The organism is Duganella caerulea, from assembly GCF_040362985.1.
In the GTDB taxonomy this organism is placed as follows: Bacteria; Pseudomonadota; Gammaproteobacteria; order Burkholderiales; family Burkholderiaceae_D; genus Rugamonas; species Rugamonas vulcania.
Genome location: NZ_BPWJ01000009.1, coordinates 226,954 through 325,261, shown reverse-complemented (window position 1 = coordinate 325,261; position 98,308 = coordinate 226,954). Strand labels below are relative to the sequence as shown.

The 98,308-nt window shown below is 64.8% G+C and carries 76 protein-coding genes and 2 tRNA genes (1 of these 78 cut by a window edge); 24 read left to right on the top strand and 54 right to left on the bottom strand.

What is annotated here, in order from left to right:
• Positions 1–126: 126 nt before the first annotated feature.
• Together ACUJB0_RS25605 and ACUJB0_RS25600 are read left to right on the top strand one after the other, a co-directional pair.
• Positions 127–1,470 carry a DegT/DnrJ/EryC1/StrS family aminotransferase gene (locus ACUJB0_RS25605; RefSeq protein ID WP_444847694.1) on the top strand — a complete coding sequence of 448 codons (1,344 nt, stop codon included), beginning with the start codon at positions 127–129 and terminating at the stop codon, positions 1,468–1,470.
• Positions 1,464–3,218, top strand: a complete 1,755-nt coding sequence (locus tag ACUJB0_RS25600; RefSeq protein ID WP_444847693.1) for a sugar transferase — start codon at positions 1,464–1,466, stop codon at positions 3,216–3,218. Before ACUJB0_RS25605 ends, ACUJB0_RS25600 begins: the two co-directional genes overlap by 7 nt.
• A 55-nt stretch (positions 3,219–3,273) precedes the next feature.
• Here ACUJB0_RS25600 and ACUJB0_RS25595 read toward each other — a convergent pair whose 3' ends face one another.
• From ACUJB0_RS25595 to ACUJB0_RS25570, 6 genes are all read right to left on the bottom strand, one after another.
• Positions 3,274–5,550, bottom strand: a complete 2,277-nt coding sequence (locus ACUJB0_RS25595) for a right-handed parallel beta-helix repeat-containing protein (RefSeq protein ID WP_444847692.1) — start codon at positions 5,548–5,550, stop codon at positions 3,274–3,276.
• A gap of 119 nt (positions 5,551–5,669) precedes the next feature.
• Positions 5,670–7,865 carry a GNVR domain-containing protein gene (locus ACUJB0_RS25590; RefSeq protein WP_444847691.1) on the bottom strand — a complete coding sequence of 732 codons (2,196 nt, stop codon included), beginning with the start codon at positions 7,863–7,865 and terminating at the stop codon, positions 5,670–5,672.
• Positions 7,866–7,873: 8 nt separating this feature from the next.
• Positions 7,874–8,986: a polysaccharide biosynthesis/export family protein gene (locus tag ACUJB0_RS25585; protein WP_444847690.1), complete on the bottom strand. Its 1,113-nt coding sequence runs from the start codon at positions 8,984–8,986 to the stop codon at positions 7,874–7,876.
• An 82-nt stretch (positions 8,987–9,068) separates the two neighbouring features.
• Complete coding sequence (locus ACUJB0_RS25580) at positions 9,069–11,729, bottom strand: bifunctional diguanylate cyclase/phosphodiesterase (RefSeq protein ID WP_444847689.1); 2,661 nt, start codon at positions 11,727–11,729, stop codon at positions 9,069–9,071.
• A complete protein-coding gene (locus ACUJB0_RS25575) occupies positions 11,726–12,154 on the bottom strand; it encodes a phosphate ABC transporter substrate-binding protein (protein WP_444847688.1) in 429 nt (142 codons plus the stop codon). The genes ACUJB0_RS25580 and ACUJB0_RS25575 overlap by 4 nt, the downstream gene beginning before the upstream one ends.
• 10 nt (positions 12,155–12,164) lie before the next feature.
• Positions 12,165–13,415: a porin gene (locus tag ACUJB0_RS25570; RefSeq protein ID WP_444847687.1), complete on the bottom strand. Its 1,251-nt coding sequence runs from the start codon at positions 13,413–13,415 to the stop codon at positions 12,165–12,167.
• A gap of 388 nt (positions 13,416–13,803) precedes the next feature.
• Here ACUJB0_RS25570 and fur point away from each other — a divergent pair, with 388 nt between their 5' ends.
• Positions 13,804–14,256: a ferric iron uptake transcriptional regulator gene (gene fur / locus ACUJB0_RS25565; protein WP_444847686.1), complete on the top strand. Its 453-nt coding sequence runs from the start codon at positions 13,804–13,806 to the stop codon at positions 14,254–14,256.
• On the opposite strand, the gene ACUJB0_RS25560 is transcribed toward fur, so the two are convergent.
• Positions 14,219–15,136 (bottom strand): LysR family transcriptional regulator, encoded by a 918-nt coding sequence (locus tag ACUJB0_RS25560; RefSeq protein WP_444847685.1) that lies wholly within the window; start codon positions 15,134–15,136, stop codon positions 14,219–14,221. The two genes, fur and ACUJB0_RS25560, sit on opposite strands and share 38 nt — an antisense overlap.
• Positions 15,137–15,273: 137 nt before the next feature.
• Between ACUJB0_RS25560 and ACUJB0_RS25555 the strand changes: the two genes are divergently transcribed.
• The 4 genes from ACUJB0_RS25555 (at position 15,274) to ACUJB0_RS25540 (ending at position 22,994) form a co-directional block, all read left to right on the top strand.
• The gene (locus ACUJB0_RS25555; protein ID WP_444847684.1) at positions 15,274–16,278 is read left to right on the top strand and encodes a zinc-dependent alcohol dehydrogenase family protein; all 1,005 of its coding nucleotides are present in this window, start codon (positions 15,274–15,276) and stop codon (positions 16,276–16,278) included.
• 68 nt (positions 16,279–16,346) lie between these two features.
• Positions 16,347–17,231, top strand: coding sequence for a LysR family transcriptional regulator (locus ACUJB0_RS25550; RefSeq protein ID WP_444847683.1), 885 nt, complete (start codon positions 16,347–16,349; stop codon positions 17,229–17,231).
• A 108-nt stretch (positions 17,232–17,339) separates the two neighbouring features.
• Complete coding sequence (locus ACUJB0_RS25545) at positions 17,340–18,431, top strand: Gfo/Idh/MocA family protein (protein WP_444847682.1); 1,092 nt, start codon at positions 17,340–17,342, stop codon at positions 18,429–18,431.
• A gap of 45 nt (positions 18,432–18,476) precedes the next feature.
• The gene (locus tag ACUJB0_RS25540; protein WP_444847681.1) at positions 18,477–22,994 is read left to right on the top strand and encodes an Lhr family helicase; all 4,518 of its coding nucleotides are present in this window, start codon (positions 18,477–18,479) and stop codon (positions 22,992–22,994) included.
• Between the two features lie 134 nt (positions 22,995–23,128).
• Here the strand turns inward: ACUJB0_RS25540 and ACUJB0_RS25535 are convergent, their stop codons facing one another.
• The 8 genes from ACUJB0_RS25535 to ACUJB0_RS25500 all read right to left on the bottom strand — a co-directional run bounded on the left by ACUJB0_RS25535 (position 23,129) and on the right by ACUJB0_RS25500 (position 32,753).
• A complete protein-coding gene (locus tag ACUJB0_RS25535) occupies positions 23,129–23,473 on the bottom strand; it encodes a hypothetical protein (protein WP_444847680.1) in 345 nt (114 codons plus the stop codon).
• Positions 23,474–23,478: 5 nt separating this feature from the next.
• Entirely contained in the window at positions 23,479–23,643 is a 165-nt protein-coding gene (locus tag ACUJB0_RS25530) for a hypothetical protein (RefSeq protein ID WP_444847679.1), read from the bottom strand.
• Between the two features lie 142 nt (positions 23,644–23,785).
• The gene (locus ACUJB0_RS25525; protein WP_444847678.1) at positions 23,786–24,367 is read right to left on the bottom strand and encodes a hypothetical protein; all 582 of its coding nucleotides are present in this window, start codon (positions 24,365–24,367) and stop codon (positions 23,786–23,788) included.
• A 319-nt stretch (positions 24,368–24,686) separates the two neighbouring features.
• Positions 24,687–25,310, bottom strand: coding sequence for an Imm26 family immunity protein (locus ACUJB0_RS25520; protein ID WP_444847677.1), 624 nt, complete (start codon positions 25,308–25,310; stop codon positions 24,687–24,689).
• Positions 25,311–25,367: 57 nt separating this feature from the next.
• Positions 25,368–25,949, bottom strand: a complete 582-nt coding sequence (locus ACUJB0_RS25515) for a hypothetical protein (protein ID WP_444847676.1) — start codon at positions 25,947–25,949, stop codon at positions 25,368–25,370.
• 35 nt (positions 25,950–25,984) lie between these two features.
• Positions 25,985–30,286, bottom strand: a complete 4,302-nt coding sequence (locus ACUJB0_RS25510; protein WP_444847675.1) for an RHS repeat-associated core domain-containing protein — start codon at positions 30,284–30,286, stop codon at positions 25,985–25,987.
• A gap of 5 nt (positions 30,287–30,291) precedes the next feature.
• Complete coding sequence (locus ACUJB0_RS25505; protein ID WP_444847674.1) at positions 30,292–30,723, bottom strand: DcrB-related protein; 432 nt, start codon at positions 30,721–30,723, stop codon at positions 30,292–30,294.
• A gap of 8 nt (positions 30,724–30,731) precedes the next feature.
• Positions 30,732–32,753 (bottom strand): type VI secretion system Vgr family protein, encoded by a 2,022-nt coding sequence (locus tag ACUJB0_RS25500; RefSeq protein ID WP_444847673.1) that lies wholly within the window; start codon positions 32,751–32,753, stop codon positions 30,732–30,734.
• 168 nt (positions 32,754–32,921) lie between these two features.
• Between ACUJB0_RS25500 and ACUJB0_RS25495 the strand changes: the two genes are divergently transcribed.
• Positions 32,922–33,488 carry a carboxymuconolactone decarboxylase family protein gene (locus ACUJB0_RS25495; protein WP_117010004.1) on the top strand — a complete coding sequence of 189 codons (567 nt, stop codon included), beginning with the start codon at positions 32,922–32,924 and terminating at the stop codon, positions 33,486–33,488.
• A 97-nt stretch (positions 33,489–33,585) separates the two neighbouring features.
• On the opposite strand, the gene ACUJB0_RS25490 is transcribed toward ACUJB0_RS25495, so the two are convergent.
• Positions 33,586–33,984, bottom strand: coding sequence for a hypothetical protein (locus ACUJB0_RS25490; protein ID WP_444847672.1), 399 nt, complete (start codon positions 33,982–33,984; stop codon positions 33,586–33,588).
• Positions 33,985–34,012: 28 nt separating this feature from the next.
• Entirely contained in the window at positions 34,013–34,501 is a 489-nt protein-coding gene (locus ACUJB0_RS25485) for a hypothetical protein (protein ID WP_444847671.1), read from the bottom strand.
• Between the two features lie 163 nt (positions 34,502–34,664).
• Here ACUJB0_RS25485 and ACUJB0_RS25480 point away from each other — a divergent pair, with 163 nt between their 5' ends.
• The gene (locus ACUJB0_RS25480) at positions 34,665–34,874 is read left to right on the top strand and encodes a ParD-like family protein (RefSeq protein WP_117010000.1); all 210 of its coding nucleotides are present in this window, start codon (positions 34,665–34,667) and stop codon (positions 34,872–34,874) included.
• On the top strand, positions 34,871–35,638 hold the full coding sequence (gene map, locus ACUJB0_RS25475; protein ID WP_444847670.1) for a type I methionyl aminopeptidase: 768 nt from the start codon (positions 34,871–34,873) through the stop codon (positions 35,636–35,638). The genes ACUJB0_RS25480 and map overlap by 4 nt, the downstream gene beginning before the upstream one ends.
• 4 nt (positions 35,639–35,642) lie before the next feature.
• Here the strand turns inward: map and ACUJB0_RS25470 are convergent, their stop codons facing one another.
• The 5 genes from ACUJB0_RS25470 to ACUJB0_RS25450 all read right to left on the bottom strand — a co-directional run bounded on the left by ACUJB0_RS25470 (position 35,643) and on the right by ACUJB0_RS25450 (position 42,224).
• Complete coding sequence (locus tag ACUJB0_RS25470; RefSeq protein ID WP_444847669.1) at positions 35,643–36,974, bottom strand: sigma-54-dependent transcriptional regulator; 1,332 nt, start codon at positions 36,972–36,974, stop codon at positions 35,643–35,645.
• A complete protein-coding gene (locus ACUJB0_RS25465; protein WP_444847668.1) occupies positions 36,971–38,845 on the bottom strand; it encodes a sensor histidine kinase in 1,875 nt (624 codons plus the stop codon). The genes ACUJB0_RS25470 and ACUJB0_RS25465 overlap by 4 nt, the downstream gene beginning before the upstream one ends.
• A gap of 38 nt (positions 38,846–38,883) precedes the next feature.
• Positions 38,884–39,876: a porin gene (locus ACUJB0_RS25460; RefSeq protein ID WP_444847667.1), complete on the bottom strand. Its 993-nt coding sequence runs from the start codon at positions 39,874–39,876 to the stop codon at positions 38,884–38,886.
• 24 nt (positions 39,877–39,900) lie between these two features.
• Positions 39,901–41,172, bottom strand: a complete 1,272-nt coding sequence (locus ACUJB0_RS25455; protein WP_444847666.1) for a dicarboxylate/amino acid:cation symporter — start codon at positions 41,170–41,172, stop codon at positions 39,901–39,903.
• Positions 41,173–41,405: 233 nt separating this feature from the next.
• Positions 41,406–42,224 carry a c-type cytochrome gene (locus tag ACUJB0_RS25450; RefSeq protein ID WP_444847665.1) on the bottom strand — a complete coding sequence of 273 codons (819 nt, stop codon included), beginning with the start codon at positions 42,222–42,224 and terminating at the stop codon, positions 41,406–41,408.
• A gap of 162 nt (positions 42,225–42,386) precedes the next feature.
• Here ACUJB0_RS25450 and ACUJB0_RS25445 point away from each other — a divergent pair, with 162 nt between their 5' ends.
• The 5 genes from ACUJB0_RS25445 to ACUJB0_RS25425 are packed head-to-tail and all read left to right on the top strand — an operon-like array spanning position 42,387 to position 45,179.
• Positions 42,387–42,728, top strand: coding sequence for an ArsR/SmtB family transcription factor (locus ACUJB0_RS25445; protein WP_444847701.1), 342 nt, complete (start codon positions 42,387–42,389; stop codon positions 42,726–42,728).
• Positions 42,725–43,156, top strand: a complete 432-nt coding sequence (locus tag ACUJB0_RS25440; RefSeq protein WP_444847664.1) for a YeeE/YedE family protein — start codon at positions 42,725–42,727, stop codon at positions 43,154–43,156. Before ACUJB0_RS25445 ends, ACUJB0_RS25440 begins: the two co-directional genes overlap by 4 nt.
• 10 nt (positions 43,157–43,166) lie before the next feature.
• The gene (locus ACUJB0_RS25435; RefSeq protein ID WP_444847663.1) at positions 43,167–43,601 is read left to right on the top strand and encodes a YeeE/YedE family protein; all 435 of its coding nucleotides are present in this window, start codon (positions 43,167–43,169) and stop codon (positions 43,599–43,601) included.
• Between the two features lie 13 nt (positions 43,602–43,614).
• The gene (locus ACUJB0_RS25430) at positions 43,615–44,415 is read left to right on the top strand and encodes a sulfite exporter TauE/SafE family protein (RefSeq protein WP_444847662.1); all 801 of its coding nucleotides are present in this window, start codon (positions 43,615–43,617) and stop codon (positions 44,413–44,415) included.
• 35 nt (positions 44,416–44,450) lie between these two features.
• Entirely contained in the window at positions 44,451–45,179 is a 729-nt protein-coding gene (locus ACUJB0_RS25425; RefSeq protein WP_444847661.1) for an MBL fold metallo-hydrolase, read from the top strand.
• Positions 45,180–45,220: 41 nt separating this feature from the next.
• On the opposite strand, the gene arsA is transcribed toward ACUJB0_RS25425, so the two are convergent.
• The 7 genes from arsA to ACUJB0_RS25390 form a co-directional block, all read right to left on the bottom strand.
• Complete coding sequence (arsA, locus tag ACUJB0_RS25420) at positions 45,221–47,065, bottom strand: arsenical pump-driving ATPase (protein ID WP_444847660.1); 1,845 nt, start codon at positions 47,063–47,065, stop codon at positions 45,221–45,223.
• A 126-nt stretch (positions 47,066–47,191) separates the two neighbouring features.
• On the bottom strand, positions 47,192–48,112 hold the full coding sequence (locus ACUJB0_RS25415; protein ID WP_444847659.1) for a sulfurtransferase: 921 nt from the start codon (positions 48,110–48,112) through the stop codon (positions 47,192–47,194).
• Between the two features lie 37 nt (positions 48,113–48,149).
• Positions 48,150–49,202: a fatty acid desaturase family protein gene (locus ACUJB0_RS25410; RefSeq protein WP_444847658.1), complete on the bottom strand. Its 1,053-nt coding sequence runs from the start codon at positions 49,200–49,202 to the stop codon at positions 48,150–48,152.
• Positions 49,199–50,329, bottom strand: a complete 1,131-nt coding sequence (locus tag ACUJB0_RS25405) for a glycosyltransferase family protein (RefSeq protein ID WP_444847657.1) — start codon at positions 50,327–50,329, stop codon at positions 49,199–49,201. The genes ACUJB0_RS25410 and ACUJB0_RS25405 overlap by 4 nt, the downstream gene beginning before the upstream one ends.
• Positions 50,326–51,027, bottom strand: coding sequence for a hypothetical protein (locus ACUJB0_RS25400; RefSeq protein ID WP_444847656.1), 702 nt, complete (start codon positions 51,025–51,027; stop codon positions 50,326–50,328). The genes ACUJB0_RS25405 and ACUJB0_RS25400 overlap by 4 nt, the downstream gene beginning before the upstream one ends.
• A gap of 4 nt (positions 51,028–51,031) precedes the next feature.
• Positions 51,032–51,982 (bottom strand): hypothetical protein, encoded by a 951-nt coding sequence (locus ACUJB0_RS25395; RefSeq protein ID WP_444847655.1) that lies wholly within the window; start codon positions 51,980–51,982, stop codon positions 51,032–51,034.
• A gap of 2 nt (positions 51,983–51,984) precedes the next feature.
• Positions 51,985–53,019 (bottom strand): glycosyltransferase family 2 protein, encoded by a 1,035-nt coding sequence (locus ACUJB0_RS25390; RefSeq protein ID WP_444847654.1) that lies wholly within the window; start codon positions 53,017–53,019, stop codon positions 51,985–51,987.
• A gap of 160 nt (positions 53,020–53,179) precedes the next feature.
• On the opposite strand from ACUJB0_RS25390, the gene ACUJB0_RS25385 reads away from it, so the two are divergent.
• Complete coding sequence (locus tag ACUJB0_RS25385) at positions 53,180–55,288, top strand: TonB-dependent siderophore receptor (RefSeq protein WP_444847653.1); 2,109 nt, start codon at positions 53,180–53,182, stop codon at positions 55,286–55,288.
• Here ACUJB0_RS25385 and ACUJB0_RS25380 read toward each other — a convergent pair whose 3' ends face one another.
• Genes ACUJB0_RS25380 through ACUJB0_RS25365 form a run of 4 tightly spaced genes read right to left on the bottom strand, consistent with a single transcriptional unit; the run spans position 55,289 to position 58,333 of the window.
• Positions 55,289–56,002 (bottom strand): MipA/OmpV family protein, encoded by a 714-nt coding sequence (locus tag ACUJB0_RS25380; RefSeq protein ID WP_444847652.1) that lies wholly within the window; start codon positions 56,000–56,002, stop codon positions 55,289–55,291.
• A complete protein-coding gene (locus ACUJB0_RS25375) occupies positions 55,999–57,234 on the bottom strand; it encodes a beta-ketoacyl-[acyl-carrier-protein] synthase family protein (RefSeq protein WP_444847651.1) in 1,236 nt (411 codons plus the stop codon). Before ACUJB0_RS25375 ends, ACUJB0_RS25380 begins: the two co-directional genes overlap by 4 nt.
• On the bottom strand, positions 57,231–57,476 hold the full coding sequence (locus ACUJB0_RS25370) for a phosphopantetheine-binding protein (RefSeq protein WP_117009985.1): 246 nt from the start codon (positions 57,474–57,476) through the stop codon (positions 57,231–57,233). The genes ACUJB0_RS25375 and ACUJB0_RS25370 overlap by 4 nt, the downstream gene beginning before the upstream one ends.
• A 26-nt stretch (positions 57,477–57,502) precedes the next feature.
• On the bottom strand, positions 57,503–58,333 hold the full coding sequence (locus ACUJB0_RS25365) for an alpha/beta hydrolase (protein WP_444847650.1): 831 nt from the start codon (positions 58,331–58,333) through the stop codon (positions 57,503–57,505).
• 389 nt (positions 58,334–58,722) lie between these two features.
• On the opposite strand from ACUJB0_RS25365, the gene ACUJB0_RS25360 reads away from it, so the two are divergent.
• The 3 genes from ACUJB0_RS25360 to ACUJB0_RS25350 all read left to right on the top strand — a co-directional run bounded on the left by ACUJB0_RS25360 (position 58,723) and on the right by ACUJB0_RS25350 (position 59,609).
• Positions 58,723–58,798: transfer RNA gene (locus tag ACUJB0_RS25360), tRNA-Ala, on the top strand.
• 25 nt (positions 58,799–58,823) lie between these two features.
• A tRNA-Glu gene (locus tag ACUJB0_RS25355) sits at positions 58,824–58,899 on the top strand.
• Between the two features lie 77 nt (positions 58,900–58,976).
• Positions 58,977–59,609, top strand: a complete 633-nt coding sequence (locus ACUJB0_RS25350) for a TetR/AcrR family transcriptional regulator (protein WP_444847649.1) — start codon at positions 58,977–58,979, stop codon at positions 59,607–59,609.
• 18 nt (positions 59,610–59,627) lie between these two features.
• Here ACUJB0_RS25350 and ACUJB0_RS25345 read toward each other — a convergent pair whose 3' ends face one another.
• From ACUJB0_RS25345 to ACUJB0_RS25330, 4 genes are all read right to left on the bottom strand, one after another.
• The gene (locus ACUJB0_RS25345) at positions 59,628–61,046 is read right to left on the bottom strand and encodes an efflux transporter outer membrane subunit (protein ID WP_444847648.1); all 1,419 of its coding nucleotides are present in this window, start codon (positions 61,044–61,046) and stop codon (positions 59,628–59,630) included.
• On the bottom strand, positions 61,043–64,141 hold the full coding sequence (locus ACUJB0_RS25340) for an efflux RND transporter permease subunit (protein WP_444847647.1): 3,099 nt from the start codon (positions 64,139–64,141) through the stop codon (positions 61,043–61,045). The genes ACUJB0_RS25345 and ACUJB0_RS25340 overlap by 4 nt, the downstream gene beginning before the upstream one ends.
• Positions 64,138–65,235, bottom strand: a complete 1,098-nt coding sequence (locus ACUJB0_RS25335) for an efflux RND transporter periplasmic adaptor subunit (RefSeq protein WP_444847646.1) — start codon at positions 65,233–65,235, stop codon at positions 64,138–64,140. Before ACUJB0_RS25335 ends, ACUJB0_RS25340 begins: the two co-directional genes overlap by 4 nt.
• A 65-nt stretch (positions 65,236–65,300) precedes the next feature.
• Positions 65,301–65,903: a TetR/AcrR family transcriptional regulator gene (locus ACUJB0_RS25330; RefSeq protein WP_444847645.1), complete on the bottom strand. Its 603-nt coding sequence runs from the start codon at positions 65,901–65,903 to the stop codon at positions 65,301–65,303.
• Between the two features lie 88 nt (positions 65,904–65,991).
• On the opposite strand from ACUJB0_RS25330, the gene ACUJB0_RS25325 reads away from it, so the two are divergent.
• Both ACUJB0_RS25325 and ACUJB0_RS25320 read left to right on the top strand, forming a co-directional pair.
• The gene (locus tag ACUJB0_RS25325) at positions 65,992–66,801 is read left to right on the top strand and encodes an oxidoreductase (RefSeq protein ID WP_444847644.1); all 810 of its coding nucleotides are present in this window, start codon (positions 65,992–65,994) and stop codon (positions 66,799–66,801) included.
• 139 nt (positions 66,802–66,940) lie between these two features.
• On the top strand, positions 66,941–67,312 hold the full coding sequence (locus ACUJB0_RS25320; protein ID WP_444847643.1) for a hypothetical protein: 372 nt from the start codon (positions 66,941–66,943) through the stop codon (positions 67,310–67,312).
• Between the two features lie 15 nt (positions 67,313–67,327).
• On the opposite strand, the gene ACUJB0_RS25315 is transcribed toward ACUJB0_RS25320, so the two are convergent.
• The 12 genes from ACUJB0_RS25315 to ACUJB0_RS25260 all read right to left on the bottom strand — a co-directional run bounded on the left by ACUJB0_RS25315 (position 67,328) and on the right by ACUJB0_RS25260 (position 80,715).
• The gene (locus tag ACUJB0_RS25315) at positions 67,328–67,825 is read right to left on the bottom strand and encodes a TPM domain-containing protein (protein WP_444847642.1); all 498 of its coding nucleotides are present in this window, start codon (positions 67,823–67,825) and stop codon (positions 67,328–67,330) included.
• A 2-nt stretch (positions 67,826–67,827) separates the two neighbouring features.
• Positions 67,828–68,691, bottom strand: coding sequence for a TPM domain-containing protein (locus ACUJB0_RS25310; protein WP_444847641.1), 864 nt, complete (start codon positions 68,689–68,691; stop codon positions 67,828–67,830).
• Between the two features lies 1 nt (position 68,692).
• Positions 68,693–69,307: a LemA family protein gene (locus ACUJB0_RS25305; RefSeq protein WP_444847640.1), complete on the bottom strand. Its 615-nt coding sequence runs from the start codon at positions 69,305–69,307 to the stop codon at positions 68,693–68,695.
• Positions 69,308–69,335: 28 nt separating this feature from the next.
• Positions 69,336–71,465, bottom strand: coding sequence for a copper-transporting P-type ATPase (locus ACUJB0_RS25300; protein WP_506737537.1), 2,130 nt, complete (start codon positions 71,463–71,465; stop codon positions 69,336–69,338).
• A gap of 99 nt (positions 71,466–71,564) precedes the next feature.
• Positions 71,565–72,563 carry a porin gene (locus ACUJB0_RS25295; protein WP_444847639.1) on the bottom strand — a complete coding sequence of 333 codons (999 nt, stop codon included), beginning with the start codon at positions 72,561–72,563 and terminating at the stop codon, positions 71,565–71,567.
• A gap of 30 nt (positions 72,564–72,593) precedes the next feature.
• Positions 72,594–73,892: an MFS transporter gene (locus ACUJB0_RS25290; RefSeq protein WP_444847638.1), complete on the bottom strand. Its 1,299-nt coding sequence runs from the start codon at positions 73,890–73,892 to the stop codon at positions 72,594–72,596.
• A gap of 56 nt (positions 73,893–73,948) precedes the next feature.
• Positions 73,949–74,716 carry a substrate-binding domain-containing protein gene (locus tag ACUJB0_RS25285; protein WP_444847637.1) on the bottom strand — a complete coding sequence of 256 codons (768 nt, stop codon included), beginning with the start codon at positions 74,714–74,716 and terminating at the stop codon, positions 73,949–73,951.
• Between the two features lie 106 nt (positions 74,717–74,822).
• Entirely contained in the window at positions 74,823–75,725 is a 903-nt protein-coding gene (locus ACUJB0_RS25280; RefSeq protein ID WP_444847636.1) for a LysR family transcriptional regulator, read from the bottom strand.
• A gap of 110 nt (positions 75,726–75,835) precedes the next feature.
• A complete protein-coding gene (locus ACUJB0_RS25275) occupies positions 75,836–76,507 on the bottom strand; it encodes a PEP-CTERM sorting domain-containing protein (protein WP_444847635.1) in 672 nt (223 codons plus the stop codon).
• Between the two features lie 18 nt (positions 76,508–76,525).
• Positions 76,526–78,703, bottom strand: coding sequence for a phosphocholine-specific phospholipase C (locus tag ACUJB0_RS25270; RefSeq protein WP_444847634.1), 2,178 nt, complete (start codon positions 78,701–78,703; stop codon positions 76,526–76,528).
• Between the two features lie 276 nt (positions 78,704–78,979).
• Positions 78,980–80,140 carry a zinc-dependent alcohol dehydrogenase gene (locus ACUJB0_RS25265; RefSeq protein WP_444847633.1) on the bottom strand — a complete coding sequence of 387 codons (1,161 nt, stop codon included), beginning with the start codon at positions 80,138–80,140 and terminating at the stop codon, positions 78,980–78,982.
• Between the two features lie 95 nt (positions 80,141–80,235).
• Positions 80,236–80,715, bottom strand: a complete 480-nt coding sequence (locus tag ACUJB0_RS25260; protein ID WP_444847632.1) for a KGG domain-containing protein — start codon at positions 80,713–80,715, stop codon at positions 80,236–80,238.
• Between the two features lie 308 nt (positions 80,716–81,023).
• Here ACUJB0_RS25260 and ACUJB0_RS25255 point away from each other — a divergent pair, with 308 nt between their 5' ends.
• The 3 genes from ACUJB0_RS25255 to ACUJB0_RS25245 all read left to right on the top strand — a co-directional run bounded on the left by ACUJB0_RS25255 (position 81,024) and on the right by ACUJB0_RS25245 (position 83,056).
• Positions 81,024–81,194: a hypothetical protein gene (locus tag ACUJB0_RS25255; RefSeq protein ID WP_444847631.1), complete on the top strand. Its 171-nt coding sequence runs from the start codon at positions 81,024–81,026 to the stop codon at positions 81,192–81,194.
• 88 nt (positions 81,195–81,282) lie between these two features.
• A complete protein-coding gene (locus tag ACUJB0_RS25250) occupies positions 81,283–81,552 on the top strand; it encodes a hemerythrin domain-containing protein (RefSeq protein WP_444847630.1) in 270 nt (89 codons plus the stop codon).
• A gap of 280 nt (positions 81,553–81,832) precedes the next feature.
• Positions 81,833–83,056 (top strand): tyrosine-type recombinase/integrase, encoded by a 1,224-nt coding sequence (locus ACUJB0_RS25245; RefSeq protein ID WP_444847629.1) that lies wholly within the window; start codon positions 81,833–81,835, stop codon positions 83,054–83,056.
• Positions 83,057–83,568: 512 nt separating this feature from the next.
• Here the strand turns inward: ACUJB0_RS25245 and ACUJB0_RS25240 are convergent.
• The 5 genes from ACUJB0_RS25240 to ACUJB0_RS25220 form a co-directional block, all read right to left on the bottom strand.
• Entirely contained in the window at positions 83,569–84,015 is a 447-nt protein-coding gene (locus ACUJB0_RS25240; protein ID WP_444847628.1) for a hypothetical protein, read from the bottom strand.
• A gap of 10 nt (positions 84,016–84,025) precedes the next feature.
• Positions 84,026–95,320 (bottom strand): NBR1-Ig-like domain-containing protein, encoded by an 11,295-nt coding sequence (locus tag ACUJB0_RS25235; protein ID WP_444847627.1) that lies wholly within the window; start codon positions 95,318–95,320, stop codon positions 84,026–84,028.
• 362 nt (positions 95,321–95,682) lie between these two features.
• Positions 95,683–96,201: a hypothetical protein gene (locus ACUJB0_RS25230; protein WP_444847626.1), complete on the bottom strand. Its 519-nt coding sequence runs from the start codon at positions 96,199–96,201 to the stop codon at positions 95,683–95,685.
• Positions 96,198–96,917: a hypothetical protein gene (locus tag ACUJB0_RS25225; RefSeq protein WP_444847625.1), complete on the bottom strand. Its 720-nt coding sequence runs from the start codon at positions 96,915–96,917 to the stop codon at positions 96,198–96,200. The genes ACUJB0_RS25230 and ACUJB0_RS25225 overlap by 4 nt, the downstream gene beginning before the upstream one ends.
• A gap of 16 nt (positions 96,918–96,933) precedes the next feature.
• Positions 96,934–98,308, bottom strand: partial view of a GspE/PulE family protein gene (locus ACUJB0_RS25220; RefSeq protein WP_444847624.1) — the 3' portion only. It continues 266 nt past the right edge of the window; the window shows 1,375 of its 1,641 coding nt (coding positions 267–1,641); the start codon falls outside the window, past its right edge; the stop codon is at positions 96,934–96,936.

Below are 98,308 nucleotides of genomic sequence, written 5' to 3'. Positions count from 1 at the left end.
GCGCCGCGCTGGGCGCGCGTGGCGCCGCCTACGCGCGCGACCGGCTCGACTACCGCATCCTGGCGCGCCGCTTCCTGGCCGCCTGCGCCGCGCCCGCGTGAAGCGCCCATCACCGAGGAGACCACGATGAAACCGTCCCGCCCCTTGCACGCCCCCGCCACGCCCGCGCCAGCCGCGCCCATGCCCGCCACGCGCCCGCCCGCCGTGTCCGCGACCGCCCTGTGCGAGCCGGCCCCGTCCACACCCGCTCCCTCCACGCCGGTCCTGTCCGCACCCGGCCTGTGCGCGACCGCGCCAAGGCCGCCCGCCGCGTCGCCCGACGACGGCTTCCTGCCGTTCGCCGTGCCCGACCTCGGCCCCGAGGAAGCCGAGGCCGTCCTTGAATGCCTGCGCTCGGGCTGGATCACCAGCGGCCCGGTCTGCCGCCAGTTCGAGCAGGACTTCGCGGCCTATCTCGGCGGCGGCGTCGAAGCCATCGCGGTCAACTCCGCCACCGCCGGCCTGCACCTGGCGCTGGAGGCGCTGGGCATCGGCCCCGGCGACGAGGTGCTGGTGCCGACCATGACCTTCACCGCCACCGCCGAAGTGGTGCGCTACCTGGGCGCCGACCCGGTGTGCGTGGACATCGACGACGCCACCCTGTGCATCAGCGTGGCCGCCGCCGAAGCCGCGATCACGCCGCGCACGCGCGCCATCCTGCCGGTGCACTACGGCGGCTTGGCCTGCGACATGGACGCCATCCTGGCGCTGGCGCGCGCCCACGGCCTGCGCGTGGTCGAGGACGCCGCCCACGCCTTCCCCACCCGCCACAACGGCCGCCTGGTCGGCACGCTCGACAGCGACGCCACCGTGTTCAGTTTCTACGCCAACAAGACCATCACCACCGGCGAAGGCGGCATGCTGGTCAGCCGCGACCCCGCGCTGTGCCGGCGCGCGCGCGCCATGCGCCTGCACGGCATCAGCGAGGACGCGTTCGAACGCTACACCTCGCGCCGCCCGGCGTGGTACTACCAGGTCATCGCGCCCGGCTACAAATACAACCTGGGCGACATCGCCGCCGCCATCGGCCGCCAGCAGCTGCGCAAGATCGGCCGCTTCCTGGAGCGCCGCCAAGCCCTGGCGCGCGGCTATCGGGAAGGCCTGGCCGGCCTGCCGCTGAAGCTGCCGCCGGACGCCGCCCCCGGCAGCCAGCACGCCTGGCACCTGTACCCGGTGCGCCTGCGCGCCGACGCCCCGCTGGCGCGCGACCGCCTGATCGAGCTGCTGGCCGAGCGCGGCATCGGCACCAGCGTGCACTACATCCCGCTGCACCGCCAGCCCTACTGGCGCGAGCGCTACCGGCTGCAACCGGACCAATTCCCGCAGGCCGAGGCCAGCTGGCCAATGCTGCTGACCCTGCCGCTGTACACCCGCATGCGCGACGCCGACCAGGCCCGCGTGATCGCCGCGCTCAGGGAGCTGCTATGTTAGCCAAACGCCTGTTCGACGTGGCCGCCGCGCTGGCCGGGCTGGTGCTGCTGGCGCCACTGTTGCTGCTGCTGGCCGTGTGGATCAAATGCGACTCGCCCGGCCCGGTGCTGTTCCGCCAGCGCCGCGTGGGCCGCCACGGCCGCCCCTTCGACATCTGCAAGTTCCGCACGATGGCGCCCGCCGCCGAGGAAGCCGGCCAGCTCTCTGTGGCCGACGACGCCCGCGCCACCCACGCCGGCCGCCTGCTGCGGCGCCACAAGCTCGATGAGCTGCCGCAGCTGCTCAACGTGCTGCTCGGCCAGATGAGCCTGGTCGGCCCGCGTCCCGAGGTGCCCCGCTACGTGGCCCACTATCCGCCGGCCGCGCGCGCGCTGGTGCTGTCGGTGCGGCCCGGCATCACCGACTGGGCCGCGATCCGCTTCCGCGACGAGGGCGAGATCCTGCGCCGCGCGGCCGACCCCGAGCAGGCCTACCTGCAACAGGTGTTGCCCATCAAGCTGGAATACTACCTGCGCTACGTGCGCGAGCGCAGCTTCGGCGGCGACCTGCGCATCGTGTTCAGCACGCTGGCGGTGCTGCTGGCGCCGGCCGCGCGGTTGCGGCTGCTGAACCACAGCCGCCTGACACCGCGCGACCACCCGTCGCCGTGGATCGCGCTGCTGCGCGGCCTGGCGGCGCTGCAGGTGGCGGCCGCCCATCTGCGCGCGCAGGTGTTCCCGAGCCTGCGCACGCTGGAGCATCCGCCGCTGTGGTACCAGGCGCTGGCGTTCGCGACCGGCTTCGCGCAGCTGGCGGTGGTGCTGTTCTTCGTGCTGAGCGGCTGGCTGGTCGGCGGCAGCCTGCTCGACCGCTACGGCCGTCCGCACGCGCTGCGCGACTACGGCATCGACCGCCTGACGCGGCTGTGGATCGTGTTGCTGCCGGCCTTCGCGCTGATGCTGCTGCTCGGCCTGGCCGACGGCAGGCTGGCCGCCAGCGCCGATGTGGGCGGCGGCCAGCCCTGGTCGCTGCTCACCCTGCTGGGCAACCTGGCCGGCGTGCAGACGCTGGCCGTACCCGCGTTCGGCGGCAATTTTCCTCTGTGGAGCCTGGCCAATGAAACCTGGTACTACGCGCTGTTCCCGCTGATGCTGCTGGGCGCGCGCGGCGCCACCATGCGCGTGCGCCTGGGCGCGGCCGTGGCGGCGCTGGCGATCGCCAGCCGACTGCCGCCGGCTATGCTGCTGTATTTCACGCTGTGGCTGCTTGGCGCGGGCGCCTCCCGTGTGCGCTGGGATGCCGGACCATGGTGGCGCCGCGCCTGCGTGATGGCCACCCTGGGCGTGGCGGTCTGGCTGCGCCTGCGCGGCCCGGATGGCGACCTGAGCCTGGCCTCGTGGCCGCTGCACCTGCTGTTCGGCGCGCTGGCCCTGCTGTGTTTGTGCAGTCTGGAGCGCGGCGCGCCGCCACGCCGCTGGCTGGCCGGCGCCGGCGCCTTCCTGGCCAGCTTCTCGTTCACGCTGTATGTGCTGCACATCCCGCTGCAGCAGATGCTGTGGACCTACCGAGGCGGCGCGCCGCTGTCGCCACAGCAGCCGGCCAGCCTGGCGGTGTACGCCGCCATGCTGGCCGTGGTGGTGGCGCTGGCCTACCTGTTCCACCTGCCGTTCGAGGCGCAGACGGCGCGGCTGCGGCGGCGCATCCGGCACTGGCTGGCCGAACGCGCCGGCGAGCCGGCCGCCACGCCGGCCCCGCAGCCGGACGCCTGAGCCCGCCGGCAAGCGCCGATGCCGGCCGGCGCCAGCCACAGCCGGACGCCAGTGCCTACTGATAGGCGCCGATGCTGACCGGCGAACGCGGCGTGCCTTCGATGTCGACGGACGGCGCGTAGCTGGTGGTGCCGGCGCCTTTGGCGGGCGACGTGCTGCGCAGGTGGAAGTCCGGCGTGCCGCCGCGGCTGTAGCCGACGAACTGCGGATCGGTCGTCACCGTGGCGGCGGCGCTCAGGCCGTTGAGCAGGCTCCAGTTGTAGCTGCTGTTCTGGAACGACAGGTTGTTGCTGTAGGTATTGTGGGTACCCGTCGAGCCCTGCTCCGAGATGCCGTAGCGGTTGTCGTAGACGATGTTGTTGACCACGTGCGTGTAATCGTCCGGCCCGCTGGTGAAGTAGAAATCGCCGCCGCCAACGATGATGCCGGTGTCCGACGCCGACACCGTGTTGTTGGCGATCACAACGTGGGTGGCGTCATGCCACAGGTGGATGGCCGCCTCGGACACGCGGTAGACCACGTTGTTGACCACGCTGCCGGACGTGCTGAGGTAGATGCCCTGCACCCAGCGGCAGCCGGCCGGCCCGATGTCGTGCACCACGTTGCCGACGACGTCGCCCATCACGCCGTGGTAGTAGGCGTCAACGCCGATGGCCGAACCGCCGCCACTGGTGCAGCCGCTGAGCGCGATATGGTGCACATGGTTGGCCCGGATCGCGTCATAGGAACCGCCGTTGTAGATGCCGTGCGTCCACGGCGTGCCGGCCTGGGTGGCGCTGCCGTCGATCTCGAAGCCGACGATGTCGACATAGCTGCCACGGTTGTCCCAGGCCGTGTCGTTGCTGGAGCTGGCAGGCGGCACGATGCGCGCGCCCCAGCGCGTGTCGGACAGGTAGTAGATGCGGCCACTGGCGGTGCCGCTGGCGGTGGTCTTGAAGCCGCCGGCGTAGCTGCCCGCCGCCACGTGCACCGTCGTGTCGGGAGCGGCCAGCGCCGCCGCGCGGGCGATGGTCCGCAAAGGCGCGGCCTGCGTGCCGGGGTTGCCGTCCGAGCCGGTGGTGGCCACGTACAGTTGGTTGGCCGTGGCCGGGGTTGGCGTCGGCGTCGGCGTCGGCGTCGGCGTCGGCGTCGGTGTGCCGCCCACATACTCGTACGCGCCGACGTCGGAAGCAGCGCCATACGGCCGCGCCTTGCCGTCCAGGTCGGTAGCCGGCGCATCGGCCGCCAGCGCCCTGTCGATCGCCGGCGAAGCCGCCGTCAGATGGTAGTCGCCGCCACCGGCGCGCACGTAGTTGACGAACTGCGGCGGCGCGGCGATCGTCGCCACCGCGAAACTCCTGCTGAGCAAATAGGCGTAGGACTTCTGCAGATACATCAGGTTGTTCGCATAAGTGTTGTGCGTGCCGATGGTGCCCAGCTCCATCACGCCATACGTGGTGTCATACACGATGTTGTTGCTCACGCGGTTGTAGTCGCCCGCCGCCGCGGCCTGGTAATAATCGCCGCTGCCCACCACCACGCCGACATACGCGGCAAAGATGGTGTTGTTGCTCACGGCCACCCGCGTCGCATCATGCCACAGGTTCACCGCCGCGTTCGACACGCCGTAGACCAGGTTGTTCTTGACCTCGCTGTCGGCCGTGTTGATGTAGACGCCATACATGCTCTTGCAGCCGGCCGTGCCGATGTCGTGCACCACGTTGGCCAGCACATCGTTGCTGCCGCCGCCGTAATAACTGTCCGAGCCGATGCCGCCGCCGGACGCGCACCCGCCCTGCCCGATATGGTGCACATGGCTGTTGCGCACCGTGCCGAAGGAGCCGGCGGTATAGATGCCGGTGCTCCAGCGCGTGCCGGCCTGCACCGCGCCGCCGTCCACCTCGATGCCGTCGATGTCGACATAGCTGCCCCGATTGTCCCAGGCCACGGTGTTGCTGGAACTGGCCGGCGGCACGATCTTCGCGCCCCAGCGCGTGTCCGACACATAGCGTATCCGCGCCGCCGCCGTGCCGCTGGCGGCGGTCTGGAAGCCGCCGGCATAGCGGCCCGGCGCCAGGTGGACGGTCGCTCCTGCCGTGGCCGCCTGCGACGCCCTGGCGATGGTCAGGAACGGCGCCGCCTGCGTGCCGGCGTTGCTGTCCGAGCCTGAGGGGGAAACGTACAGATCGGTTCCGGCCAGCAGGCCGTTGTAACTGGCCTCGGTGGCCAGCCGGGCCGGCGGGGTCGGCGTGGGTGCGCCGCCTTCGCCGCCACCACAGGCGGCCAGCAACACCGCACACACGCCGCCGGCCACGGCGTTTCCTTGAGACAGGTAAATGACAGATTTCTTCATCAGACGTTCCTCGCTACATTAAGTGAATGAGCGAGGTTTGATCTGAATCAAATTCTATAGTTCAATGCTTTTAGAAAAAAATTCTGGCAAGACAAAATGTCAATAGGAATTAGCTGCCGTCAGGCATCGTTGTACAGCACCCCGTGCGGCGCGACGCCGGCCAGGTTCAGGCGCCGGATGGCGTCGCACAGCTCGGCTTCGGTGGTCACGCCGGCGCGCGCGACCAGGAACACCGCACCGGCCAGCGCCGCGACCGCCAGCGCGTCGGCCTGGGCCAGCAACGGCGGCGCCGCCAGCAGCACCACGTCGTAATGCGCGCCCAGCGATTCAAGCAGTTGCGAGGGCTGGAAGCGCTGCAGCAGTTCGGCCCGCTCAGCCAGGCCGGACTGTACGCTGCCGGCGCTGATGAAATCGAGGCCGGGCGCCACCTCGCGCCGCAAGGCCTGCTGCGGCGCCAGCGCGCCGGCCAGGCAGTCGGCCAGCCCGGCCGCGCGCCCGACACCGAAATACACGTGCAGGCCGCCATCGCGCAGGTCGGCGTCGATCAGCAGCGTGCGCCGGCCACCGGCCGCCAGCAACAGCGCCAGGTTGACCGACACGAACGACGCCCCGACCCGCCGCACCGGCCCCAGGCAACAAACCACGTTGTTGCGCCGGCGCGCCAGGCCGAACAGCAAGGCCGCGCGGAACGCCCGCAAGCCCTGGGCCGCCGGGTCGTCCGGCGCCGCCCGCGCCAACAATGCAGGCCCCTGCTTGCGCGCCCGCCGCCAGCGCGCCTGGCGCTGGCTGTGCGGAATCACCGCCTGCACCGCGTGCGCGCCCAGCAGCGCGTCGATGCGCGCCGGCGTGTCGATGCCGCCGCGCACCGCCCGGCTGGCGAACGCTAGCACCGTGCCCAGGAACAGGCCGGTCACCAGCCCCAGCACCACGATCAGCGGCCGGTCTGGCAGCAGCGCGCGCTCCGGCACCACCGGCGCGTCCACCAGCCGCACATTGCCGACCCGCCCCACCGCCACCAGCCGCAACTGCTGCGCCGTGTTCAACAGCGCCGTGTACAGGTCGGTGTCGACCTTGACCTCGCGCGCCAGCCGCGACTGCTCCTGCTCCAGCAGCGGCAGTTGCGCGATGCGCTCCTGCAGCGCGCCGATCTCGCGCTCCGACGCGCGCGCCTGCGCGTTGAGCGCCCGCAGCAGCGGATGCTCGTCCGTGTAGCGGCCCAGCAGCTCGGCGCGCCGCTGCACCTGCGCGCTGCGCCGCGCCTGCGCCGCCGCCAGGCTGTCAAGCGCGATGCGCACCTCCTGGTCGATATTGACGCTGCCGTGACTGCCGCGATAACCGTTGTAGCGCAGCTCGGCCTGCTCCAGCTGATCCTTCAACGCCGGCAGCTGCTGGTCGAGGAAGGCCAGCGTCTTCTCCGCCTCCTCGCTGCGGCGCGCCAGGTTCTGCCGCATGTATTCGGCGCCGATCTGGCCCAGCGTCGCCGCCACCTGCTGCGCGTCGTGGCCCTGCAGGCGCACCGCGATCACGCCCGACTGCTTGCCCTGCTCGCTGATCTGCAGCGCGTTCTGCAGCTGCTCCAGCGCCGCCAGCCGCGTGGTGCGCCGCACGACGAAGCGCCCGCCCGGCTGCGCCCGCAGGCTCTCGACCTGCAGCTCGACGCCGTCGCCATCCTGGTGCGCCAGCGTGCCGGTCGCGCCCTCCAGCAGCACGCGGCCGCCGGCGTCGCTCAACCGGTAGCGCCCGCCGCCCAGCGCGGTGATGAAGAAATCCCGGTTGTACCAGGCCAGCGGCACCTCGAAGCGGCACACTGCGATGGCCTCGCCGCCCCACACATAGCCGCCGTAGCCCAGCAGCCCGGGCCGCGACAGCCGGCCGTCGCCGCGCGCCGCCAGCCAGGCCCCGCCCAGCGGAAAGTAGCGCGGCGCGGTCTGGATGTACAGGTGCTGGGCGTCGACCGCGCGCGCCACCACCAGGCGCGAGCGCAGCAGCTCCATCTCGGCGATGGCCGCCTTCTTGGTGTCGAACAGCGACGACACATCATTGAGGATGTTCCTGGACGCGTTCGGATTGTCCTCCTCGACGTGCAGCAACAGGTTGGCCTCGTACACCGGGCGCGCGGCAACCGCGTACACCAGCGCCACCAGCGTGCACAGCAGCGCGACCGCCGCCACCAGCCAGCGCCGCCCTGCCAGCACATGCGCGTAGCTGCGCCACGGCAGAGCCCCGGGCTCGGGCGGCGCCGCTACCGGCGCGATCAACTGGACGGCGCCGCCGCTTGGCGGGCGCAACAACGGAGTATCGTGCGCGTCGTTCATGTCTTCTCCTAGGGCCGGGTGGTGGCGCCGACCGCCGACGACAGCTCGCCGGGGAACAGCTGGCTGATGGTCCGGTGCCAGTTGGCCAGCGGCGACGCCGCCACATACACCACGTCGCGCGGCCACAGCTCGAACTGCTCGGCCAGCGCCATGGCCCGCGCCGGCCGCGCGTCGAGCCGGTACACGCGCGCGCCCTGCGGCGTGTGGCGCACCACGTAAACCTGACCGGCGTCGCCGCTCTGCGGACTGATGCCGCCGGCCTCGCCCAGCGCCTCGTTCAGCGTCAGGCGGCCGTCGTGCATGGTCAGCGCGCGCGGCGCCAGCACCTCGCCGCCAACGAACACCTTGCTCTCGTCGCGCGGCGGCACCCGCACGATGTCGCCGTCGGCCAGCAGCAGCGCGGCCGGATGGCGGTTGCCGCGCAGCGCCGCCACCAGGTCGACGCGGTGGCGCTGGCCGCCGCGCTCGATCGTGATGCGACTCTGGTCGGCGCCGGGCAGCATGCCGCCGGCGCGGTTGATCGCCTCCAGCAAGGTCATCGGGATATCGTTGATGGCCAGCAGGCCCGGCGCCTTGACCTCGCCGTCGAGGTAGACGCGCTGGCTGCGGTAGGCCTGCACGCTCACGGTGACGCGCGGCGCGCGGAAGTAGCGCGCCAGCCGAGCGGCCAGCAGGGTGCGCGCCTGCTCGCGGGTGTGCCCGGCCAGATGCAGTTTGCCGGCGAAGGGAAATTCCAGCATGCCGTCCTGGTCGATCACGAAGCTGGCCGCCGGCGGTCCGAGCGCGCCGCCATCCCCGCCCTGGTCGCGCGCGACGGCGCCGGTCAGCTCGGGATGGTCCCAGACGGTGATCGCCAGCACGTCGCCGGCGCCGAGGCGGTAAGGCCCGGCCGGCATGGAGTCGTCTTGCAGGCCGCTAGCCGATGTGCCGGCCGCCGCGGGACTGACCGCCGCCCCCCCGACGCCAGCGGCCGGCTCGGGCGCCGGCCCGCCCTGCGCGGCCAGCAACTCCTCGGTGATCGGAATGACGTCGGGCTCGCCCGGCCCTGGCGCGCGATGCAGGTCGGCCGCGCAGCCGGCCAGGCACAAGGGCAACAACAGCAGGGAAATAGAGATGTGCATGAAGGCCACCGCCGGCTCGGGAACGAATGCCCAGAGTAGATGGCCGGCCGCGCACCGGCCTTGTTTCACATCAAACGTGCGCCTAAGCCAGCAGGCAAGGCTGCGGCTCGGAAACGATTGGCGCGGCCTGCTCCTCCAGCAGCAGCCGCAGCTGCTCCGGCGGCAGCGGACGGCTGAACAGATAGCCCTGCATCTCGTCGCAGCCGTTCTGGCGCAGGAAGGCGCACTGCTGCTCGGTCTCCACGCCCTCGGCGATCACGCGCAGGCGCAGCCGGTGCGCCAGGTCGATGATGGAACTGGCCACCGCCTGGTCGCCCTCGCTGATGCCCAGGTCGCGCACGAAGGACTTGTCGATCTTCAAGGTGCTGACCGGGAACGACTTCAGCGCCGACAAGCTCGAATAACCTGTGCCGAAATCATCGATCGACAGCGACACCCCCATCGCCCGCAACTCGCCCATCTTGGCCACGGCCTGCGTCAGGTCGCGCATGATGACGCCCTCCGTCACCTCCAGCTCCAGCCATTCCGGCGCCAGGCCGCTGTCGGCCAGCGCCAGCGCCACGCGCGGCACCAGGCCCTGCTCCTCGAACTGTCGCGGCGAAACGTTGACCGACATCCGCAGCGGCGCCAGGCCGGCCTCCTGCCAGGCGCGGTTCTGGCGGCAGGCGGTGCGCAGTACCCACTCGCCCAGCGCGACGATCATGCCGCTTTCCTCGGCCAGCGGAATGAAGCGATCCGGCCCGATGCAGCCATGCTCCGGATGCTCCCAGCGCACCAGCGCCTCCACGCCGAAAATACGTCCCGTGCGCAAATCCACCTTGGGCTGGTACACCAGCCGGAACTGCCCGTCGTCCAGCGCACCGCGCAAGCCTTCCAGCAGCACCAGCTTCTCCTCGATGCAGGCGTTCATCTCGCGGGTGTAGAACTGGCAGTTGTTCTTGCCCATGTCCTTGGCGCGATACATGGCGGCATCGGCATGCATCAGCAGCGTCCCAGCGTCGGCGCCATCGTTGGGATAAACCGCCACGCCGATGCTGCAGCTGACCTGCACTTCCTGGCCGCCCACGTTGATCGATTCAAGCACCGCCTCGCGCACGCGCTCCAGCACCGGCGCCGCGTCCTCGCCGTTGCGCGGCTCGTTCAACAGCAGCACGAATTCGTCGCCGCCGAAGCGGCCCACGGTATCGCCGGCGCGCAGGCAGGCGCTCATGCGCGCGGCCACTACCTTCAGCAGCTCGTCGCCGGCGTTGTGTCCCAGCCCGTCGTTGACCAGTTTGAATCCATCGAGATCGATGAAGGCCACCAGCACCGAACCGCCGCTGCGGCTGGCCTGGGCGATGGTCAGGTCGAGCCGCTCGGCAATCAGGCCACGGTTCGGCAAGCCGGTCAGCGTATCGTGATGCGCCAGGTGCTGCATGCGGCCCTCGGCCAGTTTGCGCTCGCTGATATCGCGCACGATCGCCACCAGCCCGCCCTCCACCGGCACCACCTGCTGATGCAGCCAACGCGCCCGCAGCTGCGGGATATTGCTCTCCCATTCCTGCTCATGCACGCCGCCCACCCTGGTAACATGCACCAGATGATCGAACATGCCATTGCCGCGCGCCTGCGGCATCAGGCCGCACAAGGTCATCAGGCGCAGTTGCTCCTTGCTGAAGCCCGTCATTTTCTCCGCCCGCGAATTGGCGTCGACGAAGCGGAAGTCGATGATCGCCCCGCCGATGTCGCGCACCTCGCGCAGCACGAAGAAGGCGTCCAGGCTGGCCAACGACGCCGCCGCATACGTCTCCTGCGCGCGCCGCATGCGGGCGCGGTGGCGCGCGCCCTGCCACGACCATAGCCACAGCAAGGCGGTAGCCGCCACCAGCACCGCGCTGGCCACCGACGCCTCGCCGATCTTCTCACGGCGCTCGCTTTCGAAGGTAGCCATCTGCTCCTTCTCCGCCAGCCCGACCACCACGTTCAGCGCGACGCCGTGCACCTCGCGCATGCCGATGAAGCGCCGTACGCCCTCCACCATGGCGACCTGCCCGGACGGCCGTTCCATGCGCTGGCCGAAGGACAGCTTGTCGCCGACGCGCAGCGAACGCACCACGCCGTCGCCGCCGACGAGGCCCAGCATGCCCTGCTCGCCGAGGCGGCTGCGCTCATAGCTGCTGGTGAAATATGCGGGATCGGTTTCGACGATGACGATGCCGGCGAAGTTGCCCGCCTCGTCGTCCAGCCGGCGCGTGAAGTGCAGATGCCATTCGGTGTTGGCGGCGTCCCGCGTGACCTGGCTGACGAAAGTGGCGCCGCTGTCGCGCTCCTGGTGGAACTTGAAGTAAGCCTGGTCGGCCACCGAAATCGGCAGCGCCCTGGGATTGCTGGCGACGGTGACGCCGTTGCGGTCGACGATGCTGACCACGAACACGACTCCCGGCGGCAGCAGGCCTTCGCGGCCCAGTTCCGGCAACGCGCCCAGCGCGCCCTTGCGTTCGACCGCGTACTTAAGCACGCGCAGCGTCTGGTCGATGCCATCGAGGCTGCGCGCCACCTGCGCCTCGTAAGTGCCCATCAACTCGCCCAGCGAATCGACGGCCGCCTCGCGCGCGTGCGCCCGCTCGACGTCGACCTCATGGAAGGTCACCACCCAGATCGCCACCAGCAGCAGCAAGGCGAACAGCGGCAGCGAAAAGTGCGTGTCGAGGCCACGCCGCAGCCAGCGATGGCGCAGGGTCTCGCCGCGGGTGCGCGCCGTCATCGCGTCACCATCACGGCCTTGACGCTGGGGTCCAACGCCGCGCGGTCGATATAGCCGATCATCGACGGATTCTCGGCCACCATCTTGCGCACCGCGACGCTGTTATCCAGTTCGCGTGGCGGCTGGCCACGGCCGGTGAACACCATCTTGGTCCAGTAAGCCTTCATCAGCGCCGGCGACTTGGCCGCCACTTTGTTGTAGAACTCATCGCGCAGCGGACTGCCGACCGGCAGGTCCAGCGCGGTGGCCTCGTCGCCACCGGGGAAGCGGCCGGTCTGCGCCAGGAAGATATCGGCCACCTGCTCCGGGCGCAGCACGGACAGGGGATTCCTGGCCGAGACGATGACCACCAGCTCCCCCGCGCCGGCGCCGGCGCAAGCCAGCACCAGTACGAGCAGCAGCGAAATCAATCGGAGGATATGCATGCCATCCCCCTCAGAACACAAAATCGACCGACGCGCTGACCACGCCGATCGAATGGCCGGACTGGAAGCCCGGCTGCACATTGACGAAGGTACCGTTCGAGCCGTCGCGCGGCGTGTAGCGGTCGTACTGCAGCTTGAGCGCGTAGTTGGCGCGCAGGTCCCAACGCACACCGGCGGTCACGCTGCGCTGCTGCGGGATCGTCTCCAGTATCTGGTTCAAGCCGGCGTTGAGCAGCAAGCCCGCGCCGGCAAGCTGCGGCGGCAGGCCGCTCAGGTCCAGCCCCGCGACGCGCGTCGGCGTATTGGAACGCGACATGGCATAGGCCACATAAGGCGTCAGGTCGCCGAAGCGGTAGCCGCCGCTGATATACGCCGCGGTCTTGTCGCCCAGGTAGGAACGCGCGTTCATGCGTCCCACTTCCCCCATCAGGAACCACGCGCCCGGATCGTAGCTGGCGCCCAGCGAAACCACGTCGGCGCGCTTGGCGTCGACATCGTAGCGCGCCGCCAGCGCCGCGCCCTGCGGCCCGAACTGCCGCAAGCCGTCGAACAATTCTCGCGCCAGGCCCACCGTCAGCTCGGTGCACATCGCGCTGGCGCGCACCGTCAGCGCGCCGCTGGTGGTGGTGTTGGACAGCCCCGTCATCGCGCGCGCCACGGCATGCGTGTGCGGCGCGACCAGGATATCGGTATGGCCGAAGAACACCTGGGTGACGTTGTTGAAACCCGCCGCGCTCCAACGGTAGCTGGCATCGACGCCGTCGCTATTGCTGATCGGGATGGCGCCGTACACCTCGACCGGCGGCCGCACCCAAGGCAGCGCATAGCCGGCCTTGCGATAATCGCCGGCCAGGAACAGCGGCAGCGCGATGCGCCCCACGCGCAGGCTCAGGTCCGGCGTGGCCTGGTATTTGACGTTGGCCCATTCGACCTGCGGCGCATAGCCGCTTTGCAGCGTGCGCTCGGACAGCACCTGCAGCACCGCCGACCAGCGGCTGTCCAGGTTCAGGCCCAGTTGCACGCCCACGCGGCTATCCACCGTGGCGCTCCATTCGTGGCTGGCGCCGGCGTTGCCGGGATTGAGGACGTTGGCGGTGAAGTCGGACTGGCTGTCGTTGCTGTGCACCAGACCCAGCGTGCCGTAGCCGCCGAAGGTCCAGCGCGGCGCGTCGCCGTCGCCGTCGCCGGCCTGCGCGGCGGCGCAGGCGAGCAGCGTCAAGCCGAAGGTCAATGTGCGCAATGGTGAAAATTCAACGGTCATTCGTGTTCCTGTAATCGTTCGCCAAATGAACCGTGTTCAGGACGCGCGAAGACGCGGACGCCGTCCGCAACGAAGGGCGCTCATACTCAACAAGGTGGGATGGTCATGGAGGCACATCGGGTGCCGTTCCGAAGAACTGAATCGGATGTAAGTACTTTATACTTCCGTACGGCAACTGTCGATGAATTAGAGTAAGACACCAAAAATTCTATCGAAAACTCACACAATCGGATAATTAAGTATCAATAGAAATAGCTTTTAGCTACCAAATATATTGTCCAGCCAGCCATCTTGTCGAGGCTGCCATGCCGCCCGAGCACGCATGTGTTGCCGGTTATATAAAATTCAGCTACCATGAGAATAAGAATCATTATCATCATGGAGCCATATGGACATCCCCCAGGAACTGCGCAAGCTCGGACTGAAGGCCACCCTGCCCCGCCTGCGCATATTGCAGCTGTTTCAAGAATCGAAAAGCAAGCACCTGAACGCCGACGACGTCTACCGCCTGCTGCATGAAGAACAGATCGACATGGGGCTGGCCACGGTCTACCGCGTGCTGATGCAGTTCGCCGACGCGCGCATCCTGATACGGCGCCACTTCGAGGGCGTGGCCTCGGTGTTCGAGCTCAATGAAGGCAGCCACCACGACCACCTGATCTGCACCAACTGCGGCCGCATGGAGGAATTCCTCGACGCCGAAATCGAATCGCGCCAGGAGGCCGTGGCCAGGGAGCGCAACTTCGTGCTGCACGAGCATTCGCTGTCGCTGTACGGCTTCTGCGGCGAATGCGCCGGCGCCGTCAACACGCTGGCGGGCCGCAAGCCGCGGCGTCCTTGAACAATGCCTCGACAAAGTCCACGAACACCTTCACGCGCGCGGCGCGCTGGTGCCGCTGCGGATACAGCACCGACACATCCGGCCCCGCCGCCTGCCACGGTTGCAGCAACGGCAGCAGCGCGCCGCTGCGCAGCGGCTCGATCAGCGACACCGACAAATGCTGCACCACGCCGGCGCCGGCCACCGCCATCTCGATCAGCGATTCCACATGGTCCATCGCCACCGCGCCGCGCGGCGTGTTGGTGAACGGCCGGCCGTCCTGCTGGAAAATCCACGGCCGCACCTGGCGCGCCTTGGGATAGAGGAAGTTCAGGCAAGGGAAATCGTTCAAGTCGTCGGGATGCGCCGGCCGGCCATGACGCTCGATGAACGCCGGCGAGGCGCAGCAGATATAGCGGTTCTTGAACACGCTGCGCGCCACCAGCGCGGAATCGGGCAGCTCGCCGATACGCAGCATCACGTCCACGCCCTCGTCCACCATGTCGATCAGGCGGTCGTTGGCCGTCAGGCGCACGCTCAACTCGGGATACGCGGCCAGGAAGCGCGGCAGCGCCGGCGCCACGAACTGGCACGCCAGGATGCCCGGCATGTCGACCCGCAGGCTGCCGCGCGGCGCCTGGCTGGCGTCGCTCAAGCTGCTCTCCAGTTCATCCATCTCCTCCAGCAGCCGGCGCGCCTGCTCAACGCAGCGGCGGCCCTCGTCCGTCAGCGACATGCTGCGCGTGGTGCGGTTCAGCAGCTTGACGCCGAAATGCGCCTCCAGCACGCCGATCTGGTGGGTCACGGAGGATGTCGAAATACCCAGCCTGGCGGCCGCGCGGCTGAAGCCACCCGCATCGACGACGGCGCAAAAAACCTTGAGGGCATCCAGACGATCCACGTTCTCTCCTTGTTCAGCGGGCGATTCCAGCTTGATTATCCACGATTCCGGGATACTGAATGCGACGCGGCCCACTTTTTCCGGCCGCCGTCCGGCCGCAGAATGGGTCCATCAACCCACCACCGAGGAGCCACACCATGAACACCATGCAAGCCGTCGTACTGAACACCTTTGGCGCACCGCTGTCGGACCAACAGATCGCCCGGCCGGTCGCCGGCGCCGGCCAGGTGCTGGTGCGCGTGATCGCCAGCGGCGTCAACCCGCTCGACACCAAGATCGCCGCCGGCAAGGCCGATCACGCCCAGGTCCAGCTGCCAGCCGTGCTGGGCATCGACATCGCCGGCATCGTCGACAGCGTCGGCGACGACGTGCAGGGCTTCGCGCCGGGAGACCGCGTCTTCGGCATGACGGGCGGCATAGGCGATGTCCAAGGCTCGCTGGCGCAATACGCGGCGGTGGATGCCCGGCTGCTGGCGCACACGCCGCCCCAGCTGACGATGCGCGAAGCGGCAGCCCTGCCGCTGATCTTCATCACCGCCTGGGAAGGGCTGGTCGACCGCGCCCGCGTCGGCGAAGGCATGAAAGTGCTGGTACACGGCGGTGCCGGCGGCGTCGGCCACATGGCGGTGCAGCTGGCCGTGGCGCGCGGCGCAAAGGTCTACGCGACCGGCAGCGCCGGCCAGCGCGCGGCCATCGAGAACATGGGCGCGACCTTCATCGACTATCAAACCACCAGCGTCGAACAATACGTCCAGCAGCACACCGGCGGCGAAGGCTTCGACATCGTCTACGACACCGTCGGCGGCGCCACGCTGGACGCCTCGTTCCGCGCCGCGCGCCAGTATGGCGGCCATGTGGTGAGCTGCCTGGGCTGGGGCACGCACGCGCTGGCGCCGCTGTCGTTCCGCGCCGCGACCTACTCGGGCGTGTTCACGCTGCTGCCGCTGTTGTCCGGCAAAGGCCGCGCCCACCACGGCGCGATCATGAAGGAAGCCGCCGCGCTGGTCGCCGAGGGCAAATTGAAAGTGGCGCTGGACACCGGCGTCTACACGCTGGACGCGGCCAGCATCACCGCCGCCCACGCCGCGCTGCTCGACGGCACGGCGCGCGGCAAGGTCGTGGTGCAGGTCGCCGGCGATTAAAATGGCTTGCAATCCCGACGATATAGGACAGATACTTCCGCAATCTATCGTCACATGAATGCAACCATATGGACAGCCTGAACGGCATATCGATGTTCGTCACCGTCGCCGAGACGCGCAGCTTCACCAAGGCCGGCGCGCAGCTCGGGGTGTCCTCGTCCGCCGTCGGCAAGGGCATCGCCCGCATGGAAGAGCGGCTGGCGGTGCGCTTGTTCCACCGCAGCACCCGCAGCATCACGCTTACCGCCGAAGGTGCGCTGTTCCTGGAACGCTGCAGGCGCATCCTCAGCGAGGTGGAGGCGGCGGAAGCGGAACTGTCGGAGCTGTCCGGAAAACCCGGCGGCCGCCTGCGCGTCAGCGCCCCGCAGCTCACCGGCCTGGTGATGCCGACGCTGACGGGCTTCATGCGCCGCTATCCCGACGTCGTCCTGGAAATCGACCTGTCCGAACGCATGGTCGACATCATCGAAGAAGGTTTCGACGCCGTGATCCGCACCGGCGCCCATCACGATTCGCGCCTGGCTTCGCGCCGCATCGGCGCCTGCCCGCAAGTGGTGGTGGCCTCGCCGGCCTACCTGGCGCGACACGGAACGCCGGCACATCCGCGCGAACTGGCACGCCACCACTGCCTGCTGCACAAGTTCGCCGCCACCGGCCGCATCGAACGCTGGCCCTTCAAGCTGGCGGCGGACGAACCCGAGCCGCAGCTGAACGAGCGCATGACATGCAGCACCCTCGAAGCGATCACCTACGCGCTGCTTCAAGGAGAAGGCATCGCCTTCCTGCCCACCTTCATCATCGAGGATGAACTGAAGGACGGCCGCCTGCAGGTCATCCTGGCCGATCACATCGAGCAGACCGTGACGTTTTCGCTGCTGTGGCCAGCCAGCCGCTATGCCTCGCCCAAACTGCGGGTGTTCATCGACTACGTGGTGCGGAACCTGCGCATCTAGCTCCGGCGATATCGGAGCAAACTGTCCGATATCATCGGAACTCCAGCCCATTTATCTTGGAAACCGATGCCGTCAAACTGGCTCTCCACACATTTTGAAGGAGCCAGTATGAACGGTAAAATCCGCGTAGGCATCGTCGGCGCAGGCACCTGGGCTGAATATGGCCACATCCCCTCCCTGAAACTGCTGCCGCAATACGAGATCACCGCGATCTTCAGCCGTAGCCAGGAAAAAGCCAACCAGGTCGCCGCGCAGCACGGCATCAGGCACGCATTGAACTCGCTGGAGGCGCTTGTCGCCCATCCCGAAGTCGACCTGGTACTGGTGCTCAATCCCGCGCCCAGCCACGAGCAAGCGATACGCGCCGCCATCGCCGCCGGCAAGGACGTCTACAGCGAATGGCCGCTCACCCCGAGCAAGGCGGTGTCGCAGGAACTGATGGAACTGGCCGACCGCGCCGGCGTGCGCCACATCGTCGGCCTGCAGCGCCGCCTCGGCCCGGACTACCGCTACGTACGCGACCTGCTGCGCGACGGCTACATCGGCGAACTGCGTTCGGTGCGGCTGCACGTCAGCGTCGAATACTTCCAGCAGCGGCGCCTGCAAACGCTGTACTTCACCGTCCCGGCCGAGAATTTTTCCAGCCTGCTGTCGATCTACGGCGGCCACTTCTTCGACGCCGTCTTCACCATGGTGGGCCATCCGGACAGCATCCACGCGCTGACGGTCAACCAGTTCAAGGAAGTGACGCTGATCGAATCGGGCACGGTGCTGCCGCACACGCTGGCGGACCAGGTGGTGGTGAGCGGCAGCTTCGCCAACGGCGCCGTGCTGACGGCCCACCTGGAAGCGGGCAAGCGCAATAACTTTGGCTGGCAGCTGGACCTGACCGGCTCCGCCGGCGACCTGAAAATCTCCAACCACACCAGCTTCGGCAACGCCTTCAACGTCATTGAAGGCGCGCAGGGCGACGCGCAGCCCATGCGCGTGCTGCCGGTTCCGGAGGCGTACAACTGGCTGCCGCCCAGCGACCTGGGTGGCAGCCAGCTTGAGTTGACCAACCTGTACGCGGCCTACGCGTCCGACCTGCGGGATGGCACCCGGCTGGCGCCCACCTTCACCGATGCGCTGGTGATGCACGAGCTGCTCGAAAAGATCGAAGCATCCAGCAGCAGCGGCCAGCGGGTACAACTCAAATAGCCGCCGGCGGTTGACATCCAACGAGACATCCCCAACTATATCGGCATGCGCAAACCGCCCGCCGCCGCCGACCTGTGGCAAGACTTCCACCCCGCCGTGGCGGCGTGGTTTCGCTCGACCTTCGCCGGGGCGACGGAGGCGCAGCGGCGCTCCTGGCCCTTGATCCGGGCCGGCCGGCCGACGCTGATCGCCGCCCCCACCGGCTCGGGCAAGACGCTGACCGCCTTCCTGGCCGCCATCGACGCGCTGGTGGCCGAAAGCGCCGGCGCCCCGCTGCCCGACGAGTTGCGGGTGTTGTACGTATCGCCATTGAAGGCGCTGTCCAACGACATCCGCCTCAACCTCCTGGCGCCGCTGGAAGGCATCGGCCGCGAACTGGCCGCGATGGGATTGCCCGACCACGGCATCCGCAGCGCGGTACGCACCGGCGACACCACCCAGGCCGAACGCAACGCCATGCGCCGGCGCGCACCGCACATCCTTGTATCGACGCCGGAATCGCTGTACGTGCTGCTGGGTTCCGACAGCGGCCGCGCCATGCTGTCGACCGTGCGCACGGTCATCGTGGACGAGATCCACGCGGTGGCCGGCACCAAGCGAGGCAGCCACCTGGCCCTGAGCCTGGAGCGGCTCGACGCGTTGTGCGCGCAACCGCCGGTGCGGGTGGGCCTGTCGGCCACGCAGAAACCGATATCGGCGGTGGCGAGCTTCCTGGTCGGCGCCGGCGGCGACTGCGCGGTGGTCGACGTCGGCCACGTGCGGGCGCGCGACCTGGGCCTGGAACTGCCGCCCGTGCCGCTGGAAGCGATCATGGCCAACGAGGTCTGGGAGCGCGTGTACGACCGCCTGGCCGAACTCTCGGTGCAGCACAAGACCACGCTGGTGTTCGTCAACACGCGCCGCATGGCCGAGCGCATGGCGCGCCACCTGGGCGAACGGCTGGGCGCGGAGCTGGTGGCGGCCCATCACGGCAGCCTGGCCAAGGAATACCGGCTCGACGCCGAGCAGCGCCTCAAGCGCGGCGATCTGCGCGTGCTGATCGCCACCGCCTCGCTGGAGCTGGGCATCGACATCGGCGACGTCGACCTGGTGTGCCAGATGTCTTCACCACGAAGCATCGCCGCGCTGTTGCAGCGCGTGGGCCGCTCCGGCCACCAGGTTGGCGGCCTGCCCAAGGGCCGACTGTTCCCGACCTCGCGCGATGACCTGATCGAATGCGCCGCCCTGCTGGACTGCGTACGCCGCGATGAGCTGGACATGCTGCACATCCCCAACGCTCCGCTGGACGTGCTGGCGCAGCAGATCGTCGCCGAAGTGTCCAGCCGCGAATGGAGCGAGGACGAGCTGTTCGACATGGTGCGCCGCGCCGCGCCCTACGCGCAGCTGGAGCGCGCCAACTACGACGCCGTGATCCGCATGCTGTCCGAGGGCTACTCGGGCCGCAACGGCGTGCGCGGCGCCTACCTGCACCGCGACACGGTGGCCGGCGCCCTACGCGGACGGCGCGGCGGCAAGCTGACCGCCGTCACCTCCGGCGGCACCATCCCGGACAACGCCGACTACACGGTGGTGCTGGAGCCGCAGAGCCAGATAGTGGGCACGGTGCACGAAGACTTCGCCGTCGAAAGCCTGGCCGGCGACGTTTTCCAGCTCGGGAATACCTCCTACCGCATCCAGCGCGTCGAAGCGGGCAAGGTGCGCGTGGAGGATGCGCACGGTGCACCGCCCAACATGCCCTTCTGGCTGGGCGAGGCACCGGGCCGCAGCGACGAACTGTCGATGGGCGTGGCGCGCCTGCGCGGCGAGATCGAACATCAACTGGCGGCGGTCGCGGACGGCGCCGCCGCCATCGAGCGCGCCATCGACTGGCTGTACGAGCACCTAGGCCTGGCCGACGACGCCGCGCGCCAGATCGTCGAATACCTGGCTCGCTCGCGCGCCGCGCTGGGCGCCTTGCCCACCCGCGACACACTGGTGATGGAGCGCTTCTTCGACGAATCGGGCGGGATGCAGCTGGTAGTGCACTCGCCGTACGGCAGCCGCATCAACCGCGCCTGGGGGCTGGCGCTGCGCAAGCGGTTCTGCCGCAGCTTCAATTTCGAACTGCAGGCCGCCGCCAGCGAGGACGCCATCGTGCTGTCGCTGTCGACCGCGCACAGCTTCCCGCTGGACGAAGTGTGGCGCTACCTGCGTTCGGCCACCGCCGAGCACATACTGATCCAGGCGCTGCTCGACGCGCCGCTGTTCAACGTGCGGTGGCGCTGGAACGCCACCACCGCGCTGGCCCTGCCGCGCTACTCGGGTGGACGCAAGGTCGCGCCGCAACTGCAGCGCATGAAGAGCGACGACCTGCTGGCCTCCGTCTTCCCCGACCAGGCGGCGTGTCTGGAAAACATCGTCGGCGAGCGTGAGCTGCCCAGCCATCCGCTGGTCGACCAGACGCTGGACGACTGCCTGCACGAAGCCATGGACAGCGAGGGCTGGCTGGCCCTGCTGCGCCGCATGGAAGCCGGCGAAGTGACGCTGATCGCGCGCGACCTGCCGGCGCCGTCGCCGCTGGCGATGGAGATCCTCAACGCCCGTCCCTACTTCTTCCTCGACGACGCGCCGATTGAGGAACGCCGCACGCAAGCCGTCATCAACCGGCGCTGGACCGATCCAGCGTCCACCGACGACCTGGGCGCACTCGACGCCGGCGCCATCGCCAGCGTGGCCGAGGAAGCCTGGCCGAGCGTGCGCAACGCCGACGAAATGCACGAAGCCCTGATGTCGCTGGCCTGCATCACGCAAACGGAGGCGGCCTCCAATGAAGGCTGGCCCGCCTGGCTGGACGCGCTGGCCGCCGGCGGCCGCGCCACACGCCTGCGCGGCGAGACGACAGCGACAGCGACTGGGTCGGCAACGGCGGCTGCATCGGCTACGGCGGCAACGGCGGCTACGGCGACTGCGACTGCGCCGGCACCCGGCGGCATCGACCTCTGGGTACCGCTGGAACGCCTTGCCGGCCTGCGCGCCGCCTACCCGCAAGCGCAGGCCACGCCGCCGCTAGCCGCACCGCCCACCGAAGCGAACGCCAACGCCGACGCCTGGACCGCCGACAACGCTCTGATCGAAATCCTGCGCGCGCGGCTGAGCGGTTTCGGCCCGCAAACGGTGGACGCCATTGCCGGCGCATTGGGCCTCACATCCGGCACCTCCACCATCGCCCTCACGCAGCTGGAAAGCGAAGGCTACGTGATGCGCGGCCGCTTCACCCCAGGCGCCAAAACTGAAGAATGGTGCGAACGCCACCTACTAGCGCGCATCCACCGCTACACCATCAAAAGCCTGCGGCGCGAGATCGAACCGGTGGAGCGCCAGGACTTCATGCGCTTCCTGTTCGACTGGCAGCACCTGTCGCCGGACGCCCAACTGCAAGGCGAAGACTCGCTGCCGCTGCTGCTCGCCCAGCTGGAAGGCTATGAAGCCGGCGCCGGCGCGTGGGAAAGCGACCTGCTATCGCTGCGCATGCGCGACTACGACAAATCCTGGCTCGATAACCTGTGCCGCAGCGGCAAACTGGTTTGGACGCGCATCGGAGCACCATCCAGCGCCGCCGGAGGCCCGGTGCGCAACACGCCGCTGGTGCTGCTGCCGCGCCGCCAGCTCGCGCTGTGGCACGCGCTGCCGGTGGTCGCCGCCGAAGTCGAAGTATCGCCACGCGCCGCGCGCGTGCTGGCCGCGTTGCGCAGCGAAGGCGCCATGTTCTTCGACGAACTGGCGCACGAAGCGCGCCTGCTGCCGGTGGAACTGGAAAACACGCTGGGCGAACTGGTGGCGACAGGCCTGGTCAACGCAGACAGCTACGCCGGCCTGCGCGCCATGCTGCTGCCCACGAACAAGCGCTCCAGCAGCGACAAGCGCCGCCAACGTGGCGCCGCGCCATCAATGGAGGAAGCGGGACGCTGGGCGCTGGTCCGTCGCGGCGATGGCGTCACCGTGCGCGAACGCGTAAGCGAAATCGCGGAAGCCGGCGCCGGAGGCAGCGCCACGGCCGAGGGCACCGCCAACGCCGGCACCAGCGTCGCAGCTGCTCGCGCCGCGCCACCGGCCCGCACACCACGCACCGCGCCCGACACACTGGAGCACATCGCCATGACACTGCTGCGCCGCTACGGCGTGATGTTCTGGCGCCTGCTGGAACGCGAGCCCTCGTGGATGCCATCATGGCGCGAACTGTTACCGGTCTATCACCGCCTCGAAGCGCGCGGCGAGATACGCGGCGGCCGCTTCGTCGCCGGTCTGTCGGGCGAACAGTTCGCCCTGCCCGAAGCCATCCCGCTGCTGCGCGAGACGCGCCGCCGCAAGCACGACGGCAGCCTGGTGTGCGTCTCCGGCATCGACCCGCTCAACCTGTGCGGCACGCTGCTCCCCGGCGACAAAGTCCCCGCGCTGGCCGGCAACCGCCTGCTGTTCCGGGACGGCCTGCCGGTGGCGACCATGGTGTCCGGCAAATTCAACTACCTGTACCAGCCCTCGGCCGGCGACCGCGAAGCGCTGCACAACGCGCTGGTGCATGCCTGAACCGGATGCCGGTATTTCACAAGACCGGTCGCACCATAAGCCGCCGGCTTACCCGAAGAAGAAATCCATGAACCCCGCCTCGCCATTCATGCTGGACTGTCGCAAGCATCAGGCCTACCGGGATCATCCCTTTCTCAGCGTTTAAAGGTATCAAATTCACGGTAGTGGTTGACTTGTTCAATGAATTCCCCCACATCTTCGCCCTTTCGATGAACAGAATCCGCGATATGAGCAAGTACACTAACAAGCATCCATTCCCTCAGATTCTTGTCCTTCAAAACAAGTGGCAGTTCAAGACCATCATCATTCACAAAGACCTCATCATCATCCAGACTTTGCATGTAGTCCCAAGGCAAATAATAAAAATCTGCCTTCAGCGGATTGGACAACCAAATCCCAATATCCGTATGAATCCATGCTTCCTGTTCTAGGTTTTCTAAGCCAGCAATCAAATCTGAAATTGATTGGAAATATTCCATAACGTTTAGCCATCCTTAAACGTATCCACCTCACAGATCGGAATCACAACGAACTCTGCGCCCATGATCGTTGCCCTGTCTATTTGGGGCTTCGTGAAGATGCGCCCTGCTGCAGGGCATTCCTCGACAGCGTTTCTCAACGCCATAAATCCTTGATAGGTTGCTGCCATTGGGGTTCCTCATGTTAATGGTGACTCTGGATCTGTTCGCAACCGTTGATGCACAGACTCGTTCACTTTCGAAAAGTGGTAGTCATCAGCATTCCGCTTCGACATCGCATTGTCGCTTTCCGGTCAATCTGAAACCGCGCGTTTAACCGAAGAAGAACTCCATGAAACCCGCCTCACCATCAGGCCCAAGCACGCGTAGTGCAATCGCACTGACTGCATCGAGGAATTCGGGAATGGGGTTAAGTTCGTCGTCGAGCACGTCGTAGTTGAAGGTGATCGCTTCCACCGTCATAGCCTCGGACATGACCTGAAAAAAACTCGCGAGATCGTCGGCAATCTTCACGTTATATGAACCAATGTGGCCAGTCACTACGCCGCCGGCGGTACTACTATCGACTACAATCGCATCACCATTGCGGTACGCGATGACGATCCAGTGCTTGTTCCAGACAGGATTTTCTGTGACGGAGCCGTGTTTGTCGCGTATCCACCGCCATCCATGCTGACAAGCCTCAAGCTCATCAAGCGTGATTAGCATCAGCAAGAGCCGCCCCCCCACCACCGGGTCGGTCATGCCTAGTCTCCCAAAGTATTCCTGCAGGACTGGTCCAAGTGGAATCGGTTCAACGATTGGCTGGTACGCATGATATTCCAGTGCTCCCAAGTGTTTAGAGCCGGCTGCAAAAGCATCAGCGAAATTTTTCAAGGCAGTGTCAAGCGACATTTAATTTCTCCGGTCAGTCCCCGCGCATTACGCTCATAGTGCGTGGCCCGGTCGCCGCCAGTCCAGCTGACGCTTAGCCGTCCGTTTGTCCCAAGGCATCCACGCACCGGGCCAAGCTGCCGAGCACATCGTATTCGTATCCAGTTCGCTTTCCCGAACAGTCGACATGCGCAGTCAGCTGCACCCGCGCGCTCCCCTCCAGATGCCTGACACCGCCGCGCTCGTCGCGCAGCGTATGCAGCAGGGCTCGCGCATCGTGGAATCGCCCAAGGACATGGCCCAGAGAGGCGGGATCTCACAGGGCTATTGTTGGTAAGTCTTATACTTGAGCCGCAGGGCGCTTGCGAGGTTTGCGCGCCTTTTCCTCTTCTTCCCACGTTTTAAATTGCGCATCCATCGCATCAGCTAAGGCAATTACCTTTTCCTTTGCTTGGGGATCGTCCACGCGCTGTCCTTTTGGTACGCGGTGATAGTCATACCAATCATTAGGGCCAAAGATTCCGGCCAAGTGTGCATTGACCCTAAAAACGATGTGATGCATCCGCCAGCAGGTCGAGCCCTCAAATTCCCTTAGCTCAACCTTCAGCGCGCTCCGGCTCTTCCCGCCAATCCAAAGTTCTGTATCAAATGCGATGGCAATATTGTCGTAATCCGATTGGCTTCTATCGTAACCCGGATCGCTGAACAGAATCTTCCATCTGGGGATTTCGGCAAATCGCAGCGAACACATGATCGGACGGAATAGCCGCTGGCTTTTATCAACCTCATCAATCGACTGAGGCCGCTCTGTATAAAATCTTGCAAATACCTCGATCAAATGACCAACATTCGTAGGGATAAGCTCAATATAACGCCCGATCACAAAGCCAGGCTTGCCGTCTTCACTCATGGCCGGGATGTAAAACAAATCACCCGGTTTGGCATTTTTCGTTAGCGGTTTCATGCTCATTTGCCTTGGGGTTAGCAGCCAGCCTTGCCTATTGCATCCTAAGCAGTGGGCTTACCCGAAGAAGAATTCCATGAAACCCGCCTCACCATCAGGACCAAGTACGCGCAGTGCAATGGCACTGACCGCATCGAGAAATTCGGGAATTTGACTAAAGTCTTCGTCAAGCACCTCATAATTGAAGGTGTTTGCCTCAAGCGTCATAGCCTCCGCCATGACCTGGAAAAAACTGGCGAGATCATCGGCAATCTTCACACTATATGGCCCCATGTGACCAGTCACTACGCCACTGGCGGTACTGTCGTCTACAACGATCGCATCGCCATTCCGGTCGGCGATGACGATCCAGTGCTTGTTCCATTTGGGGCTTTCAGTGACTGGACCACCTTTGTTGCGCACCCAACGCCATCCATGCTGGCAAGTCTCAAGCTCATCTAGCGTGATTAGCATCAGCAAGAGCTCGCCACCCACCACCGGGGCGGTCATGCGTAGTCTCCCAAAGTATTCGTGCAGGACTGGTCCAAGCGGAATCGGTTCAACGATTGGCTGGAATGCACGATACTCGAGCATTCCGGAATTTTCGGAGCCGGCTGCAAAAGCATCGGCAAAATTCTTCAAGGCGGTGTCAAGCGACATCTAATTTCTCCAGTGAATATATTCTGTTCAAGGCGCTAGCTTCGACATCGCATTGTCGCCTTCCGGTCAATTAGGCGGCCACGCGAGGAGTTCTGCGTATCGCCACGATGGCCCTGATTCGAATGGAAATGCTCGTTATTAGCATTCGGTCTGTTGGTACTGTTCGGATGTCTATGATTTTCCAAGAAAACGATATTGCGCGGATCGCCTTCCCACTTGGTTCCCAAAGTGCCGTTTCCTTTGACCGAATTGATGTGGTGACCGGTATAACCCAGCTCAGACATAACCCTGGGCAAACTGCCAGCCTTCGTTGTCTTAATCGTCTCGAGCTCCGATGGACTCCAGTCGCGCGTTCCCATATTCGTTTCTCTAATGAGTGCCTGTTCCTGGGCCCAGGCCCGGTTAATAGCCGTTTTAGGGTTACCCGCCTGAGCGGTCAGTTCATCCCGCGGCTTGTAGCGAACCACGTCCGGCAGTCCCGCCAGGCCGAGTGGATCGCTCCACCCTACAGGGTTGGGCGCATACTGGTACAGATTCATTCCGCCCGCAAGTCCGATCGGATCAGGCGAAATAAAGCGGCCAATATCTGGATCGTAATAGCGGAAGGTATTGTAGTGCAGGCCACTCTCACGGTCTAGGTACTGTCCCTGGAAGCGCAGGTTCTGCGGCAGCGGTTGCTCATGCAGGGCCTGCGTGCCGTCCCGCTCGGCAGTCCAGTCTTCGACAACCGTGTTACCCCACACCTTGTATTGCGCGCGCCACGCAAGCTCTCCCGATGCGGCGGTCAGCTCCTCCGGCAAGCCCGAAACATCGCAATGGAAATAATAAGTTGACGCTTGCGGGCTTACGCTGCCGTCAACCTTGCCCCCAGCCGCGCTATCGATCCTGGCGACCGGTATGTAACTGTTCGCCTCATAAAGGTAAGCGGCCGCCTGCGCTCCGCGCTGCTCTTGCAGCAAGCTCATCCCATCCCACAGGAACAGGGTCGTGCCGAACTCGTCATGCTTGCGGATGCGCCGTCCCAGCGCGTCGTAATCGAAGCGGACCTGCTGCGTGACGCCCTGGCGATGCGTCTCGACCTGGCTGAGCCGGTGCTCGCCGTCGTAGCTGAAATGCTGCACGGTGTGTGCGCTGGCACGCTTGGATTCAAGCCGTCCATGCACGTCGTATTCAAAGCGCAGGTCCCGGAACACCATGACGCGGTTGTGCCGCACATAGCCGCCGGGCTGAACGGAATCAACCAGATTGGCCGCGGCATCCCACTGGAACATTTCGCGCTGCGTGTCCTGGCCCGCATAGCTGATCCTTCCCAGTGGATCGTACATGTAGGAAGTCCGCCCATTGAGCGAATGATCTTTCCGGACCATTTCGCCCGCCGCGTCATACGCCCATTCCTTGGCCAGCATGGTGCGCCCGTCCCGCAAGGACTGGGCGCGGGTACGCCTTCCCACGCTGTCGTAGTTAAAGACGGTGTTCAGCGCACCCTGGCTGCGCCCGACTTCGCGGTGCAAATCGTCGCGTTCCAGATCGCAAATGAGTTCGCCATCCAGGTTGATCTGGTGGACATGTCCCGAGCCGTAGTGCAGCGACTGGATGACTCGTCCATCAGGTAGCGCCGTGCTGATGCGGTTTCCGAGCTCGTCGTAACGATGCGCGAGCATTCCCATGTGGCCGGTTTCGCTGAGCAGTTCGCCGCGCTTGCTGTAGGCAAAGGCCAATTCATCGAACACCTTGCGCACACCTCGGTAATCGTTGAAGCTGGCGGCGTGCACGAGCTGGCCCAGCTGGTCATAGCGGAACGATGTACTGAATCCGCGCGCGTGGCGACAAGTGAGGCGCCCCATGAGGTCGCGCTCCATCCGCACAGTCAATTCATCGGCCTCGCCAGCGGCGCTCGTGACCGCCACCGCAAGGCCGCGCTGGTCGTAGGCAATGCGCTTCGTGACTCCGTCCAGTCCGACTTCGGCAATCACGCGGTCGTTCTTGTCGTAGGCGAAGCGGTACGATTCCTCATTCTCGTTGAGCAGCTCGACGAGCCGGAAAGCGGCGTCGTACTTGAACTCGACACTTCTGCCCAGAGCATTGCGACGGCGCGTGATCAGGCCCCGCGCATTGCGCTCATAGTGCGTGACCCGGTCGCCGCCAGTCCGGCTGACGCTTAGCCGTCCAGCGGCGTCGTATTCGAATTTCTCCTGTGTGCCGTCGGGATGAACGATGGAGACAATGCGTCCTTGCTCGTCCGCGCTGTAAGCAGTGGTTTGTCCCAAGGCATCCACGCGCCGGGCCAGATTGCCGCGCGCGTCGTATTCGTAGACGGTGCGCTTTCCCGAGCAGTCGACATGCGCGGTCAGCTGCGCCCGCGCACTCCACTCCAGATGTTTGACACCGCCGCGCGCGTCGCGCAGCGTATGCGGCAGGCCTCGCGCATCGTTGAACTGCTCCGTGACGTGGCCGAGCGGATCGGTGACAGCCGTCAGATTGCCCACCTTGTCGTAGTGATATTCGGTGCGGTTTCCGGCCGCATCGATTTCAACGATGGGCAGGTTCAAGCGATCGTGCCATTGCACCGATTCGATCTGCCCAAGCGCGCTGATGCTCTTGACCATGCGCCCGGCCTCATCGTATTCCCATTGCGTCCGCGCGCCCAGCGGATCGATCATCTGCGTCAGCCTGCGCCGCTCGTCCCAGTCGTAGCGCCAGATATTCCCCTCGGGGTCGGTGTAGGAAGTTGGCTGGCAGTCGCGGTTCCATCCCCAACGCTCGACACGGCCGATCTGGTCCGTGACGACGGTGACACCTTGGCGCAAGTCATACTCGAAATCATAGGCTTCGCCGTCGTCGGTCCAGTGACGGATCACGCGCGCATCGGGGCCGCTACCGCTCCACGCATAGTGGCAGCGCAGGCCACCAGCCCGGCGGTGTTCAGTCATCAAGCCTTGCTGGTAAGCGAACCAGCGCGTGACTTGTCGATCGAGGCCGGCGACCTCGGCCAACTGCCCCTGAGGATCGTAGCGATAGTACACAAGGGTTTCCGCCGGTTCGCCATCGATACCCCGAACCAGTTCGATGCGTTCGACCCGCAGCGGGTGGGCCGATGAATAATGTAGTGCGAGCGTACGGCCGCAGCTGTCGTTCAGCTGGCGCAGCTTGCCGGTGGCGTCATAACGCAATGCGTTCCAGTTGCCGTTGCGGTCCTCGATACGCTGCAGTTTAAGCGTGCCGCCAAACCCTGGATCGGGAACGCCAAAATCGAAATACAACCCGTCGATACTTTCGATCAGATATTGCCCCAGTTCCGTACAAATCAGGTAATACCCTTCGGCAGTGCTGTAATGGCTCTCGCCGGGCAGCACAGCGGGGAACGTCATGGTCCGGCCCTGGGCATCGGTGAAACCCACGGCCGTCAGCGCGCCGGCGCTATCCCGCACAACGTCCAACGCCACCTCGAACGGCACACTCCATCCACGGCCAAGCAGGCCGTCCTCGCGGCAGTCGTGGCTGCTGTAGAAACGCTCCCAGCTCAATGCGAGCGGCCCCGCCAGCGAAAAATCAGGCGGATCGTTCAGCACCTTCCCGCCCGTGATGACATTGACCGGATTGCCTATCGTGGTGCGGATCAGCCCGCCGACCATGCTGCCCGCAAACGAGGCGCCGAAATTAAGCAGCAGGCAAGGCAATGCAGATTTCAGCGCCGACAGATTCATCTTCCCACGGCCGCACAGCGTCAACGCGACACCGATGGCCACGCCGAGCGCCGTGATCCACCAAGGCCGCTCGTCGTGGATTTCACGCACGGTCAGCGTGCCACCGCCGACGAAAACATTTTCGGAGCCTTCTGCGATGGTGCCGCCGCAGGTCGTCATGTCGCCCTTGCGGGCCGCCGGCTGGTCGTTGATGAAGACGTTATCGGAACCCTGTGCCAGCATGGGCGCCGGTCCCGACGAATGCTTGCCGCATGCAATGGTATCGAGTTCGCCAGGCGCGGCGGCCCGCGCCGCAGGCTGCGAATTGAACTTGACGTTCGGCGATCCGCTGACGATCTTGCCCTCGATGGAAGGCGGAATGAATTTATCGACAGCCCGGTTGACCTGGTTGTCTATAAACCCATTTAGTCCGCTTGCCTCCATTGCCATGCTGACGCCAAAGCCGATCGCCAGCACCGCGCCCAGGCCCAGACCGCCAGTCGCGACGGTTGCCACAACCGCGGCGGCGACCAGCGCCGTCAGCGCAGCGCCCACCAGGGCCCCGATCAGCAGCGAGCCGCCCATCTTGGCGAGCAGGCCCATGGTCGAGGTATGGGCTATCGGATCGCCAAGACGGGCTGCTGCCGGACACATGGGAGTCAGTCCTGCTGGACGGGAGTGAAACTATCAAGCATTTGCTGCGCATAGGCGGCTTGCTCCGCCGTCAGCGGCGCCGCGCAGGTGATGGTGAACACCAGCACCGCCTTGTCCCGCAGCGCGACCATGGTCTGCAGCTGATGTACGCTAGCGTTGTTTTGCTTGAAGGTGACCGCTACCTGTAACGCGGGCAGCGCCGCCGGTCCCACCTGCAGGGCCACCGGTTCCTGGTGCTTCAATTGCTTGACCTGGGTACCAAGCGTGCGCAGCTGGCGGCGCAGCATGCCGTCGAGCAGCTCGCCCTCCTGCATGAGATCGCGCGTGACCACCAGCGTCAGCCCGCCGGGTCCATGGTTGAGCACGAGCATGTTGACGCTGCGGTCCTGGGCCTGTGCAGGCACCACGAAGACGCCTTCCTGAATTTGATAGTTCATTGTTTCTGTCATGTGGGGTTGCTTGGAAACTGGGCGTCGACATCGGCGATGATGGCCCCGCCACCTTTCGGGCTGGGCGTGACGGCCGCCGCGCCGCCGCTGGAGTTCAGGTCGATCGTCTTGCCGTTAACCTGGACCGGCCCGTCGGAGGTGATGTTGATGCTCTTGCCCGTGATGGCGACGTTGCCGCTTTTATCCATATAGAACTTGGCCTGCCCGCACGTGATCTCGAAGGACTCGCCGGCCTCCACCTTATAATGCTTGCCGACCAGGGTGTTCTTTTCGCCGCCGATCTGCTGCAAGGCGTCGACCTTGACCGTCTCCATCAGGCTGTTCTTGATGCGGCGGCTATGGTTGTTCCCGACGAAGGCATCCTCGTCCTGCGCCACGACTTTGCTGCGGTTGTTGCCCACCGTGAGTGTCTGGTCGTTGCCGACATTCGAATCAAAATCGCGCTCGGCCTTGAGCCAGACTTGCTCGGCCCCCTTCTTGTCCTCGAAGCGCAAGGCGTTCGCGTTCTGTGCGCCGCCCCCTGGGCTGGACCTGGACATCATGCCGCTTTGGGTCTTATTGGCAGGCAGCTCCCACGCCGGCATGGTATCGACGTTGGGGACCATGCCAATAATGATGGGGCGATCCGGATCGCCGCCAAAAAAGGACACGATCACCTCGGTCCCGACGCGCGGGATCGACGTCATGCCGAAGTTCGAGCCTGCCCATGGCGTTGCAACGCGAATCCAGGTGGAGCTGTTCTCGTCGCGGACACCCACCCGGTCCCAGTGAAACTGAACCCGCACGCGGCCAAATTCATCGGTATGGATCTCTTCGCCGGCCGGGCCGGTGATCGTGGCAGTCTGCAGTCCGTAGATCTTGGTCTCTTCGCAGTTGCGTGTGCGGCCAGGCCGCCAGGGAATGATCTTGCGCAAGCACGTCACCTGGTTCTGATACTCCGACGGCTGCTGCGCGTTCACCTGGTAATTGTTCGACGCGCGATGCCGCACTTCGACGACCAGAAACTCATCGCTGTCCCCACTGCCTCCGTTTGGCGCGCCATCGAAATGCCCTGTCAGGCGGAACCAGCGTCCCGGCGCCAGGCGGCGGTTATTGCCTGCGCCATAAAACAGTTTTCCCACCGCTTCCATTTCCTCCAGGCGCAAGCGGGCCAACGCTTCGCCGGTGGCATGGTCGGCAAAGCCGAGGGCGCCGGTGTATTCGTAGGATTCGATGACCGGCACATTGCCCTGCCGGTTCACCGTCGGCATCGCGCTGACAATAGGCTTGCCACTCTTGAAGTCATAACTGGCCACGGCCACGGCTCCTTGCACCAGGTGGCGCGTAGGTGACCACTCGCCGATCCCGTCCTCCTCCAGCGCGCCACCGTGGCGTTGAAACGGCACCTCTTCCCCGCCCTCTATCGGCGCGGCACTTGTCGTGTCGTCGGTCAGCACCATCTTGTGGCCGTCCGCACTATGTTCGAACCAATAAACCAGCCCCGCCGCGTTCCAGCGCCGCTGCAAATAATTGCTGTCGGTCTCGTCGAACTGGCAGGCATCGTTCATTCTTTTCTGAGCGCCGGCGACGCGCCAATCCCAGTCGCAAAGGCCGTCGTAATCCGCAAACACGCTCGCGGTTTGCTCGTACAACGTCGCTTGATGAAAGAGATAGTTATCCTTGCGCAGGCTCAGGAATCGGAACCAGGGTCCCAGCGTGGCTTCGTAGTAGGCGATGCCACCGTCGACCTTGGTCAACCCGAAGCTGAAGACGTGTCCGGTGAAGTAGCGGATAGTGCCGTCGCCAAGTACCAGATGCACCGAGAGCAGCTTGCCCTGCATGTCCTTGAGCTCGACATGGGCGGACTCCGAAAGGAGCTCGACCTTGTACTCAAAGGGGCGCGACAGCCCTTCTATCGCGTCAAGCTGATTGACAAGGAACTGGCCAGGCGCATCCTGGTTGGGAAATTGAAGACGCAGGAGACGATTGTGCTGGCCATCGGCGAATGCCGCCACTATGGATTTGACTTCATCGCGCATCGCTAGGCCTTCTACGGTGGAATAGTTGTCATTTCACAAACAACGTGATTTTACTATTATTGCTGAGGCCGCGCATTTTCAACCGTGCGCTGGGTGTGATGGCGTACAGAGTTCGCGGCGCCGCGCGCCTATGCTGAGGGTTGACAGTTCAACCACGAAGGAACCGCCATGCGCCTGCCCCTGATTGCCCCGAAAGACCTCACCTCCGAACAAAAAGCCCTGTACGACAATATGCGCAAGGGCATCAACAGTAACTTCAACGATTTCATTTCGGTGCGCGAAGACGGCGCGCTGATGGGACCATGGAACCCGTGGCTGCACGAGCCGGGCATCGGCAAGGCGATCTGGGACCTGACGCTGGCCATGACAGCCAACACCAAGCTGCCCGAAAACGTGCGGCAGATCGCCATCCTGACGGTCGGCGCCAGCTACAACGCGGCGTACGAGATCTACGCCCACATCGCGGTCGCCGAGCGCGAAGGCATGACCGCCGAGCGGCTGTCCACGCTGGTGGCCGATGTCAAGCCGGGGGATTTGAACAAGGAAGAAAGCATCGCCTACGACACGGCCTATGCGCTGAGCCGGGGCGGCACGCTGCCGGAACCCTTGTACCGGCTGGCCGTCGACACCTTCGGCCAGCACGGCGCCAGTGAGCTGATCTACCTGGTCGGCCTGTATGCGCTGGTATCGGTGACGCTGAACGGCTTTAACGTTCCGGTGCCGGAACGGGACTGAGTCTGGAGACGAGCTGTTCGGCCCGATGGCGGCGCCCGGTTGGCTCGTTGACCTACCGTCATTCGCGCCACGGGCTGATCATCTCGTTCACCCGGCATTACAATTTTTTGAATTCACCTTCTGCCGCGTCATAGACCTTGACCTTGCCCGCCGAGCTGACCTGATAGCGATCACGCACCGGCGATACGCCGGGGTCTCCACCGCATCTTTTGTCGTGAATTTCACGCGCCGCGAACTCCCACTGCTCCGCCTTCGACACTGCGGGGTCATCGGTTTCCGCCATAAATTCAAGACAATCCAGGTCGGCCACCTTGCGCCGTTTCAGCGCGGCCAACAGCAGATCCAGCGCCTGGTTCTCGGTGATCTCTTTAGATGCCGCTTGCTTGCTTGCCGCGGGCTTCGACGCCGGCACCTCCTGCGGTGGCTGGGGCGAACGTGAACACCCGAGCAGCAGTGCGGCAAAGATAAAAAGCGAAGCGCGCTTCGTGAATGACATATTTAATTCTCTTCGTTTCGTTGATGGGTTAATACTGCAGCTTCCGAACCTGATCGATGGTCCGCACAACTTCGTCCGAAACGGAGGCGCTGCGCCGGGTCATGGCCATTGGAACGCCGTCCGGGCCGGTGCATGTTAATTTCTCGCCTGTCCGCTCATAGCGGCATGAAAGACCAACATTATCGTCTTTCATTGCCGGCTGGTTCTTGGGTAACAAAACGCGAACCGATAAAGTCTCGCCTTCCAGGACCGCGCGCACTGGAAAACCGATGATCGCGCGCGCGCCAGGCTTTCCACCATCGAGGACATCGGCACGGCGGGCCGGCTCCGTGGAGCCGGCGGCCATCCCAAAACCGTCCGGGAGAAGGTAGATTTCAGTTTGCTCATCCACGCCGTCGTACAGCGAGGCTCCCGTGCCCCACGTGCCGACCAAATGAGCTGGCAACACATCAACCGCATTGGCCGATGGGGAAAACGCGCCACAGGACAATATCAGGCACAAGCAGATTCGACGCATCCCGACTCCTCATTCAGTTATATGTCCCGGCTGACGGCTTGTTCCGGAGGGCGTCAGGATAGCAGCTAGCCAGTGTACAAAATACACAAATTATCACTTAGTCATGGAAAATCATTGCCAGCTGATATATGATTCGTATACGTTTCATATACAGGATAAAAAAATGGGCATTGTGAACATCGACGATGAGCTGCACGACCAGATTCGCAAGGCGAGCGCCGTCGCTTGCCGGTCCATCAACGCGCAGGCGGCGTTCTGGATCAAGATGGGGATGTTGAGCGAACTGAACCCTACGCTGACCTTCAACGAGATCGTCGCGCGGGAATTGCGCGCGGCCGGGGTCGAGGCTCCGCCTCTTCGGAGCGCGGCATGACCAAGCGTCCCGAGGAAATCGCGCTGATGGCCGAAGCGGGCAAGCTGCTGGCCAGCGTGTTCGCCCATCTGGATCGATTGAGCCTGATCGGCATGTCCACCATGCAGGTCAACGATATGGTCGACAGCCTGATCGTCAACGAGCTGCAGGCGCGGCCGGCCAGCAAGGGGCAGTATGGCTACGCCTATGCGCTCAACGCTTCACGCAACAGCGTGGTGTGCCACGGCGTGCCGTCGCCGACCGAGTTTCTGCAGGACGGCGATATCGTCAACTTCGATATCACGCTGGAGAAGAACGGCTTCATCGCTGATTCCAGCAAGACCTATCTGGTCGGCGAGGTGTCGCCGCTGGCGAAGCGGCTGGTGCAGGTGACCTACGAGGCCATGTGGCGCGGCATCCGCGCTGTCCGCCCCGGCGCCAGGCTGGGCGATGTCGGCCATGCGATCGAGCGTCACGCCCGCCGCAACGGCTATTCGGTGGTCAGGGAATATTGCGGGCACGGCATAGGCCGCGAGATGCATGAGCCGCCGCAGGTGCTCCACTGGGGCAAGCCGAAGACCGGACTGGTGCTCCAGGAAGGCATGGTGTTCACCATCGAACCCATGCTCAACCAGGGCCGCCGCGCGGTCCGCACCGAGGACGATGGCTGGACCGTCGTCACCATGGACGGCAAATTGTCCGCGCAGTTCGAACATACCGTGGCGGTCACGCGCAGCGGCGTGCAGGTGCTGACGCTGCGCGCCGGCGAACGCGCCTTGAACTAGGCGCTTACTTGTAATCGTCCGGCGTCAGCGCGTACTTTTGCATCTTGTAGTACAGCGTCTGCTTCGGCACGCCGAGCGCGTTGCTCACTTCGGTGACGCTGCCGCTGGCCCTGCGCAGTTCCTGCTCGATCACCGCGCGTTCGAAGCAGCCGACCTGCTCGGCCAGCGGCAACGGCGCCATGCTGCGCGCCGACAGCAGGCCATCGGCCCCGCTCGACAGACCCAGCACGAAACGCTCGGCGATGTTGCGCAGTTCGCGCACATTGCCGGGCCAGTCGTGCGCCATCAGCGCCTGCATCAGCGGCCCCGGCACCGGCGGCGCGCTGCGCTTGTAGCGCGCGGCGGCGCCCAGCAGGAAGTGCTCGAACAGCAGCGGGATGTCCTCGCGCCGCTCGCGTAGCGGCGGCAGGTTCAGCACGATGAGGTTCAAACGGTAGTACAGGTCGCTGCGGAATTTCTGCTGGTCCGACCATTCCTTCAAATCGACCTTGGCCGCAGCGATCACGCGCACGTCCACCGGCACCGGGCTGTTGGAGCCCAGCCGTTCGACGTAGCGCTCCTGCAGCACGCGCAGCATCTTCACCTGCAGCGCCATCGGCAGGCTTTCGATCTCGTCGAGGAACAGCGAGCCGCCGTCCGCGTGCTCGATCTTGCCGACCTGCCGCTTGGCGGCGCCGGTGAAGGCGCCCGATTCATGGCCGAACACTTCGCTCTCAAAAATGGTCTCGGGGATCGCGCCGCAGTTGAGCGCGACGAAGTTGCTCTGGTGCCGGCGGCTGAACTGGTGCAGGCAGCGCGCCACCATCTCCTTGCCGGTGCCGGTTTCGCCGTAGATCAGCACGTCCGCCGGCTCGTCGGCCAGGTCCAGGATCAGGCGGCGCAGGTCGCGGATCGCGGCCGAGTCGCCCAGCAGCGTAGCCTCGATGCCCTCGCCGTGCGCGATGCGGTGGCGCAGCGCGGCCACTTCCAGCACCAGCCGCCGGGTTTCCATCGCGCGCTGCACCACGTCGGTCAGCTGCTCCGACGAGTACGGCTTGGCGATGAAGTCGTAGGCGCCGTCGCGCATGGCGCCCACGGCCATGGTGATGTCGCCGTGGCCGGTCACCAGCACCACCGGCAGTTGCGCGTCGATGGCCTTGACGGCGGCCATGAAGTCCAGCCCGCTCATGCCGGGCAGGCGCACGTCGCTCACCACCACGCCGTCAAAGCCCGGCGTGATCAGCGGCAGCGCCTGCTCGGCGGTGTGGAAGGCCTGCACCTCGATGCCCGCCAGGTCCAGCGCCTGTGCGCTGCCTGCGCGCACGGTCGGGTCGTCTTCGATCAGTAATACTTTCATGCTGTCTCCTGCTCCGCAATGGGTAATTCAATGATGAACCGGGCGCCGCCCGTGGTCGTGGCTTCCGCCAGCAGCCGTCCGCCAAATTCGCGGATGATCTGCTCGGATATCGCCAAGCCCAGGCCAAGGCCCTGCCCTTGCGGCTTTGTTGTGAAAAAAGGTTCGAATAAGTGGCGGCGGATCGCTTCCGGAATGCCCGGCCCGGTATCCGTGACGGCGATCATGGCCTTTTGAAAACTGCGCGACACGCTCACGGTCAGCTGGCGCGGGTCGCTGTCGGCCATCGCGTCGAGCGCGTTGGTGAAAAGGTTGACCAGCACCTGCTCCAGCCGGTTGGTGTCGCACAGCGCGAACACGTCCGGGCTCTGCATCGACATGCGGAAGTTGACCCGCTCCTGCTCCACCCGCCGCTCGACCAGGAACAGCGCGGCGGTGATGGCGCCCGCCACCGCCACCGGCCTGACGCTGGCGTCGGACTTGCGGGCGAACTGGCGCAGCTGGCCGGTCAGCGCGCCCATGCGCGCGACCAGTTGCGAAATGGTCACCAGGTTGTCCTTGGCCTCGTCCAGCCGGCCGCGCTCGATGAGCACGCGGGCGTTGTCGGACATGGTGCGCAGCGCCGTCAGCGGCTGGTTCAGCTCGTGCGTGATGCCGGCCGACATCTGGCCCAGCACCGCCATCTTGCCCGCCTGGACCAGTTCGCTCTGCGCCTGCCGCAGCTTCTGCTCGGCCTGGCGGCGCACGACGTTTTCCTCGCTCAGGTTGTGGGTCATCTGCTGCAGGCTGGCGGTGCGCTCGGCCACCATCGACTCCAGGTCGTCGTAGGCGCGCTGCAGGTCCAGCCGGGCGCGCTGGCGTTGGCGCCCCAGCCGGCGGCGCTGGCGCGCGTACAGCACCAGCATCAGCAGCAGCGCTTCCGACAGCCAGGTGAAGATGAAGGCGTTGCGGGCGCTGGCCTCGACCGGCGCCAGGTCCGACAGGTAGACGAACTGCCACTTGCGCGGCGAGAGCGAACGGGTCTGCGCCAGCATGCGCAGGCGCGCGGCCGGCGCCGGCGTGGCGACGATGGCGGCGCCGTTGTCGAGCTTGCGCAATTCGCGTATGCCCAGCGGCAGCAAGGCGTGCGAGAAGTACTGGCGCGACACCTCCAGCTCCTGCCGCACGGCCGGCGACAGCGGCGACAGCGCGCGGTACTTCCATTCCGGCTCGGAACTGAGGAAGACCACGCCGTGGGCGTCGGTCAGCAACACCTTGTCGCTGCCCTGCACCCAGCCGCTTTCCAGTTTCTCGATATTGACCTTGACGGTGGCCACGCCCAGCATGCGGCCGTTGTGGTAAATGCCATGCGCGAAGAAGTAGCCCGGCTCGCCGCGCGTGGTGCCGACGCCGTAGAAGCCGCCGGGCGTGCGCCGCAGCGCGTCGCGCACGTAAGGGCGGAAGGCGACGTTGTCGCCGACGAAGCTGTCCGGCTCGCGCCAGTTGCTGGCCGCCTGCGTCACGCCCTGCAGGTTGACGATGTAGATGGTGGTCGATTTGGACAGGTGGTTGACCTGTTCCAGATAGGCGTTGACCTCGGCGCGCAGGGTCTCGTCGTCGGGCTGCTGCAGCAAGGCGATCACGTCCTTGTTGAGCTCCAGCGTGCCGGGCAGGAAGTCGTATTTGGACAACAGGTTTTCCAGGCTGACGGCGTAGCCGTCGAGCCGCTGCGCCGCGGCCAGACGCAGTTTTTCAGTGGCGGCGTTTTCGGTCCAGCGCCAGGCCAGCGCCGCCACCGCGAGGCAGCACAGCAGCAGCAACACCCACAGCGCGGCCCGGCGCAGCAGCCGGCGGCCCGGCCGAGACGGCAAGACGGTCTGCGGTGGTGCTGCCATATTCCCCTTTGCCGTTATCGTGGTTTCATAGACCGCCATTAAAACACATGACGCACGCCCAGGTTGAATCCGGTTGTACCGGTACCACTATCGGTGGCCGTGCCGACGTGGAAATTGGCGCCGTTGCGGTTGATGATGTGGCCGTACGCGGCGTACAGGTCGGTGCGCACCGACAGCGGATGCAGGTAGCCGATCGCGGCCTGGCGGGCGCGCTGGCGCGGCGACGAGTCGTCGCGGTGGTCGATGTACGAGGCCAGCAGCTTGTCCGCGCCCACCGACACCGTCACGCCCACCAGCGCGTCGCGGCTGCCGATGCCCAGCAGGTCCTTGTTGCGCGAGTAGGCAGCGTGGCCGGTGATGTCGCCGAAGCGGTAGCGGCCGCCCAGCATGGTGTAGCGCGTGTGGGCGGTGCCCAGGGCGTTCTCGCGCTGATGGTGGGTCAGCACCACGCTCAGCGGGCCGTTGTCGTAGCTGGCGGCGCCGCTGATGGTGCGGTTCCTGGAGGCGTCGCCTGCGGTTTCGCCGAAGCCGTACAGCAGGTCCGCCGAGAAGCCGTTGTACTTCCTGGTCATGTACTCGACCGAGTTGTCGACCCGCGTGCTCGGGAAGAAGATGTTCTGCACGTTGCCGGCAAAGCCGGTGCCGAACGGATCGATCACGTCGCGCAGGGCTTTGAAGTACGGCATGTACTGGCGGCCGGCGCTGATGGAGCCGGCCGAGCCGGACAGGCTCACATAAGCCTGGCGGCCGAACAGCAGGCCGCCCTGCCCGGCGGTGCCGGTGTCGATGTTGAAGCCGTTTTCCAGCTGGAAGCCGGCGCTCATGCCGCCGCCGAGGTCTTCCTTGCCCTTGAAGCCCAGGCGCGAGCCGGAACCCACGCCGCTGCTGATGTTCTGCGTGTTGCCGGCCGGGCCGCCGCGTTCCAGCACCAGGCCGGCGTCGGCGATGCCGTACACGGTCACGCTCGATTGAGCCTGCGCGATGGCCGATACCAGACCCAGCGCCAACGCGCTCATCACATGCTTTTGCATCTTTGAATCTCCTCTAATTATTCTTCAAGCCGCACGCATCGTGGCGACGACAGGTTGTTCCTTTTCTTCTTCCAAAGCGCCTTCCCACTTCGCGACCACGGCGGTGGCGACAGCGTTGCCGACCGCGTTGGTGGCGGAACGGCCCATGTCCAGGAACTGGTCGATGCCCATCAACAGCAGCAGGCCGGCTTCAGGAATGTGGAACTGGTTCAGCGTGGCGGCGATCACCACCAGCGAGGCGCGCGGCACGCCGGCGATACCCTTGGAGGTCACCATCAGCAACAGCAGCATGGTGATCTGGGTGCCCAGCGACAGGTCGATGCCGTAGGCCTGGGTGATGAACAGCACGGCGAAGGTGCAGTACATCATCGAGCCGTCCAGGTTGAAGGAGTAGCCCATCGGCAGCACGAAGCTGGAGATCTTGCGTTGCACGCCGAACTGGTCCAGCGCGACCAGCAGTTTCGGATAGGCCGCTTCCGAGCTCGCGGTCGAGAACGCCAGCAGGAATGGTTCGCGGATCAGGGCCATCAGGCGGAACACGCGCTTGCCGATGAACAGGAAGCCGCCCAGGACCAGCAGCGCCCACAGGCACACCAGGCCCAGGTAGAAGCCGCCCATGAATTTGGCGAAGGTGCCCAGGATGCCCAGGCCGTTGGTGGTGATGACCGAGGCCATCGCGGCGAACACGGCCAGCGGAGCCAGGTTCATGATGGCGCCGGTGATGCGCAACATCACCTGGGCCAGCTGGTCGATCACGGCGGTCAGCTTGGCGCCGGCCTCGCCCATCGCGCTCAGCGCGCTGCCGAAGAAGATCGAGAACACCAGCACTTGCAGGATCTCGTTATTGGCCATCGCCTCGATCGGCGACTTCGGCACCATGTGGGCGACGAAGTCCTTCAGCGTGAAGGCCGAGGTCTTCAGGCCGGTGGCGGCGTCCATCGGCGGCAGCGGCAGGCCCAGGTGGGTGCCCAGCTGCAGGAAGTTCGACAGCAGCATGCCCAAGGTCAGCGACACCAGCGAAGCGATCACGAACCAGCCCATGGCCTTGATCCCGACCCGGCCGGCGGCCTTACCGTCGCCCATGTGCGCAATACCGACCGCCAGCGTGGAGAACACCAGCAGCGAAATGATCATCTTGATCAGACGGAGGAATACGTCGGTGGCGATCGAGATATTGCCGGCGATGGTGGCGCTGAGCGCCTTGTCGGGGAAGGTGTCATGGCAGGCATAGCCGACACCGATACCGAGCACCATGGCGATCAGGATGTAGAGGGTTAATGGGCGTTTCTTTTTCACTTGGGTTCTCCAGATTTTTGTTGTCGTCACCGCTAAGCAGTGCGCCGGCGGGGTCCAAGCTAGATAGCAATGGTTGTGCCAGCCTTGGACGAACGAAAATTTGGAGGCAAGTCCTTGATTCTAAATATAGTTCATAACAGCAACATCTTGTAACATGCTGGCGGCGCCCCGAAATCCAGACGGTGGCGATGGCCGTTGTATGGAAAGTTGGACGGCCGCCAGCCGTCGCCGCACTAGCTGCGCGCGTCTTTCGGCTTGTCCCCTTTGGGCCAATCTTTCGCCTTGAATTTGTACACCGGACGCGGAAGGTGAGTGAAATATTCAGCGACGTCGAGCGCATCCTGATCGCTCAGCGTGCCGCCCTGCCCGAGCGGCATGTTGTGCTTGACGAACGCGGCAGCGGTAAACGTGCGGGCCATGCCGGCGCCGTCGTTGAACGAATCGCTTCCGGCCACTGGCGGAAACAGATAGCCACCGGCCGGGTTTTTCATGCCGGCGCCGTTGGCGCCATGACAGCTGGCACACTTCGCCGAGTACACCTCTTTCCCGTGCGCCGTATCGGCTGTCAGTTTCTGGTCGAGCGGACCGAATCCGCGTCCCTTGACGCTGGTTCCGGTCGGCACGCCCGTCGACAGCCACTGCATGTAGGCGAGGATATTGTTCATTTCCGCGGAGTCGTAGGCGAGCGGTTTGCCGTTCATCGACCTCTCGAAGCAATCGTTTACCCGCTCCGTGAGCGAAATGACCTTTCCGCTGCGCGAACGATATTCGGGAAATACACCCCAGATGCCCACCCAGGGGGAAGCGCCGGCGGTGGTTCCCCCTGCCAGATGGCAGTTGGTGCAATTCAAGCCGTTGCCGACGTTGTTGGGCAGGCGCTGATGGGTTTCAGTCAGCAATTTCCTGCCCTCCTGAATTGCCAGTCCCTTGGGGCCCGGCGGGATGGTCGATTCGTCAGGGGCAGTCAATGCCGGGACTGCCGTTTGGGCGGCCACACCGGCTGCCAGCGCAACTGCGGTACCGGCGGCTATCAAGCGAAGTTTCATGGTCATGGGAAGCCTCAGTCGTGGAAACAAGGGGGGGTCGGTGCGCCTGCCCGCATGACTGCCGGCGCTCTCGATGCCTTCATCATATCAGCGTTTTATATTATATCCACAGATATTTTATTATTTGGTATAATATTTTTGCGACGTGACGCGAGGAGAGTAAAAATGATGCATCAATCCCAGTTCGACCCCGCTGCGATGCGCTCGGCGGCCGCGCAGGCTTGTGGACTGCTTAAGGCGCTGGCCAACCCTGACCGTCTGCTGCTGCTGTGCCAGCTCACGCAGGGTTCGCTGTGCGTCAGCGATCTCGAAACCAAGCTGGGAATCGGCCAACCGACGCTGTCCCAGCAGCTTGGCGTGCTGCGCGACGCGGCGCTGGTGACGACGCGGCGCGAAGGCAAGCAAATTTACTACAGCATCGCCAGCGGCGCCGCGATGGCGGTCATGCAAGTGCTGTACAACCAGTATTGCGGCGCGTCGAAGCAATCAACCGAAGGAGAAACAGTATGATGATCGACTGGACAGGTTTCACGCCGTGGGCCTCGCTCGCTGGCGGCGCCCTGATCGGACTGGCCGCGGCAATGTTCTTGCTGTTCAATGGACGCATTGCCGGCATCAGCGGCATCCTTGGCGGTCTGCTGCAATGGCCCAGGGGCGATATCGCCTGGCGCATCGCCTTCCTGCTCGGCCTGGTCGGCGCGCCCGCCGCCTACAGCCTGTTCGCGCCGCTGCCGGCAGCGCAGGTCGACGCCGGGATCACAACGCTGGTCGTCGCCGGGCTGCTGGTGGGCATCGGCACCCGCTACGGCTCCGGCTGCACCAGCGGCCATGGCGTGTGCGGGCTGTCGCGCCGTTCGCCGCGTTCGCTGGCGGCGACCGCCGCCTTCATGGCGGCCGGCTTCGTTACCGTTTTCATCGTTCGTCACCTGATTGGATAAGGAGCACCTCATGCAGATTTTCATGGCACTCATCGTCGGCCTGATATTCGGCATTGGCCTGATCGTCTCGGGCATGACCAATCCGTCCAAGGTCATCGGCTTTCTCGACCTGGCGGGGCGCTGGGACCCTTCGCTCGGCTTCGTCATGGGCGGCGCCATCCTGGTCGGGCTGCTCGCGTTTCGCTTTGCGGGGGGGCGCGAGCGCTCGCTGCTCGGCGCCGCGATGCGCCTGCCGACCGCATCCCGGATCGACCGCCGACTGGTGCTGGGCGGCCTGGTCTTCGGCGCCGGCTGGGGACTGGCTGGCTACTGCCCCGGCCCCGCCCTCGCCTCGCTGGCCGGCGGCGGCTCCAAGCCTCTCATTTTCACCGCCGCGATGATCGTCGGCATGGTGATATTTGAATTGCTGGAACGCCTGCCGGCGCGGCACAAGCACATCGCCTAAGGACAACCCGGCCATGCTCACCGCGCTCGGACTGGGATTGGTAGTCGGTGTCATCCTCGCGCTGACCGGTGCCGGCGGCGGCATCCTCGCAGTGCCGTTGCTGGTGTTCGGCATCGGGATGGGTGTCGCCCAGGCCGGCCCGATCGGCCTGATGGCGGTCGGTATGGCAGCCGCTCTCGGCGCCGTGCTCGGCCTTCGCGAAGGTATCGTGCGCTACCGCGCCGCCATGTTGATCGCTGCCTCCGGCATGCTGCTCTCCCCGCTCGGCCTGTGGTTGGCGCACCGGCTCGACAACCGCTGGCTCAGCGTCCTGTTTGCCACGATCCTGCTCTTGGTGGCATGTCGCACCCTGCGCCAGGCGACGGGCCCGGAAGTTGCCGTCAAGCCCGATGTCCATTCACCGTATCCGTGCAAGCGCGATGATGGAAGCGGCCGCTTCATCTGGACCAGCAGCTGCGTACGCGTGCTGGCCTTGTCGGGCACGCTGGCTGGCTTGCTCTCCGGTCTGCTAGGCGTTGGCGGCGGCTTTGTCATGGTCCCGGCTTTGCAGCGCTACACCGACCTGGCGATGCGCTCGGTCATAGCGACCTCGCTGGCGGTCATTGCCCTCGTTTCGGTGACCGGCGTCATCGCCAGCGCTGCCAGCGGCGGCATCGTGTGGACCGTGGCCCTGCCCTTTTCCGCCGGCGCGCTGGCGGGCATGCTGGGAGGGCGCCTCGTCTCGACGCGCCTGGCCGGGCCTCAGCTTCAAATCGGCTTCGCCCTTGTATCGGCCGCCGTTGCGGTCGGCATGATCGTCAAGTCCATCTTTTAAAAGTACTGCTCATTTCACCTCCGTGGCGACCTGCGATGAATGTCAACCCTGTCCAACTGTTTGATTCCGAATCCTCGACGTTTACGTACATCCTGGTCGCCGGCGACCAGACGTCAGCCGTTATCATCGACCCGGTCGATCACAATTGGGAGCGCGATCTGGCGCATCTAGCGCGGCTCGGCCTGAAGCTGTCTTTCGTGCTGGAGACGCACGCCCATGCCGACCATGTGACATCGGCCGGCAAGCTGCGCGAAGTGACAGGGGCAAGCGCCGCCGTGCCATCGGGCTGCGGCATCACCCCGGCCGAGGTGCAGCTCAACGATGGCGACATCATCCGTTTTGGCCCCGACGAACGGATCGAAGTCCTGCACACGCCCGGCCACACCGCGGGCAGCGTCAGCTATCTATGGCGCGGCAATGTGTTTACCGGTGACACCTTATTGATCGACGGCTGCGGACGCACCGACTTCCAGAACGGTAGCGCGCATGCGCTCTACGAGAGCGTCACCGGCAAACTCTTCACGCTGGCCGATACGACGCGCGTGTGGCCCGGGCATGACTACAAGGGCCAGTCAGTCTCGACGATAGGCTGGGAGAAGTGCCACAACGCCCGTCTCGCCAACCGCGGGGAGGAGGATTTTTGCGAACTGATGGCGACCCTCAATCTGCCGAAACCGAAGCTGATTGACATCGCCGTGCCGGCGAACAAGAACTTGGGGCTGGCGCACGGCGCATGCGATACTTTTTCTGTGCCAGCCCGCTGACCTGACGCCGCCAGCGCGCCGGCGCACCGCGACGCGGTTGCTCAAGCGCTCTCCTGAGACACCTGGTGAGTGACCAGCTCGGATAGCTCGGCCACTCCGACCGGGGGATGGATGCGCCACGGCACAATGAAGCTGCGGGCCGCCAATCCTGCCGCGATACGGCACATTTGCTTGCGCTCTCCCGCCAGGCGCGCTTCCAGCAGCGGATCGCGCGTGCCGGCCGCCGCCACGCTTTTGTTGATCACCCAGGCGTATGGCTCGATGCTTGCGCGGCGCAGGTCGTCCTGCAGGGCCGCCGCCTGCGAAACCGGGGTGACCTCGGGCAGCGTGACCAGAATGATCCGGGTGTAGGCGCCGTCCTGCAGCCGCATCAGGGGCGTGGTCATTCGGCCGCCGCCATGGCCTTCGAAATCGCGCAGCGTTTGCCGATGGTAGGCGCCGGCAGCATCCATCAGCAGCAGCGAGTGCCCGGTGGGCGCAGTGTCAAGCACGACGAAGGCGCTACGCGCTTCGTTGACTATCCTGGAAAACGCGTGAAAGACCGCGACTTCCTCGGTACACGGCGAGCGCAAGTCTTCCAGCATCAGCGCTTGTTCCTGCGCGTTCAGTCCCGGCGATTTTGCCGCCATCATGCGGTCGATGTAGCGCTGGGTCTCGATCTTGGGGTCGATGCGGTCGACGCGCAAGCCGGGCACCTCGCTGGCGAGCGTTCCGGCCAGGTGGGCCGCCGGATCGGTGGTGCTCAGATGAACGGTCTTGCCGCGTGCGATCAACCCGAGGGCCAAGGCTGCGGCGATGGTGGTTTTGCCCACGCCGCCCTTGCCCATCACCATGATGAGGCCGTGGCCGGACGCCGCCAATTCGTTGGCCAGCGCGTCCAGACCCGGCAAAGCTTGAGCCGTTGCGGTCAGCGCTTCGGCGCCGGCGACTGGGGCGGCATGCGCCGAAAGCAGCGCGCGCAATGCCGGCAAACCAACCGTGTCGAAGGCGCGCAAGGGCACCTGGTCTTGCGGCAGGGACTGCAAGGTGAGCGGCATCGCATCGAGCGCCTCCTGCCCGGCCGAGGCAATGGCGCAGGCCACCGCATCGGCCGGATCGCTGGCGTGGAACACGCCGTTGATGATCAGGCGCTGGTTGTTCAGACCAAGTATGCGCAATTCATCCGACGTGCGCGCCGCCTCGGCAAGTGCGCCCTTGTCGGCGCGGGCGACCAGGATGACGGTGGTCCGGGCAGGGTCGCTCAAGGCAAGCAAGGCGGCCTTGAAACGCACTTCCTGCATCTTCAATCCCGAGTGGGGGCCGAGGCAGGAAGCCCCGCGGTCATTTCCCGCCAAAAATCCGCTCCACGCCTGCGGCAAGCTCAGCAGACGCAAGGTGTGTCCGGTTGGCGCGGTGTCGAAGACGATATGGTCATAGGCGTCCGCATCGTCGGCCAGCAGCGCTGCAAACTCATCGAATGAAGCGATCTCCGTGGTGCAGGCGCCCGACAGTTGCTCACGCACGGTCGCGCGTTCCGTTTCGCTGGCACCGGCGTCCATCTGCCCCAGCACGCGCTGGCGATACGACTCGGCCGCGTTGTCGGGGTCGATATTCAATACCGACAAACCGGGGACGCCGGGCACGGGCGTGGGGCTGTTGCGCAGCTCGACGCCCAGCATTTCATCCAGATTGGACGCGGCATCGGTGCTCACCAACAGGATTTTTTTACCGGAATCGGCCAGCGTCAGCGCGGTGGCGGTCGACAGCGACGTCTTCCCGACTCCTCCTTTACCGGTAAAGAACAGATGGCGCGTCGGCGCGACAAGAAAGCCCGGCACCTTGGTGTCGAACCCTCCCGCTGCTTTCTCGTGCGACGGGATACCGCCGCAATGCACCAGCTTGCCCATATTTGCGCCCCCCCAACGAGCATAGACCAACGATACAAATAGTTTATATTGTAATTCAACAAGAGGGAAAATTTGTTCCGGCCTGCACCGGAGCGGGTTTCCACTCTTTAGCTTGGCCGATACGAGTCAGAGCTGATCGGCGTCGAAACAGCCCGTCTCCACATATTCGAACCAGCCGCCATCGTAGACGCTGATCGCGGGCCAGCCCATCAGCCAGGCGTAGAAAAACGCCATCGAGGCGCGCCAGCCGGTGCCGCAGTAGAAGGCGGTCGGCGTGCCGGGGAGGATGCCGTGTTCGGCCCACTGCGCGGCGATCTCGGCGGCCGGCTTCATGCTGCCGTCGGCCTCGTGGTAGGCGCTCATGCTGTTGACGTCGCCGTCCTCGCCCGCCCTGCCCCAGCGCGCGCCGGGGATGTCGCCGGCGGCGATGTAGTTGTAGCCGGAGGCCTGGCCGGTGAATTCGGCCCGGGTGCGAATGCTGGCCAACACGCCGTCGCCGCGCGCCAGCAAGGCGCACGCTTCTGGCGTGCCGATCAGGTATTCTGGATGGGCCGGGAAGGCGATGCCGAAATCGCTGGCCGCTGCGGCGGTTGGCGCCGGCCCGCGCGCGCAGGCGTGGCCGCCCGCCTGCCAGCGGGCGAAGCCGCCGTCGAGCAGGCGCACGTCGGCCACGCCGGCATAAAGCAGCAGATGCGCCAGCCGTGCGGCGGCCAGGTTGTTGCGGCCGTAGAGGATGACGGTGGTGTCGTGGCGCACGCCGCGCGTCAGCAGCAGCGCCAGCAGCGCCTGGTCGGCCACCTTGTTCCACAGGGGCAGTTCTTCGATGCAGGCGGTGTCGAAGTAGGACGCGCCCGGGACATGGGCCTGCTCGAACAGCACCGCCGCGCCGCAACCGACTTCGAACAGGCGCCAGTCCGCCGCCGGCGGCGCCTCGACTTCGGCGCCCGCAGTCAGTCCCGCCAGCCAGGCCGGCGTGACGAGCTGACGCCAGCGGACCAGGTCTGGCCTGAAGTCGGTGGCAATATTGTCGGTAAAACCAGAAAACATAAGGGTTGGTGGCGGGTAGGAGTGGCGGCTCGATATTTTACGCGATCACATCCTTCAACACCTGCAGATAGGAGCGGTACAGGTTGGCGGCGGGCAGCTGGCCGCGCCCGGCCATCAGCGCGTGCACTTGTGGCAGGCGGTAGAACGGCACTTGCGGATACTCGTGGTGCTCGATGTGGTGATGGATGCGGTGCGGGCCGACGAAGAACGTCTGCCAGTTGCGCCGCACCACCGTGCGCGCGTTCAGGCGCTGGTCGTCCATCGCGGGATAGCCGGCGTGCTCGGTGATCGCGCGGATGCGGGCGAACAGCTGGAGGAAGGTCAGCGCGGGCAGCAGCCATAGCGTGAGGTACAGCGTCGCGTGGCCCAGCGCGGCCAGCACGCCCAGCATCAGGCCGTTGACGGCGACGATGGAGGCCAGCGCGTACAGGCCGCGGCGATCGCCCTTGCGCGCCTTCGGCATGATGTGCGCGTGCTTGCCGGCGGCGAAGTCGCGCACGCTGAGGAAGTAACCGATGCTGGTCACGTCCTTGAACAGGCGCCACCACAGCTCGCGTTTGGGCACCGGGTAGTCGCCGATGCCGAACACGGTGGCGACCGGATCGTCGGCGGCCATCGGCGCGCGGTGGTGGCACAGGTGGCCGCGCCGGTAGCCGAACATCGACAGCATCAGCGGCGCGGCGGCGAACAGCTGGCCGACCACGTCGTTGGCGCGGCGGTTGCGCAATAGCGTGCGGTGCGCGCTCTCGTGCATCAGCACGGCCAGCGCCAGCTGGGTGCGGGCGATCAGCACCATCGCCACCAGATAGGCCGCCGGGTGCGCCAGCACGATAGCGAAGGCGAAGCATGCGGCGATCAGCAGCCAGTCCAGCGCCAGACTGGCCAGCGCGCGGACGTCGCTGATGCGGGCCAGGTGCGGCGGCAGCGCTTGGCTGGCCGCCGCGTGGCCGTCAGCGATGCCGGCCAGGTGCGACGGCAACGTCGGGCTGGCCTGCGCGTGGCCCTCGCTGATGCGAACCTGCTGCGGCGGCAGGGTCGGGCTGGCCTCCGCGTGGCCGTCATCGATGCGGGCCGAGTCCGGGGGCGTCATGTTCGGCTCCTGCCGGCGGCCAGTTGCTGCAGCACTGAGACCCAGCTGTCCAGCCGCGCACGGGCGACGTTGTGGCCGTCACTCGCGCCGCAGCGCTGGCCAGCGGTACGCGTCTGCGCCAGCAATTCGATGCCGGCCTGCCGCACCTCGGCGCTGAAGGCCGCCGCGTCGCCGCGCCATACAACGACACGATGCGCCAGGCCAAGCGCGGCGGCGCGTGCCGCGTTGCTCTGCTGTTCCGGCTGCTCCGTCAGCACCAGCACGATGGGACGCCGGTACACCAGCGCCACCGACAACGCCGCCATGCCGGGTGCCGACACGATCAGGTCGCTGACGGCCGCGCCGTGCACCCAGTCCGGATCCTGCGCCCGCCATGCGCCCCGCCCCGCGTAGCCCTCGCCGACCAGCTGCGCGCTCACACCCGCGCCCTCCAGGGCGGCCGTCAATGCGTCGGCCAGCGCGGGATCGCGGAAGTGCGGATTCAAGTAGACCGCCGCGCGCGGCGTGGCGCCCGGCTCCGCTTCGGCCGGGGCGGCGATCGCCACCGGCGTCGGCAGGCGGAAAGTGGCGCCACCGCTGGCCTCGTCGACGTAGCAAAAGTCATGCTCCAGCCGCGCCAGGCTGGCGTTGATCTGCAAGGCGATCACCCGATGGAACAGGCCGGACAACAAGCCCGGCACACGGCCGCTGAAGTTGGTTTCCAGCGCGTGCCGCAGGCTGGCGCCATACACATGCACCACCTTGCGCCGCCAGCCCGGCAGGCAGCCCATGCACAGCAGCGCCGGATGGAAGGAATCGTTGATCACCAGGTCGGCGTCGCGCAGCACGCGCCGCAAGCGCCAGATGTCGCGCCACATGCGCGTCGGCCGGAACACGTAGTTGGCCACGTTGGCGTCGGTGGCGCCGCGCAGCATGTTCTGGTGCGTGTCGAACTGCACCGCGTAGTGGCGCGACAGCACCGTGGACTCAATGCCGAAGCGCGCCAGGAAGGCCACGCCCTCGTCCGACGTGGTCAGCACATCGACGGTGGCGCCGTCGGCGCGCAGCGCGTGGGTCAGCAACTGCGCGCGCATCAGGTGGCCGCGCGCGTCGGCGGTGGCGAGGTAGGTCAGCTTGATGCCCTTCATGCGACCGGCCTCAAGCGCAAAGCCACACCGGCCAGGTACATGCCGATGGCGCCCGTCACGCCCCAGGAGCGGTCGATGGCGCGGATGCGCGCCAACAGCGACACCAGCGCCGGCTGCTCCTGCGGCGCGACCAGGCGCTCCAGCGTGTGGCTGCACAGGCGCACGTGGCGGTCCTCGTCGGCCAGAACGCCGGACAGCAGCGGATGCAGCGGATGGCCGGCGCCGATCAGCGCGCAATGGCGCTGCAGCACGCGGCTGGCCATCTGCTCGGCGCACAGGCCGATGGCGAAGGCCGGCACGATCATGCCGGCGCTGAACTGCCCGCCATAGCGCTGCGCCAGCTCGCGCCACTGCGCGATCTTGCGGCGGCTCAGCAGGTCCGGGCGGCCAGGCTCGCCCGACGGCGCCGGGCCGCCGCGCGCGGCCAGCTCGGCGGCGAAGGCGGCGGCGTGGCGGCGCTCGTCCGCCAGGTGATGCTCCATCTGCCGCGCCAGCCAGTCCGGCGGCGTGCCGGCCAGGTCCGACGCCAGCGCGATCTCTGTGGCCTCCTCGCCGATCAGGTAGACGCGCAACAGCAGCCGCTCACCGGCGGCACTGGCGTGCAGCTGGCGCAGCGCGGCGCACTTGATGCGCGCCACCCAGCGCGCCTGCCGCGCCGCCCAACCGCGCGGCGGCGGCGGTTGCAAATCAATGGGCATGGACCTACTCTTGCGTCTGCTGCCAGCCCAGCACCAGGCCGATGAAGCTCTGCTGCAGGAAGGCGCGCGCCACCGCGTTGGCGCCGTCGAACGGCTGCTGCTGGTCGCCGAAACGCAGATAACCCTTGCCACCGGCCGCGCCGACGACCAGCTTGTCGTGCGAGGTGAAGCCGCGTTCCATCAAGGGCTTCAACAGCGGCTGGTTATCCAGGCCGTACAGGAACAGCTCGCGCTGCGCCACGCTGTCCGGGATCTTCCCGGTCAACGCCTCCAATTCGAACGACCAGTTGTCCGGCGCCTGCGGACCAGCCACCGCCGGCACGCCATGCAGCACAGCGCGCATCACCGGCTTGGACAGCTTGCTCGCGCCCAGGCCGATGGTGATGTCGGCATCATGCGCGCCGGCCGCGCGGTTGCTGCGCACCTGCACCAGATGGCTGGTGAAGCGCGCGGCGAGGCCGGGATCGGTCAGCGTCCTGGCGATCTGCGCGGATGGCAGCACCTGCCGCTTGCCGCCCGCCTCGGTCACGTCGACGTCGTAGGGATCGATACGCACGTCGCTCAGGCGCCCTTTGACCGGCGCGTGCGAATGGCCGGTGACCGACCATTTGCCGCCCGACTTGCTCAGCACCAGATGGAAGCTGACCGGCACCCGCGCCCCGCCCTCGCTGGCGGCGGTGCCCTGCAGCAGCAGGTCGCCGACGATGGCCTTGCTGTCGTAGCTGCGGCTGTTGCTGAAGTGGACCTGGTGCGCCTTCTCATCCACCTCGACCGAGGTCGCCGCATCGTCAATGCCGACGCGGTTGCATTGCGTGGCGTTGCCGGTCAGCTCGCTCAACGGGCAACCGCTGGCCGAGGCGAAGTAGTACACGCCGCGTCCCGCGAAATCGGCGGCGCCGGCGGTGGCGGACATGGCGCAGATCGCGGCAAGGATGGCGTGGCGTTTCACATTCATGTTCAGGCTCCAGGTTGGCGTTGATGGTAAGAGAGTGCGCGCGCATCGGCATCGATACCGCCGGCCGTGCGCAGGCCGAGTCCGCGGCACAGGGCGCCCAGCATGTCGACCGCCGAGAACGCGGCGATCAGCGCCAGCGCGGACAAGCGGCGCGCCCCGCGCAGCGGCGGCAAGTCCTGCTTGTTCAGCGAGCGCATGCTGAACCACAGCCGCGAAGCCAGCACGCACAAGGGGCCGATCGGGCCGCTGTGCGCCAGCCATTGCATCCCGGCCGGCAGGTAGGCGCGCACCAGATGCGGCGTGAGCCCTTGCGTATCCTGGCCGCGCAGCCAGCGCAGCTTGAACAGCTCGCCGCGCGTGTCCGGCAGCTTGTGCTCGGTGTGCGCGCCGGCCGCGTAGTGGAGCGCGACGCCGGCCTCCTGCAGGCGCAGGCCCAGCACCTGGCAATGCGCGCGGTAGACACCGTCGAGCAACTGGTAGCTGTGGTGCGCGAACACCTCGCGCCGGAACACCACGTTGTTGGCGTAGAAGTTGCGCGTGGCGCCGGCCTGCAGCGGGCTGGGGAAATACATGAAGTCGATGGTGGTCAGCGCCGCGCCGGCCACGGTGGCGGCATAGCTGGTACGGCCCGCCACCACCGCCGGCGGGGTCGCGCTGTCCAGCGGCGCCAGCAACTGCGCCAGCCAGTCCGGCGCCGGCACGCAGTCGGTGTCGGCGAAGCAGACGTAGTCGCAGCGCGCGGCGTCGGTGGCGGCGAAACCGTCGTTCTTGGCCGAGTAGTAGCCGGTGCCCGCATCGATGCGGACGAAGTCGATGGCGCGCCCGGCCAGCCGCGCGGCGGCGGCGCGGGTTTCCTCGTCCAGGCCGTCGTGGGTGATAACCACTTGCGCGAGCGCCGTCAAGGGCACGCTCTGGCGCGACAGTAGCCCGACCACATGCAGCAGGCTGGCGGCCGCGGCCCCGGCATCGGCGCCGCCGCGCAGGTTGTTGGTTTCAAGGACCAGCGCGGTACGCGCGGCGATGGACTCATGCGGCATAAGCGTCCCATTCATTGCAAAATAATTAAGTCGAATTATAGGGGCTAACGCGCAAGCCTGCATGTTCCAGTTGTGCGCAGTCCGAAGGCAAACGCCCCATAATTGCGAATGGTTCTCATTTGCGTTAAAATGCGCGTTTCCGTCGTCCCGAAAGCCGAACATGCGCAGTCCCTCATACTTCCGTCTTTGCTACGCCCTCCCCCTGGCCTGCCTGGCGGGCACCGCCGCCGCCCAGACCGCCGACGACGAGGTGCTGCAGACAGTGAAGGTGACCGCCGCCCGCGCCCAGGGCCTGCTGCCCCGCACCACCGAGGCCGGCAGCTTTCGCGGCGCGGACATCATGGACGTGCCGTCCACCGTCAACGTCATCACGCGCGAACTGCTGGAACGCCAGGCCGCCGCCGGCCTCTACGACGCGGTGCGCAACACCGCCGGCGTCACGCGCCAGCAGAACGGCGGCGACACCTGGGACCAGCTGGTGATACGCGGCATCGCCGTCGAGAACCGCACCAACTACCGCCTGAACGGCTCGCTGCCGATCATGAACTTCGCGCAGGTGCCGATGGAGGACAAGGAGCGGGTCGAGGTACTGAAAGGCGCGTCCGCGCTGTACTACGGCTTCACGTCGCCGTCCGGCGTGGTCAACTTCGTCACCAAGCGCGCCGGCACCACGCCGGTCACCAGCGTCGGCCTGGCGCTGGACCAGCAAGGCAGCGCGGTCGCCAGCGCCGACGTGGCGCGCCGCTTCGGCAAGCGCGGCGAGTTCGGCGTGCGCGTCAACGCCGCCGGCGGCACGCTGGGCTCCTACCTGCGCGACGTCGGCAACGGCAACCGTGGCTTCGCCTCGGCCGCGCTGGACTGGCGCGTCAACAGCCGCCTGCTGCTCAAGGCCGACCTGGAGCACGACCGCCGCCGCGTGACGGAGCAAGCCGCCGTGATGCTGCCGGCCGCCGTCAACAACGTCATCAGCCTGCCGCGCGCGGTCGATCCGCGCGCGCTGGTCGGCCCGGACTGGGCGCGCTTCGAAACCAGGACCGACAACGCCCAGCTGCGCGCCGACTACGCGCTGGCCGGCGACTGGGCCGTGACGCTCGAAGCGGGCCACTCGGAAACCGCGCGCGACCGCACGCTGCCCATCTTCCGCCTGAATAACGCGGCCGCGCTGCAGACCGGCGCCGGCCGCATCACCGGCAACATCCAGCATCAGGTGACAGCGTCGACGCTGCTGCGCGCAGAGCTGGCGGGCACGGTCGCCACCGGCGCGCTGACGCACGAGCTGACGCTGGGCGCCACCCACACCGGCAAATCGCAGGACCCGATCTACCAGCGCAACTACACCATCGCCACGCAGAACCTGTACAAGCCGGTGGCGATTCCGCTGGCGAGCGTGGTGTTCGGCGCCGCGCCGGCCACGCCCACCACCGCAGAACTCAAGACGCGCGAGACCGGCGTCTACGCGCTGGACCGCATCGCGCTGTCGCCGCAGTGGCAGACCGTGCTGGGCCTGCGCCACACCAGCTACCGCAGCGACCAGGGCGACAATCACTACGACGTTGGCCAGACCACGCCAATGGCCTCGCTGATCTACAAACTGTCGCCAACGCTGTCGTTCTACGGCTCGGCTGCGCGCGGATTGGAGGAAGGCGAATCAGCGCCCACCGGCACGGCCAACCAGAACGTCAAGATGGCGCCGGGAGTCAGCAAGCAGCGCGAGCTGGGCGCGCGCTGGCTCAGCGGCGGCGGCACGCTGGTGTCGGCCGCGCTGTTCGACATCCGCCGCCCCGGCTACTACACCAACGCGGCCAATGTGTTCGTGGCCGACGGCGCGCAGCACTATCGCGGACTGGAACTGTCCACGCAGGGCAAGCTGACGCGCCAGCTGTCGTGGCAAACATCGGCCCAGCTGCTGGACCCGGCATTTGAAAACACCACCGCCGCCTACAACGGCAAGGCGCCGGAGAACGCCTCGCGGCGCACCGCCAGCGCTTTCCTCTCGTATGACGTGGATGCCCTGCCCGGCTGGTCGGTCAACGGCGGCGCGTACTACTACAGCGCCCGTCCGGTCAACGATCTGAACCAGGCCTTCCTCGGCGGCGTGACCTTGTTCAGCGCGGGCGCGCGTTACGCCACCAGCATCGGCGGCAAGCGCGCCACATGGCAGCTGAATGTCGAGAACCTCGGCGACAAGCAGTACTGGGCCGGCGCCGGCACGCGGCTGGCCGCCGGCGTGCCGCGCCTGGTCAAGCTGGGCGTGAAGGTGGACCTGTGATTACTCGAAGCGGTAGCTGAGCGCCACCAGGCCGGAATCGAGCGAACGGCGGTGCACCGCCGGGTTGCTGCGGATGGAGTCGTCCAGCCAGGTGCGGCGCACGTTGGCGACCAGGTACCAGTGGCCGCTCAGGCGCGCCTCCACCAGCAGGCCGGCGAACGGGTTGCTGGCCGAGCGCGCCACGCCGTCGTAATAGCGGACGTAGTTGGCCGAGCGGTACTCGACGCCGGCTTGCGGATAAAACGCGAACCGGTCGTGATCGATCTCGGCCGCGTACATCAGGTCGAGCATGGTGCCGTGCGATTTGCCGAGGTCGCGATAGACGTTGGCCATGAAGGCGCCAACCGGCGTGACCTGCAAGGTGCCCAGGCCCAGCGGCACCGACGAGCGCAGCCGCTCTTGCGGCGGCGCGCTGGCGCGGTAGCCGTCCTCCAGCACGCGCGTCAGCAGCTCGACGCTGCCGTAGCCGGCCGGCGCCAGCTTGACGCCGAAGGTGTCGATGCGCGCGAAGGCCGGACCGTATTCGAAGTTGGCGTACGGGACAGCGCTGGTGCTGCGCGATTGCGCCGGCACCGCGACCGGCGAACTGCTGATGCCCAGTCCGATGTCGCCGACCAGGCGCGGCGCCTGGTCCTGCGCGGGTTGCTGCTGCGCCTGGGCGCAGCCGGCCGACAGCAGAAGCAACGCGGCGCAACGCCGCAGCCCAGCCCTCATCGGAACGCGCTGACGATCAGCGCGACGTTGCTGCCGCCGAAGGCGAACGAGTTCGACATCGCCGCCTGCAGCGGCACGCCGCGCCGGGCTTCGAGCGGCACGAAATCGAGGTCGCACTCGGGATCGGGCTGGTCGAGGAAGGCGGTTGGCGGCACAGCGCCGTGGCGCACCGCTTGCGTGGTCATCACGAATTCCAGCGCCCCGGCCGCGCCCAGCGTATGGCCGTGCATGGACTTGGTGGAGCTGACCATCAGATCGCGCGCCAGCGGGCCAAAGGCCTGCTTGATCGACGTGGTCTCGGCCAAGTCGCCGGCCGGGGTGCCGGCGCCGTGGGCGTTGATGTAACCGATGGCCGACGCGGGCAGGCCGCACTGTTCCAGCGCCTGGCGCATGGCGCGCTCCTGGCCGTCCGCATCGGGCTTGGTGATGTGGGTGGCGTCGTTGCTGGTGCCGTAGGCGACCAGCTCGGCCAGGATGGTGGCGCCGCGCGCCTGCGCCGATTCCAGCGATTCCAGCATCACGGCGGCGCCCGCCTCGCCCAGCACCAAGCCGCCGCGTCCGGCCGAGAACGGCCGGCACGAACGCTCGGGGTGTTCGGCGTCGAACGGCGCCAGCACGCGCAAGGAGTCCCAGGCGGTGACCACGCCGTAGCACAGCAGGGCTTCCGAGCCGCCGGCCAGCACGCGGTCGGCGTAGCCGTGGCGGATGTGGCGGTAAGCCTCGCCGATGGCCTGCGCCGACGACACGCAGGCGCTGCTGTAGTTGTTGACGCTGCCCTTGAAGCCGCAGCGCAATGCGATCTGCGCGGCCGCCGCGTTGGTCATGCCGGCCACGACCGACATCGGCCGCACGCGGGTCTTGCCGTCGACGAACAGGTCGACATAGCCCGATTCAACGGTGCCGGCGCCGCCCATGCCGCTGCCCCAGAACACGCCGCTGCGCTCGGGCGCGATGGTCGCGTCCAGGCCCGACTGGGCCAGCGCCTCGCTGGCGGCGGCCCAGCCCAGCAGCGAGAAACGGTCGAAGATCGGCAGTTCGGAATTCTTGACCAGCTCGGGCAAGGGACCGCGGATTTGCGCGGCTGGCGTGTCCGGCCGCTGGCGGTCGCCTGCGACCTGCAGCAGGCCAATGCCGCTGTGGCCGGCCAGCGCCTGCTCGAAGTTGCGGTCGGCGCCGACGCCCAGCGACGAGATCGCCCCCAGGCCCGTGATCACCACACGCTGCATGGTCATGCGCTGGTGGCCTTGTTGGCCAGGTAGGTATCGATCTGGTCGGCGATGTCCTGCACCACCACCAGCTTCGGACGCTCGTCGCCCACTTCGATGCCGAACTCTTCTTCCAGGTCGAAAATCAGTTCGATCACGGTCAGCGAATCGGCGCCCAGCGCTTCGAGTTCGGTCTGCGGCTGGATGGTGTCTTCTGGCACGTCCAGGCTTTTGGCCAGCAGTTTGGCGACGGTTGGGAATGAATTCATAAAAAATAATCTCTGTTTAATAGGTGTTAAGCACGGTTCAGCAGCGCGTCCTGGGACGGCAGATGCTGGTTGAAGAACGCAACCGTTTCGTCGGCAACGAGTTCCTTCTCATTGTCGAGGGTGATGATGTGGTAGCTGTCATGCAGGATGACCTTGCGGCGGCTCGGCGAGCTGATGCTGCGCTCGACCAGGTCGGCGCTCTTGGTGCTGGCGACGTCGTCTTCCTCGGCGTGGATGATCAGCGCCGGCGCGGTCACCTTGGACAGCTGCGCGCGCACCTGCTTGATCAGGCGGTGGGCCTGGAAGATGCCCTCGGCCGACAGGCGCGAGGCGCCGGCCGCCGACGAATCGCTGACCTTCATCTCGCGCGCGATCCAGCGCCGCAGGTTCTCGTTCTTCAGCCCGTAGGGATAGCGCTCTTCGTACGAATACCAGTGGCGGGCCGGCGTGTAGTACGCCAGCGGCAACAGGAAGCGGTATTTGGGGATGCTCCAGCCGTCGTAGGACAGCGTGGTGGCCAGCAGGCCGAGCGAGGCGATTTCGTCGCCACGGTCGATCGCCAGGCGCAAGGCCAGCACCGCGCCGATGCACAGGCCGACCACCGACACGCTGGCGTGGGTCTCCTTGAGCTGGTCGAACAGGCGCGCGACTTCCTCGTACCAGCGCTCGCTGCGGGTAGTACGATAGGAGTCGGCCTGGCCGGACGAGTAGCCGTAACCCGGTATCAATGGAATGACAACGGTGTAGCCTGCACGTTGCAGGCGCTTGCCCACATACTGCATTTCCAGCGGGTTGCCCAGCAGGCCGTGCAAAGCCAGCACGGCATGCGGGCCGCCTGCCAATTCAATAGTCTTCATACTACCCTGTTCAAGAAAATCTTTTTATTGTTGACCGGGAAGCGGTCATCAGTCGCTGTTGCCGCGAGCGTTAAAAAATGGGTTCATCATACCCTCGTTTGGCACAGAAACTCCAGTCACCTCAGCGCCGGAATGCCGTCGACCTGCAGGTTTTGTTGCCGGGGTGCGCAATGCGAGACCAATGGGCTCGCGCGATGGCACTAGCGGGACGTGGATGCTGTGGGAAATTGCGAGGATAAACTGGTCCGACCGATTTGGATGGCGAATTTTAGCCATTCGCGGCTATCGGTAGCATGATCACTTCATTACAGATTGGAAAGGTAGCGCGCGCTTGAAAACGCTGCCTTTTGCTTTGTCCGGGCCTTTGCTATAATGCGGCCCGCACACAGGGGGGTATAGCTCAGCTGGGAGAGCGCTTGCATGGCATGCAAGAGGTCAGCGGTTCGATCCCGCTTACCTCCACCAATGTGCGAATATCTGGCAGTTCACAGTCCCCATCGTCTAGAGGCCTAGGACATCACCCTTTCACGGTGAGTACGGGGGTTCGAATCCCCCTGGGGACGCCATTCGCCCGCTCTCGGCCAAAGCCATTTTGGCGTACAATGATCATCTATATTTCGGTGATCGTTTTCGGGAGCTCAATATGCGCAAATCAAATGCAGAGGCGGCGGAAACCCGCAAGCGTATCCTGTCGACCGCGTCGGGCATGTTTTTACGACAAGGCATTTCCGCAACGGCGATTTCCGACATCATGGTCGCGGCCGGACTCACGCAGGGCGGCTTCTACCGCCATTTCCAATCGAAGGAACATCTGGTGGCGGAGGCCAGCGCCGCCGCGTTCGAGCAGATCCGCGCCTTGATCGACGCCGCCACCGCCGGCAAGCAGCCGCGCGAAGCGATCGACCTGATCGTGGACTACTACCTCAACCAGCACCGCGATACCACGCTGGGCAATCTGTGCCCGATGGCCAACCTTGCCAGCGAGCTCAGGGATGCGGATGACCAGATCAAGGAAGTCGTCACCGAGGGCTACACGCGCTTCGTCAAACTGTTCGCGTCTTACTTGATGCGCCTCGATTACAGCGATTATCTCGGCGTGGCCGAATCCATCGTCTCCGTCATGGTCGGCGCGGTGTCGGTGGCGCGCGCGGTCGCCGATCCCGCCTTGTCCGAGACCATCCTGCGCAACGCGCGTAACACGGTCAACCTCATCCTGCGCAACGCCCCCACCAGCACCGGCCTGGAACAGGACAACCGGGCCGCCGCCGAAGCCTGACGGCAGCCCTTTGGAGCGCTAGCCTTGCGGCGCGCTCCAGCCACCACCCAGCGATTTGTACAAGGCGATGCGGTTCTGCAGCTCGGCCAGGCCGGCGCGGATGGACTGCTGCTGCGCCGCGAACAAGGCGCGCTGCGCGTCCAGGTATTCGAGGTAGCTGGCCTCGCCGCTGTCGTAACGCAGCCTGGCCAGGTCGTGCCTCGCCTGCTCGGCCTGCTCCTGCGCTCTCACCGCCTGCAGTTCGTCGCCCAGCGTGGCGTGGCCGGCCAGCGCATCGGCCACCTCGCGGAACGCGACCTGCACCGTCTTTTCATACTGCGCCACCGCGATGTCGCGATCCGCCACGGCCGCGCCGAGATTGGCGCGGTTGCGGCCGCCGTCGAAGATCGGCAGCGTGACCTGGGGCAGGAAGTTCCAGGCGCGGCTGCCGGAATCGAACAGCCCGCTCAGCGCGTCGCTGGACGAACCGAACGCGCCGGTCAGGCTGATGCGCGGGAAGAACGCGGCCCGCGCCACGCCGATGTTGGCGTTGGCGGCGCGCAGCAGCGATTCCTGCTGGCGGATGTCGGGCCGCGCCGTCAGCAAGTCCGACGGCAGCCCGGCCGGCAAGGCCGCGATGGCCTCGCCGTCCCAGCGCTTGTCCGGGCCGGGCAGCAACGCCGCCGGCACCGGCCGGCCGATCAGCACCACCAGCGCGTTCTCATCCAGCGCGCGCTGGCGCTGCGCCTGCAGCACCGCGATTTTTGCGGCCTCCAGCAGCGACTCGGACTGCCGCAAGTCGTAATCCGAGTTGGCGCCCGAGGCGCGCAGCAGCGTCTGGCGTTGGTGCGAGGCGCTGCGGCTGTCCAGCGTCTGGCGGGCCAGCGCCAGCAGCTGCTCGTCGGCCAGCACCGCCTCGTAGCTGTAGGCCACTTGCGCCACCAGGCTGATCTGCGCGGCGCGCTGCCCTTCCTCGGTCGCGGCGAAACGCTCCAGTGCTGCACCCGACAGGTTGCGCACGCGGCCGAACAGGTCCAGCTCGAAGGCGGTCACGCCCAGGCCCGCCGTGTAGCTGGTGGTCAGCCCTCCCTTGCCGCCAGGCGCCACCAGGTCCGGCACCCGTTGGCGCGCGCCGCTCAGGCCGGCGTTCACGCTCGGCAGGCGGTCGGCGGATTGCACTTGATACAGGGCGCGGGCGCGCTCGATGTTCAGCGTCGCCACGCGCAGGTCGCGATTATGTTCCAGCGCCATGCCGATCAGCTGCTTCAACTGCTCATCCCTGAAGAACGACTGCCACGGCACGCTGCGTGCCGATGGGCCCTCCGCGTGTTGCGGCGCGACCGCGGCAGGCCACTCGCCGGCCACCGGCAGCGCCGGGCGTTCGTAGGTCGGCGCCAGCGAGCAACCCGCCAGCAGCACGACCAGCAAGCCGCTCAATTGTTTGACGACGGTGTTCATGCTGCCTCCCTGGTTTCCATATCGTTCGATTCAACCGCCGCGGCGGCATGCTTACTGACCTTGAACCACAGCGAATACAGCGCCGGCAGGAACAGCAGCGTCAGCACCGTGCCGACACCGACACCGCCGATCAGCACATACGCCAGCGGCCCCCAGAAGCTGGAATGGGTCAGCGGGATGAAGGCCAGCATCGCGGCGGCCGCCGTCAGGATCACCGGCCGCGCGCGGCGCACCGTCGATTCGATCACCGCCTGGTACGGCGTCAGTCCGGCGGCCAGGTCGTGCTGGATCTGGTCCACCAGGATCAGCGTGTTGCGCATCAAAATGCCCGCCAGCCCGATCAGGCCGAGGATGGCGTTGAAACCGAACGGTTGATGGAACACCAGCAGCGTCGGCACCGCGCCCACCAGGCCCAGCGGCGCGGTGGCGAACACCATCCACATCGTCGCGAACGAACGCACCTGCACCATGATCACCGCCAGCATCAGGATAATCATCAGCGGGAACAGCTTGGCCAGCGCCATGTCGGCCTTGGCGCTCTCCTCCACCGCGCCGCCGGTGTCGATGTGGTAGCCGGGCGGCAGGCTGGCCTTGAGCTGCTCCAGCTTGGGCAGGATGGCCTTGGTCACGTCCGGCGGCTGCGTGCCGTCGCGGATGTCGCCCTGCACGGCGATATAGCTTTCGCGGTCATAGCGCTTGAGGACGGAATCTTCCATGCGCGTCTCCAGCCGCGCCACTTGCGACAAGGGCACGCTGGCGCCGCTGTCGTTGGTCAGCGTCAGGTTGCGGATGTCGGCCAGGTTGTTGCGCTCGGCATTCGGACTGCGGATCAGCACATCCACGGTGCGCACGCCTTCGCGCACCTGGGTCGCGGGGATGCCGTTCAACAGCGCCTGCAACTGGTTGGCCGCGTCGCGCGGCGACAGGCCAACCTGGCGCAACCGTTCCTGGTCCAGCGCCAGATGCAGCGATGGCGTGCGGTTGCCCCAGTCAAGGTGGACGTCGCGCATGTCAGGGTTCTGCGCCATGATGGCACGCACCTGCCCTGCCAGCTCGCGCACGCGGTCCAGGTCGGGACCGGCCACGCGGAACAGCACCGGATACGGCACCGGCGGCCCGAACAGGAACTGGCTGACGCGCACCCGCGCCTGCGGGAAACGGCCCTCGGCGATCATCGTGCGGATTTTCTGCTTCAGGATGTCGCGCTCCTGCGGGCCGGCGGTCAGCACGATCAGCTGCGCGAAGGCCGGGTTGGGCAACTCGGGATTCACCGACAGGAAGAAACGCGGCGTGCCCTGGCCGACATAGCTCGACACCAGCTTGGCTTCCGGCTCCTTGCGCAGCGCGTCCTCGATCTGGCGCACGGCCGCGTCGGTGGCGGCGAAGGCGCTGCCCGGCGGCAGGTTCACTTCCAGCGTCAGTTCGGGACGTTCGGAGTTCGGGAAGAACTGCTTCTGCACCGCGCCCATGCCCACGCCCGCCAATGCGAACAAGGTGACGGTGACGGCGGCGGTCAGCCATTTGTGGTCCACGCACCAGCGCACCAGCTGGCGCAGGCGCTGGTAGTTCGGCGTGTTGTAGATGGCGTCGTGGCCGCCGGCCTTGACCGGTATGTCCGGCAGCATCTTCACGCCCATGTAGGGAATGAACAGCACCGCCACCACCCACGAGGTGATCAGCGCGAAGGCCACCACCCAGAAGATGTTGCCCGCGTATTCGCCGGCGGTGGAGCGCGCGAAACCGACCGGCAGGAAGCCGATGATGGTCAACAGCGTGCCCGACAACATGGGCGCGGCCGTCGCGGTCCACGCATGGGTGGCGGCGGCGACCCGGCTCAAGCCCTCCTCCATTTTCACCACCATCATTTCGATGGCGATGATGGCGTCGTCCACCAGCAGGCCCAGCGACAGGATCAGCGCGCCGAGCGTGATGCGGTCGAACACGCGGCCAGTCACCAGCATGATGACGAACACGGCGGCCAGCGTCAGCGGCACGGCGGCGGCCACCACCAGGCCCACGCGCCAGCCCAGCGTGACCAGGCTGACGACGATCACCACCGCCAGCGCCACCACGAACTTGATCATGAATTCGTTGACGGCGGCCTTGATGGCGAGCGACTGGTCGGAGATCTGCGCCAGCTCGATGCCGGTCGGCAGTTCGCCTTGCAGCGCCTGATGTGCGGCGCCGAGGTCGTGGCCCAGCTGCAGGCCGTTGTAGCCACGCTTCATCACCACGCCCAGCACCAGCGATGCCTCGCCCTGGGTGCGGATGGCGAAGCTGGCCGGGTCTTCGTAGCCACGTCGCACGTCGGCGATATCGCCCAGCTTGAGCGTGCGGCCGGCGCCGGCGATGGGGATGGCTTTGACGCTGTCCACGCTGTCGATGGCGCCGTCCAGGCGCAGCTGCACACGCGGCCCGCGCGTCTCGACGAAGCCGGCCGAGGTGACGGTGTTCTGGCTGCCCAGCGCGTCGATCACCGCCTGCGCCTTGATGCCCAGCGTGGCCAGGCGTTCATGCGAAATCTCGACAAAAATCCGTTGCTGCTGCTCGCCCAGGATGTTCACCTTCTGCACGCCCGGCACGTGCAGCAGGCGCTGGCGGACGTCCTCCGCCTTCAACACCAGCTGGCGGTGCGGCAGCTTCTTGCCGCTCAGGGAGAACAGCGAGAAATACACGTCCGAGAATTCGTCGTTGACGAAGGGGCCAAGCACGCCACGCGGCAGGTTGATCGCCTCGTCGCCCAGCTTCTTGCGCACCTGGTAGAACTGGTCCTCGACCGTCTTGGCCGAGGTGTCGTCCTTCAGGTAGACCTTCATGGTCACCAGTCCCGGCCGCGCGCTGGTTTCGACGCGGTCGTAGGCTTCCAGTTCCTGCAGACGCTTTTCGAGGCGGTCGGCGACCTGCTCCTGCATTTCGGTTGCGGTCGCGCCCGGCCAGCTGACGGCCACGGTCAGGACCTTGACCACGAAGCTGGGATCTTCCGCCCGGCCAAGACGGAAGAAGGCGAACAGGCCGGCGGCGCTGATGGCGATGATCAGGAACAGCGTGATGGCGCGTTCGCGCACACCGAAGGCGGACAGGTTGAAGCCGCTCATGATCCGCTCCCGGTCTTGGTCTCAGCCAGCAGGCGGACCTTCTGGCCGGCCTTCAGCAGATGGCCGCCCACCGCCACGGCCCGTTCGCCGGCGGCCAAGCCCTGCGACAAGCTGGCCTGCTCTTCGCCCAGCTGCGCCACCGTCACCGGACGCAGGCTGACGGTGGAGGTCTTGTTGTCGATCACCCAGACGGCGGGACCGTTGCCCTGGTCGGTCAAGGCGCTGACCGGCACGCTGATCGCGGCCGAGGTCGCCGTGGCGATGCGGATCGTCACCGTGGCGCCCAGCGGCGCCTGGGCTGCGCTGCCGCTCAGCGTGTAGCGCGCCAGGTAGGTGCGGGTCTGCGGATCGGCGACGGCCGCCAGCTCGCGCAAGGTGGCAGGCGCGGTGCTGCCCGGTTCGCTGTACAAGGAAGCGATGGCCGGACGCTTGGCCAGCGCCAGCTCCTGCTCGGGCAGGAAGACCTGCGCCTCGCGCACGCCCTGGCGCGCCAGCTTGACGACGCTCTGGCCGGCCGACACCACCTGTCCCACATCGGCTGGCACCTCCAGCACCACGCCATCCATGTCGGCCAGCAGCACAGCGTAGTCGCGCTGGTGCTCGGTCTCGCGCGCCCTTGCCGATTCGGCGCGGGTCTGGGCGATGGCGGCATCGGCGGCGGCCTTGGCCTGTTCGTAGGCCTGGGCCGAAGTGGCGCCGTGGGCCAGCAGATTGCGCAGGCGCGCCTCCTCCGCCACCGCCTGCACCTGGCGCGCCTGCGCCGCGTCGACCGACGAGCGGGCGGCGGCCAGCGCCAGGTCGTAATCGACCGCGTCGATGCGCATCAGGGGCTGGCCCTTGCGGACGGTCTGGCCCGGGTCCACCAGGCGTTCGACGATTTTGCCGGCCACGCGGAAACCGAGGTTGCTTTCGGTCCGCGCATGCACGACGCCGGTGAAGGTAGCTACGCCGGACGAGGCCGGCTGGGCGGTGAACCAGGCGACCCTGGCCACCGTGTCCTGCGGCGGCGCCGGTTGGCTGCACGCGGCCAGGCCGAGCATCAGTGTGGCGGCAACGGCGGTGCGCCGGGGGAAAGTGGGAAATATCGTTTTCATCATGGCCTCATAATTTAGAGTTCTAACAAACGCTAAAAATAGATTACACACACAATCTATAAAACTCAAGCCATTTTTGCGTTATTGGCCGCCCGCAGCATCAGCCGGATGGTCTGCCTGGCGTTGCGCAGGACACTGGCGGCCGGCGCCGGACCGGCCGCCAGCCTGGCCAGCATCACAGCGCCGACCATGGTGGAGACGATGGCGTCGGCCAGCCGTGCCGGCTCGGCATAGCCCGCCTGGTCGGCGAGCCCGGCAAAGAACTGCACCAGCCGCTGGTAGCCTTCCATCGCGGCGTCCCTGACCTGCTGGTCCGCACGGCCTAGCTCGCTTCCCAGGCTGGGCAGCGGGCACAGGCTCTCGCAGCCTTGCTGCTCCGACTGGGAAAGGTACAGGTCCACCGCGATGTCCAGCGCTTCCGCCGCCGGCTTGCCGTGGATCGCCTCGCTGAAGACGCCGCGCAACCGGTCGTGGGCGGCGTGGCTGGCCTCGACGATCAAGTGCTCCTTGGAGCGGAAATGGCGGTAGAAGCCGCCCTGCGTCAGCCCGGCGGTGGCCATGATGCTGGCGATGCCGGTCTCGGCCAGTCCATGTTCCAGGAACATCCTGGTCGCGGCCGCCACGATGCGCTTGCGCGTGTCGATCGTTGCGCTTTTTGACTTTTTCATACTGCCACTCCTGCCTTGCCAAATTTAGAGTTTTAGTATAATCTATTTTTAGCGTTTAAATGAACTCTATAAATTCAGGAGAAGTAAAATGTCCGATCCATTGGTAGTGGTTGTCACCGGCGTTTCGTCGGGTATCGGCCGGGCGGCGGCGCAGCAATTCGCCGCGCGCGGTTGCGAGGTATACGGCACGGTGCGCAGCACTGCGGGCATGGCGCCCATCCCCGGCGTGACGCTGGTTGAAATGGATGTGCGCGACGGCGAATCCGTGACGCAGGCGATGCGCTCGATCATCGTGCGGGCGCAGCGCATCGATGTGCTGGTCAATAATGCCGGCGTCTCCCTGGTGGGCGCCGTGGAAGAGACCTCGGTGGCCGAGGCGCAGTCGCTGTTCGAGGTGAACGTCTTCGGCCTGCTGCGCACCACCCAGGCTGTGCTGCCGCAGATGCGCAAGCAAGGCGCGGGCAGGATCATCAACCTGAGCTCGGTGCTGGGCTTCCTGCCGGCGCCCTACATGGGCTGGTACGCCGCCTCCAAGCACGCGGTCGAGGGCATGTCCGAAAGCCTGGACCACGAGGCCCGCCAGTTCGGCGTGCGCGTGGTGCTGGTCGAACCGTCCTACACCAAGACCAGCCTGGACACCAACGCTCCCAAGGCGGCCGGCAAGATCGCCGCCTACGACGCCGAGCGCGAGACGGCCACGCGCGCGGTCACGCGGCACGCCGCCAACGCCCCCGCCCCGGAGAGCGTCGCACGGACCATCGTCGAGGCCGCGTTCGGCCCGTGGAAGATGCGCCGCACGCCCAAGGGCCAGGCATCGCTGCTGAGCAAGCTGCGCCGCTTCCTGCCCGCCGGGCCGGTGGACTCGGCGCTCCGGAAAAACCTGAGCCTGAACGCCTGAACCTGGACGTCACAGCGATAGCCAGCGCATCGTGCAATCGCGGTATTTGTGGTGTTTGATTTGGATCAATCAAATTCAACGGCCATCTCCGTAGTATGGATCGGCACCATTCGGCTGCCGACCTACTCTGGAGAACGACATGAAAAGCAAAACTATCGCATTTGCGCTCACCCTGATCATCAGCCCGATGCTGGCTGCGGCACAGGCCCAGCCGAATCACGACGCGCACCATCCCGCCGCCTTCGCGCCTGCCACAAAGATCGATGCGCAAATGAAGCACATGCAGGAAATGCATGAAAAGATGATGAACGCTAAAACGCCGGAAGAGCGCAAGGCCTTGATGGGCGAGCACATGAAGACGATGAAAGACGCGATGTCGATGATGAACGGCCCGGCCGGCAGCATGGGCTGCGGCGGCGCCAACGCCACCCAGCAACAGATGGGCATGATGAAGATGATGATGCAGATGATGATGGACCGGATGGAGGCCACACCGGATACGGCGAAGTAAGCCGATCCGTCCGCTTCACAGCAAGGTTACGTCGTTGGGCAATTCGTCCGGATTGGCCGCTTTCGCGGGCAGGCAGGCGACCAATTCGCGCGAGACGGCGGCAATGCCGCCAAGCGCTCCCGCCTCGAATCGGCCGGCCGCGAATTCGGTTTGCATGGCTTGCGCGATGGCCTCCCATGTGGCGCCGCCGACGCGCGCGTGGATGCCACGGTCCGCGACGATTTCGATGGCGTGGTCGGCCAGCAGAACGTAGATGAGTACGCCGCTGTTGTGCTCCGTGTCCCAAACCCGCAGTTCGGAAAACAGTTCGATCGCGCGTTCACGCGGCGTGACATCGCGCCACAGCTGAGCCGGATGCAAGGCCGCCTCGATGGCAAACCGGATTTCTCCCAGATGCGCAGTCTCGGACTCGGCGATGGCAGCCTTGATCGCGGCCAGGCCCTGGGCCGTGAAATAGTGCCCGGCCGTTCGCCGGCTGGTCAGCAGGTGTCGTATCGTGCGTGCGAGGTCCATCGTTACCACCTTCCCGACGCGCCACCGCCGCCAAATCCACCGCCGCCCCCGCCCCACCCGCCACCACCTCCTCCTCCCCAGCCGCCGCGACCGTGACCGCCGCCGAGGTACATGCCGGCCAGGCGCGAGCCGCCGGCAAGCGTGAACACGAAGCCGAGCATACCGGCGATCAATCCGATCACCGCCGCGCCCGCGAGCAGCCAGGCGGCAAGCCCGATGATGCCGCCGGCGGCCACCGCGCCGGGCACACGGCCGAGCACTGCCCGCAGGATCCCGCCAAGCACCAGCGCGGCGATCAGCGCGACCGGCAGCAATTGCCGCAACGCCGGGAGTTCATCGGACGGGCGCTCCCAATTAGCTGCTGGCAGTGCCTCGCCGTCGATCACCTTCATGATGCTGGCGGCGCCGGCGGCTATCCCGCCGTTAAAATCGTTTTGCCTGAAGCGCGGCACGATGATATCGTCAATGATGCGCTTGGCCGTGGCATCGTTGAGCGCGCCCTCCAGCCCATACCCGACCTCGATGCGCAAGGCGCGATCGTCCTTGGCCACCACCAGGATGGCGCCGTCGTCGATCTTCTTGCGCCCGATCTTCCATTGTTCGGCCACCCGTATCGCGTATTCCTCGATCGACTCGGGCTTGGTGGTCGGTACGATCAGCACGGCGACCTGGCTCCCCTTGCGCTGCTCGAAGGCGCGCAGATCGGCCTCCAGGCTGCTGCGCTGGTCGGCGCTCAGCGTGGCCGTGAGGTCGGTGACCGGCGAGTTTAACGGCGGTACTTTCACCAACGCGTCCTGGGCGTATGTCAGGCCGCCCAGCACGTACAGGACCGCCGCAAACATCCATGGAAGCCTGAAGAAGCTCATCTCACTTGCCCGGTGCCGGCTTCTGCGGGGCGTCGAAGGAGACGGTAGGCGCCGTGCTGACCGCTTTCTCGTTCTCCACCGTGAAGTTGGGCTTGAGCTCAAAGCCGAACATCTTGGCCGTCAGATTGCTGGGGAACGAACGCACCGTCACGTTGTAGTTCTGCACCGACTCGATGTAGCGCTTGCGCGCCACCGTGATGCGGTTCTCGGTGCCCTCGAGCTGCGCCTGCAGATCACGGAAACCAGCGTCGGCCTTCAGCTGCGGATAGTTTTCGCTCACCGCCAGCAGACGCGACAACGCGCCCGTCAACGCGCCCTGGGCCTGCTGGAACTTGGCGAACGCGGCAGGATCGGCCAGCACCCCGGGCGTCACCTGGATCGAGCTCGCCTGCGCCCGGGCCTGGGTGACTTCGGTCAGCACGGTCTGTTCGTGGGCGGCATAGCCCTTGACCGTATTGACCAGGTTGGGCACCAGGTCGGCGCGCCGCTGGTACTGGTTCACCACTTCAGACCAGCTCGCCTTGACCTGTTCGTCGCTTGCCTGCAGGGTGTTGTAGCCGCAGCCGCTGAGCGAGAGCGTCAGCGTTGCCAGCAGAAGAATGAGAAGTTTTCGCACATTGGCTCCAGAAGATGATGTGGACAAGTCACCGCAGCCGCAAGGCGTTGCTGATGACGGAGGCCGAACTCAGGCTCATCGCCAGCGCCGCGATCATCGGCGACAGCAGCCAGCCCGTGAGCGGATACAGCACGCCGGCCGCCACCGGAATGCCCAGGGCGTTGTACACCAGCGCGAACAGCAGGTTCTGCTTCATGTTGCGCACCGTCGCCACCGAGATCAGCCGCGCCGCCGCGATCCCGCGCAGGTCGCCCTTGACCAGAGTCAGCTGGGCGCTGTTCATCGCCACGTCGGTGCCGGTTCCCATGGCGATGCCGACATCGGCCCTGGCCAGGGCCGGGGCGTCGTTGATGCCGTCGCCCGCCATCGCCACCACGCGCCCCTCGCGCTGCAGCCGTTCGACCAGCTCGAGCTTGTCGGCCGGCTTGACCTCGCCGTGGACCTCGTCGATGCCGAGGCGCTGGCCGACCGACCTGGCCGTCGTCATGCCGTCGCCGGTGGCCATGACGACACGCAGGCCGGCCGCCTTCAATGTGGCGAGCGCCTCGGTGGTGCTGGCCTTGATCGGATCGGACACTGCCAACAGCCCGGCCAGCTTGCCGTCGACGGCCAGGTACATCACGCTTGCGCCCTGGGCACGCAGCGCCTCGGCCGCTGCCCGCAGCACATCGACGCCCACGCCGGTCTCGCCCATCAGGGCCGAGTTACCCAGCGCCAGCGACCGTCCCTCCACGCTGCCGCGCACGCCGATGCCGGTCGCGGACTCGAAGCTGTCCGGCTTGCCCAGCGCCAGCTGGCGCCCGCGCGCGGCGCGCACAATGGCGTCGGCCAGCGGATGCTCGCTTCCCTGGTCGAGGCTGGCGGCAAGGCGCAGCACCTCGTCCTCGTCGAAACCCGGCGCGGCGACAGCACGCTCGAAGGCGGGCTTGCCTTCGGTGAGCGTGCCGGTCTTGTCGATGATGAGGGTGTCGACCAGGCGTAATTTTTCGATCGCCGCGGCATCCCGGAACAGCACGCCGCCGGTTGCCGCCCTGCCGGTGGCGACCATGATCGACATCGGCGTGGCCAGGCCCAGCGCGCACGGGCAGGCGATGATCAGCACCGCCACCGCGTTGATCAGACCGTAGACCCAGCGCGGCTCGGGACCGAACAGGCCCCAGGCAAGGAAAGTCACCAGCGCGATCGCTACCACGCCGCTGACGAAGTAACCGGCAACCTGGTCGGCCATGCGCTGCATCGGCGCCTTGGAACGCTGCGCCCTGGCCACCATCTGGACGATCTGGGACAGCACGGTATTGGCGCCGATCTTCTCGGAGCGCATGGTCAGCGCGCCGGCCGTGTTGAGGGTGGCGCCGATCACCTTGTCGCCCGGGCGCTTGGTCACGGGCAGCGGTTCGCCGGTCAGCATCGACTCGTCCACCGCGCTGCTGCCGTCCGTCACCACGCCATCCACCGGCACCTTTTCGCCGGGACGGACGCGCAGCACGTCGCCGACATGGACGTGCGCCAGCGGAACATCCTGCTCGCTGCCGTCGGCGTTGATGCGGCGCGCGGTCTTCGGCGCCAGCCCGAGCAGCGACTTGATCGCGGCCGAGGTCTGCGAACGTGCCTTCAGTTCCAGCATCTGCCCGAGAAGGGTCAGCGATATGATGACGGCCGCCGCCTCGTAGTACACGCCGACGCGCCCCATCGACACGAACGACGCCGGAAACAGCTGCGGCGCGACGGTCGCGGCGACGCTGTAGACGAACGCGGCGCCGGTGCCGAGGCCGATCAGGGTCCACATATTGGGACTGCGATGCACGATGGACTGGGCCGCGCGCACCACGAACGGCCAGCCGGCCCAGAGCACGACGGGGATGGACAGGCCGAACTCCACCCAGGTCTGCGTGCGCATCTCGAACACGCCCAGGCGGTGCCCGAACATGGCCAGCACGGTCACGACCACCGTCAGCGGCAGGGTCCACCAGAAGCGGCGGCTGAAGTCCCGCAGTTCCGGGTTCTCGTCCGCGTCCAGCTCGGGGATGACAGGCTCCAGGGTCATGCCGCACTTGGGGCAGTTTCCCGGGTGATCCTGGCGTATCTCCGGATGCATCGGGCAGGTGTAGATGGTGCCCGCCGCTGCCGTGGACGCTGCCTGTAATGTCGCAACTAACATGATAATTGGGGTCGAGTTGTAGAGGCAGGATCACTGTAGTCCATCGCCTCCCCCAATATCCTTGATCTACATCAAACCGCGCCGGAGTATGTTTCGTGATCAGAACGTGTGCCGCAGCCCCAGGTCCAGCGCCCTGGAGCCGGTCCCCTTGTCGGTGGCGTTGCCGACCTTGAAGCTGGCGCCGTTGCGGTTGGCGATGGTCGCGTACGAGGCGTACAGGTCGGTGCGCCTGGACAGCGCCCGCAGGTAGGCGATGCCCCATTGCCGCGCATCCTTGTTGGGCTTGGTGCGATCGTCGTGGCGGACGGTGGAGAACAGCACCTTGTGGACGCCGAAGGGCACGGTGACGCCGGCGGTCAGGTCACGGCTGTCCTCCAGCCCCGGGCCGCGGTTGACGGCGCCCGCCGCGTGCACCATCACCGCGCCCAAGTCATAGCTGGCCGCCAGGATGGTGTTGTTGACGTGGTCGGTGGCCGTGGGGTTATTGATCTGGTGAAAAGCAAGTTGCGCCTTGAGCGGCCCGCCAGCGTAGGCCAACGCGCCGCCCAGCATGCGGTTGCGTGCATTGTCGCCGGCGGTCTCGCCCGCGCCATAGGCCAGGTCCGCGCTGAAGCCAGCCAGCTCCGGCGAGATCACCTCGACCATGTTGTCGGTGCGGGTATTGGTGGCCATCAGATTGCCGGCGCGCCCGGCCAGGCTGACCGCGCCGAAGGGATCGCCGACATCGCGCAGCGCCTTGTAGTACGGCGAATACTGCCGGCCCAGCGTCACGGCGCCGAACCGGCCACTCAGGCCGACAAAAGCCTGGCGTCCGAACAGCAGCCCGCCCTGCCCGGCGATGCCGGTGTCGGCGTTGAAGCCGTTCTCCAGCACGAAGTTGGACTTCATGCCGCCGCCCAGATCCTCCACGCCCTTGAACCCCAGGCGCGAGCCGGAGGCCAGGCCGCTGTTCACGTTCGTCACCTTGCCGGTGGGCGTGCCGCTCTCGCGCACCAGGCCGACATCGACTATCCCATACACGGCCACATTGCTCTGCGCGGCCGCGCCTGCGGCCCAAAGCGCCGCAGGCAGCGCCAGCATCTTTAATGATTTTTTCATTTGTTGTTCTCTCATCTGATTGGGAAATGTCTAGTGCGCAGGCGCCGGCACGGCCTGCCGCATATCGTGGCGCCGGTACAGCATCCAGGTCGCGAACAGGCTGCACGCTGCCGCCGCCGTCATCCACAGTCCCGGCGCGCCCTTGTCGCCGCTGGCTTCGATCAGCGCGGTGGCGATGGCCGGAGTGAAGCCGCCGAACAGCGCCGTGGCCAGGCTGTAGGCCAGCGAGAAGCCCGCCGTGCGCACTTCCACCGGCATCACTTCGGTCAGCGCCACCACCATCGCGCCGTTGTAGCTCGCGTACAGGAAGGACAACCACAACTCCACCGCCAACATCCGGCCGAAACTCGGATCGGCCACCAGCCAGCGCATGGCCGGATAGGCGGTGACGATGGTCAGCAGGGCAAAGGTCAGCAACAGCGGGCGCCGGCCCACGCGGTCGGACAGGGAGCCCATCAGCGGCAGCCAGATGAAGTTGGACAGGCCCACGCACAGCGTCACGATCAGGCTGTCGCCGGTGCTCAGCTTGAGCACGGTCTTGCCGAAGGTCGGCGTGTAGACGGTGATCAGGTAGAACGAGACCGTGGTCAGCGCCACCAGCATCATGCCGGACAACACCAGGCCCCAGTTGTCCAGCATCGAGCGCAGGATGGCGCGCAAGGTCGGACGATGGGTGCGGCGCTGGAACTCCTCGGTCTCCTGCAGCGAACGGCGGATCGCGAACAACACCGGCACGATCATGCAGCCGATGAAGAAGGGAATGCGCCAGCCCCACGCGCCCATTTGCGCCGGCGTGAAGCACAGGTTCAGGCCGTAGCCCAGCGCGGCCGCCGCGATGATCGCGACCTGCTGGCTGGCCGACTGCCAGCTGACATAGAAACCCTTGCGGCCCGGCGTGGCCATCTCCGACAGATATACCGACACGCCACCAAGCTCGGCGCCGGCCGAGAAGCCCTGCAGCAAGCGGCCGATCAGCACCAGCGCGGGCGCCAGCGCGCCGATGCTGGCGTAGCCTGGCACGCAGGCGATCAGCACCGTGCCCAGCGCCATCAGGCCCAGCGTGACGATCAGGCCCTGGCGGCGCCCGGCCCGGTCGACGTAGGCGCCGAGGATGATGGCGCCCAGCGGGCGCATCAGGAAGCCGGCGCCAAAGGTCATCAGCGTCATCATCAATGACGCGACCTCGTTATCGGAAGGGAAAAACGCCTTGGCGATGGCCGTCGCGTAAAACCCGAACAGGAAGAAATCGAACATTTCCATGAAATTGCCGCTGGTAACGCGCAACACCATGCCGACGCGCGATTGCGTCTTGGTTGAAGTGGCAGTCATTGTGGTCTCGCTTTGCCGCGCATCGGCGGCATCAGGGGTGGAAAAACGTGGGGCACTCAGTGATTCGGCAAGGGATCGAGGCCGCTGGCGGCCACCGCGTCACGCGCCTCCGGCCCGGCCAGAAAACGCAGCAGCTTGCGGGCGGCCTCGGGATGGCGCGCCTGCACCGGAATGCCGGCCGCGAAACGGGTCACGCTCTGCACCGGCTCCGGAATACGGGCGACGAAGGTGGCGCCGCGCACCGGCAGGATCTCGCTGACCTGCTGGAAGCCCAGCTCGTACTTGCCCTCGGCCACCTGGATGGCGACCGGGGTCTTCTGCACCATGTGGGCCTTGGGTTTGACGGCCGCCTCGATATCGAGTTTTTTCAACAGCTCGCGTTCGATGTAGACCCCGCTGGCACTGTCGGAATAGGCGATCGACTCGGCGCCAAGCAAGGTCGCCTTGAACGCCTCGACGGTCGAGATATCGGGCAGCGCATGGCCGGCGCGCACCACCATGCCGATGCGGGAGTCGGCCAGCTCGGTGCGGCTGGCGGGATCGACCTTCCCCTGCGCGATCAACTGGTCGAGCGCGTAGCCCACCATGATGACGACATCGGCCGGCTCGCCGCGCGCCAGGCGATTGGGGATCGCCTCCGGCGCCTTGCCCATCGACGGCCCCCAGGCGGTGACCAGCGTGTCGCCGCTGGCGGCCTCGTAGCGCGGCTTGAGCGCCAGATAGGCCGCCGTGTAGCCGCCGGAATTCATAATGTCCAGTTGTTCGGCGGAGGCCGCCGGAATGGCGAACGCCAGCACGGCCGCGCACACGATAGAGGTTTGCATGAGTATCTCCTGTTTTATGATCAGATTTTTGTCTGGTCATTATCAGGAGCGTCATTGCGAAAGTAAAATGCATACTTTCTTCGTATTGATACCCTGAGAGCATCAATCAAGCGATCAGTGCCGCCTTCAGTTCCTCATACAACTGCTGGGCCGCCGGCGAGAACACGCGGCCGGAACGGCGGATAATGCCCAGCGTGCGCTCGATGCCCGGCGCGGTCAGCGGCACGGCGCGCAGCATCGCGCCGGTGGCGCCGGCCGGCATCGACAGCTGGGGCACGACGGCGGCACCCAGCCCCGCGCGCACCATCTCCAGCAGGGTCGACACGTGGCGGACCTCAATGAACGAGGCCGGCCGCTGCTCGGCCGGCGCCATGGCCTGGTCCAGCAGCAGGCGGTTGCCGCTGGACTTGGCCACGGTCATGTACGGATGTTTGCCGATATCGTCCCAGCTGACCGAGCGGCGCCGCGCCAGCGGGTGATCGGCCAGGCAGGCCAGCACGAAGCGTTCCTTGAGGATGGCTTCGAAGTCGATCCCCGGCTCGCCCGCGCCGAGAAAGTTGACGCCGAAATCGGCCTCGCCGCGCGCGACGATGTTCAACACCTCGTGCGCGCCCTCGTCGGCCACGCGCACGCGCACGCGCGGCAGCGCCGCATGAAAGCGCTGCAGGATGGGCGGCAGGAAGTGATGCGCCACCGACGGCACGCAGGCCACGGTCACCTGGCCCGAATGCGTCCGGGACAGGTCGCTGATCTGGTGCAGCGAGCGCTCGACGCCGTCGAGTATCTCCTGCGCCTGCACGAAGAACTCGCGGCCCATCAAGGTCAGCGACACGCGCCGGGTGCTGCGCTCGAACAGTTTAACGTTCAACGCTTCTTCCAGCTTGGCGATGCGGCGCGACAGCGCCGGTTGCGACAGATGCAAAGCCGTCGCGGCGGCACGAAAGCCGCCCTGCTCCACCACCGCCACCATCGCCTGCAAATCGCTCAGGTCGAAACGCAACTGGTTCATGTAATTGCCCTCCCGTGTGGACGCCGGCCGAGGCCACGCCTTGCCATGCGTGCGCCGTCAGCGCGGCGCCATTGTACTATCGGGACGGTGGACCAGCTTGCTGGCGCGAATTACGACATAGACGCGCGCGTATTGCGGCGGAGCGTCCCGACCAACACGCCCAGGCCCAGCAAGAGCATCGACGCCATGCCCGGTTCCGGTACCGGGCTGGTGGCGATGAAGGACAGGTTATCCGCGTAGCCATCGTTGTCGTTCGAAGCAAGACGCTCCATCGACAGCCAGAACGACAGCTTGCTGGTGCCGGCAGGCATAATGCCCACGGACTCCCGGTAGAACAGGCCTGTCTGGTTGCCGCGGTCTTGCGGGGTGACGGGACCGATCGAGGCGTTACCTATCTCATTGTTCCCCGCATCGAGAAACTGCACGTAGAACAGTGCGTTATCGCCCTGGTTGCTCCAGCCGCCGAGCCATCCGCTCAGGGAATAGGAAATGTTCTTGGCCGTCGCCACGCCAAAGTCCAGGGTCTGGGAGCCCACGGCGTATTGCCCGAGGCCGGCGAACATCTTGGTGCCGCGATCGACCGGGCCAGGCTGGGTGGGAAGCACCCAGTTGCTGCCATAGTTCACCGACTGGATCATGCTGTAACCCGGATAGACGCTCCAGCCGCTTACGCCTGCTTCGGCATCGCCGTTGACAACCAGGTTGTGACCGTAGATGACGTCAGCCTTGCCACTGCACGCCACGGCGAACAAGGCCGCGGCAAGGAAAAATCTGCAATTCATGAATGCTCCTTATAAAAGTCAAACGACGCGGTACTGGTCAAGCTGCGCTGGCCCGCGCATCGCTGGGTCACTGATCGACGGCAAACCGTTTTCCAGATGGCCGGCGAAGCGGCGCAACCAGCCCGGCAAGCCAGCCACGCTCAGGCTGTAGTCGTACCAGTTGGAACTCGATGCCAGCGGAAGCCGGACGGCGCTCCTCGAGCGTGCGACGACGCGCACTTCCAGCGGCTTGCTGGAGTAGTACTTGTTGGCGGTCAGGACGAAGGTGCATGGCTGCGCGCCATTGTTGAACAGGTCGATGACCAGCTCGCCGGCGCTGCGTTCGGCGCGCACGCTGAGTTCCGGCCATGCGGTGTTGCCGTTGCCGCGCACGTCCCCAACGATGTGGCGATGGAAACCGTTCGGTCCCAGCACCCACAGATCGTAGGCGGACGCGGTATTCCATCGGCCGGTGAGCTGTTTGCCAGGTTCGACCGTGTAGCGGCGCGGAACCTGATCCAACGCCAGGCGGTCATACACATGGAACACCGCCCCGGCCTCGCCCAGGTTGTCGAACCGGAGCTCCACCTGGCCGCCTCCGACCGGCACCTGGGCCTGCACCTGGAGTTCGTAAGGCAGAGCGCGTGCCGGACGCACGCCGGCAGCCTGGACGGGGGCCACCAGGGTGGTCGGCGTTGCGGGGACCTTGGTGTTTGGCAGGCTCAGCGCCATCGAACGCCGCGCGGCCGTTTCCGGCAGCAGTTGCTTGAACCCGTTGTCGTTCGGGTTGGCGAAGTCGAAGCAGGACAACAGGTTGCCGCTCACGGCACGGCGCCATGGACTGATCAGCGGCTCGCGCACACCGAAACGCGCCTCGATGAAACGCACGACCGAGGTGTGGTCGAAGACCTGCGAATTCACCCAGCCGCCCTTGGTCCACGGCGAGATGACATACATCGGCACGCGCGGCCCGAGACCGTAGGGGCGATGAAGCGTCCGCGCATCGGCGCCGTTAAGCACGTGATGGTACTCGCCGGTCGTGTCGACGGTCGAGGCACCGGCGAGCTGCGACTGCGCCGGATTGCTGCTGTAGCTTGTGTACGCGGGAACCGCCGGCGGTGGCATGTGGTCGAAGAAGCCGTCGTTCTCGTCGAAGTTGATCAGCAGGACCGTCTTGCTCCAGCTCTCGGGATTGGCGGTCAGCGCGTCCAGCACGCGCGCGATGTAGTCGGCGCCCGACGCGGGACTCGATGGCCCCGGGTGTTCGGAGCCTTCGGCGGTGGCGACCACCCAGCTGACCTGCGGCAGGCGGTTGGCCAGCACGTCGGCCTTGAGCAGGTCGAGGTCACGCGTCGAGGTGCCGCGATCGCGCAGGGATTGCGAATAGCCCGGCCGGCGATACCACGCGTTGCGGAAAGAGCGGAATCCTGCCAGCGAGTTATCGGTGAAGTTGTCCGCCATGTTCTGGTACACCTGCCAGCTGACACCCGCCGCTTCGAGCCGCTCCGGATAGGTGGTCCACAAGTAGTCGGTGGACATGTCCGGATTGAAGTCGTCGCGGCTGTTGTCGGTCGATGGGCCGCCCGCGGCCGCCAGGGGATCGTTGTGGCCGGTGAACAGAAACAGCCGGTTGGTGTTGGTACCGGTCTGGGTGGCGCAGTGATAGTGGTCGCAGATGGTGAAGGCGCGCGCCAGCGCGAACTGGAAGGGAATGTCGGCGTCGGCGTAATAGCCCATCGCGTGGTTCTGCTTGACCGTGCACCAGTCGTTCATGCGACCGTGGTCCCACGCCAGCTGGGCGTCGAGCCAGCTATGTGCCGTCCCGGCGACGCGCATGACGGGAAAGTCCTGCACCGTGTTGAGCCGGAACGGCGCGATGGCGCTGCCCTGCGGCCAGTTGGGCCGGCCAGGCACCGGCGCCCCGCCGACAGAGCGCTGCACGAACACCGATTTGCGATTGAAGAGGTTTTGCCGGTCCATCACCGGGATCGGAAAGGGATCGCCGAATCCCCTCACCCCTTCCAGCGTGCCAAAGTAATGGTCGAAACTGCGGTTCTCCTGCGTCAGCACGACGATATGCTCGACATCCTGCAGGCTGCGCGTGCGCTGGTTGGCGGGCAGTGCCAGCGCTTTCTGGATGGAGGGTGGAAAGGTCGCAAGCACGGCACTTGCGCCGGCCGACTTGCCCATTTTGCGGAGGAAGTCGCGGCGGCTCATGCGCGCACCTGCGTGCGTGCGCGCGCGAATTTAAAAATTTGCATTTGATTGATCCAGGTCGATTGTCAGGGAAATAGAAAACTGAAGTCATGCAAGGCAAAAGCTTACGTAACAATGATGAAATGTTGATGACATGTCATGCAGTTGTTAGGACTTCACTTATTTCGGTAACAATCCCTGCCAAGCGCGTCCGGATGGGACACCAGGGACTTGATCATGAAATGCAAAAGCAGCAGATTTACAGCAGCCCGACCAAAACCAGGTCAGCCTCCGGGCTCAGGGGCGCAGCACAATCTTGCGGCAATCGTCTTCTTTTTTATCGAACATCTTGTAGCCCTCCGCGGCATTTTCGAGCGTCATGCGGTGCGAGATGATCGCCTCCGGCCTGAGCTTGCCTTCCTCGATGAACGTGAGCAGCTCTGGCATGTAGCGCTGCACATGTGTCTGTCCGGTTTTGAAACCGATACCCTTTTCGAACGCATCACCAAACAGGAAGCCATGAATAAAGCCGGCGTAGACACCCGGAACACTGACGGTGCCGCCACGCCGGACCGCCGCAATGCATTGGCGCAACGCTTGGCCACTGCTGCCTTCCAGCTTCATCGCCGTCAACGCGGTTTCCAGCGCACTGCCTTTCGCTTCGAAGCCGACCGCATCGACCACCGCATCGACACCACGGTGGTTGGTGTTTTCAATGATGAACTCGGCCGCGTCAACCTCGTCGAAGTTAATTGGAATAACGCCGTAGGTGAGACGAGCGAAATCAAGCCGATAGCCATGATGGTCGACCATGAAGATCTTCTCGGCACCCAGCATGCGCGCGCTGGCGGCCGCCATCTGCCCCACCGGGCCGGCGCCGAAAATGGCCAAGCTCGAGCCCGGACCAACGCCCGCGTTCAGCACCGCCTGGTAGCCGGTCGGCAGGATATCGCTCAGGAAAAGTACTTTTTCGTCTTCCAGCGTGTCGGGTATCCTGATCGGCCCGACGTTGGCCTTGGGCACGCGCACAAACTCCGCCTGGCCACCTGGCACGCCTCCGTACATATGGCTGAACCCGAACAGCGCCGCGCCGGATCGGAGCGACTTCTTGTTCATGATCGTGCCGCGGTCCGGATTGGTCGTCTCGCAGGCGGAATAGAGTTTGATGTCACAGAAGAAGCAGCTGCCGCAGGCGATTACAAACGGCACCACCACCCGATCGCCCTTTTTCAGGTGGGTGACGCCGGGGCCGGCCTCGACAACCTCGCCCATGAATTCGTGGCCCATGATATCGCCCTCCTTCATGCCGGGCACCTTGCCTCGATACAGGTGGAGGTCGGAGCCGCAGATCGCGGTGGCTGTGATCTTGAGGATGATGTCATCCGGTTGCTGCAGCACCGGATCGGGTACGGTATCGACTTTCACGTCGTGGGCGGAATGATAGACTAGTGCACGCATGGGGGTCTCCAAAGGGGTTCGAACAACCCGCCCGGCAGGGGGGCGGACGGACGGAATAAAATGCCGGGGCCGCAAAGGCGCGGCGCCGGTGCCCACTATTTCGAACGCGATCCGGAGCCGCCGTCGCTGCCCGCCCTTTGATTCCCACCTTGGCCCGAGGCACGGCTTCCGCTTTGGCCGCCCGAACGCGAACCCGTGTCGGAGTCACTCTGCCGGTTGCCATCGTTCTTATGGCTCATCGCACCCGCTTTACGCGCTTCTTCCGAGGTGAACTCGTGGGCATTGCCCGACGCATGGGCTGCGCGGCCGCCTTCCGCGGCGATCTCGCGCTGGCGCTCAGGATCCATCGACGCGAAGCCGCGGCCGTCGGCGCCATCGTTCTTGCCGCCGGACTGGTTGTTGCCGCCGCTATGCGACTGCTGGTGCCCCGCCGAGCGGGACTGGGTTCCCTGCTTGTCAAGTTCGGCGCTGCCCTGGGAACCGCTCGCGCCGCTCTGTTGGGATGCGGCCGATTGCGCCGTGTGGGATTTGCTGGTGTCGCTCGTCTTATTGCCGCCTTGATTTGATGCCGTCATGATGGTCTCCTGGATTCTCGGTAGTAGGGGCCGCCGCGCAGCGTGTCACAGCTCGGCGGTGGTTCCATTCTTTGCGGAATCGGACGCCATCGTCATAAGGCGCGCACTGGTGCCCGCGTAGGATGATGGCCCGTCAAAACGAAACTTTTTTTGTCATCAGTTCGCACTCCATTCGATAGCGGCGCCAGCCATCCGGCCACCTACACCGCGATGAGGGGTGCTCCTACATCAACGTTTGACGCGTCAACTAAGATGAAATCAAGGCAGAGTTAGCGCCGAATGTTCGACTTAACCTTTTGGAGATCATCATGAGCAAACCCACCCAAGGCGGCAAAAACGGCGGCAACAGCAAATTGGAAGAAGCCAAAGGCGCGAAAAGCGCCGGCAACAAGTCCACCGGTTCCGGCAACAGCCAATCTGCATCGTCGGGCAACAAAGGCACGTCCGCCAAGCCTGCATCCGGTTCCAAGTCCAAGTAATCGCGTCGCGGAGGCTGGACCTCCGCGGTTCCTCATCCATTAAGGCAACCGACATGAAAACTACCGCCCCCACGCCGCCCCGCGAGGCATGCAACCGGCGACCGCGCCGATCGACGCTATCGAGCTGCTGACAGCCGATCATCGGAAGGTGAAAGCACTGTTTGAAGAATATGACAACCTCAGCGACCGCTCGGTCGCGACCAAGAAAAAACTCGCCACCGAGATCTGCCTAGAACTGACCAGGCATGCCACTGCCGAAGAGGAAATCTTTTATCCCGTCGTGCGACAGGCGGCCGGCGATAGCGAGGATCTGGTTGATGAAGCGCTGGTCGAGCACGCGTGCGCCAAGGCCGGATAAGCTCGCTGCGCACGTTTCTGGACAGAGAGTGGTCCAACAGCCTGGAAAAACAAAAAGCCCTTGAAACTCAAGGGCTTTTTGTCTGATTCTGGCGGAGACGGTGTCTGCATTTCGTTCGTCTCTGTGTAGCTCTCAAACGCTCCGGCCGTCGAACTTCTCTATTAAAAATCGAATTGATTGTACGCCCAGCGTCTCCGGCCGAATCACGAAATATACTAAGAGCTCGCGTCGATTTGTGGGCAGAATTGTGGGCAGAAGAAGCAGGCAGACCCTGACGGTCATGGGGATCAACGCAAAAAAAGAACCCGGCTATTACGCTGATGGCGGGGGTCTCTATTTGCGTATTTCCAAAGGCGGCACCAAAGGATGGATCTTCCGCTTCATGCTCCGCGGGCGCTCCAGAGCCATGGGGCTCGGTAGCGTGCGCGACAAGACGCTTACCCAAGCTCGTGACGACGCCGCCAAGTGCCGCCAACTGCTGCTGGACGGTATCGATCCTATCACGCACCGTGAGGCCGCGCGCGAGGCGCTGCGCCAACAGGAGGCCGAAAAGACTCGCAAAGTTTGGACATTCCAAGAGTGTGCTGCGGAATATCACTCGACCCATAGCAACGGGTGGCGCAACGCCAAGCATGCCCAACAATGGTTTAGTTCGCTGGCCAACCATGCCTTCCCTATATTGGGCGACAAGGATGTAAATCACATCGGAAAGCCTGACATACTGGCTGTCCTAGAACCGATCTGGCTGTGCCATCATGAAACGGCATCCCGTATCCGCCAGCGCATCAAGGTCATCCTCGACTGGGCCGCCGCACGCGATTTTCGAACAAACCAATTTCCGCACCTATGGGATCAGCTAGAACGTGCTCTGCCACGAACGAAGGACGTCCGCAAACCCGTGCATTATCTCGCCTGCCCCTACGAACAGGTCGGAAGAGCCTTCCAGGCAATCCGCGAATGCGGCGCCTCTTCATGTATAAAACAGGCCATGGAATTCACAATTTTGACGGCAGCACGCACCGGCATGGTGCGCATGGCAGTCTGGCAGGAATTTGATCTCAGCAAGCGCCGCTGGACAATCCCCGCCGAGCGCATGAAGGCTGGCATCGAGCATAGGGTTCCGCTCTCGCAGCAGGTTCTGGCAATCCTGAAGAATCAGGCCAGAGGTCTTTCAAAACCCCATGGTTTAGTTTTCCCAACTCCTTCTGGCAAGGCGCATAGCGATATGACATTTACGATGCAACTGCGTAGGCTTGGCTTGGAATACACGATGCACGGTTTTCGCTCCACATTCCGTGACTGGGCCGCCGAACAAACCATCTTTCCGTCTGAGGTCTGCGAGGCAGCGTTAGCGCATACGACCAGGGACGCGACCGAGGCGGCTTACTTCCGTAGCGACCTGTTCGAGAAGCGACGTGACTTGATGGATCACTGGGCGGAATACTGCGAAAGAGAACACTGTACTGCTGCGAACCAGGTCCAGACCCAGAGCGAAAAACTATAGGCGAACTGACGATTGGCTGCTCGCCAAAAATCGCCGGAAATTCGAAGTTTCGCCGTTGGTCCCATTCACCCCTCAGAAATTTTCAAGGAAATGCCGCCATTTTACCGACAGCTTGCAAATTCCAGCCGTGTTCTTTCGACTTTCGCCTTCAGAATCAGGGCGTATGCGATTATTCAGGCCGCCTCAGTTGCCCACCTGCTGGATCGGGTAACCTCCTTGTAGCGCAAAGGCCCGCTGCGACAGAGGCTGGTCCGCCAGCGCTCAATGCACTCTTGCCAAAAGCGCGTCTCGCTCGATAGTCGCCATCCTCATCTCCGTTGTGAAAACGCCGGAGTATGAGCTGGGATATCGGCCATTAGTAGGTGGAAGCGTCGGACGCATACCCACCTTCACGGCTTCTTTACTAAGCTCCGGTGTCCACATTTTTGTGCGTTTCGTAAGTTACCCCGTTGGCGAAGTTTACCAAACAGGAATGTCCTCCAAAGTCAGGGGGCCTCACTGATCCCCTATGTTCAATCCCACAGGATTTGAAATGTCAAATGATCAAACTTTTCCTCAAATCCAATATCATTACAACGATATCGACGACCATTAACAATTTCCTCAATTAACATACCTGAAGTATAGGATTGGGACTGTTTTCCTTTCCCTGAATCCCAGATATTATACAAATGGATAATTCCATTGGATTTTTTTACTTCAATCAAGACAGTTTCTGGAGCACTATCGGACCAAATCTCCATACTCGCAGAATTAAAGCCGTTAACGACTAATTCACCTTCAACACCTACCCACACTCCATGTCTTTTGGACTTATCCCAATTCTCAAAAATTAGTTTTAAGCTACAGGCTTCGGGAATAGGCAACGCTTCCCATTTCACTACATCGCTTCTGCCATTTTTGAGAAAAGCACTATTAATTATTTTTTCTGTCGGGTACGTAAACTTTTGCGATGTCATTTTCATTCCTTTAAGGCCGAGGCCCCTTGTAATATCTATATGGGTCTATATCCGCATGTTCCCAAGGCCAAACCTCACGAAGATTTGTCGAATCGTGAGTACCTCCGTCACTTTGAGGAGTTATATGATGAAGTTCCATTGAAACCCCGAGCTCATCATGTTTTGGCGCCAATCCCTTTTCCATTCGTTTCAGGTTCTCCGGAGAAAACTCTCCTACCTCAGCATTGGCGGCGCGATCCTTCCAATGCTTTCGACGTGCCTTATTCCATTTACGCTTCTTCTCTTTTTTACTTTCTTTTTTATCTGCTTTATCCTTCTCTTCGCTGGTCTGGCTATCAGCTGATAACGCGGAACTTGCTTCCTGAAGCTGTTCAAGACGGGCTGTGGCTGCATCAAGTAACCTTTGTGCCCAAGCCTCATGCGTTAGCTCTCCAGTAAGCGGATCGATAGCGCACATGTCGCCACGATAACACCTGTCTTCAACTCCATCACCCGAATGGAGGTAGAGAGACAATCCAACAAATACTCGACTTGCAATCTTGGGGAACGATATCTTTCCTACTGGATTTTTAGCATTCGTTTTAGACACGGCGTCCAGTTTCCTTGCCTCAGAAACCATGTTCCGTGCGTTTTCGATTGCCCGAACCGCTTCCTCCAGCTCCGCACGCCCCGACACTACCACCTCAACGAGGAAGCCGGTAGGATCTACCAGGTTCGTTGGATTGTTCAGCACGTAGCTATAGCGGTTGTAATTCTGCCCGCTATAGGGGGTTTGAATAAACCGGTCCGCCGACAAGAATCTACCGACAAACGGATCGTACACCCGTCCATTCATGTGCACCAGATCCAACTGGTCCAGCATCTCGTGGCCGGTATAACCCTTGTTGTCAACCACGCCATCCAGACCGTCCGGCGTGGCGTTACCAGTCAGCGCCCTGCGCTTGCCCCACGCGTCGTACGCCAGCGATTCCTTTAGCTGGCCGCTCTCGCCCGTGATCGCCACCACGCTGTCCAGCCGATCGCGATGCACCCAATTCAGCGCCGTATCGCCCGTGTCCGGATTTTCGCTCTCGAACCCGATCCCCATCGGCCAGTAGGTCTTCACCGTCACTTGACCGTCTTTTGTCTCGACTTCCTGCGCGCCGGCATAAATCACTTTGCTGCCGTCACTGCGCTCCTGGCGCACGCGCTGATGCTCCGGTCCGTACACGAAGTTGCTCGTGACCGTGCCCTTCGCCAACTGGCGCGGCATGTCGAAGCTGGTCCAACTGGCGCTGCGCCCCGGCGAGGTGAGCAGGTTCCCGTTCAGGTCGTAGGCAAACGTGCCCTGCAGGCTGTCGATGCTCTGCACCGCGTGCGGCCGCACCGCCAATGCGCCTTGCTCAGGATAGGTGTAGATCCCGGTACCGGTCTTGCTCTTCATATTGCCGGCGGCATCGTAGGTGAAGGTCAGCGACGGCTGGTCATGGATATGGCTGGTCCATAACCGGTTCAGCGTGTCGTAGGTGAAGTCTTCCGAGTACCCCTGCAGCTTGTCGGCCGAACCCCAGTACTGGGTGCGGTTCGTTACATTGCCCAGCACATCGTACTGGTACGCTTCCTGCAACTGCGCCGCACCGGCCGGAACCGTCAGCGTGGCCCAGTCTAGGCGGCCAGTGTAGGGATTAAAGCCCTTCAACTGCGACAGGCCATTGCCCAGCACGATGCCGGTGGCGCGGTTGGCCGCGTCCTGGCTGCTCACATTCCACAGCACCGTCGCGCCACGCGCCACACGCGCGAGATAGCCGTAGCCGTTGTAGCGCTGGTCGAACTGCTTGAGCGTATCCCCGCCTCGCTGGTAGCTCTGCGAAACTACGCGGCCCCAATCATCGTAGCTGGTTTCGCTGGTGAAGCTGTAGCCGCCTTTGTCGAGCACTTGCGTGGTCTTGAGCGGACGGGCTTTGTCATCGTAGGTATGGATGCGGTCGTAGTCCGGGGTGTCGCCCGCCGTCGTATAGGCTTCGGCCAACTGTCCCTTGCCCATGGGGGCGGTGTCGAACTTCCAATAGCTTTTTAGGTCCGCTTCATAGCGTGCCGTCATGCGCCCGAGCAGGTCGTACACCATATACATCATCGGATCGCTTAATGCGCGCTGGTTCGGCGTACTTTGCGCCCAGACCTGGCCCAGCGGATCCACCCGGTATTGAATAACGCCCAGGTCCGGATCGCGCAGTTCGAGTTTGCGGCCCAAGCGGTCGTATTGCACCTTGATCACGTTCTTGTTCGGATCTTCGGTGTAGTTGAGCGCTCCAAACGGCTCATACCCGAACTTAGTGATATTGCTCGCAGTATCCATCGCCTCTACCTCCACCAATTGGTTGGCAACATTGCGTGTTTCAGTACGAGTGTGATTCCTGGCGTTGGTGTAGACCGTGACCGGTCCACGGTAGTCGATCGTGCTGGTATGGGAAGTGCCCGACTCGTCCGAGGTATATATCTGCGTGACGCGATCCAGGTCGTCGTAGATCTGGACACTTCCCTCCCAAGTACGGTCGGTCTCGAAGTGCGGCCCCTGGGTCACCACCAAGCGACCCAAACCATCGTATTCACGGTCGGCAATGATCACCCGGCCATCGAAGCCCCAGGTTTGCGTTCGCAGCACATGGCCGACGTTGTCGCTGTAGGTCACCTTCGGCACGCTGACGCGGTCTTTTCCATGGAACGTTTCAGTCATCTCCATCACTGCCGCGCTCAACGGACACCCGCCTGCGCAGGCCTTCAGGGCGCGACGCGTTTCGTTATCATAAACATTCTTCTCATTGGTCACCCGGCCAAAGCCGTTGACCTGCCATGTGGTGACCAAGCCGTTCGGATCTGTCAACTTGACCAGAGCGCCGGTCGCCGTGTCATTGACATGGTCTTCCTGGTGGCCCAACGCGTTCAGAACTGTTGCCGGGAAACGGCCAAGAGAGTCGTATGTGATGTCGCTAAGCGTGCGCGATTTATCAGCCTTGCAGGAGGGTGTGACCGTGTTACCCTGGCAGGCGGGATCGACCCAGTCCTGGGTTTTTTTGTTGACCAAGCCGAATCTGTTACCGCTGCGATCATAGCTGGTCGTCAGCCGATACTTCACTTCGTCTGGCTCGATCGTTTCCTTATAAAGCAGGCCGGTTGCCGCATCATACTCATACTTGACCGTGCGCGTTTCGCTGCCGCTGACCGGATCGGTCTTGGTTTGCCTTACCAGCGTGGGCAGGCCGACAAACCAGCCAGTGCCAACTGGTTGATACGTCGTCTTTGTCTCGCTGACAAACGCCGCGTTGCCGTTCGGCGGGGTCAGGGTGATGGTCTGCCTGGTCAGGTTGCACCAGCCGTCGCCATATTCATTGACGGTGTCGCCGGCGCCGAAGTCGCTGCCATCCAGGTCGTAGCGATGAACGCTGGTACTGCCGACCAGTGGACATACGGTGTGGCTGCCGTTGGCTTGTGTCACGCTATAGTTGAAGGGCGTGTTGGTTGTGCTGAAGATAACGGCGCCGTTAAGGTCGTTGAAGTTGCCCGTTCCGTGCCGCACTTGGGTCGATGCCACCGTGCCGGTATTCGGCCAGACTTGGTTGTAGTGGGTTACCGAGATCGAATGGACGTCAAGATCAAGCGCCTGGACAATACCAAAGCCCAACGAGCCTCGGCCGAACAAGTCAGTGGCTGGATCTTGATAATGGTATTGGGTGATACGGGACAGCAGGCCGCCGTTGCCCGTCCTGAGCTTGCCGACGATCTTGCCGGTAGGCGCGCTCAAGCGCTGGGGGTATGCCAAGGTGGCGGTCCCCGACTTCGAAATCGTTCCGGTCGTCAAGCCGTCGAAGTAGGTGACGCTGCTGGCCGAACCGTAACCGTTGCTGACGGAAACGATGCGGTCAAGGGCTTCGCCATCGGTCGCCAGATCATTAGGCACCAGTACTTCCCAGCGGCCATCCTCGGTCCAAACATTGCCGGAATATCTGCCCGCGTGGTAATACACCAACTGCGGACGACCGAGCCCCATGACGTCCATGACGTACAGCTGATCGGTGGGCGAAGCAGGCTCGACACGCAGGGCAGCGCGCAGTTGATCCGAAGTAATTGCCGGCGTAGCCCAAGGTTCGCAACTGACGTTGGTGTCACCGGGACCGGCGCCCTTGGTACTGTCGTCGCCCAAAAGATGGCACATCTGTAGCGTGTCGCCGACTACGATGCCTTTGCTATCAACCTGAATCATCAGCAGGTCGGGCTGACCGTCGCCATCGAAATCGGCCACGGACAAGGTCTTCATATAGCCGTTCGCGCCCGAGACGGTGTTGTTGCTCAGCGCGTGACGAATGCTGCAGTCCAGGTGCTGACCGGTCGACAGGCATTGCATGCCGCGCGACCGGGTCGCTACCACGCTATGCGCGTCATCGAGGCCAGTGACGTGCAAGCCGAAATATAGGCTGCTATAGCCACTGCCATTGAAGTCCCCAGCTAGCTGCCCGAAATTCATTGCCTTGTCGAAGGCGTAAGGCGCGAAGGTGGGTACACCATTGGCCGGCGGCGGGATGGTCGCAGTGAACCGCAGGGCCGGAGGCGGAACACCGCCTGGCGGCACAAACGCACTTACCAGCACTTGCGGCACCGCGTTTCTCCAACGGAAGCAGTCCGGACTGGTAACCGGGCAATTCCCACAATCCGGCCCCACGCAAAGTGGCTCCCGCATCGGAATAGTCCATTGCACCATTTCCGGTTTGCCGGTGCCGCTAAAGTCCACTGCTTGTTCAAAAACGGTGTACGTCTTGGCGCTCGGTCTGTTGTCGAGGATATACCATGGCACGTTCTGGTTGACCAGCGCCGAGGGCAGATTGGTCAGCCTTGGCCAGCAGGAGCCTTGTATGCACAAGGTGTCCGTCGCGCCGTCGGTTTGCGACCAAGTCGGCGCGTCATAGATTGCGGCCCGTCCATCACCGATCACGTCCATCACGGTCGGCTGGCCGCTGGTCATGTAATTACCAAGCGCGGCGAGGCCGGAATTACAATCGAAAACCAGCGTACCACCCGGGGCCGGCAAGCCGCCCGCTAATGTCGACAGGCAGACTTTGGGCGCCCCCGTGGTGCCCCCATGGGCGGTGTCTGGTCCGCTGGCGGTGTACACAAGCAAGTCTGGATAGCCATCGCCATTGAAATCTGATACTGCCAGTACTGCAAAATACTCCTCACTGTTCAGCTTGTACTGGTAGTGGTCAAAACCATAACCGGTGTTATGGAAATAGCGGTATTGCTTTTGCAGCGTCCCCACTGGAACTGCCGGATTGGAGAACGCATCGTTGACGACCTGCTGTTGGGAACTCACGCCCGAGTTGGTGTCCGAAACCCTTTTTTCGAGTATGTCGGCGCGGCCGTTGTTCTCAAAATCGCTGAAGTCAAAATACTCAATGTGGGTCGTCGCTCCCATCGCGTTACCAGGAACTGGACCGTGCACCACCAGACAAGGCGCCGTCGAGCCCTGGTCACACGTGCTTCCGCCGTAGCCTAGCCCAGGCGTACGGTTGATGAAGGCACGCGCCACATCGGCACTAGCCTTGCCCCAAGTAAAGGTGGTCGCCGTCTGGCAACTGGTTGCGGCAGCTTGTCCAGTCGCCGCAATCGCGCTGCTCGTCGCACATACCTTGACGCTGGCAAGCAAGCTGCGTCCGCTTGTAAGGCTGCGATCATACGCCAGCGTATAGCTGCGGACAGTTGTACCAGTGGTATCGCCTATCGTACCAGCGGTATCAACAAAGGTTTCAATGGTCGTCAGTCGGTTGCGCAGATCGTTGCGAGCGTCCGCGATATAACGCGTCCACGCGTCGGAGCGTGCTTCATATGTCAGGCGCACCGCAGCATATGGCAACTGCCCTGAAATGAAGTTGCCGCCGTAGCGGATCTGCTTGAGCAGATATTCTCCCGTGCTGGCATCAGGATTGGAGTAGTCAAAATCAATGTGGTTGCCCGCTGAATCGACAATGGCGGACAAGTTCCAGGAGATCGCCATACCGACCTTGGCCGTGTCGGCCACGCCATTCGGTGCATCAGGCTGGAATATGGCGCCACTTTTGACGGCGGCATAGCTATTTGAAGTGGCGCCGCTGCCGCAACCGCTACTACCGACGTCACAGCCATAGTAGCTGGTCTTGCCATCCTTGGTTTCCACTTTGAAGGCAAGCTTGCCGTCTTGCCCATTGACTGCGGTCACGCGGCTGAAGCTTTCAATCTCGGTGCGATACTCGCCACCGGCGGTCCAATAGGCGGTGTCCGCGCTAGCCGCCGTGCTGTCGGACGGCGCAGGAGCATTGACCCGCACCAGCCGCTGTCCGTCCAGGCAAAGACGATCGCCGGCGCCAAAACTGATCGCCTGATTCACGCCATCCTGTGCAATGGTTTTGCCGCAGCGGTGGATACTGGAAGTGCCGCTCAAGGCCCAGCCAAGACCCGCTATGCCATTGGAGCCACCGCTGTTGTAGTTCAGCGCAAGATTCGGCTGCATGCCAGCGGTTCCCGGAGGTACCACGACGGCGATGCTGTAGGTCGCTGCACCGGCTGGGTCAACCCCCAGATTTCCGGGCAGGCTGCCGGCATCCTGCTCCGGCAGCGATGGCGGCGTGACGACAACAGGCACCGGCTTGGGATCGGTCGGGTTGCTGCCGCTGCTGACCGTCAGCGTGATCGCCGGCGTCTCCATCAATACCTTGCCTGCCCGGTCAAGCAGTTTCACCACGATCGTATAGCTGCCCTCGCCCGCCGGCGTCCAGACATAGTGCCACTTGGTGCCGTCAAACGTGCCTTCGCCAACCACGCCACCGCTCGCTGCGGTAGTGCTGGAGGCGAACTTGGGGCTGGGGCTGGCGCCGCCCATCTTCTGCTTACCGGCAAGCATGGCCCGCGCGGCTTTCGGATCGATAAAGAACTTGACCGACTGACCCTGCTCCACGGTCGCGTTCACGATCGTGCTCAGTACGGTAGGCTGGCTCAGCGGGACGATCGTGCCGTCTTTCGGCAGCACGGCAGCCGGGACGATGCCGGGATCGACATAGAACAGATGGGTGTCCGTGATCAGCGTGGTCTCGCCCTGACGCACCTGGGCGTAGGCCGCATACGGAGCAACGCTCGCCTGCAGGCCGGCCTTGCTGACGGAATAGGCGCCCGCCCCCTCGGCTGTACTGGCCAGCCATTCGCCATTGATGTTGAAGGACACCTCGTCCAGCGTGCCGGTGTAACCGGTCACCACCGCACGCGCGAAGACGGGCAGCGGCGAACGGAAGCGGTCCAGGTTGTTGACGTTAGGCGAGGTCAGGCCGATGCGCAAGCCTTCGGGCAGGCGGCAGCCATGGTCTTCACACGGCAGCACGATCGTTTCGCCATGGGTGCTATGAGCCGACACATACAGCGGCGCGCCCGGGTATTGCGCTTGCAGACTGGCGATGTCGACCGCAAAGTAATGCGATACGCCGGGGGTGTGGCATTGCGCCTGCACGCCAGCGTCGCCGGCCTCGCTGCCCACGTTGGCCACGCCGCTGGCGACCGCCGCACCGCCTAAGGCCGGTGGTGCGTTGACGTAGACCTGATAACTCAGTGCCTCGGCGGCGGTATCGCGGCAAGCCCAGCCCACCAGCTGCAACTGCGCGCCGTTGGAACGCACACCGACGATCTGGCCCAGCAGCGGGCTGTCGCTGACATTCACCGTCACCGGCGCCGAGTCGGCAAAGTGTCCGCCGCTGTCGGTCGCGCGCAATTTCAGACGATAGCTGCCGTTGCCCAGCGCGACGGCCTCATTGAGAGCCAGTTGCGCGGCATTGCCGTTGACCGTTTTGAGCGCCGTCGCGCCAAAGCCGCTGCCGCTGTCCGCGAACACTTCCAGCTTACTAAGCTGTCCGTTTTGCTCGGAGGCCGAACCAGTCAACGTGACCGAGGCGCTCTTGCCGGGCGCCACGCGCTGGTTAACGGGACTGGCGGATAGCGACACCACCGGCACCGGTGGGGCAATCACACTGATCGTGGTCGGCGTCGACAGCGCGCCAAAGAACTCCTTCGACTCGTCGCTCATGCGCCACTGGAATTGATACTGCTTGACGATGGGCGGTGCGATAACATCGAAACTGAACGTGTAGGTCGCCCCCGGCGCCACCGCGCTGCTCAACTGCACGCGGCCGGTTTTGCTCCATACCATATTGCCGATGGGCTGTTCGACCAACGCCATGCCAAGCTGGCTCTGCGTAGAGAATGGCTGCCAGGTCGTGTCGCCGGTATTCTTTACCGTCAGCGTGACCGTGTAATGATCGCCCGCGTACATGGTGGTGGGCACGGATTGGCTAACAAACGCCGCGTCGTTGTGGAACACCGTCACGGTCGACGTCTGGCTCAGCGTGACCGCGTTGCGGCTGTCCGTCGCGCGCAACTGCAGCACATGGCTGCCCGGCGTCAGGGGCACGGTGGCGTTGAGCAGCCTGCCGCTACCGGTATAAGCCACCCTGGTTCCGTCGAGCACCTCGAACTTGCTGATGACAGCGCTCCCGGTCGGCGCGGCGGTGCCAGCAACCGGCACCTGGGCGGAACCGTTTACCGCTGTATATGTGCTGCCGTTGGCCGGGCCGTTCAGATTGACCGTCGGCGGCACGCCCGTAACGACGATATTCTGGACCGTCGATTTGGCGCCGAACAATTCCGTTCCATTGCGCACCATCTGCCATTGAAACGGATAGGTGGCCGGATCGGCCGGGGCCCGCACGTCAAACGTGAAGGTGGCGTTGGCTCCCGGCAGGACCGGCCCAGTCACTGGGATGGAGTCCGTCACCCAAGTGCCGTTGTCGGGGGACGGCGCCAGGGCATAGCCGTCCTCGGCCGTCCAGGTCGAGGTGCCGGCGTTGTGCATGACCACCACCACCTGATATGTGGTGCCGCCGACCATGGACGCCGCCGCCGTGCGCGACACCGCGCTGGCGTTATTTGTCAGCACCGTGATCGCCGTGGTGGCGGTACCGGTCACCACTTGCGCGAAGTTGTCGGTGGCGCGCAACTTTAGCGTGTGCGATCCTGCGGCCAACTGCACCACCGTGTCGATGGCGCCGCCATCGACCGTCGCGATCACGGTCACGCCGTCGAGCACTTCGAGCTTGCTGATGAAGGAGCCCTCGCCCGCCGTCGCGCTGCCCTGCAGGCGCACGTCGGCCTTCGCGCCCACCGCGACGAATTTCTGCGCGGCTAGCGGCTGGGCCAGCGCCGGCACGGTCGGCGCCAGCGGGTTGACGACCACCTGCACATTGGGCGTCTCCGGACCGAACCACTCGACGCCCTCCTGCAGCATCTGCCATTGGAAATTATAGGTACCGGGCACTGTCGGCGCCGTGACCGGAACGGAAAAACTCAGCTGGCCGCTCGCACCCACGGTCGCGGTCAGCGGAACGCGCCCATCACGCCACAACTTATTGTTTTCGGGATTCCGTGAGCCGAGCGCGTAGCCGCCCGCCGCAGTCCAGGGCTTGTTGCCCGAGTTTCTCATCGTGACCGTGGTCGTGTATGCCTTACCCACCTGCATGGTTGCTGGCACGGACTGCGAGACATACGCCGCGTCGTTGGCCCTCACCGTCACGGTCGCTATCGGACTCAGTCCGGTTTCGTTCCAGTTGTCGGTAGCGCGCAGACGCAGCGCGTGCGTCCCCATCGGCAGTTCCAACAATTGGTCGATCGCGCTGCCGTTGACCGTGGCGATCACTGTGGAGCCTTCAAGCACCTCCAGCTTGCTGATCGTGGCGTTCGTGCCTGCCACCGCACTACCTTGCACCAGGACCTTGGTCTTAGTGTCGGTCGGTATGTCCAGCGAGCTCGTAGCCGGCGCGCTCATGGTGACCGTCGGCGGGATACGCGCGACCACCACGCTCCTATTTATAATGGTGCCAAACGGACTACGTGTGCTTTCCTTTAACTGCATAAAGAACGGGAACGTCCCCTCTTTCGACGGCGCAGTCAAAGTCATATTAAAGACGGCGGTTTCTCCTGGCGGAACTGAAGCTGTCAGAGGCACGCTAAAATCGCCCCAAGCGCTGGTATGCGCCGTGCTGGCAGAAGCCAGCGAGACAGTTTGAGGATCCCACGTGGTTTGGCCGGTGTTCTTGAGTGTTACCGCCACATCATACTGGACGCCCGGCTCCATGGATGCAGGAAAATGAATGGACGCGATCTGCGAGCCATCGTTCAGCGCTTTGATAATAATCGGTATTTGCGTGGTCTTGTTGAATGAATCGGTCGCCCTGAAATAGAGCGTTTGCTTGGCCGCTTGCATCTTGTAGAGTCGGTCTATGATCGGCCCGTTTTCGGTTATCCAAGGATCATAGGAGGACGTATTGGGATTGTAGACAAGCATCTGTGTCGTCTTGATGGTTGCGACACCGGTTGGCGTCGCAGTAACCTTGACGGGAATTTGCATATAGCCGGCATTACCCACGAACGCCTGGTCAGCTGCTGGAGACTCGATAGCCAACGTTGGCGGTCCGCCTGCCACCGCCACTGTCAAATTTTTTGTCGGGTCGCCAAAGTATCTGCCGCTTTCATCCATCGTCCGCCACTGCATGTCGTAGTAGCCGGGCGACGGGGAGGCAACGGTGCCAGTAAAGCTCCCCACCGCATTGGGTGCGACGTTCGCACCGAGCTTCAAGCGATTGATACCCCAGGTGGTATTGTCCGGTGGGTTTTGTATGGCCATCACAACCTGCCCGGCCACCCAGGTTATATTGCCAGTGTTTTTCATGGTCACTGTGATCGACCGAGTGGGCGTAGTCATGGCCTCGGTCATCGTTTGCGAACTGAATGCCGCATTCGGCGCACGCGCCGCTACTTGGATGGACAGCGCACTGGAACAAGCACCGAATGGCACCCCACCTTGCGTCATGCACCACTGGAACGTGTAGGTTCCAGGTGTCGATGGAGGGGTGATGGTCGCACTAAATGGCCGCGTCGTGTTCAGTGGCGAGGTGGTGTTCACGGGAATTGACGCAACACTCCATCCTCCCGGGCTCTGCAGCGTCAGGGCGTAGCCACCGGTCGCAGCCCACGCGGTGCCGGTATTTTTCATCGAGATGGAAATCGGATAAGTCTCCCCCACCGTCATGCTTTCCGGCACCTTCTGCGTGACGAACACTGCATCATTAGCGGCATACGCGCTGCCATGCGCAGCAAGGAGCAACAGGCCGCCAATTAGGCCTGCCAGCAACCCGCCTTGCCGCAGCAACAGGGCACACAGATTGATGAACGGGAAAGCACGAAAACGCTGGCCGAAATTGAACATGTGGTAACTCGTCGTCATTGTCCTGTCGCGGGCATACCCGCCGGACTTCAGGCAAAAGGGCAGCTTGGACGGACCGCGTCCGCCATCAAGCCATATCGAGAAAATAGGAAACCGCTAGTCAGGCTGGCGCTGGGCGCCGTGTCAACGACAAAGGCGGAGGCTGGCAAAAGGAAGAGCTGTGGAAGATGAACTGCATGAACCACCCCGATGAATTTATGTTTGTGCGAACAGAACGGAACCGCTGTTTCATCGGCGATTCATAAAGTTCCATATGGAAACATTGACAGTATGACAGACGAATATCGAGAAAAGTCTCACCAATCGTCACAATCATGACTTTTTTATCAACTGCCGCTCGCCGCCTAACCACCTGCGAGGCGCGTGCGCACCTCGAACGTCACCAGCGACATGCCGGCGCGGCTGATGTTCTTTTGCTTGGCCAGGTAGACTTCGGTCAGCGGCGCCTGCGCACCTAGCTTCGTCAGGTACGCGGTCAGTCCTTCCATGGTGCGCGCCTCCCCCCTCAACGTCAGGCGGCGGTTGGTCTTGTCGGGCAAAAATTCCAACAGTTCGATCTCCGGGCTGCTAGCCTGCTCCAGAGCCCTGAAGACCGGATACCATGAAAAGGCGCGCTCCACCGCCAGCGCTTCCCAGCGCAGTCGCTCGTCCTGCGCGGCGCGCGAGGGCTGGGGAGGCGGACGGCGCACGAGACGTGCCTGCACCACTGCCTGCGTGGCCTGCCAGCGCTGCGCCTGCTCAGCGCTGCGCACGGCCAAAACGCCTACCCATGCCGCCACCCCCAGCAGCGCCAGAGCCAACAGCCACACCGCCCACGACCACCTTGCACGCGGCCGCAGTAGCTGTCGATAGTTCCCGATCATCCCAAGCTCCCATGAGGCAATACCCGCAGCCGCACAGCGGGATAGCATTCACCGGCCGCAGCCTGCGCCGGCGCCGGGTCTCCGGTGGACCAGCAGCTGATCGTCGCCAGCCCGTCCCCCTGCAATTGCGCCCGCCGCAGCAAACGACGCAAGGCTATCTCGGTTGAATCCATGACCGGCTGCACATCCAGCCCCAGCAGGCCACCGCCGGCAAAACGCAACGCACTGACGCGCCGCGCTTCGCTCAGCACCAACAGCGTTTCCCCGCCACCGGCAAGCGCATGACGCCAATAGGCAGCGGCGGCAGACGGCAGCACGCTACGCAAGCGCAGTTGGTGCGCGGCGGCCAGGTCCGCCAGTTGCATCAGCGTGTCGGTCTGCACGGCAAACGCAATCCCTCCCCGCCCATAGCGCCGGTAACCATATTGCACCGTCCAGCCGGCGCCGTACACGCCGGCATCCTCCAGGCACGCTTCGGCATAACGCAATTGCTGCTCCGTCGTGCGCAGGCCGTCTTGCCACGGCAATGTGACAACGCGCGCCATCTCGTCGCTAAGCAGCAGGTCGAGGCCGGCTCGCTTCCACGCGCCGGCCGGGCGCTGACCCAACAATGCGGCGGCGGCATCGTACGGCCCTGCGCCATCGCCCCCGACGAGGCCAGCGGTCTGCTCCAGCAATTGCTTCCCCACATACAGCCATGCGCGGTCGGGAAACATCGCGAGACAACGCCGTTCAGGCCACAAACGTAACACGGTTCACCTCCTGCAAAGTGGTATGGCCTTCGCGCACCAGGTCCAGTGCAACATCGCGCAGGAAGCGGGTGCCCTGCAAGCGCGCCTGTTCCTTGAGCGCGCGTATGGGCGCACGGGCGATAATCAGTTCGCGGATCTCATCCGTCAGCCGCAATACTTCGGCGATGGCGCGCCGCCCTTTGTAGCCGGTGTTGCGGCATTGCGGGCAACCGCGCCCGGCGACAAAACGGTACGTCTGGGGATCGGCGATGTTCGATTCTTCCAGCAACGCCGCATCCGGGTTGTCGGCCTCCGCGCAATGCGGACAGTTCTGCCGCACCAGGCGCTGCGCCACCACCCCTGTCAGCGAGGACACGAAGTTATAGGGGTCAACGCCCATATGCATGAAGCGGCCAATCACATCGAAGGTGTTATTGGCGTGGACCGAGGTAAACACCATGTGGCCGGTGAGCGCCGACTGGACCGCGATCTGGGCGGTTTCGGGGTCGCGGATCTCGCCGACCAGGATTTTGTCCGGATCATGGCGCAGTATCGAGCGAAGGCCTACCGCGAAGGTCAGACCCTTCTTCTCATTGACAGGAATCTGCAACACGCCAGGGAGTTGGTACTCGACCGGATCTTCGATCGTGATCACCTTGTCTTCGCCATGATTGATTTCCGTCAGCGCGGCATACAAGGTCGTGGTCTTACCGCTGCCAGTCGGACCGGTCACCAGCATCATGCCGTAGGGCTCGGACGCAAGCCGCCGCAGCAACTGGATGGTGCGGGCGTCAAAGCCCAGCGAATCGAGCGTCAGGCGCTGCACGCTGTCCATCAGCGCTTTTTTATCCAGCACCCGCAGCACCGCGTCTTCGCCGAAAATGCTGGGCATGATGGAGACCCGGATGTCGATGTCGCGCCCCTTGGCCCCCACCCGGAAACGGCCATCCTGGGGAATGCGCTTTTCGCCGATATCCAACTCTGCCAGCACCTTGACGCGCGCGATCGCCTGCTCGGCCAGCACCGGATTGGACACCATCCCAATCCGGTTCAGCACGCCGTCAATGCGGAACTTAATCAGCAAGCCTTGGGGCAGCGTCTCCAAGTGGATGTCGCTGGCCTCCAGCCGCAACGCGTCAAACACGGTGGAGTTGATCAGCCGCACGGCGGGACTGGCCTCACCCTGGATGGAGGTCAGCGTCAGCTCACCGCTAGCATCGCGTTCCGCCTCGGCGACCTGCTCTTCGCCGACCGCATCGGCCACCGCGCTGAACATCGATTCATACGACTCCAGCTTGGCCATCACAGCCGCCGGGTCCGCCATACACAGCCCGGCGACGTTCAACGTGGCCAGCCAGGCGCCCAAGCCGGCCTGC

Coding starts and splice junctions, on each gene's coding strand:
- ACUJB0_RS25605 (WP_444847694.1), top strand. CDS start 127: ATGAAACCGTCCCGCCCCTTGCACGCCCCCGCCACGCCCGCGCCAGCC.
- ACUJB0_RS25600 (WP_444847693.1), top strand. CDS start 1,464: ATGTTAGCCAAACGCCTGTTCGACGTGGCCGCCGCGCTGGCCGGGCTG.
- ACUJB0_RS25595 (WP_444847692.1), bottom strand. CDS start 5,550: ATGAAGAAATCTGTCATTTACCTGTCTCAAGGAAACGCCGTGGCCGGC.
- ACUJB0_RS25590 (WP_444847691.1), bottom strand. CDS start 7,865: ATGAACGACGCGCACGATACTCCGTTGTTGCGCCCGCCAAGCGGCGGC.
- ACUJB0_RS25585 (WP_444847690.1), bottom strand. CDS start 8,986: ATGCACATCTCTATTTCCCTGCTGTTGTTGCCCTTGTGCCTGGCCGGC.
- ACUJB0_RS25580 (WP_444847689.1), bottom strand. CDS start 11,729: ATGACGGCGCGCACCCGCGGCGAGACCCTGCGCCATCGCTGGCTGCGG.
- ACUJB0_RS25575 (WP_444847688.1), bottom strand. CDS start 12,154: ATGCATATCCTCCGATTGATTTCGCTGCTGCTCGTACTGGTGCTGGCT.
- ACUJB0_RS25570 (WP_444847687.1), bottom strand. CDS start 13,415: ATGACCGTTGAATTTTCACCATTGCGCACATTGACCTTCGGCTTGACG.
- fur (WP_444847686.1), top strand. CDS start 13,804: ATGGACATCCCCCAGGAACTGCGCAAGCTCGGACTGAAGGCCACCCTG.
- ACUJB0_RS25555 (WP_444847684.1), top strand. CDS start 15,274: ATGAACACCATGCAAGCCGTCGTACTGAACACCTTTGGCGCACCGCTG.
- ACUJB0_RS25550 (WP_444847683.1), top strand. CDS start 16,347: ATGGACAGCCTGAACGGCATATCGATGTTCGTCACCGTCGCCGAGACG.
- ACUJB0_RS25545 (WP_444847682.1), top strand. CDS start 17,340: ATGAACGGTAAAATCCGCGTAGGCATCGTCGGCGCAGGCACCTGGGCT.
- ACUJB0_RS25540 (WP_444847681.1), top strand. CDS start 18,477: ATGCGCAAACCGCCCGCCGCCGCCGACCTGTGGCAAGACTTCCACCCC.
- ACUJB0_RS25535 (WP_444847680.1), bottom strand. CDS start 23,473: ATGGAATATTTCCAATCAATTTCAGATTTGATTGCTGGCTTAGAAAAC.
- ACUJB0_RS25530 (WP_444847679.1), bottom strand. CDS start 23,643: ATGGCAGCAACCTATCAAGGATTTATGGCGTTGAGAAACGCTGTCGAG.
- ACUJB0_RS25525 (WP_444847678.1), bottom strand. CDS start 24,367: ATGTCGCTTGACACTGCCTTGAAAAATTTCGCTGATGCTTTTGCAGCC.
- ACUJB0_RS25520 (WP_444847677.1), bottom strand. CDS start 25,310: ATGAAACCGCTAACGAAAAATGCCAAACCGGGTGATTTGTTTTACATC.
- ACUJB0_RS25515 (WP_444847676.1), bottom strand. CDS start 25,949: ATGTCGCTTGACACCGCCTTGAAGAATTTTGCCGATGCTTTTGCAGCC.
- ACUJB0_RS25510 (WP_444847675.1), bottom strand. CDS start 30,286: ATGTGTCCGGCAGCAGCCCGTCTTGGCGATCCGATAGCCCATACCTCG.
- ACUJB0_RS25505 (WP_444847674.1), bottom strand. CDS start 30,723: ATGAACTATCAAATTCAGGAAGGCGTCTTCGTGGTGCCTGCACAGGCC.
- ACUJB0_RS25500 (WP_444847673.1), bottom strand. CDS start 32,753: ATGCGCGATGAAGTCAAATCCATAGTGGCGGCATTCGCCGATGGCCAG.
- ACUJB0_RS25495 (WP_117010004.1), top strand. CDS start 32,922: ATGCGCCTGCCCCTGATTGCCCCGAAAGACCTCACCTCCGAACAAAAA.
- ACUJB0_RS25490 (WP_444847672.1), bottom strand. CDS start 33,984: ATGTCATTCACGAAGCGCGCTTCGCTTTTTATCTTTGCCGCACTGCTG.
- ACUJB0_RS25485 (WP_444847671.1), bottom strand. CDS start 34,501: ATGCGTCGAATCTGCTTGTGCCTGATATTGTCCTGTGGCGCGTTTTCC.
- ACUJB0_RS25480 (WP_117010000.1), top strand. CDS start 34,665: ATGGGCATTGTGAACATCGACGATGAGCTGCACGACCAGATTCGCAAG.
- map (WP_444847670.1), top strand. CDS start 34,871: ATGACCAAGCGTCCCGAGGAAATCGCGCTGATGGCCGAAGCGGGCAAG.
- ACUJB0_RS25470 (WP_444847669.1), bottom strand. CDS start 36,974: ATGAAAGTATTACTGATCGAAGACGACCCGACCGTGCGCGCAGGCAGC.
- ACUJB0_RS25465 (WP_444847668.1), bottom strand. CDS start 38,845: ATGGCAGCACCACCGCAGACCGTCTTGCCGTCTCGGCCGGGCCGCCGG.
- ACUJB0_RS25460 (WP_444847667.1), bottom strand. CDS start 39,876: ATGCAAAAGCATGTGATGAGCGCGTTGGCGCTGGGTCTGGTATCGGCC.
- ACUJB0_RS25450 (WP_444847665.1), bottom strand. CDS start 42,224: ATGACCATGAAACTTCGCTTGATAGCCGCCGGTACCGCAGTTGCGCTG.
- ACUJB0_RS25445 (WP_444847701.1), top strand. CDS start 42,387: ATGCATCAATCCCAGTTCGACCCCGCTGCGATGCGCTCGGCGGCCGCG.
- ACUJB0_RS25440 (WP_444847664.1), top strand. CDS start 42,725: ATGATGATCGACTGGACAGGTTTCACGCCGTGGGCCTCGCTCGCTGGC.
- ACUJB0_RS25435 (WP_444847663.1), top strand. CDS start 43,167: ATGCAGATTTTCATGGCACTCATCGTCGGCCTGATATTCGGCATTGGC.
- ACUJB0_RS25430 (WP_444847662.1), top strand. CDS start 43,615: ATGCTCACCGCGCTCGGACTGGGATTGGTAGTCGGTGTCATCCTCGCG.
- ACUJB0_RS25425 (WP_444847661.1), top strand. CDS start 44,451: ATGAATGTCAACCCTGTCCAACTGTTTGATTCCGAATCCTCGACGTTT.
- arsA (WP_444847660.1), bottom strand. CDS start 47,065: ATGGGCAAGCTGGTGCATTGCGGCGGTATCCCGTCGCACGAGAAAGCA.
- ACUJB0_RS25415 (WP_444847659.1), bottom strand. CDS start 48,112: ATGTTTTCTGGTTTTACCGACAATATTGCCACCGACTTCAGGCCAGAC.
- ACUJB0_RS25410 (WP_444847658.1), bottom strand. CDS start 49,202: ATGACGCCCCCGGACTCGGCCCGCATCGATGACGGCCACGCGGAGGCC.
- ACUJB0_RS25405 (WP_444847657.1), bottom strand. CDS start 50,329: ATGAAGGGCATCAAGCTGACCTACCTCGCCACCGCCGACGCGCGCGGC.
- ACUJB0_RS25400 (WP_444847656.1), bottom strand. CDS start 51,027: ATGCCCATTGATTTGCAACCGCCGCCGCCGCGCGGTTGGGCGGCGCGG.
- ACUJB0_RS25395 (WP_444847655.1), bottom strand. CDS start 51,982: ATGAATGTGAAACGCCACGCCATCCTTGCCGCGATCTGCGCCATGTCC.
- ACUJB0_RS25390 (WP_444847654.1), bottom strand. CDS start 53,019: ATGCCGCATGAGTCCATCGCCGCGCGTACCGCGCTGGTCCTTGAAACC.
- ACUJB0_RS25385 (WP_444847653.1), top strand. CDS start 53,180: ATGCGCAGTCCCTCATACTTCCGTCTTTGCTACGCCCTCCCCCTGGCC.
- ACUJB0_RS25380 (WP_444847652.1), bottom strand. CDS start 56,002: ATGAGGGCTGGGCTGCGGCGTTGCGCCGCGTTGCTTCTGCTGTCGGCC.
- ACUJB0_RS25375 (WP_444847651.1), bottom strand. CDS start 57,234: ATGACCATGCAGCGTGTGGTGATCACGGGCCTGGGGGCGATCTCGTCG.
- ACUJB0_RS25370 (WP_117009985.1), bottom strand. CDS start 57,476: ATGAATTCATTCCCAACCGTCGCCAAACTGCTGGCCAAAAGCCTGGAC.
- ACUJB0_RS25365 (WP_444847650.1), bottom strand. CDS start 58,333: ATGAAGACTATTGAATTGGCAGGCGGCCCGCATGCCGTGCTGGCTTTG.
- ACUJB0_RS25350 (WP_444847649.1), top strand. CDS start 58,977: ATGCGCAAATCAAATGCAGAGGCGGCGGAAACCCGCAAGCGTATCCTG.
- ACUJB0_RS25345 (WP_444847648.1), bottom strand. CDS start 61,046: ATGAACACCGTCGTCAAACAATTGAGCGGCTTGCTGGTCGTGCTGCTG.
- ACUJB0_RS25340 (WP_444847647.1), bottom strand. CDS start 64,141: ATGAGCGGCTTCAACCTGTCCGCCTTCGGTGTGCGCGAACGCGCCATC.
- ACUJB0_RS25335 (WP_444847646.1), bottom strand. CDS start 65,235: ATGAAAACGATATTTCCCACTTTCCCCCGGCGCACCGCCGTTGCCGCC.
- ACUJB0_RS25330 (WP_444847645.1), bottom strand. CDS start 65,903: ATGAAAAAGTCAAAAAGCGCAACGATCGACACGCGCAAGCGCATCGTG.
- ACUJB0_RS25325 (WP_444847644.1), top strand. CDS start 65,992: ATGTCCGATCCATTGGTAGTGGTTGTCACCGGCGTTTCGTCGGGTATC.
- ACUJB0_RS25320 (WP_444847643.1), top strand. CDS start 66,941: ATGAAAAGCAAAACTATCGCATTTGCGCTCACCCTGATCATCAGCCCG.
- ACUJB0_RS25315 (WP_444847642.1), bottom strand. CDS start 67,825: ATGGACCTCGCACGCACGATACGACACCTGCTGACCAGCCGGCGAACG.
- ACUJB0_RS25310 (WP_444847641.1), bottom strand. CDS start 68,691: ATGAGCTTCTTCAGGCTTCCATGGATGTTTGCGGCGGTCCTGTACGTG.
- ACUJB0_RS25300 (WP_506737537.1), bottom strand. CDS start 71,465: ATGTTAGTTGCGACATTACAGGCAGCGTCCACGGCAGCGGCGGGCACC.
- ACUJB0_RS25295 (WP_444847639.1), bottom strand. CDS start 72,563: ATGAAAAAATCATTAAAGATGCTGGCGCTGCCTGCGGCGCTTTGGGCC.
- ACUJB0_RS25290 (WP_444847638.1), bottom strand. CDS start 73,892: ATGACTGCCACTTCAACCAAGACGCAATCGCGCGTCGGCATGGTGTTG.
- ACUJB0_RS25285 (WP_444847637.1), bottom strand. CDS start 74,716: ATGCAAACCTCTATCGTGTGCGCGGCCGTGCTGGCGTTCGCCATTCCG.
- ACUJB0_RS25280 (WP_444847636.1), bottom strand. CDS start 75,725: ATGAACCAGTTGCGTTTCGACCTGAGCGATTTGCAGGCGATGGTGGCG.
- ACUJB0_RS25275 (WP_444847635.1), bottom strand. CDS start 76,507: ATGAATTGCAGATTTTTCCTTGCCGCGGCCTTGTTCGCCGTGGCGTGC.
- ACUJB0_RS25270 (WP_444847634.1), bottom strand. CDS start 78,703: ATGAGCCGCCGCGACTTCCTCCGCAAAATGGGCAAGTCGGCCGGCGCA.
- ACUJB0_RS25265 (WP_444847633.1), bottom strand. CDS start 80,140: ATGCGTGCACTAGTCTATCATTCCGCCCACGACGTGAAAGTCGATACC.
- ACUJB0_RS25260 (WP_444847632.1), bottom strand. CDS start 80,715: ATGACGGCATCAAATCAAGGCGGCAATAAGACGAGCGACACCAGCAAA.
- ACUJB0_RS25255 (WP_444847631.1), top strand. CDS start 81,024: ATGAGCAAACCCACCCAAGGCGGCAAAAACGGCGGCAACAGCAAATTG.
- ACUJB0_RS25250 (WP_444847630.1), top strand. CDS start 81,283: ATGCAACCGGCGACCGCGCCGATCGACGCTATCGAGCTGCTGACAGCC.
- ACUJB0_RS25245 (WP_444847629.1), top strand. CDS start 81,833: ATGGGGATCAACGCAAAAAAAGAACCCGGCTATTACGCTGATGGCGGG.
- ACUJB0_RS25240 (WP_444847628.1), bottom strand. CDS start 84,015: ATGACATCGCAAAAGTTTACGTACCCGACAGAAAAAATAATTAATAGT.
- ACUJB0_RS25235 (WP_444847627.1), bottom strand. CDS start 95,320: ATGTTCAATTTCGGCCAGCGTTTTCGTGCTTTCCCGTTCATCAATCTG.
- ACUJB0_RS25230 (WP_444847626.1), bottom strand. CDS start 96,201: ATGATCGGGAACTATCGACAGCTACTGCGGCCGCGTGCAAGGTGGTCG.
- ACUJB0_RS25225 (WP_444847625.1), bottom strand. CDS start 96,917: ATGTTTCCCGACCGCGCATGGCTGTATGTGGGGAAGCAATTGCTGGAG.